103 protein-coding genes, 3 tRNA genes, 1 pseudogene, 1 riboswitch and 1 other annotated feature (2 of these 109 running past the window's edge) are annotated in these 115,343 nt (G+C 56.0%); of the genes and pseudogenes, 41 read left to right on the forward strand and 66 right to left on the reverse strand.

Annotation, left to right across the window (positions count from 1 at the left end):
* From ftsW to leuO, 13 genes are all read right to left on the reverse strand, one after another.
* Positions 1-1,159 carry the 5' portion of a cell division protein FtsW gene (gene ftsW / locus LRM19_RS11090; protein ID WP_115876438.1) on the reverse strand. It extends 86 nt beyond the left edge of the window, so only the first 1,159 of its 1,245 coding nucleotides appear in the window; it begins with the start codon at positions 1,157-1,159; its stop codon lies beyond the left edge, outside the window.
* Positions 1,159-2,475, reverse strand: coding sequence for a UDP-N-acetylmuramoyl-L-alanine--D-glutamate ligase (gene murD, locus LRM19_RS11095; RefSeq protein ID WP_271368834.1), 1,317 nt, complete (start codon positions 2,473-2,475; stop codon positions 1,159-1,161). Before murD ends, ftsW begins: the two co-directional genes overlap by 1 nt.
* A gap of 2 nt (positions 2,476-2,477) precedes the next feature.
* A complete protein-coding gene (gene mraY, locus LRM19_RS11100; RefSeq protein WP_008501985.1) occupies positions 2,478-3,560 on the reverse strand; it encodes a phospho-N-acetylmuramoyl-pentapeptide-transferase in 1,083 nt (360 codons plus the stop codon).
* On the reverse strand, positions 3,554-4,912 hold the full coding sequence (gene murF, locus LRM19_RS11105; protein ID WP_271368835.1) for a UDP-N-acetylmuramoyl-tripeptide--D-alanyl-D-alanine ligase: 1,359 nt from the start codon (positions 4,910-4,912) through the stop codon (positions 3,554-3,556). The genes mraY and murF overlap by 7 nt, the downstream gene beginning before the upstream one ends.
* Positions 4,909-6,396, reverse strand: a complete 1,488-nt coding sequence (gene murE / locus LRM19_RS11110) for a UDP-N-acetylmuramoyl-L-alanyl-D-glutamate--2,6-diaminopimelate ligase (RefSeq protein ID WP_048979011.1) — start codon at positions 6,394-6,396, stop codon at positions 4,909-4,911. Before murE ends, murF begins: the two co-directional genes overlap by 4 nt.
* Complete coding sequence (locus LRM19_RS11115) at positions 6,383-8,149, reverse strand: peptidoglycan glycosyltransferase FtsI (RefSeq protein WP_271368836.1); 1,767 nt, start codon at positions 8,147-8,149, stop codon at positions 6,383-6,385. Before LRM19_RS11115 ends, murE begins: the two co-directional genes overlap by 14 nt.
* A gap of 15 nt (positions 8,150-8,164) precedes the next feature.
* Entirely contained in the window at positions 8,165-8,530 is a 366-nt protein-coding gene (gene ftsL, locus LRM19_RS11120; RefSeq protein WP_271368837.1) for a cell division protein FtsL, read from the reverse strand.
* Positions 8,527-9,468, reverse strand: a complete 942-nt coding sequence (rsmH, locus tag LRM19_RS11125; protein ID WP_021240527.1) for a 16S rRNA (cytosine(1402)-N(4))-methyltransferase RsmH — start codon at positions 9,466-9,468, stop codon at positions 8,527-8,529. Before rsmH ends, ftsL begins: the two co-directional genes overlap by 4 nt.
* A gap of 2 nt (positions 9,469-9,470) precedes the next feature.
* A complete protein-coding gene (gene mraZ / locus LRM19_RS11130; RefSeq protein ID WP_021240528.1) occupies positions 9,471-9,929 on the reverse strand; it encodes a division/cell wall cluster transcriptional repressor MraZ in 459 nt (152 codons plus the stop codon).
* Positions 9,930-10,528: 599 nt separating this feature from the next.
* Positions 10,529-11,536 (reverse strand): catabolite repressor/activator, encoded by a 1,008-nt coding sequence (cra, locus tag LRM19_RS11135; RefSeq protein ID WP_271368838.1) that lies wholly within the window; start codon positions 11,534-11,536, stop codon positions 10,529-10,531.
* 179 nt (positions 11,537-11,715) lie between these two features.
* Positions 11,716-12,207 carry an acetolactate synthase small subunit gene (gene ilvN, locus LRM19_RS11140; RefSeq protein WP_045907792.1) on the reverse strand — a complete coding sequence of 164 codons (492 nt, stop codon included), beginning with the start codon at positions 12,205-12,207 and terminating at the stop codon, positions 11,716-11,718.
* Between the two features lies 1 nt (position 12,208).
* Complete coding sequence (gene ilvI / locus LRM19_RS11145) at positions 12,209-13,933, reverse strand: acetolactate synthase 3 large subunit (protein ID WP_271368840.1); 1,725 nt, start codon at positions 13,931-13,933, stop codon at positions 12,209-12,211.
* A gap of 380 nt (positions 13,934-14,313) precedes the next feature.
* Entirely contained in the window at positions 14,314-15,276 is a 963-nt protein-coding gene (leuO, locus tag LRM19_RS11150; protein WP_271368842.1) for a transcriptional regulator LeuO, read from the reverse strand.
* Between the two features lie 588 nt (positions 15,277-15,864).
* Between leuO and leuL the strand changes: the two genes are divergently transcribed.
* The 7 genes from leuL (at position 15,865) to LRM19_RS11180 (ending at position 22,465) form a co-directional block, all read left to right on the forward strand.
* The gene (gene leuL / locus LRM19_RS21215) at positions 15,865-15,951 is read left to right on the forward strand and encodes a leu operon leader peptide (RefSeq protein WP_071786497.1); all 87 of its coding nucleotides are present in this window, start codon (positions 15,865-15,867) and stop codon (positions 15,949-15,951) included.
* A gap of 91 nt (positions 15,952-16,042) precedes the next feature.
* The gene (gene leuA / locus LRM19_RS11155; protein WP_023334495.1) at positions 16,043-17,614 is read left to right on the forward strand and encodes a 2-isopropylmalate synthase; all 1,572 of its coding nucleotides are present in this window, start codon (positions 16,043-16,045) and stop codon (positions 17,612-17,614) included.
* Complete coding sequence (gene leuB, locus LRM19_RS11160; protein WP_115876446.1) at positions 17,614-18,705, forward strand: 3-isopropylmalate dehydrogenase; 1,092 nt, start codon at positions 17,614-17,616, stop codon at positions 18,703-18,705. Before leuA ends, leuB begins: the two co-directional genes overlap by 1 nt.
* A gap of 2 nt (positions 18,706-18,707) precedes the next feature.
* Entirely contained in the window at positions 18,708-20,108 is a 1,401-nt protein-coding gene (gene leuC, locus LRM19_RS11165; protein WP_115876447.1) for a 3-isopropylmalate dehydratase large subunit, read from the forward strand.
* A gap of 10 nt (positions 20,109-20,118) precedes the next feature.
* Positions 20,119-20,724: a 3-isopropylmalate dehydratase small subunit gene (leuD, locus tag LRM19_RS11170; RefSeq protein WP_029741219.1), complete on the forward strand. Its 606-nt coding sequence runs from the start codon at positions 20,119-20,121 to the stop codon at positions 20,722-20,724.
* A gap of 162 nt (positions 20,725-20,886) precedes the next feature.
* Entirely contained in the window at positions 20,887-21,777 is an 891-nt protein-coding gene (locus tag LRM19_RS11175) for a cation diffusion facilitator family transporter (RefSeq protein WP_143344645.1), read from the forward strand.
* Between the two features lie 106 nt (positions 21,778-21,883).
* Positions 21,884-22,465, forward strand: coding sequence for a cytochrome b/b6 domain-containing protein (locus tag LRM19_RS11180; RefSeq protein WP_111964050.1), 582 nt, complete (start codon positions 21,884-21,886; stop codon positions 22,463-22,465).
* 48 nt (positions 22,466-22,513) lie between these two features.
* Here the strand turns inward: LRM19_RS11180 and LRM19_RS11185 are convergent, their stop codons facing one another.
* Together LRM19_RS11185 and sgrT are read right to left on the reverse strand one after the other, a co-directional pair.
* Positions 22,514-23,692, reverse strand: coding sequence for a sugar efflux transporter (locus LRM19_RS11185; protein WP_133293771.1), 1,179 nt, complete (start codon positions 23,690-23,692; stop codon positions 22,514-22,516).
* Positions 23,693-23,811: 119 nt separating this feature from the next.
* Positions 23,812-23,964 carry a glucose uptake inhibitor SgrT gene (gene sgrT / locus LRM19_RS11190; protein WP_023334488.1) on the reverse strand — a complete coding sequence of 51 codons (153 nt, stop codon included), beginning with the start codon at positions 23,962-23,964 and terminating at the stop codon, positions 23,812-23,814.
* An 88-nt stretch (positions 23,965-24,052) separates the two neighbouring features.
* Here sgrT and sgrR point away from each other — a divergent pair, with 88 nt between their 5' ends.
* From sgrR to thiQ, 4 genes are all read left to right on the forward strand, one after another.
* The gene (sgrR, locus tag LRM19_RS11195) at positions 24,053-25,708 is read left to right on the forward strand and encodes an HTH-type transcriptional regulator SgrR (protein ID WP_271368849.1); all 1,656 of its coding nucleotides are present in this window, start codon (positions 24,053-24,055) and stop codon (positions 25,706-25,708) included.
* A gap of 36 nt (positions 25,709-25,744) precedes the next feature.
* A riboswitch (TPP riboswitch) is annotated at positions 25,745-25,845 on the forward strand.
* A gap of 31 nt (positions 25,846-25,876) precedes the next feature.
* Positions 25,877-26,860 (forward strand): thiamine ABC transporter substrate binding subunit, encoded by a 984-nt coding sequence (thiB, locus tag LRM19_RS11200; RefSeq protein WP_271368850.1) that lies wholly within the window; start codon positions 25,877-25,879, stop codon positions 26,858-26,860.
* Positions 26,836-28,446, forward strand: a complete 1,611-nt coding sequence (thiP, locus tag LRM19_RS11205; protein ID WP_271368852.1) for a thiamine/thiamine pyrophosphate ABC transporter permease ThiP — start codon at positions 26,836-26,838, stop codon at positions 28,444-28,446. The genes thiB and thiP overlap by 25 nt, the downstream gene beginning before the upstream one ends.
* Complete coding sequence (gene thiQ / locus LRM19_RS11210) at positions 28,430-29,131, forward strand: thiamine ABC transporter ATP-binding protein ThiQ (protein ID WP_111964055.1); 702 nt, start codon at positions 28,430-28,432, stop codon at positions 29,129-29,131. The genes thiP and thiQ overlap by 17 nt, the downstream gene beginning before the upstream one ends.
* 43 nt (positions 29,132-29,174) lie before the next feature.
* On the opposite strand, the gene LRM19_RS11215 is transcribed toward thiQ, so the two are convergent.
* Positions 29,175-29,942, reverse strand: a complete 768-nt coding sequence (locus tag LRM19_RS11215) for a DedA family protein (protein ID WP_111964056.1) — start codon at positions 29,940-29,942, stop codon at positions 29,175-29,177.
* 128 nt (positions 29,943-30,070) lie between these two features.
* The gene (araC, locus tag LRM19_RS11220) at positions 30,071-30,916 is read right to left on the reverse strand and encodes an arabinose operon transcriptional regulator AraC (protein WP_023310373.1); all 846 of its coding nucleotides are present in this window, start codon (positions 30,914-30,916) and stop codon (positions 30,071-30,073) included.
* Between the two features lie 337 nt (positions 30,917-31,253).
* On the opposite strand from araC, the gene araB reads away from it, so the two are divergent.
* The 6 genes from araB (at position 31,254) to rluA (ending at position 41,400) form a co-directional block, all read left to right on the forward strand.
* Positions 31,254-32,963: a ribulokinase gene (araB, locus tag LRM19_RS11225; RefSeq protein WP_271368854.1), complete on the forward strand. Its 1,710-nt coding sequence runs from the start codon at positions 31,254-31,256 to the stop codon at positions 32,961-32,963.
* Between the two features lie 10 nt (positions 32,964-32,973).
* On the forward strand, positions 32,974-34,476 hold the full coding sequence (gene araA, locus LRM19_RS11230; RefSeq protein WP_032649842.1) for an L-arabinose isomerase: 1,503 nt from the start codon (positions 32,974-32,976) through the stop codon (positions 34,474-34,476).
* An 89-nt stretch (positions 34,477-34,565) separates the two neighbouring features.
* The gene (araD, locus tag LRM19_RS11235; RefSeq protein ID WP_133293763.1) at positions 34,566-35,261 is read left to right on the forward strand and encodes an L-ribulose-5-phosphate 4-epimerase; all 696 of its coding nucleotides are present in this window, start codon (positions 34,566-34,568) and stop codon (positions 35,259-35,261) included.
* A 74-nt stretch (positions 35,262-35,335) separates the two neighbouring features.
* Positions 35,336-37,693, forward strand: a complete 2,358-nt coding sequence (gene polB, locus LRM19_RS11240; protein ID WP_271368857.1) for a DNA polymerase II — start codon at positions 35,336-35,338, stop codon at positions 37,691-37,693.
* Positions 37,694-37,821: 128 nt separating this feature from the next.
* Positions 37,822-40,728 carry an RNA polymerase-associated protein RapA gene (rapA, locus tag LRM19_RS11245; RefSeq protein ID WP_115876456.1) on the forward strand — a complete coding sequence of 969 codons (2,907 nt, stop codon included), beginning with the start codon at positions 37,822-37,824 and terminating at the stop codon, positions 40,726-40,728.
* A 12-nt stretch (positions 40,729-40,740) separates the two neighbouring features.
* Positions 40,741-41,400, forward strand: coding sequence for a bifunctional tRNA pseudouridine(32) synthase/23S rRNA pseudouridine(746) synthase RluA (rluA, locus tag LRM19_RS11250; protein ID WP_271368858.1), 660 nt, complete (start codon positions 40,741-40,743; stop codon positions 41,398-41,400).
* 28 nt (positions 41,401-41,428) lie between these two features.
* On the opposite strand, the gene djlA is transcribed toward rluA, so the two are convergent.
* Positions 41,429-42,244: a co-chaperone DjlA gene (gene djlA / locus LRM19_RS11255; protein WP_008502016.1), complete on the reverse strand. Its 816-nt coding sequence runs from the start codon at positions 42,242-42,244 to the stop codon at positions 41,429-41,431.
* 239 nt (positions 42,245-42,483) lie between these two features.
* On the opposite strand from djlA, the gene lptD reads away from it, so the two are divergent.
* The 6 genes from lptD to apaH are packed head-to-tail and all read left to right on the forward strand — an operon-like array spanning position 42,484 to position 49,207.
* A complete protein-coding gene (gene lptD / locus LRM19_RS11260) occupies positions 42,484-44,829 on the forward strand; it encodes an LPS assembly protein LptD (protein WP_271368860.1) in 2,346 nt (781 codons plus the stop codon).
* Positions 44,830-44,882: 53 nt separating this feature from the next.
* Positions 44,883-46,169, forward strand: coding sequence for a peptidylprolyl isomerase SurA (gene surA / locus LRM19_RS11265; RefSeq protein WP_115876459.1), 1,287 nt, complete (start codon positions 44,883-44,885; stop codon positions 46,167-46,169).
* Positions 46,169-47,155: a 4-hydroxythreonine-4-phosphate dehydrogenase PdxA gene (pdxA, locus tag LRM19_RS11270; RefSeq protein ID WP_032660737.1), complete on the forward strand. Its 987-nt coding sequence runs from the start codon at positions 46,169-46,171 to the stop codon at positions 47,153-47,155. Before surA ends, pdxA begins: the two co-directional genes overlap by 1 nt.
* Positions 47,152-47,973 (forward strand): 16S rRNA (adenine(1518)-N(6)/adenine(1519)-N(6))-dimethyltransferase RsmA, encoded by an 822-nt coding sequence (gene rsmA / locus LRM19_RS11275; RefSeq protein ID WP_023310362.1) that lies wholly within the window; start codon positions 47,152-47,154, stop codon positions 47,971-47,973. Before pdxA ends, rsmA begins: the two co-directional genes overlap by 4 nt.
* A gap of 3 nt (positions 47,974-47,976) precedes the next feature.
* Entirely contained in the window at positions 47,977-48,354 is a 378-nt protein-coding gene (gene apaG, locus LRM19_RS11280) for a Co2+/Mg2+ efflux protein ApaG (RefSeq protein ID WP_008502021.1), read from the forward strand.
* 4 nt (positions 48,355-48,358) lie between these two features.
* A complete protein-coding gene (apaH, locus tag LRM19_RS11285) occupies positions 48,359-49,207 on the forward strand; it encodes a bis(5'-nucleosyl)-tetraphosphatase (symmetrical) ApaH (protein ID WP_115876460.1) in 849 nt (282 codons plus the stop codon).
* A gap of 39 nt (positions 49,208-49,246) precedes the next feature.
* Here the strand turns inward: apaH and folA are convergent, their stop codons facing one another.
* From folA to LRM19_RS11350, 13 genes and pseudogenes are all read right to left on the reverse strand, one after another.
* Positions 49,247-49,726, reverse strand: a complete 480-nt coding sequence (gene folA / locus LRM19_RS11290) for a type 3 dihydrofolate reductase (RefSeq protein WP_008502023.1) — start codon at positions 49,724-49,726, stop codon at positions 49,247-49,249.
* A gap of 114 nt (positions 49,727-49,840) precedes the next feature.
* Positions 49,841-51,706: a glutathione-regulated potassium-efflux system protein KefC gene (gene kefC, locus LRM19_RS11295; RefSeq protein WP_115876461.1), complete on the reverse strand. Its 1,866-nt coding sequence runs from the start codon at positions 51,704-51,706 to the stop codon at positions 49,841-49,843.
* The gene (kefF, locus tag LRM19_RS11300) at positions 51,699-52,229 is read right to left on the reverse strand and encodes a glutathione-regulated potassium-efflux system oxidoreductase KefF (RefSeq protein WP_047173708.1); all 531 of its coding nucleotides are present in this window, start codon (positions 52,227-52,229) and stop codon (positions 51,699-51,701) included. Before kefF ends, kefC begins: the two co-directional genes overlap by 8 nt.
* A gap of 103 nt (positions 52,230-52,332) precedes the next feature.
* Complete coding sequence (locus LRM19_RS11305; protein ID WP_003856439.1) at positions 52,333-52,566, reverse strand: YgdI/YgdR family lipoprotein; 234 nt, start codon at positions 52,564-52,566, stop codon at positions 52,333-52,335.
* Positions 52,567-52,705: 139 nt separating this feature from the next.
* On the reverse strand, positions 52,706-55,930 hold the full coding sequence (gene carB / locus LRM19_RS11310) for a carbamoyl-phosphate synthase large subunit (RefSeq protein ID WP_111964067.1): 3,225 nt from the start codon (positions 55,928-55,930) through the stop codon (positions 52,706-52,708).
* Positions 55,931-55,948: 18 nt separating this feature from the next.
* Entirely contained in the window at positions 55,949-57,097 is a 1,149-nt protein-coding gene (carA, locus tag LRM19_RS11315; RefSeq protein WP_010427050.1) for a glutamine-hydrolyzing carbamoyl-phosphate synthase small subunit, read from the reverse strand.
* Between the two features lie 454 nt (positions 57,098-57,551).
* Positions 57,552-58,373, reverse strand: coding sequence for a 4-hydroxy-tetrahydrodipicolinate reductase (gene dapB / locus LRM19_RS11320; RefSeq protein WP_115876463.1), 822 nt, complete (start codon positions 58,371-58,373; stop codon positions 57,552-57,554).
* Between the two features lie 205 nt (positions 58,374-58,578).
* Complete coding sequence (gene ispH, locus LRM19_RS11325; protein ID WP_111964069.1) at positions 58,579-59,529, reverse strand: 4-hydroxy-3-methylbut-2-enyl diphosphate reductase; 951 nt, start codon at positions 59,527-59,529, stop codon at positions 58,579-58,581.
* Position 59,530: 1 nt separating this feature from the next.
* Positions 59,531-59,980, reverse strand: coding sequence for an FKBP-type peptidyl-prolyl cis-trans isomerase (gene fkpB, locus LRM19_RS11330; protein ID WP_003856450.1), 450 nt, complete (start codon positions 59,978-59,980; stop codon positions 59,531-59,533).
* Between the two features lie 52 nt (positions 59,981-60,032).
* The gene (lspA, locus tag LRM19_RS11335) at positions 60,033-60,533 is read right to left on the reverse strand and encodes a signal peptidase II (RefSeq protein ID WP_033144602.1); all 501 of its coding nucleotides are present in this window, start codon (positions 60,531-60,533) and stop codon (positions 60,033-60,035) included.
* Positions 60,533-63,349: an isoleucine--tRNA ligase gene (gene ileS / locus LRM19_RS11340; RefSeq protein ID WP_271368873.1), complete on the reverse strand. Its 2,817-nt coding sequence runs from the start codon at positions 63,347-63,349 to the stop codon at positions 60,533-60,535. The genes lspA and ileS overlap by 1 nt, the downstream gene beginning before the upstream one ends.
* 45 nt (positions 63,350-63,394) lie before the next feature.
* Complete coding sequence (gene ribF, locus LRM19_RS11345; RefSeq protein WP_032644021.1) at positions 63,395-64,321, reverse strand: bifunctional riboflavin kinase/FAD synthetase; 927 nt, start codon at positions 64,319-64,321, stop codon at positions 63,395-63,397.
* A 7-nt stretch (positions 64,322-64,328) separates the two neighbouring features.
* Positions 64,329-64,547: pseudogene (locus LRM19_RS11350) on the reverse strand (DUF2575 domain-containing protein).
* A 101-nt stretch (positions 64,548-64,648) separates the two neighbouring features.
* Here LRM19_RS11350 and rpsT point away from each other — a divergent pair.
* On the forward strand, positions 64,649-64,912 hold the full coding sequence (rpsT, locus tag LRM19_RS11355) for a 30S ribosomal protein S20 (protein WP_003856458.1): 264 nt from the start codon (positions 64,649-64,651) through the stop codon (positions 64,910-64,912).
* Positions 64,913-64,969: 57 nt separating this feature from the next.
* Here rpsT and nhaR read toward each other — a convergent pair whose 3' ends face one another.
* From nhaR to dnaK, 4 genes are all read right to left on the reverse strand, one after another.
* Positions 64,970-65,869, reverse strand: coding sequence for a transcriptional activator NhaR (gene nhaR / locus LRM19_RS11360; protein WP_032660752.1), 900 nt, complete (start codon positions 65,867-65,869; stop codon positions 64,970-64,972).
* A 58-nt stretch (positions 65,870-65,927) separates the two neighbouring features.
* Entirely contained in the window at positions 65,928-67,103 is a 1,176-nt protein-coding gene (nhaA, locus tag LRM19_RS11365) for a Na+/H+ antiporter NhaA (RefSeq protein ID WP_115876467.1), read from the reverse strand.
* A 171-nt stretch (positions 67,104-67,274) separates the two neighbouring features.
* Positions 67,275-68,420, reverse strand: coding sequence for a molecular chaperone DnaJ (gene dnaJ, locus LRM19_RS11370; protein WP_014830600.1), 1,146 nt, complete (start codon positions 68,418-68,420; stop codon positions 67,275-67,277).
* A gap of 87 nt (positions 68,421-68,507) precedes the next feature.
* On the reverse strand, positions 68,508-70,421 hold the full coding sequence (gene dnaK, locus LRM19_RS11375; RefSeq protein ID WP_008502041.1) for a molecular chaperone DnaK: 1,914 nt from the start codon (positions 70,419-70,421) through the stop codon (positions 68,508-68,510).
* Positions 70,422-70,717: 296 nt separating this feature from the next.
* On the opposite strand from dnaK, the gene satP reads away from it, so the two are divergent.
* Positions 70,718-71,284 (forward strand): acetate uptake transporter, encoded by a 567-nt coding sequence (gene satP, locus LRM19_RS11380; RefSeq protein WP_008502042.1) that lies wholly within the window; start codon positions 70,718-70,720, stop codon positions 71,282-71,284.
* Here satP and LRM19_RS11385 read toward each other — a convergent pair.
* The 3 genes from LRM19_RS11385 to tal all read right to left on the reverse strand — a co-directional run bounded on the left by LRM19_RS11385 (position 71,261) and on the right by tal (position 74,357).
* Entirely contained in the window at positions 71,261-72,583 is a 1,323-nt protein-coding gene (locus tag LRM19_RS11385; protein ID WP_115876471.1) for an MFS transporter, read from the reverse strand. The genes satP and LRM19_RS11385 overlap by 24 nt on opposite strands.
* A 122-nt stretch (positions 72,584-72,705) precedes the next feature.
* Entirely contained in the window at positions 72,706-73,293 is a 588-nt protein-coding gene (gene mog / locus LRM19_RS11390; protein ID WP_111964074.1) for a molybdopterin adenylyltransferase, read from the reverse strand.
* A gap of 110 nt (positions 73,294-73,403) precedes the next feature.
* Positions 73,404-74,357 carry a transaldolase gene (gene tal / locus LRM19_RS11395; protein WP_023310342.1) on the reverse strand — a complete coding sequence of 318 codons (954 nt, stop codon included), beginning with the start codon at positions 74,355-74,357 and terminating at the stop codon, positions 73,404-73,406.
* A gap of 262 nt (positions 74,358-74,619) precedes the next feature.
* On the opposite strand from tal, the gene LRM19_RS11400 reads away from it, so the two are divergent.
* Both LRM19_RS11400 and yaaA read left to right on the forward strand, forming a co-directional pair.
* Positions 74,620-76,050 (forward strand): alanine/glycine:cation symporter family protein, encoded by a 1,431-nt coding sequence (locus LRM19_RS11400; RefSeq protein WP_271368880.1) that lies wholly within the window; start codon positions 74,620-74,622, stop codon positions 76,048-76,050.
* 66 nt (positions 76,051-76,116) lie between these two features.
* Complete coding sequence (gene yaaA / locus LRM19_RS11405; RefSeq protein WP_271368881.1) at positions 76,117-76,890, forward strand: peroxide stress protein YaaA; 774 nt, start codon at positions 76,117-76,119, stop codon at positions 76,888-76,890.
* A gap of 32 nt (positions 76,891-76,922) precedes the next feature.
* Here the strand turns inward: yaaA and LRM19_RS11410 are convergent, their stop codons facing one another.
* The 7 genes from LRM19_RS11410 to yjjY form a co-directional block, all read right to left on the reverse strand.
* Positions 76,923-77,219 (reverse strand): DUF2502 domain-containing protein, encoded by a 297-nt coding sequence (locus tag LRM19_RS11410; protein WP_115876475.1) that lies wholly within the window; start codon positions 77,217-77,219, stop codon positions 76,923-76,925.
* A 246-nt stretch (positions 77,220-77,465) separates the two neighbouring features.
* Positions 77,466-78,752, reverse strand: coding sequence for a threonine synthase (gene thrC, locus LRM19_RS11415; protein ID WP_271368882.1), 1,287 nt, complete (start codon positions 78,750-78,752; stop codon positions 77,466-77,468).
* A gap of 3 nt (positions 78,753-78,755) precedes the next feature.
* Entirely contained in the window at positions 78,756-79,685 is a 930-nt protein-coding gene (gene thrB, locus LRM19_RS11420; protein ID WP_048225593.1) for a homoserine kinase, read from the reverse strand.
* Position 79,686: 1 nt separating this feature from the next.
* Entirely contained in the window at positions 79,687-82,149 is a 2,463-nt protein-coding gene (gene thrA / locus LRM19_RS11425; protein ID WP_271368883.1) for a bifunctional aspartate kinase/homoserine dehydrogenase I, read from the reverse strand.
* A gap of 24 nt (positions 82,150-82,173) precedes the next feature.
* Positions 82,174-82,291: a sequence feature (Thr leader region), on the reverse strand.
* Positions 82,230-82,298, reverse strand: coding sequence for a thr operon leader peptide (gene thrL / locus LRM19_RS11430; protein WP_015572623.1), 69 nt, complete (start codon positions 82,296-82,298; stop codon positions 82,230-82,232). It overlaps the preceding feature by 62 nt.
* A gap of 211 nt (positions 82,299-82,509) precedes the next feature.
* The gene (locus LRM19_RS11435) at positions 82,510-83,196 is read right to left on the reverse strand and encodes a tRNA/rRNA methyltransferase (RefSeq protein ID WP_271368884.1); all 687 of its coding nucleotides are present in this window, start codon (positions 83,194-83,196) and stop codon (positions 82,510-82,512) included.
* Positions 83,197-83,595: 399 nt separating this feature from the next.
* Positions 83,596-83,736 carry a protein YjjY gene (yjjY, locus tag LRM19_RS11440; protein ID WP_085928893.1) on the reverse strand — a complete coding sequence of 47 codons (141 nt, stop codon included), beginning with the start codon at positions 83,734-83,736 and terminating at the stop codon, positions 83,596-83,598.
* A gap of 95 nt (positions 83,737-83,831) precedes the next feature.
* On the opposite strand from yjjY, the gene arcA reads away from it, so the two are divergent.
* Positions 83,832-84,548, forward strand: a complete 717-nt coding sequence (arcA, locus tag LRM19_RS11445) for a two-component system response regulator ArcA (RefSeq protein ID WP_003856501.1) — start codon at positions 83,832-83,834, stop codon at positions 84,546-84,548.
* Positions 84,549-84,594: 46 nt separating this feature from the next.
* Here the strand turns inward: arcA and creA are convergent, their stop codons facing one another.
* Positions 84,595-85,068, reverse strand: coding sequence for a protein CreA (gene creA / locus LRM19_RS11450; RefSeq protein WP_045907753.1), 474 nt, complete (start codon positions 85,066-85,068; stop codon positions 84,595-84,597).
* A gap of 211 nt (positions 85,069-85,279) precedes the next feature.
* On the opposite strand from creA, the gene robA reads away from it, so the two are divergent.
* Positions 85,280-86,149: an MDR efflux pump AcrAB transcriptional activator RobA gene (robA, locus tag LRM19_RS11455; protein WP_111964082.1), complete on the forward strand. Its 870-nt coding sequence runs from the start codon at positions 85,280-85,282 to the stop codon at positions 86,147-86,149.
* On the opposite strand, the gene gpmB is transcribed toward robA, so the two are convergent.
* Positions 86,146-86,793: a 2,3-diphosphoglycerate-dependent phosphoglycerate mutase GpmB gene (gpmB, locus tag LRM19_RS11460; protein ID WP_008502057.1), complete on the reverse strand. Its 648-nt coding sequence runs from the start codon at positions 86,791-86,793 to the stop codon at positions 86,146-86,148. The genes robA and gpmB overlap by 4 nt on opposite strands.
* Before the next feature lie 50 nt (positions 86,794-86,843).
* Between gpmB and yjjX the strand changes: the two genes are divergently transcribed.
* Positions 86,844-87,359, forward strand: coding sequence for an inosine/xanthosine triphosphatase (yjjX, locus tag LRM19_RS11465; protein WP_048961786.1), 516 nt, complete (start codon positions 86,844-86,846; stop codon positions 87,357-87,359).
* Here yjjX and trpR read toward each other — a convergent pair.
* Together trpR and sltY are read right to left on the reverse strand one after the other, a co-directional pair.
* Positions 87,356-87,682: a trp operon repressor gene (trpR, locus tag LRM19_RS11470; protein WP_047747961.1), complete on the reverse strand. Its 327-nt coding sequence runs from the start codon at positions 87,680-87,682 to the stop codon at positions 87,356-87,358. The two genes, yjjX and trpR, sit on opposite strands and share 4 nt — an antisense overlap.
* Before the next feature lie 55 nt (positions 87,683-87,737).
* Positions 87,738-89,675: a murein transglycosylase gene (gene sltY, locus LRM19_RS11475; RefSeq protein ID WP_271368889.1), complete on the reverse strand. Its 1,938-nt coding sequence runs from the start codon at positions 89,673-89,675 to the stop codon at positions 87,738-87,740.
* A 227-nt stretch (positions 89,676-89,902) separates the two neighbouring features.
* On the opposite strand from sltY, the gene ettA reads away from it, so the two are divergent.
* The gene (gene ettA / locus LRM19_RS11480) at positions 89,903-91,570 is read left to right on the forward strand and encodes an energy-dependent translational throttle protein EttA (protein WP_003856515.1); all 1,668 of its coding nucleotides are present in this window, start codon (positions 89,903-89,905) and stop codon (positions 91,568-91,570) included.
* Between the two features lie 128 nt (positions 91,571-91,698).
* On the opposite strand, the gene LRM19_RS11485 is transcribed toward ettA, so the two are convergent.
* Positions 91,699-92,598 carry a LysR family transcriptional regulator gene (locus LRM19_RS11485; RefSeq protein ID WP_111964085.1) on the reverse strand — a complete coding sequence of 300 codons (900 nt, stop codon included), beginning with the start codon at positions 92,596-92,598 and terminating at the stop codon, positions 91,699-91,701.
* A gap of 108 nt (positions 92,599-92,706) precedes the next feature.
* On the opposite strand from LRM19_RS11485, the gene LRM19_RS11490 reads away from it, so the two are divergent.
* On the forward strand, positions 92,707-93,708 hold the full coding sequence (locus LRM19_RS11490) for a zinc-binding alcohol dehydrogenase family protein (RefSeq protein WP_271368890.1): 1,002 nt from the start codon (positions 92,707-92,709) through the stop codon (positions 93,706-93,708).
* A 64-nt stretch (positions 93,709-93,772) separates the two neighbouring features.
* Here LRM19_RS11490 and nadR read toward each other — a convergent pair whose 3' ends face one another.
* From nadR to serB, 3 genes are read right to left on the reverse strand one after another with little or no spacing between them, the layout of a single operon-like run.
* A complete protein-coding gene (gene nadR / locus LRM19_RS11495; RefSeq protein WP_006810194.1) occupies positions 93,773-95,005 on the reverse strand; it encodes a multifunctional transcriptional regulator/nicotinamide-nucleotide adenylyltransferase/ribosylnicotinamide kinase NadR in 1,233 nt (410 codons plus the stop codon).
* Between the two features lie 35 nt (positions 95,006-95,040).
* On the reverse strand, positions 95,041-96,426 hold the full coding sequence (gene radA / locus LRM19_RS11500; RefSeq protein WP_271368891.1) for a DNA repair protein RadA: 1,386 nt from the start codon (positions 96,424-96,426) through the stop codon (positions 95,041-95,043).
* Positions 96,427-96,437: 11 nt separating this feature from the next.
* A complete protein-coding gene (gene serB / locus LRM19_RS11505) occupies positions 96,438-97,406 on the reverse strand; it encodes a phosphoserine phosphatase (RefSeq protein ID WP_008502066.1) in 969 nt (322 codons plus the stop codon).
* A gap of 117 nt (positions 97,407-97,523) precedes the next feature.
* On the opposite strand from serB, the gene LRM19_RS11510 reads away from it, so the two are divergent.
* Positions 97,524-98,168, forward strand: a complete 645-nt coding sequence (locus LRM19_RS11510) for a YtjB family periplasmic protein (protein WP_115876488.1) — start codon at positions 97,524-97,526, stop codon at positions 98,166-98,168.
* Positions 98,169-98,207: 39 nt separating this feature from the next.
* The gene (lplA, locus tag LRM19_RS11515) at positions 98,208-99,224 is read left to right on the forward strand and encodes a lipoate--protein ligase LplA (RefSeq protein WP_127729562.1); all 1,017 of its coding nucleotides are present in this window, start codon (positions 98,208-98,210) and stop codon (positions 99,222-99,224) included.
* A gap of 61 nt (positions 99,225-99,285) precedes the next feature.
* Here the strand turns inward: lplA and deoD are convergent, their stop codons facing one another.
* The 4 genes from deoD to deoC all read right to left on the reverse strand — a co-directional run bounded on the left by deoD (position 99,286) and on the right by deoC (position 103,586).
* Positions 99,286-100,008, reverse strand: coding sequence for a purine-nucleoside phosphorylase (gene deoD / locus LRM19_RS11520; protein ID WP_032643987.1), 723 nt, complete (start codon positions 100,006-100,008; stop codon positions 99,286-99,288).
* An 89-nt stretch (positions 100,009-100,097) separates the two neighbouring features.
* A complete protein-coding gene (deoB, locus tag LRM19_RS11525; protein WP_271368895.1) occupies positions 100,098-101,321 on the reverse strand; it encodes a phosphopentomutase in 1,224 nt (407 codons plus the stop codon).
* A gap of 53 nt (positions 101,322-101,374) precedes the next feature.
* A complete protein-coding gene (deoA, locus tag LRM19_RS11530) occupies positions 101,375-102,697 on the reverse strand; it encodes a thymidine phosphorylase (protein WP_127729558.1) in 1,323 nt (440 codons plus the stop codon).
* Between the two features lie 109 nt (positions 102,698-102,806).
* Positions 102,807-103,586, reverse strand: coding sequence for a deoxyribose-phosphate aldolase (gene deoC, locus LRM19_RS11535; RefSeq protein ID WP_023303054.1), 780 nt, complete (start codon positions 103,584-103,586; stop codon positions 102,807-102,809).
* Positions 103,587-103,848: 262 nt separating this feature from the next.
* Between deoC and LRM19_RS11540 the strand changes: the two genes are divergently transcribed.
* Positions 103,849-105,396, forward strand: coding sequence for a YjjI family glycine radical enzyme (locus LRM19_RS11540; RefSeq protein ID WP_271368897.1), 1,548 nt, complete (start codon positions 103,849-103,851; stop codon positions 105,394-105,396).
* Positions 105,371-106,231 (forward strand): YjjW family glycine radical enzyme activase, encoded by an 861-nt coding sequence (locus LRM19_RS11545; protein WP_271368898.1) that lies wholly within the window; start codon positions 105,371-105,373, stop codon positions 106,229-106,231. The genes LRM19_RS11540 and LRM19_RS11545 overlap by 26 nt, the downstream gene beginning before the upstream one ends.
* Here the strand turns inward: LRM19_RS11545 and LRM19_RS11550 are convergent.
* The 8 genes from LRM19_RS11550 to LRM19_RS11585 all read right to left on the reverse strand — a co-directional run bounded on the left by LRM19_RS11550 (position 106,226) and on the right by LRM19_RS11585 (position 112,587).
* A complete protein-coding gene (locus LRM19_RS11550; RefSeq protein WP_115876499.1) occupies positions 106,226-107,008 on the reverse strand; it encodes a TatD family hydrolase in 783 nt (260 codons plus the stop codon). The two genes, LRM19_RS11545 and LRM19_RS11550, sit on opposite strands and share 6 nt — an antisense overlap.
* The gene (locus LRM19_RS11555) at positions 107,005-108,057 is read right to left on the reverse strand and encodes a patatin-like phospholipase family protein (protein WP_024908268.1); all 1,053 of its coding nucleotides are present in this window, start codon (positions 108,055-108,057) and stop codon (positions 107,005-107,007) included. The genes LRM19_RS11550 and LRM19_RS11555 overlap by 4 nt, the downstream gene beginning before the upstream one ends.
* A gap of 120 nt (positions 108,058-108,177) precedes the next feature.
* A complete protein-coding gene (locus LRM19_RS11560; protein WP_003856556.1) occupies positions 108,178-108,339 on the reverse strand; it encodes a DUF1328 domain-containing protein in 162 nt (53 codons plus the stop codon).
* A gap of 127 nt (positions 108,340-108,466) precedes the next feature.
* Entirely contained in the window at positions 108,467-109,084 is a 618-nt protein-coding gene (osmY, locus tag LRM19_RS11565; protein WP_039260909.1) for a molecular chaperone OsmY, read from the reverse strand.
* Positions 109,085-109,383: 299 nt separating this feature from the next.
* A complete protein-coding gene (gene prfC / locus LRM19_RS11570) occupies positions 109,384-110,973 on the reverse strand; it encodes a peptide chain release factor 3 (protein ID WP_127729550.1) in 1,590 nt (529 codons plus the stop codon).
* Between the two features lie 91 nt (positions 110,974-111,064).
* Positions 111,065-111,742, reverse strand: a complete 678-nt coding sequence (yjjG, locus tag LRM19_RS11575) for a pyrimidine 5'-nucleotidase (RefSeq protein WP_271368903.1) — start codon at positions 111,740-111,742, stop codon at positions 111,065-111,067.
* Positions 111,743-111,761: 19 nt separating this feature from the next.
* On the reverse strand, positions 111,762-112,205 hold the full coding sequence (rimI, locus tag LRM19_RS11580; protein ID WP_111964094.1) for a ribosomal protein S18-alanine N-acetyltransferase: 444 nt from the start codon (positions 112,203-112,205) through the stop codon (positions 111,762-111,764).
* Complete coding sequence (locus LRM19_RS11585) at positions 112,174-112,587, reverse strand: DNA polymerase III subunit psi (protein WP_008502079.1); 414 nt, start codon at positions 112,585-112,587, stop codon at positions 112,174-112,176. Before LRM19_RS11585 ends, rimI begins: the two co-directional genes overlap by 32 nt.
* Before the next feature lie 102 nt (positions 112,588-112,689).
* Here LRM19_RS11585 and rsmC point away from each other — a divergent pair, with 102 nt between their 5' ends.
* The 4 genes from rsmC to LRM19_RS11605 all read left to right on the forward strand — a co-directional run bounded on the left by rsmC (position 112,690) and on the right by LRM19_RS11605 (position 114,211).
* The gene (rsmC, locus tag LRM19_RS11590) at positions 112,690-113,718 is read left to right on the forward strand and encodes a 16S rRNA (guanine(1207)-N(2))-methyltransferase RsmC (RefSeq protein ID WP_271368906.1); all 1,029 of its coding nucleotides are present in this window, start codon (positions 112,690-112,692) and stop codon (positions 113,716-113,718) included.
* Between the two features lie 172 nt (positions 113,719-113,890).
* A tRNA-Leu gene (locus LRM19_RS11595) sits at positions 113,891-113,977 on the forward strand.
* A 28-nt stretch (positions 113,978-114,005) separates the two neighbouring features.
* Positions 114,006-114,092: transfer RNA gene (locus tag LRM19_RS11600), tRNA-Leu, on the forward strand.
* Between the two features lie 33 nt (positions 114,093-114,125).
* Positions 114,126-114,211, forward strand: a tRNA-Leu gene (locus tag LRM19_RS11605).
* Between the two features lie 41 nt (positions 114,212-114,252).
* Here the strand turns inward: LRM19_RS11605 and LRM19_RS11610 are convergent.
* Positions 114,253-114,522: a DUF1435 domain-containing protein gene (locus LRM19_RS11610; protein ID WP_206529377.1), complete on the reverse strand. Its 270-nt coding sequence runs from the start codon at positions 114,520-114,522 to the stop codon at positions 114,253-114,255.
* A 215-nt stretch (positions 114,523-114,737) separates the two neighbouring features.
* On the opposite strand from LRM19_RS11610, the gene LRM19_RS11615 reads away from it, so the two are divergent.
* Positions 114,738-115,343, forward strand: partial view of a GGDEF domain-containing protein gene (locus tag LRM19_RS11615; RefSeq protein ID WP_029740020.1) — the 5' portion only. 459 nt of this gene lie beyond the right edge of the window; only the first 606 of its 1,065 coding nucleotides appear in the window; the start codon lies at positions 114,738-114,740; its stop codon lies off the right edge, out of view.

Raw genomic sequence — 115,343 nt, forward strand, 5'->3', positions numbered from 1 at the left:
TAATCAACAGACTGGAACCACCATAACTGATCAACGGCAACGTCAGACCTTTGGTCGGCAGCATACCCGCTGCGGCCCCGACGTTAACCAATGCCTGGAAGCTAAACCAGATACCAATTGAGCAGGCCAGGAAGCCTGAGAAGCGGTGATCGATCTCCAGCGCTTTCCGGCCGATGGACATGGCGCGGAAAGCGACGAAGAATACCATTAATAGCGCTAATACCACACCGATATAACCCAGTTCTTCCGCAATAATGGAGAAGATGAAGTCAGTATGCGCTTCCGGTAAATACTCGAGTTTCTGTACCGAGTTCCCCAGCCCCTGTCCCCAAACTTCACCGCGACCAAAGGCCATCAGCGACTGCGTCAGCTGATAACCGCTGCCGAACGGATCTTCCCAGGGGTTCCAGAACGAGGTCACACGGCGAATACGGTAAGGCTCGGCGAGGATCAGCAGCACAACCGCCGAAATCCCCATCCCGATAATAGCGATGAACTGCCACAGCTTCGCGCCCGCCAGGAACAGCATGGCCAGGGTGGTAACGAACAGCACGACAACGGTACCGAGGTCAGGCTGCGCCAGCAGTAATACCGCCAGCACCAGAATCACGCCCATCGGTTTTAAGAAGCCGCGCAGGTTGTTACGCACCTCATCTACCTTACGCACCAGGTAGTTAGCCAGGTAGCAGAACAGGGAGAGCTTGGTAAATTCCGCAGGCTGAATACGCAGCGGACCGAAGGCGATCCAGCGGGATGCCCCGTTAACGGAGCTGCCCACCACCAGTACGATCAGCAGCATAATAATCGACGCGATCAGCATCGCCGTGCTGTGCCGCTGCCAGAACTCCATCGGCAGACGCAAGGTCACCAGCGCCAGACAGAACGCCAGGATGATGTAAAGACCATCACGTTTGGCAAACAGGAAAGGATCGTTCGCCAGACGCTGCCCGACGGGCATTGATGCCGACGTCACCATAATAAAGCCTACCGCCGCCAGCCCCATCGTGAGCCAGAATAGCGTGCGGTCGTACATGATCAGGCTGTCGTTATCTTTTTGACGAGAGCCCATCACCCAGCCTTTGAGCGCCGCAAACAGCCATGCCAGGATCCCAAATCCTGGCAGGCGCGGCATTTTCAGGCGAGGGAGAGATAAACGCATCAGCCTAACTCCTTCGCCAGGCGGGTAAAGACATCACCACGCTGTTCGAAATTCTTGAATTGATCGAGGCTGGCACAGGCCGGAGAGAGCAGCACCATATCGCCTGGCTTCACGCGAGGGGCAATCAGCCGCATCGCCTGTTCCATAGTTTCGGTTTGCTCGGCAACCTCAGGACGCAGTTCAGCCAGCTCGCTGCCGTCACGGCCGAAGCAGTACAGGCGGATGTTATCGCCGAAGAGATACGGCTTCAGGGACGAGAAATCAGCAGACTTACCGTCGCCGCCCAGCAGCAGATGCAGGGTGCCGTCAACGTGCAGGCCGTTCAGCGCGGCCTCCGTGCTGCCCACGTTGGTGGCTTTGGAGTCGTTGATCCAGCGCACGCCGTTGTGCTCCAGCGCCAGCTGGAAACGGTGCGCCAGACCTGAAAACGTGGTTAACGCCTGCAGACTGGAGGAGCGCGGCAGCCCTACCGCATCCGCCAGCGCCAGCGCCGCCAGGGCATTGGTGTAGTTGTGCTGACCTGTGAGCTTCATCTCTTTCACGTTCAGCACTTTCTCACCCTTCACGCGCAGCCAGGTTTCACCCAGTTGGCGGTTCAGATGATAATCCCCCATCGTGATACCGAAGCTGATACAGCGATCGTCTGCGCCACGCACCGGCATGGTCAGCGCGTCATCGGCATTAACAACGCAGACTTTGGCATTTTCATAAACGCGGAGCTTAGCGGCACGGTACTGCTGCAGGCCAAATGGATACCTGTCCATATGATCTTCAGTCACGTTGAGGATCGTCGCAGCCGCAGCATGCAGGCTGGAAGTCGTTTCCAGCTGGAAGCTGGAGAGTTCCAGCACGAACAGCTCACAGCCTTTGTCCAGCAGCATCAGAGCAGGTAAACCAATGTTACCGCCAACGCCGACGTTCATGCCTGCCGCTTTCGCCATTTCACCCACCAGAGTGGTGACGGTGCTTTTACCGTTAGAACCGGTAATCGCGATAACGGGCGCCTGCACTTCACGGCAGAACAGCTCGATATCGCCGACAATTTCCACACCCGCATCCGCGGCAGCGCTCAGCGAAGGATGCGCCAGCGCCATACCTGGGCTTGCGACAATCAGATCGGCTGCCAGCAGCCAGTCATCATTCAGACCACCAAGGTGGCGTTCAACCTGTTCCGGCAGTTTGTCCAGACCCGGCGGAGAGACACGCGTATCCATCACGCGTGGCGTCACGCCGCGTGCGAGGAAAAAGTCCACGCAGGAGAGCCCCGTAAGGCCCAACCCGATGATAACGACTTTTTTGCCCTGGTAATCTGCCATGATTAACGTACCTTCAGCGTTGCCAGGCCAATCAGCACCAGCATCAGCGAAATAATCCAGAAGCGCACAATAACGCGCGGCTCCGGCCAGCCTTTCAGTTCATAGTGGTGGTGAATCGGCGCCATGCGGAAGATGCGCTGACCGCGCAGCTTGAAGGAACCGACCTGCAAAATCACCGACAGGGTTTCAACCACAAACACGCCGCCCATGATCACCAGCAGGAACTCCTGACGCAGCAGTACGGCGATAATGCCGAGCGCACCGCCCAAAGCCAGAGAACCGACGTCACCCATAAAGACCTGAGCCGGATAGGTGTTGAACCACAGGAAGCCCAGCCCCGCGCCGACAATCGCGGTACAAACGATCACCAGCTCACCCGCATGGCGCAGATAAGGGATGTGCAGATAGTTCGCGAAATTCATGTTACCGGTCGCCCACGCCACAAGCGCAAAACCGGCGGCCACAAAGACGGTTGGCATAATGGCCAGGCCATCCAGACCGTCGGTCAGGTTAACGGCGTTGCCGGTGCCGACAATCACAAAGTAGGCCAGCAGAATGTAGAACAGCCCCAACTGCGGCATAACGTCTTTGAAGAACGGCACAACCAGCTCGGTGGCAGGTGTGTCTTTGCCTGCCAGATACAGCGCGAAGGCTACGCCAAGCGCGATCACCGACATCCAGAAATATTTCCAGCGCGCGATCAGGCCCTTAGTATCTTTACGAACGACTTTGCGGTAATCATCAACAAAACCGATGATCCCATAACCCACCAGTACCGTCAGAACGCACCAGACGTACGGGTTGGAGGGATACGCCCACAGCAGCACGGAAACGACGATGGCGGTCAGGATCATGATCCCGCCCATGGTCGGGGTACCGCGTTTGCTGAAGTGCGATTCCGGACCGTCGTTACGCACAACCTGGCCGAAAGAGAGTTTTTGCAGACGGGCAATCATGCGCGGGCCCATCCACAACGAGATGAACAGCGCAGTCAGCAGGCTGACGATGGCGCGAAACGTCAGATACGAAAAGACGTTAAAGCCTGAATAATATTTGACCAAATGTTCGGCCAGCCAAACTAACATGTCCCGTTCTCCTGTAATGCGTGCACAACCTGTTCCATGGCGGCACTACGTGAACCTTTAACTAATACAGTCACAATTTGTTTTTCTGTAATCAATGCCTTAAGGCGCTCGATCAATGCCGTTTTATCGGCAAAATGCTCGCCAACGCCGCTGGCCTGGCTAATCGCCTGGCTCAGTTTTCCTGCGCTCAGTACACAGTCCAGCCCCGCAGCTTTCGCCGCTTCGCCAACCTGGGTATGACAGGCTTCGCTTTCGACGCCCAGCTCTGCCATGTCGCCAACCACCATGATGCGGTAGCCCGGCATTTCAGATAACACCTGCACCGCCGCCGTCATTGAACCAACGTTCGCGTTGTAGGAGTCATCCAGCAGCAGTTTGTTTTCCGAAAGCTGAATCGGGAACAGACGACCCGGCACGGCTTTCAGGTTCGCCAGCCCGGCTTTGATCGCCTCATGTGTAGCGCCCACCGCCGTTGACAGCGCCGCCGCCGCAAGGGCATTGGCGATGTTATGGCGACCCGGCAGCGGCAGCAGAACCTCCACGCCCCCCGTTGGGGTCGTGAGGGTGAACTCGGTGCCGTGGGACGTCACATGGATATTGGTCGCCGTAAAATCACTGTTGGCCGCATTTGGCGAGAAGCGCCAGGTTTTACGCGAGCCAATAATGCTCTGCCAGTTCAGCCAGTCGTTGTTATCGGCGTTCAGAATAGCGATACCGTTATCCGGCAGGCCGGTATAAATCTCACCTTTCGCTTTCGCCACGCCTTCCAGCGAGCCAAAACCTTCCAGGTGCGCAGCCGCGAGGTTATTCACCAGCGCAGCTTCCGGGCGAGTCAGGCTCACGGTCCAGGCGATTTCGCCCTGGTGGTTTGCTCCTAACTCGATCACCGCATAGTCATGTTCTTTGGTCAGGCGAAGCAATGTCATCGGCACGCCGATATCATTATTGAGGTTGCCCGCGGTATAAAGCGTATTACCGCACTGGCCGAGGATCGCCGCCGTCATCTCTTTCACTGACGTTTTACCGGATGACCCGGTCAGCGCGACGACGCGAGCAGGCACCTGCTGACGCACCCAGGCGGCCAGCTCACCGAACGCGAGGCGCGTATCTTTCACCACAATTTGCGGCAGATCGATATCGAGCTTGCGGCTGACCAGCAGCGCACCGGCGCCGTTCTCTTTGGCCTGTTCAGCAAAATCATGCGCGTCAAAACGTTCGCCTTTCAGCGCCACAAACAGACACCCCGCGGTGATTTTGCGGGTGTCCGTCGTCACGGCATCAATGGTCAGGTCTTGCCCGTGCAGGTCGCCCTTCAGGATTGCAGCGGCCTGACGTAACGTGATGCTAATCATGCCACGACTCCCAGCAGACGAGCTGCCGTTACGCGGTCCGAGTAGTCCAGACGGCGATTGCCAACGATCTGATAATCTTCATGCCCTTTGCCCGCTAACAGGACAACATCATTCTCCTGCGCCTGCATAATGGTATTGGTCACGGCTTCCGCACGGCCTTCCACCACGCGAGCACGGCCCGCGTCCAGCATGCCCGCCAGAATGTCATTGATGATGGCGCGCGGCTCTTCCGTACGCGGGTTGTCATCGGTTACTACCGGAATATCTGCGAACTGCTCGGCAATAGCCCCCATCAGCGGGCGTTTGCCTTTATCACGATCGCCACCGCAGCCAAACACGCACCAGAGCTTCCCGGCGCAGTGCAGGCGCGCCGCTTCGAGCGCTTTTTCCAGCGCATCCGGCGTGTGGGCATAATCAACCACAACGGTCGGTTTGCCCGGCGCGCTGAACACTTCCATACGGCCGCAAACCGGCTGCAGACGCGCTGAGGTTTTCAGCAGTTCAGCCATCGGATAACCCAGTGCCAGCAGCGTCGCCAGCGCCAGCAGCAGATTGCTGACGTTGAACGCGCCCATCAGGCGGCTTTCAATTTCGCCTTCACCCCAGGAAGAGGCAAAGCGGATTGTCGCCCCGCTGTCGTGGTAATTCACCTCAACCGCCTTCAGCCAGCGGCCGTGGCAGTTCGGATTGATATGGTCTTCCATCGACACCGCAACCGCATCCGGCAGCTTCGCCAGCCAGCGGCGGCCCACTTCGTCGTCGGCGTTGATGATGGCTTGTCCGTAATGGTGAGTGGAGAACAGCAGCCATTTCGCGGCTTCGTAATGCTCCATATCACCATGATAATCAAGATGATCGCGACTCAGGTTAGTAAACACTGAAGCGGCAAATTTCAGCGCCGCAACCCGATGCTGTACCAGACCGTGCGAAGAGACCTCCATCGCAGCAAAGGTTGCCCCCTGCCCAGCCAGACCTGCAAGCACATGCTGTACGTCTACCGCCGAGCCGGTGGTGTTTTCCGTCGGGCTCACTTTGCCCAGCAGGCCGTTACCTACGGTACCCATCACTGCACCGGTTTCACCCAACAGCTGGGCCCACTGCGCCATCAGCTGCGTGGTGGTGGTTTTACCGTTCGTGCCCGTCACGCCGACCAGACGCAGCTGGTCGGAAGGTTCGTGATAAAAACGTCCCGCCAGCGCGGAGAGACGCTCGTTTAACTGGCTGAGATAGATAACCGGCACCCCGTGCATTTCACGGATCTCACCGTCGGTTGCCTCATCTTTGGCCTCAGCAATAATGGCAGCCACACCTTGCGCAATCGCCTGCGGGATATAACGACGCCCGTCCGCCTGATGACCGACCACCGCCACAAAAAGATCGCCAGAAGCAGCCACGCGGCTGTCCAGTACCATCTCTCGCAGTGCTCGCTCCGGTGCATTTGGCACCCACGGAGCGAGAAGGTCGCGCAAATTACGATCTGCCACCTGTACCCTCGCCTTGATTAATTACAAATTCACTTTTTTCGCCCGTCGCCAGCGCATCCGGTTCAATGTTCATGGTGCGTAACACGCCGCCCATGATAGCCCCGAATACAGGCGCGGAGACGGCGCCGCCGTAGTATTTACCCGCCTGTGGATCGTTTATTACGACCACCAGCGCAAAACGCGGATTGCTTGCAGGCGCAACGCCTGCGGTATAGGCAATATATTTGTTGATGTAGCGGCCGTCTGGCCCCACCTTTTTCGCAGTACCGGTCTTGATGGCAATGCGATAACCTTTGATCGCCGCCTTCACGCCGCCGCCGCCAGGCAGCGCCACGCTTTCCATCATGTGCACCACGGTACGAACGACAGATTCCGAGAAGATACGCTCGCCCGGAACCGGTGGATCAACTTTAGTAATCGACAGCGGACGATAGACGCCATAGCTGCCAATCGTTGCATAGACTCGCGCTAGCTGTAACGGAGTTACCATTAGCCCGTAGCCGAAAGAGAAGGTGGCCCTCTCTATGTCAGACCACCGTTGTTTTTGAGGATATAAGCCACTGCGTTCTCCGACCAACCCCAAATTGGTCGCCTTTCCAAGTCCAAAACGTGAGTAAGTCTCTACTAACGCTGAGGACGGCATCGCTAACGCCAGCTTTGAAACGCCGACGTTACTCGACTTCTGTAATACCCCGGTCAGGGTCAATTCGCTGTAGCGCGCCACGTCTTTGATTTCGTGACCGTTAATTCGGTATGGAATGGTATTCAGTACGGTATTTTCGTTGACGATACCGCGCTGAAGTGCAGTCATGACCACCATCGGCTTAACCGTCGAACCCGGTTCGAACACGTCGGTGATGGTACGGTTACGCATAACATCCTTCTGCGTGCCGGTAAGATTATTAGGGTTGTAGGACGGGCTATTGGCCATCGCCAGCACTTCACCCGTGCTGACATCAACTAACACAGCACTGCCCGATTCCGCTTTGTTGAAGGCCACGGCATTGTTCAGCTCGCGGTAAACCAGCGCCTGTAATCGCTCATCGATACTCAGCGCAAGGTTGTGTGCGGCCTGGCTGTCCGTTGAGGAAATATCCTCGATCACGCGACCATAGCGGTCTTTACGCACAATGCGCTCGCCGGGCTGGCCGGTAAGCCATTTATCAAAGCTTTTTTCAACGCCTTCAATCCCCTGGCTATCAACGTTAGTAAAGCCAATGAGGTGAGCAGTCACTTCGCCGGATGGATAGTAACGACGGGATTCTTCACGCAGATGGATCCCCGGCAGCTTCAATTTTTTGATGTAGTCCGCCATGTCAGGGTTCACCTGACGTGCCAGATAGATAAAGCGCCCTCTCGGGTTCGTATTCACGCGTGAAGCTAACTGGTCCAACGGCATCTTCAGCGCATCCGCAAGGGCCTTCCAGCGGTTATCAAGTGTGATACCGCCAGCATCATGCAGTTCTTTAGGATCGGCCCAAATCGCCTTCACCGGCACGCTCACCGCTAGCGGACGCCCAGAGCGATCGGTAATCATCCCACGGGATGTCGACACTTCCTGAACGCGCAGGGAACGCATGTCACCCTGGCGTACAAGCATGTCAGGAGCGATGATTTGTAGCCAGGCCACGCGTCCAAGCAGAAAACCCAGAGCGAGTAAAATGCAGCCGCATAGCAACGCAAAACGCCAACTGATAAAGTTGGCCTGTTCTTCCTGACGTTTTGGTTTTAGCGTTTTTGCCGCTGCTTTCATGCGTCGCGTTTTCCCTTATTTTTGTACTACGATATTTTCCTGCGAAGGATCAACATGCTGCAGTTGCAGCTTTTCCGTTGCGATCCGTTCAACCCGGCTGTGATCGCCGAGCGCGTTTTCTTCAAGGATCAGATTTCGCCATTCAATATCCAGCGCATCGCGTTCCAGTACCATCTGCTCGCGTTGCGCAGTCAATAAACGTGTATGGTGGGCGGTGGTCACCACCGTAACAGCCGTGATAATGATGCAAATGAACAGACAGAGTGGCAGTTTCCCAAACCGCAAAAGATCGTCGCCGATCACGCCAGGCAAGGCATGGCGCTCGTTGCTTCCTAACGAATCCTTAACTTTGCTTAGGGTCTCTGTCACTCTGCCGATCATGCGTTCGTCCTCTCTGCAACACGCAGCACTGAACTACGGGCGCGTGGATTCTCTGCCACTTCTTCTTCGCCCGGCATCAACTTGCCTAATGCTCGCAACTGACGGCCACCCAGCTTCCTGAGTTGTTCTTCCGTCATCGGCAGCCCCGCTGGTACCTGTGGACCGCGGCTTTGTTCACGCATAAAGCGTTTCACAATACGGTCTTCCAGCGAATGGAAGCTGATGATGGATAACCGCCCCCCCGGGGCCAGCACGTCGAGCGAGCTTTTTAGCGCCAGCTCTATTTCCTCCAGTTCACTGTTTACCCAGATGCGAACCGCCTGGAAGGTACGGGTCGCGGGATGTTTGTGCTTATCCTTCACCGGTGTCGCCGCCGCGATCACTTCGGCCAACTCTTTGGTGCGGGTCATTGGTTCAATGCGATTACGCTCAACGATGGCGCGCGCGATTCGTTTGCCAAAGCGCTCTTCGCCAAACGTTTTGATGACCCATGCAATATCGGCTTCGTCAGCGGTCTGTAACCACTCAGCGGCAGACTGACCGCGCGTCGGATCCATCCGCATATCCAGCGGACCATCACGCATAAAGGAGAAACCACGTTCGGCATCATCAAGTTGGGGTGAAGAGACGCCAAGATCGAGGAGAATCCCGTCGATCTTGCCCGTCAGGCCGCGCTCAGCAACATAATCTGCGAGCGCAGAGAAAGGTCCATGCACGATGGAAAAGCGTGGGTCATTGATGGTCTGTGCAACCGCAATTGCCTGCGGATCGCGATCGATTGCCAGCAGACGTCCTTCCTCTCCAAGCTGGGAGAGAATCAAACGCGAGTGACCACCGCGACCAAACGTGCCATCAATGTAGATGCCATCCGGACGAATATTCAGACCGTTTACGGCCTCGTCCAGTAACACCGTTTTATGTTTATAATTTTCCATCATATTTATAGAGACAAGTCCTGCAGCCGTTCCGATAATGTCGCGGAATCAGACTGCTCAGCGTCGATATCTTCCTTGACCTGTTGATACCAGGTCGTTTCATCCCACAGTTCAAATTTGTTGAACTGCCCGACCAGCATCACTTCTTTGGTCAGACCGGCATGTTGCCGTAACACAGGGGCAATCAGTAACCGCCCTGCGTTATCCATCTGACATTCACTGGCATGTCCCAATAACAGCCGCTGCACGCGGCGTTCCTGCGGGTTCATGCTCGACAGTCGCGACAGCTTTTGCTCAATAATTTCCCATTCAGGCAAGGGGTAAAGCAGCAGGCAGGGGGAGTTAATGTCAATGGTGCAAACCATTTGACCCGCAGCGTTCTCAATCAGCTGGTCGCGGTATCGGGTTGGTACCGATAAACGCCCTTTGCTGTCGAGATTGACTAACGTTGCTCCACGGAACATGCCAGTCTCACCCCTCCTCACCACTTTAACCCACAAATTCCCACCTAAAGGAGTTTACGGAGCGAGGGAAAAGCTTGTCAAGCCAGGACTCTCCCTGTAAGGACTCGAAAGCCCTCTATTTACAGAGTTAAACAGTCCTGGTTAATAACTGCACAACTGGCGAGGCAAAATTAACGTTATGAATATTTGTAAGAAAAAAACCGAATATGCACACTAGCGTTAAAGCTCACTCAATATCATCGCAGGTAAATATAAAGTGTCAGTTTGCGACGCGGGCAGCATTTTATGACAGATTCTCAGGGGATAACAGCGCCAGATTCACTCTGGCACCGGGTAAGCGCGGCAGTTGCCACGTAAGCAGCTACAGGAGGAGGAAAAACGTCTGAATATTCATCGGCCGAATGGGGTTTGTAACAAAATAATACAAAGATAGCTGTTTAAAATCGTTGAGATGTTCTTTAAAGGACAATTTAAGAGCCAAAATGAATTAAGAAAAATAGGCGATTATCATCTCACAAGAATTATCCTAATTTCTCTCCGGGAATTATCCGCACGATTTATCGCAGCAAAATGGGGCAGACTTCCCCGCCCCGGTCATTTCATTTTTGGCGGCTTAAAATTCCGCGATGATAGAGATTACGTTTGATACGCGTCAGGCCCGGCTTCGGTTTGCGCGGCTCATCCAGGCTTGCCAGCACAATCTCCAGCACGCGTTCAGCCACATCACGGTGACGCTGTGCTACCGCCAGCACCGGACACTGGAGGAAGTCGAGCAGCTCGTTATCCCCAAACGTGGCAATCGCCAGGTCAGAGGGAAGTTTACCTTCACGGCGTAAGGTTACATCCATGACACCCTGCAACAGCGCAAACGACGTGGTGAATAGCGCCTGCGGCATCGGGTGTGTATCCAGCCATTTTTCGAACAGCTGCGCTGCGGCTTCACGCTCGTAACTGTTGGCATAGAGGTAGTGAACCTCGCGCGGATCGTCTTTCCAGGCGGTTCTGAACCCCTGCTCACGCAGGAAGCTAACGGAAAGCTCGGGCAGCGCGCCAAGATACAGCACAGTTTCAGCGGGGAAAGTTCGCAGCTCTGCGGCCAGCATTTCTGCATCGTCCTGATCCGCACCCACGACGCTGGTGAAATGCTCGCGATCGAGCGCACGATCCAGCGCAACGATTGGGAACGGGTCGTTCGCCCAGCGCTGGTAGAACGGATGTTCTGGCGGTAGGGAGGTCGAAACAATAATGGCATCCACCTGGCGCTGGAGAAGATGTTCAATGCAGCGCATCTCGTTGTCGGGCTGATCTTCAGAGCAGGCAATCAGCAGTTGATAACCGCGCTGGCGCGCCTGACGTTCGAGATAGTTGGCGATACGGGTATAGCTGGTGTTTTCCAGGTCAGGGATCACCAGACCAATAGAGCGGGTGCGCCCGGCGCGCAGACCGGCTGCGACAGCATTCGGATGGTAGTTATGCTCACGAACCACCGCCATAACTTTTTCAACGGTCTTGTCGCTGACACGGTACTGCTTTGCTTTACCGTTAATCACATAGCTGGCCGTTGTTCGTGACACGCCGGCTAGCCGGGCGATTTCATCCAGTTTCACAATTGCCCCTTAAAAAAAGAAAAGAGTCCATGGCCCTGTCAAGGTTATGGTTAAATCTTTTAACATCTAAACGCAGAAAAGCCTTCGCGGCAACCGCTTTTATCTGCGTTGTCGGCTGATTACGCAAAAAAAAGCCCGGCTTTGGTGACCGGGCAGAAAGAGGCGAACCTTTTTGACAACTAACGCATGATTTTCTCGCCGCGTGACAGACCCACTACACCCGATCTCGCGACCTCGACAATTTTTGCCACATCCCGCACGGACGTCAGGAAAGCATCCAGCTTGTCACTTGTCCCGACCAGCTGAACCGTATAAAGAGAAGGCGTAACGTCGATAATTTGTCCGCGGAAAATATCCGCATTACGTTTAACTTCTTCGCGCCCGTAGCCGCTGGCCTGGATTTTCACCAGCATGACCTCACGTTCAACATAGGCCCCCTGCCCCAGCTCGCTCACGCGCAGCACATCAACCAGCTTATGCAGCTGTTTTTCAATCTGTTCTAGCACTTTGGCATCGCCGACAGTTTGGATCGTCATGCGTGACAGCGTTGGGTCTTCCGTCGGGGCAACGGTCAGGCTTTCAATGTTATAGCCGCGCTGCGCAAAAAGGCCAATGACGCGCGACAGTGCGCCAGACTCATTTTCCAGTAAAACCGATAATATCCGGCGCATATCAGGTTCTCTCCGTTTTGCTTAACCACATTTCATCCATACCGCCTCCACGAATATGCATCGGATAAACGTGCTCGGTCCCATCAACAATCACATCCATAAAGACGAGTCGGTTGTTTTTAACGTGCTCAAGCGCTTGCGCGAGCTTTGTTTCCAGCTCTGCCGGATCGGTCACCCGCATGCCAACATGGCCGTAAGCTTCAGCAAGGCGAACAAAATCTGGCAGCGATTTCATGTAGGATTGAGAGTGACGGCCAGAGTAGATCATATCCTGCCACTGCTTCACCATACCGAGATACCCGTTATTCAGGTTCAGCACCAGTACCGGCAGTTCATATTGCAGCGCAGTAGAGAGCTCCTGAATGTTCATCTGAATACTGCCGTCCCCCGTTACGCAGACGACGGTTTCATTCGGCAGCGCCAGCTTCACGCCCAACGCGGCAGGCAGACCAAAGCCCATTGTTCCTAAACCACCGGAGTTGATCCAGTGTCGCGGTTTATCAAACGGGTAATACAGGGCGGCAAACATCTGATGCTGCCCCACATCTGAGGTTACGTACGCCTCACCTTTCGTCAGTCGCCACACCGCTTCAATGACCGCCTGCGGCTTAATATTTTCACTTTGTGTGTCATATTTCAGGCACTGACGCGCGCGCCACTGTTCAATCTGCTGCCACCAGTCGCGGATCTCATCCAGCGGCTGGGTTGCACTCTCCTGGGCCAGCAGATCCAGCATTTGCTCCAGAACCTGCCGGGCATCACCGACGATAGGCACATCAGCCGATACCGTTTTTGAAATTGACGTTGGATCGATATCAATGTGCAGCACGGTGGCGTTAGGGCAATACTTCGCCAGGTTGTTGGTGGTGCGATCGTCAAAACGCACGCCGACGGCAAAAATCACATCGGAATGATGCATCGTCATGTTGGCTTCATAGGTACCGTGCATACCCAGCATACCCAGCGCCTGACGATGGGTTGCGGGGAACGCCCCCAGTCCCATCAGCGACGACGCCACAGGAAGGTTGAGATTTTCAACCAACTCGCGAAGCTGGGCTTCACAGGCAGCGTTGATCGCCCCGCCTCCGACATAGACCACCGGTTTTTTGGCTGCCAGAAGCGTTTGCAACGCTCGCTTGATCTGCCCTTTGTGCCCCTGCGTTGTTGGGTTATAAGAGCGCATGCTGACCGCTTCCGGCCAGACATACGGCAGCTTGTTTGCCGGGTTGAGGATATCTTTAGGCAGATCGACCACCACCGGTCCAGGGCGTCCGCTCGCCGCCAGCCAGAAAGCTTTCTTCAGTACGCCGGGAATGTCTTCCGTTTGCTTGACCAGGAAGCTGTGCTTCACTACGGGACGCGAAATCCCGACCATGTCGCACTCCTGAAACGCATCGTAACCGATCAGTGAGGTTGCCACCTGCCCGGAGAGGATCACCAGCGGGATAGAGTCCATATACGCTGTCGCAATGCCGGTAATGGCGTTTGTCGCGCCGGGACCGGACGTGACTAATACCACACCCACTTCACCCGTCGCCCGCGCCAGGCCGTCAGCCATGTGTACCGCCGCCTGCTCGTGACGTACCAGAACATGGTCAATGCCCCCTACCGTGTGCAGCGCATCATAAATATCGAGAACCGCGCCGCCAGGGTAGCCGAACACTTGCTTTACGCCCTGATCGATCAGCGACCGAACGACCATTTCCGCGCCAGACAACATCTCCATGGTTTGCCTCCAGGCATTTTGTTATAGACGGAATGCCGATTTCATTTCCGCACCGTCTTACGATTGGGAGAAACCAATCTTATATTTTGCAGAGTGTTCTTTACCTTAACCGCTCGTTATGAGGCAGGCAATTAGCAAACCTGGAGAGATAAACGGTGCGTAAAGCAGAAAAAGCAGCCGTTAACTGAAGATATGGTTAATTCCTCTGGGAATAGAGGATGGGGTGATAAATCATCACTGAAAAGCGCGACAACGCAGGAAATCATCTATTTTTGCGAGCCAGAGAGCAGCCCAAAAAAAAGAACAACAGAACAAAATATCAATTATCTAAAAAAAACCAGGATAAATCACATAATCCGATGCAATTTATCCTGATGCGTTTACCGACGGCAAATGCCCACCAGCAGCTCTTCCATCCACTGATGTCCTTTATCCCGCCCCGCTGCTTCATGCCAGGAAAGATAACAGGTACGGCTATTTAGTTTGAGTGGCAGAGGTAAAATTTGCAGATTTAGAGAGTCAGAAAACTCTTCTGCCAGCCAGCGCGGCGCAATCGCCACCAGCTGTGTCTGTGAGACCACGTTTAATACGCTGACCATAGCCATGCCCTGATAAGCCACGCTTGCCTGTTTATCCGCAGTGTCATACCACGGCAGGCTAAAGGAAGCATATCTGTCGAGTGCAACAACGGCATGCTGCTCGTTATAAACATCGTTTTCGCGCAGCGGAGAATTCAGGCGTGGGTGTTTTTTACTGGCGACCAGAACCATTTCATCTTTAAACAGCGGCACGCAGGAGAATTCCGGACGACGGAACTCTTCATACCCGAGAACGAACTCGATCTCCTGATAGCGTAACTGATGTTCCGTGTTTTGATTCAGGGATGATTTAAAAACAAGATTGATATTTGGTGCGATCTCTTCAACTTTATTATAAATAATTGACGTTAAATAATTATCTAATGGGCTACAGGCACAAAGATGGAATACGCGCTCGCTGCTTAAGGGTTCAAAGCCCGATCCCGGCAGCTCATTTTGAACCAGTTGCAACGCCTGGCGAATAGATCCGAACAGCTGGAACGCGCGAGCCGTAGGCTGGATACCCCTCCCGTAGCGAACGAATAATTCGTCGTTAAACATGAGCTTAAGCCTGGCAACGGCATTACTCACGGCGGGTTGTGACATCCCCAACGTTTGGGCCGCTCGGGTGATATTCTGTTCCTGCATGACAGCATCAAACACCGTCAGAAGATTCAGATCCACCGTGCGTAACTGCGGTTTAATCCCATCAGTAGCTTGAGGTTGTTTAATATTATTTTCTGGCACTTCTGACTCCACTGTCACGCTACACTCCCTTTGCCATCGTACGGTAATAATCTCGAAAAATATGATTTATCATGCAAATACGATCAGCGAAAGAGAATTATTTAAAATTCGGAATATATAAAGACTCTATATAAATGAAAACTAATGAGCGCAAATGATATGTTTGACTTTAGGATCTGAATGAAACCATAAACTAAACAAATATACAATTACCATCAGGTTAACGATGACTTAAGTATTATTAAACTGTTAATACTATCGATCTACAGTTACTTAACAACCTGTTATCTCTTTTCGTTTTTCAACGTTCTGGAATAGATTCACTGTATTTATAACTTAATGATATCCAAACTCTTTAAGCACAAAGCATTCTCTTCAACACATTTCACTCATTTTAAACAATTATATTTATTTGTTTCTGCAACTCTTTTATTAAGTCCAAAATTAGACAATTAGTCGGGCTACGAAAGCTAAAACCAGCACAATTAGCTAAAGTTAATAACCTGTTGATTCCGTCTCTCGGACCCGTTTTCATCTTCAGGGGTTGACATGAACAGCCGTATCCAGTACCACTAAAAGCATATTGAATTTAACGGAGCACGATTCATGACACGCACCATTCGTTTCACCGGTCTACTACTACTAAACGCATCCACTGTGCGCGGTAGACTGGCGGGCGAAATTCAGCGTTGAATCGTCACCAGTAAGACTAAAAACCCGCGCCACTGCGCGGGTTTTTTTATGCTCGTAGCAAGGCGCCCTAAGACTGACAAGGACCTAACCCATGAGCCAGCAAGTCATTATTTTCGATACTACTTTACGTGACGGTGAACAGGCATTACAGGCAAGCCTGAGTGTTAAAGAGAAACTGCAGATCGCGCTGGCTCTCGAACGTATGGGTGTCGACGTGATGGAGGTCGGTTTCCCTGTCTCGTCTCCGGGTGATTTCGAATCCGTCCAGACTATCGCCCGCACCATTAAAAACAGCCGCGTGTGTGCCCTGGCGCGCTGCGTAGAGAAAGATATCGACGTTGCCGCCGAGTCATTGAAGGTGGCCGAAGCGTTCCGTATCCACACCTTTATTGCGACCTCGCCCATGCACATCGCAACCAAGCTGCGCAGCACGCTGGATGAGGTGATTGAGCGCGCGGTTTACATGGTTAAGCGCGCACGCAACTATACCGATGACGTTGAATTCTCCTGTGAAGATGCGGGCCGTACGCCAATCGAAGACCTGGCGCGCGTCGTCGAAGCCGCCATCAATGCTGGTGCCAAAACCATCAACATTCCGGACACCGTCGGCTACACCATGCCGTTTGAGTTCTCCAACATCATCACCGGCCTGTATGACCGCGTACCAAATATTGATAAGGCAATTATCTCCGTCCACACCCACGATGATTTGGGTCTGGCCGTGGGTAATGCCATCGCCGCCGTCCACGCCGGGGCGCGTCAGGTTGAAGGCGCGATGAACGGCATCGGCGAACGTGCGGGCAACTGTTCTCTGGAAGAAGTGATCATGGCGATCAAAGTGCGCAAAGACATCATGGACGTGCACACCCGCATCAATCACAACGAAATCTGGCGCACCAGCCAGACCGTCAGCCAGATTTGCAACATGCCCATTCCGGCTAACAAAGCGATTGTCGGCACTGGCGCCTTCGCACACTCTTCCGGTATTCACCAGGATGGCGTGCTGAAGAACCGTGAAAACTACGAAATCATGACCCCGGAATCCATTGGCCTGAATCAGGTGCAGTTGAACCTGACCTCCCGTTCAGGCCGTGCGGCGGTTAAGCACCGTATGGAAGAGATGGGTTATAAGGACAGCGATTACAACATGGATCAGCTGTATGACGCGTTCCTGAAGCTGGCCGACAAAAAAGGCCAGGTCTTCGACTACGACCTGGAAGCACTGGCCTTTATCAACAAACAGCAGGAAGAGCCGGAGCACTTCCGTCTGGATTACTTCAACGTGCAGTCCGGGTCCAGCGACATCGCTACCGCCTCGGTCAAGCTGGCCTGCGGAGATGAAATTAAAGCAGAGGCAGCTAACGGTAACGGCCCTGTCGATGCGATTTACCAGGCGATTAATCGCGTCACCGAGTACGACGTTGAGCTGGTCAAATATGACCTGACGGCCAAGGGCCACGGCAAAGATGCGCTGGGTCAGGTGGATATCGTGGTCAATTACAACGGCCGTCGCTTCCATGGCGTGGGCCTGGCGACCGATATCGTTGAATCCTCCGCGAAGGCGATGGTGCATGTTCTGAACAACATCTGGCGCGCCGCCGAAGTCGAAAAAGAGTTGCAACGCAAAGCTCAGAATAAAGAGAACAACAAGGAAACCGTGTAATGTCGAAGAATTACCATATTGCTGTGTTGCCGGGTGACGGTATTGGCCCGGAAGTGATGGCACAGGCGCTGAAAGTACTGGAAGCCGTTCGCGCGCGTTTTGCGATGAAAATCACCACCAGCCACTACGACGTGGGCGGTATTGCGATTGATAACCACGGTACACCGCTGCCAAAAGCGACCGTGGAAGGCTGTGAAAATGCCGATGCCGTGCTGTTTGGTTCCGTCGGTGGCCCGAAATGGGAACACCTGCCGCCAGCAGAGCAGCCAGAGCGCGGCGCGCTGCTGCCGCTGCGTAAACACTTCAAGCTGTTCAGCAACCTGCGTCCGGCGAAGCTGTATCAGGGTCTGGAAGAGTTCTGCCCGCTGCGCGCGGATATCGCCGCCAACGGTTTCGACATTCTGTGCGTGCGTGAACTGACCGGCGGGATCTATTTCGGTCAGCCAAAAGGACGCGAAGGCAGCGGTCAGCACGAAAAAGCGTTCGACACCGAGGTGTATCACCGTTTCGAAATTGAACGTATCGCCCATATCGCCTTTGAGTCTGCGCGTAAACGTCGCCATAAAGTGACCTCCATTGACAAAGCGAACGTGCTGCAGTCTTCGATTCTGTGGCGCGAGATCGTCAGCGAAGTCGCTAAGCAGTACCCGGACGTCACGCTGTCGCACATGTACATCGATAACGCGACCATGCAGCTGATTAAGGATCCGTCCCAGTTTGACGTGCTGCTGTGCTCCAACCTGTTCGGCGATATTCTCTCTGACGAGTGCGCAATGATCACCGGCTCCATGGGAATGCTGCCATCCGCAAGCCTGAATGAAGAAGGCTTTGGCCTGTACGAGCCTGCGGGCGGCTCCGCGCCGGATATCGCCGGCAAGAACATTGCCAACCCGATTGCGCAGATCCTCTCCCTGGCCCTGCTGCTGCGCTACAGCCTGGATGCAGACGATGCAGCAACCGCAATTGAACACGCCATTAACCGGGCGTTAGAAGAAGGCGTCCGTACCGGCGATTTAGCACGCGGCACGGCGGCAGTCAGTACCGATGAAATGGGCGACATCATTGCCCGCTATGTCGCTGAAGGGGTGTAATCATGGCTAAAACGTTATACGAAAAGTTGTTTGATGCGCACGTTGTTTACGAGGCACCAAACGAAACCCCGCTGCTGTACATTGACCGTCATCTGGTACACGAAGTGACCTCTCCTCAGGCATTTGACGGCCTGCGCGCGCACAAGCGTCCGGTACGTCAGCCGGGTAAAACCTTCGCGACGATGGATCACAACGTTTCCACCCAGACCAAAGACATTAATGCCTCGGGTGAGATGGCGCGTATCCAGATGCAGGAGCTGATTAAGAACTGTAAAGAATTTGGCGTTGAGCTGTACGACCTGAACCATCCTTATCAGGGCATCGTCCACGTGATGGGGCCTGAGCAAGGGATCACCCTGCCGGGCATGACCATCGTCTGCGGTGACTCCCATACCGCGACACACGGCGCGTTTGGCGCTCTGGCGTTCGGGATTGGCACTTCTGAGGTTGAACACGTTCTGGCGACGCAGACCCTGAAGCAGGGCCGTGCCAAAACGATGAAGATTGAAGTGAAGGGCAAAGCGGCACCTGGCATTACCGCGAAAGATATCGTGCTGGCGATTATCGGTAAAACCGGCAGCGCAGGCGGTACAGGCCACGTCGTTGAGTTCTGCGGAGACGCTATCCAGGCGCTGAGCATGGAGGGCCGCATGACCCTGTGCAACATGGCCATTGAGATGGGCGCCAAAGCCGGTCTGGTCGCGCCAGATGAAACGACCTTCAACTATGTGAAGGGCCGTCTGCACGCGCCGAAAGGTCACGATTTTGACGACGCGGTAGCGTACTGGAAAACCCTGAAAACCGACGATGGGGCGACGTTTGATACCGTTGTCACGCTGCAGGCAGAAGAGATTGCGCCGCAGGTGACCTGGGGGACCAACCCGGGTCAGGTGATTTCCGTCAACGACGCCATTCCAGATCCTGCTTCCTTCGCCGATCCGGTCGAGCGCGCCAGTGCGGAAAAAGCGCTGGCCTATATGGGGCTGAAGCCCGGCGTGCCGTTGACCGACGTGACCATTGATAAAGTCTTTATCGGTTCTTGCACTAACTCCCGTATCGAAGATTTGCGCGCGGCGGCAGAGATTGCCAAAGGCCGTAAAGTGGCACCGGGCGTGCAGGCGCTGGTGGTACCTGGCTCCGGTCCGGTGAAGGCCCAGGCGGAAGCCGAAGGTCTGGATAAGATCTTTATCGAAGCGGGCTTCGAGTGGCGCCTGCCTGGCTGCTCCATGTGTCTGGCCATGAATAACGATCGCCTGAATCCGGGTGAGCGCTGCGCCTCCACCAGCAACCGTAACTTTGAAGGCCGTCAGGGCCGCGGTGGGCGTACCCATCTGGTCAGCCCGGCAATGGCCGCCGCTGCGGCAGTCACCGGCCATTTCGCCGATATTCGCAGCCTGAAATAAGGAGACAATCATGGCAGAGAAATTTACCCAACATACGGGCCGGGTTGTCCCGCTGGACGCCGCTAACGTCGATACTGACGCTATTATTCCGAAACAATTTCTGCAGAAGGTGACGCGTACCGGCTTTGGCGCGCACCTGTTCAACGACTGGCGTTTCCTGGACGACAAAGGCGAAGTGCCTAATCCGGAATTCGTTCTGAACTTCCCTGAGTACAAAGGCGCCTCCATTTTACTGGCCCGAGAAAACTTTGGCTGCGGCTCATCCCGCGAACACGCCCCGTGGGCGCTCACCGATTACGGCTTCAAAGTGGTCATCGCCCCAAGCTTCGCGGATATTTTTTACGGTAACAGCTTCAACAACCAGCTGCTGCCGGTGACGCTGAGCGATGAACAGGTCGATGAGTTGTTCGCGCTGGTTAAGGCGAATCCGGGTATTTCGTTTGAAGTGGATCTGGAAGCGGAAGTGGTGAAAGCCGGGGATAAAACCTACAGCTTCAGCATTGATGCGTTCCGCCGTCACTGCATGCTGAACGGTCTGGACAGCATAGGTTTAACTCTCCAGCACGAAGCGGCGATTGCCACTTACGAAAACAAACAACCTGCATTTATGAAGTAATCCTCCGGCCTGCAGTGCACTCTGCAGGCCGCGTTTTATCCCAATACCCGCCCTCCTTCTGTAAATATTCCCAAACCCAGCCAATAATGACATTATATTTAACGTCAATTTAATGTTTCCTGCGCAGAATAATCGCTCAATCAGTTGGTAGCGGAAATCATCATGGAAAAGAAAAATGGCAATGAGTCTCATATCCGTTCTCGGGAAATACACAAATGCACATTAGTAAGCGTGATAATAAATATTTTACTCACTTGCTTTCAGATAGTTGCAGGAATATTCTCCGGTTCACAGGGATTAATTGCTGATGGGATTCATTCTCTTTCCGATTTATCTTCTGACTTTGTCGTTCTGATTGCGAATAAAAAGAGTCAGAAAGCCTCTGATATCGATCATCATTACGGTCATCTGCGTTTCGAAAACGGTGCAAAGCTTATTATTGGCGCTATTCTGCTGCTCGTGGGGGTCGGGATGCTCTGGTCCGCTGGCAATAAACTGCTTAATCCCGAGACGCATCAGATAGTAAAAGGGGCCGCTTTGTGGGTGGCGATACTGGCGCTGGTGGTGAAGGAGAGTCTGTTCAGATACATGTTTGCCACGGGAAAACGTATTCAGTCCTCGCTGCTGATAGCCAATGCCTGGCATGCCCGTTCTGACGCAGCGTCGTCAGTGGTTGTCGCCATCGGTATTGCCGGGAATTTAGTGGGTTTTCACGCGATGGACCTGATTGCGGCCCTGATTGTCGGAGTGTTCATCGCCCATATGGGTTACAAATTCTCTGCCGATGCCCTGCACGATCTGATGGACCGTTCGCTTGAACCCGAGCTGGAGCACGATATCAAAACGTGTCTTCTCTCAACCGAAGGCGTCACCGGACTCCATGATTTAAAAACCCGCAAGATGGGCGATTTAGCCCTTGTCGATGTCCATCTGGAAGTGAACGGCGAATTAAGCGTAAAAGAAGGGCATCAGATTGCCGTCAATGCCAGAAACAACGTGATGCAAAAATTCAATGTGCTGAACGTGATGACGCATATTGATCCTGCTCGCTAATCGGAACGCATAAATACAGTGTGACGCTACTCATCGTTAAGGTTTCGTTAATTAATCTGCGTCACACTGCATCGCATCAGCTCTCTCATTATTGAGGTAAAAAGCGATGAACCCAACGCTACGTAATACGCTTCCCCATAAAGAAACACCTTTTCTTCGCGTACTGCACATTCTTGTAGCCATACTGGTGCTGGCCCAAATTATCAATTCTAATTTCACCGAAAGCGAGGCCCTCCACGAATCCGGACTGAACGGAATTGTCACCTGGATCCATGTTATCTCAGGGTTTGGTTTAATTTTTTGTGGTATTGCCATGATGGCATGGATGTTAACCCAACGCGGATTTAAGTATTACTACGCCTGGCTGGCGCTGGATTTTCGTGGAATCGTTGAAGATATTCGCACCCTCGCGCAGCGTCAGTTACCTGACGCGCATGCTGGCGGTATGGCGGCAACGGTGCAAGGTCTGGGTGTGCTGGCGCTGCTGGGCGTTGCACTCTGCGGCGCGGCCTGGTTCGTGCTGAACGCCACGCTTGGGCCGGTTTCGTCCGTCACGGAATCCGTCTTAGACTTGCATAAATTCCTGACAGTTTTTATTGAGACATATTTCTGGGCACACGGTTTCATGGGCCTCGTTCATATGTACCTGACGCTACGCGCGCAGCGTAAATATCAGTATTCCGAATAAAACGGTTCGCAGAGCCCGGTGCTCCCGGGCTTCGTTTCATTCATCCGATCACACGTCTTTTACGCGGCAGGTCAGCAGGAGCGTCACGACGGATAGCGCCGCAATCATCCAGTAGACTGACGCATGACCATAGCTTTGCGCCAGCGCCCCCTGAATCACGCCCGCCAGGATCACGCCGGTTGAAATACTGTTGGTAAAAAGCGTCGTTGCCGAGCCTGCACGGCCGGGCATCAGATCCTGGAACCAGAGCATGCCGATCCCGGCAACAATTCCAATAAACACGGCGTTAAAGAGCTGCAGCGCCAGCAACGCTTCACGCGAATGGAAAAGGATCAACCCCGCGTAGAACAGTACCCCGGCCGCCACGGCGACGATCATCATCCGACGCTTTCCAAAGCGCTTAACGTAATAGCCCGCCAGAATCATCGCCGGAATTTCCAGCCCGGCGGCGGTCCCCATTAAGATCCCCGCGAGCTTGTCCGGTAAGCCCAGATCGCTGCTGATCCACAGCGGCATATCAATAATGTACATGGTGTTGCAGGTCCACATCAGCGTCGAGGCAATAAACAACATGCGGACGTTCTTGTCCTGCCAGCCGCTCACCTGGGTAACAGGTTTATCCGTCGCCTGTTCGACGCGGGCCACGGACGGCAGTGCGAAGGCTATCAGCGCCAGGCTGATGACAAAAATCCCTGCCGCAATGGAGAACATGGTGGTAAAGCCATAGTTCAACGCCAGCATAAAGGCCAGCGGCGGACCAATGACCCACGCCAGCGAGAGCTGGGCACGCATCACCGAGCTGAACATCACCACTTCCCGCGCGGAGTTATCCGCATATTCACGGGCCAGGGCGAACAGCTGCGGCATAGCGGTGTTCGCCAGCGACGCCAGCAGCACGCCGCAGGTGATGAGCGTCAGATAATGACGATTGAAGGCAAAGAGCAGCGCGTTGCCCACGGCCATGGCGCAGCAAAAGAGGATCAGCCTGCGGCGATCGCCCTGGCTGTCCGATCGTTTCGCCAGCGCGAGGCTGACCAGGATCCCGGCAATGGCGTTGACGGTATAAAACAGGCCGACCCAAAACGGCTGCGCCCCTACCTCGCGGCTGAGAAACAGGCTCAGCGTCGGCGCCTGAAGCGCCCCCGCCACGCCCATCATAAAGGCCACCAGCATAAAAGCGGCATACACGCCGTTCAGGCGTCGCCCCATCGTCATCAACCACAGCATGCGCAAGTCCTTGTGAAAGCGAATCGAAATTGGGTGAATAGTAAACGAAAAAAGCCAGCAAAAACATTTTGCTGGCGGGTGATAAGCACCAATACTCAGTCACACATGATCGAGGCGAGTTAGCGGGAAGAGGTCGGTGTCGTAACGTCCCACTGCATCAATTCTTCTAACGTTTTCAGCCGTTGCTCTGCACACCGGCGGGCCAGCCAGGACGATCCTTTTGTCGCTGAAAAGTACTGCTGATAAAACTGACGTGCGGTAGACCTCTTCATAATTTACCTCCTCGCTTCATCGAGGAGAATTATTGGCCTAATATAGGGATAAATAAATTGCTGGTTTTTTGTCAGGAGTTCCCCTTTTATGCCTTCCGGTCGTCTGCAACAACAGTTTATCCGCCTCTGGCAGTGCTGCGAGGGGCAATCGCAGGAGACCACGCTCAACGAGCTGGCGGACCTGCTTAGCTGTTCCCGCCGTCATATGCGCACGCTTCTCAACACCATGCAGCAGCAGGGGTGGTTAAGCTGGGAAGCGGAAGCGGGACGCGGCAAACGCTCGCGACTGACCTTCCTGTATACCGGACTGGCGTTGCAGCAGCAGCGCGCAGAAGATCTGCTCGAACAGGACCGCATCGATCAGCTGGTCCAGCTGGTGGGCGACAAGGCCGCCGTGCGCCAGATGCTGGTCTCCCATCTCGGACGCAGCTTTCGTCAGGGCCGGCACATTCTGCGGGTGCTCTACTACCGTCCGATGAAAAATCTGTTGCCCGGCACGGCGTTACGCCGCTCGGAAACCCACATGGCCCGACAAATCTTCAGCGGCCTGACGCGCATAAATGAGGAAAACGGGGAACTGGAGGCGGATATCGCGCACCACTGGCAGCAGCTTTCCCCGCGCCACTGGCGCTTCTTCTTACGCCCCGGCATCCACTTTCACCACGGCCGCGAGCTGGAAATGCACGACGTCATCGCCTCTCTGGAACGCGCCCGCAGGCTGCCGCTCTACTCGCATATTTCGCGCATCCACTCCCCCACGGCCTGGACGCTGGATATTGAGCTGGCGCAGCATGACAAGTGGCTTCCCTGGCTGCTGGGCTATGTGCCCTCAATGATTTTGCCCGCCGAGTGGGAATCACTGAACAATTTTGCCAGCCTGCCGATTGGCACCGGGCCCTACTCCGTCTCCCGCAATAACAGCAACCAGCTGAAAATCCGCGCGTTCGATGACTACTTTGGCTATCGGGCGCTGATCGACGAAGTGAACGTGTGGGTATTGCCGGATCTCAATGAAGACCTGAGCTGCGGGCTGACGCTTGAAGGCCCCACCACCGGAGAAAAGGCCGTGGAGAGCCGCCTGGAGGAGGGCTGCTACTATCTCCTGTTTGACCGCCGCACCCACCGCGGGGCAAACCAGGGCGTCCGCAAGTGGATCAGCCACGTGCTGTCCCCTTCCAATCTGATCTACCATGCGGAAGAGCAGTACCAGACATACTGGTTTCCGGCCTACGGCCTGCTTCCGCGCTGGCACCACGCCCGGCCGTCGCACTGCGACAAACCCGCAGGGCTGGAGTCCATCACCCTGACCTACTACCGCGAGCACGTGGAGCATCGTTTTATCGCGAGGATCATGACCCGCCTGCTGGCAGCCGAGGGGGTCAAGTTAGAGGTAAGAGAAGTGGACTATGACGAATGGCATCAGGGAGAGATCGCCAGCGATATCTGGCTCAACAGCGCTAATTTTACCCTGCCGCTCGATTTTTCATTATTTTCACATCTGTATGAAGTCCCGCTGATCCAGCACTGCATCGACCGTGACTGGCAGCAGGACGCCGCCCTGTGGCGAGCGGGCGAGATGAATCTTGCCGTATGGTGCCAGCAGCTGCTGGCCGAGCAGGCGATCGTCCCGCTGATCCACCACTGGCTGATGATTCAGGGCCAGCGCAGCATGCGCGGCCTGCGGATGAACACCCTGGGCTGGTTTGATTTTAAATCCGCCTGGTTTGCGCCCCCGGAGCCATAACGCTTTCGTAATATTCACCAAATCATTACAATAGCGCCGTTCTCAACGGGGTGCTGCATCACAGATGTGCGCTGAGATAATACCCGTCGAACCTGATCCGGATAACGCCGGCGAAGGGATTTGAGGCTGTCGCTCAAAATCCTTTGCCACTCAACCCTGAGGTGCAAAGTGTTAAAAAAAGTTCTCCCCCTGCTGGCGCTGTTTACGCTGCCTGCTTTTGCCAAGCCCGTCCTGACGGTCTACACCTACGACTCCTTCTCTGCCGACTGGGGCCCTGGCCCGGTTGTTAAAAAAGCCTTTGAGGCCGACTGCAACTGCGAGCTGAAGTTCGTGGCGCTTGAAGATGGCGTGTCGCTGCTCAACCGTCTGCGCATGGAAGGAAAAAACAGTAAAGCCGACGTGGTGCTCGGGCTGGATAACAACCTGCTGGAAGCCGCCTCGCAAACCAAACTGTTTGCCAAAAGCGGCGTCGCGGCAGATGCCGTTAACGTGCCGGGCGGCTGGAAGAACGACACCTTTTTGCCGTTCGACTATGGCTACTTTGCTTTTGTTTACGACAAAAATAAGCTGAAAAACCCGCCGAAGAGCCTGAAAGAGCTGGTCGAAAGCGATCAGAAGTGGCGCGTAATTTACGAAGATCCGCGTACCAGCACGCCGGGCCTGGGCCTGCTGCTATGGATGCAAAAGGTGTACGGGGATAAAGCACCGGAAGCATGGCAGAAGCTGGCCGCCAAAACCGTCACCGTGACCAAAGGCTGGAGCGAAGCCTACGGCCTGTTCCTCAAAGGCGAAAGCGACCTGGTGCTGAGCTACACCACCTCCCCAGCCTACCACATTATCGCCGAGAAGAAAGACAACTATGCAGCCGCAGATTTTGCGGAAGGGCACTATCTGCAGGTGGAAGTGGCCGCGCGTACCGCTGCCAGCAAACAGCCGGAGCTGGCCGAGAAGTTCCTGAAGTTTATGGTTTCACCGGCGTTCCAGAACGCCATTCCAGCGGGCAACTGGATGTATCCGGTTACTAACGTTGCGCTGCCCGCAGGTTTCGAGCAGTTGACCAAACCGAAAACCTCGCTGGAGTTTACGCCGCAGCAGGTCGCCGCGCAGCGTGCAGCATGGGTAAGCGAATGGCAACGCGCCGTCAGCCGTTGATTCCCGGCTGGTTACTTCCCGGGCTGCTCGCCGCCGCCGTGATGGTAGCGGTCAGCCTGGGGGCTTTTCTTGCATTGTGGTTTAACGCGCCAGAGAGCGACCTGCTCGCCCTCTGGCACGACAGCTACCTCTGGCACGTTATCCGGTTCTCCTTCTGGCAGGCGTCTCTTTCTGCCCTGCTGTCGGTGATCCCGGCTATTTTTCTGGCACGCGCTTTGTATCGACGGCGATTTCCCGGCAGGCAGGCCCTGCTGCGCCTGTGCGCCATGACGCTGATCCTGCCCGTGCTGGTGGCGGTATTTGGTATTCTGAGCGTTTATGGTCGTCAGGGCTGGCTGGCTTCACTGTTCGGTCAGCTTGGTCTGGAATGGTCATTCTCGCCTTACGGACTGCAGGGCATTCTGCTGGCGCACGTATTTTTCAATATGCCGATGGCAACGCGCCTCTTTTTGCAGGCGCTGGAAAATATTCCCGGCGAACAGCGTCAGATTGCCGCCCAGCTCGGCATGCGCGGCGTGTCGTTCTTCCGCTTTGTCGAATGGCCGTGGCTGCGCCGCCAGCTCCCGCCCGTGGCGGCGTTAATCTTCATGCTCTGCTTTGCCAGCTTTGCCACCGTGCTGTCACTCGGCGGCGGGCCGCAGGCCACCACCATTGAGCTGGCGATTTACCAGGCGCTGAGTTACGACTACGATCCCGGTCGCGCCGCACTGCTGGCGATGGTGCAGATGGCGTGCTGTCTTGCGCTGGTGCTGTTGAGCCAGCGGCTGAGTAAAGCCATTCCCGCAGGTAGTCATCAAATAACCGGCTGGCGCGATCCGCAGGACAGCCTGCACAGCCGCGTCAGCGATTTTATCCTGATCGCGCTGGCGCTCCTGCTGCTGCTGCCGCCGCTGATGGCCGTTATTGTTGACGGACTGAACCTCAATCTTATGTCCGTCCTACAACAGCCCGTTCTCTGGCAGGCCACCTGGACCTCGCTGCGTATCGCCCTCGCTGCCGGATTACTGTGCGTCCTCCTGACCATGATGCTGCTGTGGAGCAGCCGTGAGCTCTACGCCCGCCAGGCGCAAAAAGCCGGACAAATGCTGGAGCTGACGGGCATGCTGATCCTGGCGATGCCGGGCATCGTGCTGGCGACGGGCTTCTTTTTACTGTTTAACAGCACCTTCGGCCTGCCGGAAAGGGCCGATGGCATTGTTATTTTCACCAACGCCTTAATGGCCATCCCCTACGCGCTCAAGGTGCTGGAAAACCCGATGCGCGACGTCAACAGCCGCTACGGTTTGCTGTGTCAGTCGCTGGGCATGCAGGGCTGGCAGCGGCTGAAGGTAGTCGAACTGCGCGCGCTAAAACGCCCGCTGGCGCAGGCGCTGGCGTTTGCCTGCGTGCTCTCTATTGGAGACTTTGGCGTCGTGGCGCTGTTCGGCAATGACGATTTCCGCACGCTGCCTTACTGGCTTTATCAGCAAATTGGCTCTTACCGCAGTCAGGATGGCGCGGTTACCGCGCTGTTACTGCTGCTGCTGTGCTTTGCCTTATTTACCGTTATCGAAAAACTCCCGGGGCGTGATGTTAAAACTGACTGATGTAACCTGGCTCTATCAGCATCTGCCGATGCGCTTCACGCTCTCCGTTCAGCAGGGCGAGCGGATTGCGGTGCTTGGCCCAAGCGGTGCCGGGAAAAGCACCTTGCTCAATTTGATCGCCGGCTTTCTGCAACCTGCCAGCGGGTCGATAGCCATCGATAATCGTGATTTCACCAACGCCCCTCCGGCTAAACGTCCTGTGTCGATGTTGTTTCAGGAAAACAACCTCTTCACCCATCTGACGGTGCGGCAAAACATCGCGCTGGGAATGCATCCGGGGCTCAGGCTGAACGATGCCCAACGCGAAAAACTTGAAGTGATTGCCGGACAGATGGGGATCACCGAATTCATCGACAGGCTGCCGGGCGAGCTCTCCGGCGGCCAGCGTCAGCGCGTGGCGCTGGCGCGTTGTCTGGTGCGCGAGCAGCCGCTGCTGCTGCTGGATGAGCCCTTCTCGGCGCTCGATCCCGCGCTGCGTCAGGAGATGCTCGCCCTGGTGCAGGAGGTCTGCCAGCGCCAGCAGCTGACGATGCTGATGGTTTCGCACAGTATTGAGGATGCAGCACGGATTGCGCCGAGATCGGTGGTCGTTGCCGAAGGGCGGATTGCATGGGATGGGAAGACGGAAGAGCTGCTCAGTGGTCAAGCGGGGGCGTCTTCACTGTTGGGCATTCGTGCGGTCTGATGCCATCACCCAGGCCCTCTCCCACAGGGAGAGGGAAAACACCTTAACGGCTCACCACCTTCAACAGGATCTCACCGTACACCGGCATCAGCGGGTGACGAATCAGCGCGACCAGGGCTACCGCAGCCACACCCAGCGTCAGCGGAGCCAGCCAGAGCAGGCGAGTACGCGGGAGGTAGCGCGTCAGGCGATCGACACTGGCTTTCGCGCTGCGCCACAGTCGCCAGCAGAGCCAGACCGCCAGCCACAGCAGCAGCGCCGTGCCCAGCAGCAACCACTTAAACTCACCGCTTTGCATCCCGTCAGGAATATCTATCGCCGCCCCTGCGAGGATCCCCGGCAGGAAGTAGAACGGCGGCCAGAAGACGCAGCCGATAATGTTCGGCACCACGAATTTCGCGACGGGCAGATCCAGCATCCCGGCCACCATCGGCACCAGCGGACGCGTTGGCCCGACAAAGCGCCCGACGAGGATAGTAAACATGCTGTGCTGATGCAGCGCATGCTCGGTTTTATCCAGCAAGGCTTTGTTCTTTTTCATGAACGACCAGCGGTGCAGCGGCTTTTTAAAGCGCCAGCCCAGCCAGAAGGAGATCCAGTCGCCAAGCAGGCAGCCGATAATCCCGGCCAGCCACGCCTGCCAGAAATTAACCTCGCCGCTGCCAATCAGCGCACCAAGCCCTGCCATCATTACGGTGCCGGGCAGGATTAACCCGACGAGCGCCAGTGATTCCAGAAACGCCACCAGCGCCACGGCGATGAGCGAGTACATAACGGACTGGGTAATAAAGTGTTCCAGCAATGCCTGCATAACTATTCCGGTCAGAAAACGAATCAGCGATTCTGCTTAGCGCCCCGCACCGCGTCAAGGCAACAATTGTCTGAATAGTTTACAGGTTGCTTCCCGCATTCACCTGCTTGTTTATCTTTTTTTACCGTTTATTCACATCCCGCGCGGAATTCACTCGGGCTGGCACCGGTGCATTTTTTAAATACCCGGGAGAAATAGAGCTGGTCCTCAAAGCCCACGTTGCGCCCCACGGTGGCGATGGGCATCCGGGTGGTGCTGAGCAGCAGCTTCGCCTGGCTGATGCGCTGATCCTCGCGCCAGCTCAGTACGCTGACGCCCAGCTGCTGGCGGAACAGATGCGACAGCCGCGACGGCGACAGGCAGACGTGCTGAGCAACGCTGGCGATATCAAACTGGCTATCGGCCAGGTGGTCGCTGATGTACTGGCAGGCGTCGCGCACGCGGTTATCCAGCGGCGGGTTAAGCGACTCGTTAATCGCCTCCATCCGTCGCAGCAGCAGCTGTTCAAGGAGGTTTATCGCCAGCAGTTCGGCATAGCGACCACCGGCCTGCCCCGCTTCGATAATCTGGGCAAAAAGCTCGCGAAACTGCGCAAGATGAACCTCGTCCGGGCGATAAAACCCGGTGTGTGCAAAAATAGCCGGCCAGGAAAGCCACTCCTGCCAGTAGGCGCGCGGACGGAAGTAAACCCACTGGTGATACCACTCTTTGGCATCAGGATGACGGCCATAGTGGTGGATCTCACCCGGCGGGAACAGCAGGATATCACCCGGGCGGCAGACAAACTGCTGGTCACCGTTCTTGATGATTCCTTCCCCTCGCACGGTGAGGTTGAGGATATACCCTTTCATCCCAAGCGGTCGGTCGACGTAAAAGTCGAGATATCCCTCAGCCTCGATAGGGGTCAGTCCCGCCACAAGGTGCGCGTTAAACGAGTATCCCGGCAGCAGGGGATCGTTTTGCGTTTCGGCCATAGATTCAGTTCTCCCAAGGGTCCTGAAGGAAACCAATTGTCCATATCACTAAAAGCAGCTTAAAAATGGCCCGCGTAAAGATCTAAAAAGCATCACGCCGCTTTTACGTCCGCCATGTTTCAGCCTTTCCCCCTGATTTCTTCGCCAGAGCAAGCAGATAACCAGTAACAAAAGTGTCTATAAGTGCGGCAGAAATGTCCACATTGAATATTTGCACGGCGTCACACTTTCCGTTGTAACAGCAATTTAGTCCATAAGATTAGCGGATCCTGCCTGACGACTTTTTCCCCCAGTCTCTAATGTTCTTCCATACCTGTTTTTTCGATGGAGCAACACCATGGCAATTGCGATTGGCCTCGATTTTGGCAGCGATTCGGTTCGCGCGCTGGCAGTGGACTGTACGTCCGGCCAGGAGATAGCAACCAGCGTTGAGTGGTACCCGCGCTGGCAAGAGGGGCGCTACTGTGATGCGCCGAACAATCAGTTCCGCCACCACCCGCGTGACTATATCGAGTCGATGGAAGCGGCGATCAAAACCGTCCTGGCCGAACTGACCGACGCCCAGCGATCTGAGATTGTCGGGATTGGCGTCGACAGCACCGGCTCCACGCCAGCCCCTGTGGATGCCGAAGGACGCGTGCTGGCGCTGCGCCCGGAGTTTGCCGACAACCCGAACGCCATGTTCGTGCTGTGGAAAGACCATACCGCCGTGGAAGAGGCCGAAGCCATCACCCGCCTGTGCCATCAGCCGGGCAAAACGGACTACTCGCGCTACATCGGCGGGATTTACTCCAGCGAATGGTTCTGGGCCAAGATCCTCCACGTCACCCGTGCCGACGACTCCGTTGCGCAAGCTGCCGCGTCATGGGTTGAGCTGTGCGACTGGGTGCCTGCCCTGCTCTCCGGCACCACCCGCCCGCAGGATATCCGCCGCGGTCGCTGCAGCGCCGGGCATAAATCCCTGTGGCATGAAAGCTGGGGCGGCCTGCCTCCGGCCGCGTTCTTTGATGAACTCGACCCGATTATCAACAAGAGCCTGACGTACCCGCTGTTTACCGACACCTTCACCGCCGATGTTCCCGTCGGCACCCTCTGCGAAGAGTGGGCGACGCGCCTCGGCCTGCCGCGAAACGTGGCGATCTCCGGCGGCGCCTTTGACTGCCATATGGGCGCCGTAGGCGCGGGCGCACAGCCAAACACGCTGGTGAAAGTCATCGGGACTTCCACCTGCGACATCCTGACGGCGGATAAAGCCACCGTCGGCGACCGCGCGGTGAAAGGCATCTGCGGACAGGTTGACGGCAGCGTGGTGCCGGACTTCATCGGCCTGGAAGCAGGTCAGTCCGCGTTTGGCGATATCTACGCCTGGTTTGGCCGCGTGCTGGGCTGGCCGCTGGACCAGCTGGCGGCGGCGCATCCTGAACTGAAAACACAGATAGCCGGGAGCAAAAAGCAGCTCCTGCCGCAGCTCACCGAAGCCTGGGCAAAAAATCCTTCTCTCGATCACCTCCCGGTAGTGCTGGACTGGTTTAACGGCCGTCGTACGCCGTTCGCCAACCAGCGTCTGAAAGGGGTGATCGCGGATCTCAACCTGGCAACCGACGCGCCTGCGCTGTTCGGCGGCCTGATTGCCGCAACGGCCTTCGGCGCCCGCGCGATTATGGAGTGCTTCACCGGGCAGGGCATCGACGTGAATAACGTGATGGCGCTGGGCGGTATTGCCCGTAAAAACCCGGTGATCATGCAGGCCTGCTGCGACGTGCTGAACCGTCCGCTGCAGATTGTGGCCTCCGATCAGTGCTGCGCGCTGGGCGCGGCGATTTTCGCCGCCGTGGCCGCAGGGGTCCATGCGGATATCCCGACCGCGCAGCAGCATATGGCGAGCGCCGTCGAAAATACGCTCCAGCCGCGTGCCCAGCAGGCAAAACGCTTTGAACAGCTTTATCAGCGCTACCAGCAATGGGCAAAAAGCGCCGAACTTCACTATCTCCCTGTCGCCGCCCCGGCCAAAAGCGCCGCGGACACTACGGCAACCCTGACCCATTAAGGACACGATGATGACCATTTTTAATAACTATGAAGTGTGGTTTGTGATTGGCAGCCAGCATCTGTACGGACCGGAAGCGCTGCAGCAGGTGACAAAACACGCGGAGCACGTCGTTAACGCGCTGAATGCGGAAGCCAAGCTGCCGTGCAAACTGGTGCTGAAACCGCTGGGCACAACGCCGGACGAAATCACTCACATCTGCCGCGACGCCAACTACGACGATAAATGCGCCGGTCTGGTGGTGTGGCTGCACACCTTCTCCCCCGCAAAAATGTGGATCAACGGCCTGTCTATCCTCAACAAACCGCTGCTGCAGTTCCACACCCAGTTCAACGCCTCCCTGCCGTGGGACAGCATCGACATGGACTTTATGAACCTGAACCAGACCGCGCACGGCGGCCGCGAGTTCGGCTTCATCGGCGCGCGTATGCGTCAGCAGCATGCGGTCGTGACTGGCCACTGGCAGGATGGCAAAGCGCAACAACGTATCGGCTCCTGGATGCGCCAGGCAGTCTCTAAGCAGGATACCCGCCACCTGAAAGTGGTGCGTTTCGGCGACAACATGCGTGAAGTAGCGGTCACCGACGGCGACAAAGTGGCCGCGCAGATCAAGTTCGGCTTCTCCGTGAATACCTGGGCCGTGGGCGACCTGGTGCAGGTGGTGAATGAAATCAGCGATGGCGACGTGAGCGCGCTGGTGGACGAATACGAAAGCAGCTACCGCCTGACGCCTGCGGCACAAATCAACGGCGACAAGCGTCAGAACGTGCTGGACGCGGCGCGCATCGAGCTGGGCATGAAGCGCTTCCTGGAACAGGGCGGTTTCCACGCCTTTACCACCACCTTTGAAGATCTCCACGGTCTGAAACAACTGCCGGGTCTGGCAGTACAACGCCTGATGCAGCAGGGCTACGGCTTTGCGGGCGAAGGCGACTGGAAAACTGCCGCTCTGCTTCGCATCATGAAGGTGATGTCGACCGGTCTGCAGGGCGGCACCTCCTTTATGGAGGACTACACCTACCACTTCGAAAACGGCAACGATCTGGTGCTCGGCTCACACATGCTGGAAGTCTGCCCTTCCATCGCGGTAGAGGAAAAACCGATCCTGGACGTGCAGTACCTCGGTATTGGCGGTAAAGCCGATCCGGCGCGTCTGATCTTCAACACCCGCACGGGCCCGGCCATCAACGCCAGCCTGATCGATCTCGGCGATCGTTTCCGCCTGCTGGTGAACTGCGTCGATGCGGTTGAAACCCCACATTCTCTACCGAAACTGCCGGTCGCCAACGCCCTGTGGAAAGCACAGCCGGATCTGCCGACCGCTTCAGAAGCCTGGATCCTCGCAGGTGGCGCGCATCACACCGTCTTCAGCCACGCGCTGGATCTGAACGACATGCGTCAGTTTGCCGAGCTGCACGATATCGAGCTGACCGTGATTGATAACGATACCCGCCTGCCCGCCTTTAAGGACGCGCTGCGCTGGAATGAAGTCTATTACGGTTCAAAACGCTAAAGCACGGAATGCCCGGTGGCGCCGCGTTTACCGGGCCTACGATCCTGTAGGCCGGATAAGCGAAGCGCCATCCGGCACTGGAGACAACAATGTTAGAAGAGCTCAAACGCCAGGTGCTCGAAGCCAACCTGGCGCTGCCGAAACATAATCTGGTGACCCTGACCTGGGGCAACGTCAGCGCCGTTGACCGCGAAAAAGGCGTGTTCGTGATCAAGCCTTCCGGCGTCGATTACTCGGTAATGACCGCAGACGATATGGTCGTGGTCAGCATCGAAACAGGTGAAGTGGTGGAAGGAAACAAAAAACCGTCCTCCGATACGCCGACCCACCGCCTGCTGTACCGCTCATTCCCGACCATCGGCGGTATCGTGCATACCCATTCGCGCCACGCCACCATCTGGGCGCAGGCGGGCCAGTCCATCCCGGCGACCGGCACCACCCACGCGGATTACTTTTACGGCACTATTCCCTGCACGCGTCTGATGACCGATGCAGAAATCAACGGCGAGTATGAGTGGGAAACCGGCAACGTGATCGTTGAAACCTTCGAAAAACGGGGAATCGACGCGGCGCAAATGCCCGGCGTGCTGGTGCACTCCCACGGCCCGTTTGCCTGGGGGAAAAACGCAGAAGACGCGGTGCATAACGCCATCGTGCTCGAAGAGATCGCCTATATGGGGATCTTCTGTCGCCAGCTGGCGCCGCAGCTGCCGGATATGCAGCAAACCCTGCTGGATAAGCATTACCTGCGCAAGCACGGCGCGAAGGCCTACTACGGGCAGTAAACTGTATATAAACCCAGCATTAAAATCTTAACCAGGCTATAATCAGGCCTGGTTTTGTTTTCTGGGATAACGGCGTGGCGCAGGCGCAAGAAGGCTTTTTACTGACCCGACACTGGCGGGATACCCCTCAGGGCACCGAGGTCGCGTTCTGGCTGGCGACGGACAACGGTCCGCTGCACGTTACGCTCCCCCCGCAGGAATCCGTGGCTTTTATTCCGGAAGCGCACGTCGAAAAAGTGAAAGAGCTGCTGCGCGGCGAAAACGGCTGGCGCATCACTCCGCTTGAGCTAAAAGATTTCCACCGTCAGCCGGTTTACGGCCTCTACTGTCGCGCCCATCGTCAGCTGATGCGCTATGAAAAACTGCTGCGCGAAGCAGACGTGACGCTCTACGAAGCGGATATCCGCCCACCGGAACGCTTTCTGATGGAGCGGTTTATTACCGCGCCCGTCTGGGTGGACGGCACCGCGCATAACGGCAGCCTCGTTAATGCGCGGCTGAAGCCGAACCCGCACTACCGCCCGCCGCTGAAGTGGGTATCACTGGATATCGAAACCACCCGCCACGGCGAACTGTACTGCATCGGTCTGGAAGGCTGCGGCGATCGGGTTGTCTATATGCTCGGGCCGCCGAATGGTAATGCCTCCGCGCTGGATTTCCGGCTTGAGTACGTCAACAGCCGCCCGCAGCTGCTGGAAAAGCTTAACCAGTGGTTTGCCGACTACGATCCCGACGTCCTGATCGGCTGGAACGTGGTGCAGTTCGACCTGCGCGTGCTGCAAAAGCACGCCGAGCGTTACCGCATTCCGCTGATGCTCGGGCGCGGCAACAGCGAGCTGGAATGGCGCGAGCACGGTTTTAAGAACGGCGTCTTCTTCGCACAGGCGAACGGGCGCCTGATTATCGACGGCATTGAGGCGCTGAAATCCGCCTTCTGGAACTTCTCTTCATTTTCCCTCGAAGCGGTGGCGCAGGAGCTGCTTGGTGAAGGTAAATCCATCGACAACCCCTGGGACAGAATGGACGAGATTGACCGGCGCTTTAACGAAGACAAACCGGCGCTCGCCACCTATAACCTGAAAGACTGCGAGCTGGTCACGCAGATATTCCATAAAACCGAGATTATGCCGTTCCTGCTGGAGCGCGCGACGGTGAACGGCCTGGCAGCTGACAGACACGGCGGTTCCGTGGCGGCTTTCAGCCACCTCTATTTTCCGCGGATGCACCGGGCAGGATACGTCGCCCCCAACCTTGGGGACGTGCCGCCGCAGGCCAGCCCCGGCGGATATGTCATGGACTCCCGGCCAGGATTGTATGACTCCGTTCTGGTGCTGGACTATAAAAGCCTCTACCCGTCGATAATTCGCACCTTCCTGATCGATCCCGTCGGGCTGGTTGAGGGCCTGGCCCAGCCGGATGATGAACACAGCACCGAAGGCTTCCTCGGCGCACGCTTCTCGCGGGAAAAACACTGTCTGCCTGAGATAGTGGGAAACATCTGGCACGGCCGAGATGAGGCCAAGCGCCACGGCAACAAGCCGCTATCGCAGGCGCTGAAAATCATCATGAACGCCTTTTACGGCGTGCTGGGCACCAGCGCCTGCCGCTTCTTTGACCCGCGGCTGGCGTCGTCGATCACCATGCGCGGACACGAGATCATGCGCCAGACTAAAGCGCTGATTGAGTCCCGGGGCTATGACGTCATCTACGGCGACACGGACTCCACCTTTGTATGGCTTAAGGGCACTCATTCAGAAGAAGACGCCGCGCAAATCGGTAAAGGGCTGGTCGCCTTCGTGAACGACTGGTGGCAGGAACATCTGCAGAAAGCGCGCTTAACCAGCGCGCTGGAGCTGGAATTTGAAACCCATTTTGCCCGCTTCTTAATGCCCACCATCCGCGGTACCGATCAGGGCAGCAAGAAGCGCTATGCCGGGCTGATTCAGGAAGGCGACGCGCAGCGGATGGTCTTTAAAGGGCTCGAGACAGTGCGTACCGACTGGACGCCGCTGGCCCAGCAGTTCCAGCAGACGCTTTATCTGCGGGTGTTCCGCAATGAGCCGTATCAGGACTACGTGCGCGAGACGATAGCCAGCCTGATGGCGGGCGAACTTGACGCGCAGCTGGTGTATCGCAAGCGTCTGCGCCGTCCGCTGGCGGAGTACCAGCGTAACGTTCCTCCGCACGTCCGCGCCGCGCGCCTGGCGGATGAAGAAAACGTCCGCCGCGGCCGCGCGCCGCAGTATCAGAATCGGGGGACCATCAAATACGTCTGGACGATTAACGGCCCGGAACCTGTGGATTATCAGCACTCGCCTCTGGATTATGAACACTATCTGACGCGTCAGCTTCAGCCGGTTGCCGACGGAATTTTGCCCTTCATCGACGATGATTTTGCTACACTGGTTACAGGGCAACTTGGCCTATTTTGACGCGTGACGAAATGGCTGCCATCCAGTACCATAGCGCCCTTTCCATTCCCGGACCCATTTTTCGATGACCGTTTTTTCTGACGGTAGTCGAACTATTGCCTGCAATTAAAGATTAGAGCCGAACAACTATGCCTTTTACACTTGGTCAACGCTGGATCAGCGATACAGAAAGCGAACTTGGATTAGGAACCGTCGTAGCAATCGATACGCGTATGGTTACCCTCCTCTTCCCTGCCACCGGTGAAAACCGTCTGTACGCTCGCAATGACTCCCCTGTAACCCGCGTGATGTTTAATCCGGGTGACACCGTGACCAGCCATGACGGCTGGCAGCTCAAGATTGAAGACGTAAAAGAAGAGAATGGACTGCTCGCCTACATCGGGACTCGCCTGGACACCGACGAGTCAAATGTCATCCTGCGTGAAGTGTTGCTCGACAGCAAGCTGGTGTTCAGCAAGCCGCAGGACCGCCTGTTTGCCGGGCAAATCGACCGTATGGATCGCTTCTCCCTGCGCTATCGCGCGCGTAAGTTCCAGAGTGAACAGTACCGCATGCCGTGGAGCGGCCTGCGCGGCCAGCGCACCAGCCTGATCCCCCACCAGCTGAACATCGCCCATGACGTGGGCCGTCGTCACGCGCCGCGCGTGCTGCTGGCAGATGAGGTGGGCCTGGGTAAAACCATTGAAGCGGGCATGATCCTGCATCAACAGCTGCTTTCCGGCGCTGCCGAACGCGTGCTGATTGTGGTGCCAGAAACCCTGCAGCACCAGTGGCTGGTTGAAATGCTGCGCCGCTTTAACCTGCGTTTCTCCCTGTTCGACGACGAACGCTATGCCGAAGCGCAGCATGATGCGGACAACCCTTTTGAAACCGAACAGCTGGTGATCTGTTCCCTGGACTTCGTGCGCCGCAGCAAGCAGCGTCTAGAGCACCTGTGCGATGCCGAGTGGGATTTGATGGTGGTCGACGAAGCGCACCACCTGGTCTGGAGTGAAGACGCGCCGAGCCGCGAATATATGGCTATCGAGCAGCTTGCCGAGCGCGTGCCTGGCGTCCTGCTGCTGACCGCAACGCCGGAACAGCTGGGTCTGGAAAGCCACTTCGCCCGTCTGCGCCTGCTCGATCCAAACCGTTTCCACGACTTCGGGCAGTTTGTGGAAGAACAGAATAACTACCGTCCGGTTGCGGATGCCGTCGCGCTGCTGCTGGCGGGCAAGCGTCTTTCTGATGATGAACTCAACACCCTGAGCGATCTGATTGGCGAGCAGGATATCGAGCCGCTGCTGCAGGCCGCTAACAGCGACAGCGAGAACGCGGAATCCGCGCGTAAAGAACTTATCGACATGCTGATGGATCGCCACGGCACCAGCCGCGTCCTGTTCCGTAACACCCGTAACGGTGTGAAAGGGTTCCCGAAACGCGAGCTGCACACCATCAAGCTGCCGCTGCCGACGCAATATCAGACGGCCATTAAAGTTTCCGGCATTATGGGCGCGCGCAAAACGCAGGAAGAGCGCGCTCGCGACATGCTCTACCCGGAACAAATCTACCAGGAATTTGAAGGCGATACCGGCACCTGGTGGAACTTCGATCCGCGCGTAGAGTGGCTGATGGGCTACCTGACCGCGCACCGTTCCCAGAAGGTGCTGGTGATCTGCGCCAAGGCGGCCACCGCGCTGCAGCTGGAGCAGGTCCTGCGCGAGCGCGAAGGCATTCGCGCCGCCGTGTTCCACGAAGGCATGTCCATCGTTGAACGCGACCGCGCCGCAGCGTGGTTTGCCGAAGAGGACAGCGGCGCTCAGGTTATGCTGTGCTCTGAAATCGGTTCTGAAGGCCGTAACTTCCAGTTCGCCAGCAACCTGGTGATGTTCGATCTGCCGTTCAACCCCGATCTGCTGGAGCAGCGTATCGGCCGTCTGGATCGTATCGGTCAGGCCCATGATATTCAGATCCACGTGCCGTATCTGGAAAAAACGGCCCAGTCCGTGCTGGTGCGCTGGTTCCACGAAGGTCTGGACGCGTTTGAACATACCTGCCCGACCGGCCGCACCATTTACGATCAGGTGCATGGCGATCTGATCGGCTACCTGGCCGCGCCGGAAAACACCGACGGCTTTGACGATCTGATTAAGTCCTGTCGTGAGAAGCACGACGCGCTAAAAGCGCAGCTGGAACAGGGCCGCGACCGCCTGCTTGAGATCCACTCCAACGGCGGTGAAAAAGCGCAGGCGCTTGCCGAAAGTATTGAAGAACAAGATGATGACACCAGTCTGATCAGCTTCTCCATGAACCTGTTCGACATCGTCGGCATCAACCAGGACGACCGCGGCGAGAACCTGATTGTCCTGACCCCGTCGGATCACATGCTGGTTCCGGATTTCCCGGGCTTGCCGGAAGATGGCTGTACCATCACCTTCGAGCGTGATGTGGCGCTGTCCCGCGAAGATGCCCAGTTTATCACCTGGGAACACCCGCTGATCCGTAACGGGCTGGACCTGATCCTCTCCGGCGATACCGGCAGCAGCACCATCTCCCTGTTGAAGAACAAGGCGCTGCCGGTGGGTACCCTGCTGCTAGAGCTGATCTACGTTGTGGAAGCGCAGGCGCCGAAACAGCTTCAGCTCAACCGCTTCCTGCCGCCAACACCTGTCCGCCTGCTGCTGGACAAAAACGGTACGAACCTGGCGGGACAGGTTGAATTCGAGAGCTTCAACCGACAGCTGAGCGCGGTGAACCGCCATACCGGCAGCAAGCTGGTTAACGCGGTCCAGCAGGACGTGCATGCCATTCTCCAGCAGGGTGAAACCCAGATTGAAAAAGCGGCCAGAGCGCTGATTGACGCCGCGCGCAGTGAAGCCGACGAGAAACTGTCTGCAGAGCTGTCGCGTCTGGAGGCGTTGAAGGCCGTGAACCCGAACATCCGTGACGACGAGCTGGCGGCGATTGAAAGCAACCGTCAGCAGGTGCTGGAAAGCCTGGATCAGGCAAGCTGGCGCCTGGATGCCCTGCGTCTTATCGTTGTGACGCATCAGTAAACGGAGCGCAAGATGGTGATGGAGCCGTACAATCCGCCGCAGGATCCCTGGCTGGTCATTCTGTATCAGGATGAACACATTATGGTGGTCAACAAGCCCAGCGGGCTGTTGTCCGTGCCGGGTCGTCTGGACGAGCACAAAGACAGCGTGATGACGCGCATTCAGCGCGATTATCCTCAGGCGGAGTCTGTCCATCGCCTGGACATGGCGACCAGCGGCGTGATTGTGGTGGCGCTGAACAAAGCGGCGGAACGCGAGCTGAAGCGCCAGTTCCGCGAGCGCGAGCCGAAGAAGCAGTATGTCGCCCGCGTCTGGGGTCACCCGGCGCAGGCCGAAGGGCTGGTGGATTTACCGCTGATCTGCGACTGGCCGAACCGGCCAAAGCAGAAGGTGTGTTATGAAAGCGGCAAGGCCGCGCAGACCGAGTATGAAGTGCTTGAGTACGCGCCGGATAATACCGCGCGCGTCCTGCTAAAGCCGATTACCGGACGCTCGCACCAGCTGCGCGTGCATATGCTTGCGCTGGGTCATCCGATTCTGGGCGACAGGTTTTACGCGCCGCCTGAAGCGCTGGCCTTAGCGCCACGTCTGCAGCTGCACGCGCAGACGCTCACCATCACCCATCCGGCCTTCGGTAACGCGATGACGTTTAAAGCCCCGGTGGACTTCTAAGAAAAAGCCCGACATCGTCGGGCTTTTTCTATTTGAAACCTTTCTTCTCTTTAATCAGTTCGTACGCTTTCTGAATTTCCTGCGCTTTTTGCTTTGCCATCTCCATCATTTCTGGCGGTAAGCCTTTCGCGACCAGCTTGTCCGGATGGTGCTCGCTCATAAGCTTACGATAGGCACGTTTGATCGTGGTCTGATCGTCAGAGGGCTTAACGCCAAGCACATTGCAGGCATCTTCCAGCGTTGGACCACGCTGCGCCTGCTGCCAGGCACCGCCGGACGACTGCTGGTGATAGCCACCGCCAAACTGTGCCCCGCCCTGCATCATGCGCAGGAACTGGTCGAACTGCATGCGGGAGATGCCCAGCTCTTCCGCAATGACGTACAGCACGTCACGTTCATTAGGGTGTAGTGAACCGTCCGCGAAGGCCGCCTGGATTTGAATTTCCAGAAACATCCGAATTAAATCAAAACGTCCAAAACAGATGCTGCGGAACTGACGCATTTTTTCGCGAAGCGGATAGTTATCGGATTTCCCGATGCGAAACGCATTTTGCGCTTCCAGACGGGAGTCGCCGTGCAGGTTCATGCGATCCATAAAAACGCTGGCAATCTGAATATCGGCTTCTGTGACACGCCCTTTGGATTTGGTTAAGTGCCCCATGACCTCAAAGGTGGTGGAGAAAAAGAGTGACTGACGCTCGCGCTGATTGGCAAACCAGGCCATTTTGCGGCTGCGCGCCTTATCAAACATATGGCCAATAATAAGCCCCAGCACAATTCCCCAGAACCCGGCACCCATGATGATGGCGAACGCAACGCCGATTATTTTACCCCAATACTGCATATACTCCCCGGATAGTCATATTCCTTGCCGACGCAACGTCATCATCACTGTGTTCAAGTCACGGTCAATTGAAGGACATCGCCTATAATTTGCTTTATCATACTCGTCATTCGATAGCGAGCCTAACACTCTGGCACGCAAACGGGCAGGATTAACGCTGGTACTGCGCAGATGAGTAAGATAGTCTCTGAGCGTTTATAAGCCGTAGCCACTGATGACGGAACAATAAAATACAACGTATGAAAAAACGTATCCCCACCCTCCTGGCCACAATGATTGGCTCCGCCCTGTACAGTCAACAGGGTCTGGCGGCCGATCTCGCCTCGCAGTGTATGCTTGGCGTCCCAAGTTATAATCGCCCACTGGTGAGTGGCGATACAAATAGCTTGCCGGTAACTATTACTGCCGACAGTTCAAAAGGGACTTACCCTGACAATGCCACGTTTACGGGCAATGTCGATATTAACCAGGGCAATAGCCGCCTGCAGGCAGATGAAGTGCAACTGCACCAGAAACAACCGGAAGGTGCGGCCGAGCCGGTACGAACGGTGGATGCGCTGGGTAATGTGCACTATGACGACAATCAGGTCATCCTGAAAGGTCCGAAAGCCTGGTCAAACCTGAATACGAAAGATACCAACGTCTGGAAAGGTGATTACCAGATGGTGGGTCGCCAGGGGCGCGGTGACGCAGACCTGATGAAACAGCGCGGTGAAAACCGCTATACGATCCTGGAAAACGGTACGTTCACGTCATGTCTGCCGGGTTCAAATACCTGGAGCGTGGTCGGGAGCGAGGTTATCCATGACCGCGAAGAACAGGTCGCAGAGATCTGGAACGCCCGCTTCAAGCTGGGTCCGGTGCCCATATTCTATAGCCCTTATCTGCAGCTTCCCGTGGGTGACAAACGTCGCTCCGGTTTCCTGATCCCGAATGCCAAATACAGCACCACGAACTACTTTGAGTTCTACCTGCCGTATTACTGGAACATCGCGCCAAACATGGATGCGACGATCACGCCGCACTATATCCACAAGCGCGGCAACATCATGTGGGAGAATGAGTTCCGCTATCTGACCCAGGCTGGTGCGGGTCTGATGGAGCTGGATTATCTGCCGTCGGATAAAGTTTTCCAGGACGAGCATCCAACCGAAGGCGATAAGCACCGCTGGATGTATTTCTGGCAGCATTCCGGGGTGATGGACAAGGTCTGGCGTTTCAACGTCAACTACACCAAAGTCAGTGACCCGAACTACTTCAATGATTTCTCATCCAAATACGGTTCGAGTACCGATGGCTATGCCACACAGATTTTCAGCGTTGGCTACGCGGTTCAGAACTTCGATGCGACGGTAACCAACAAACAGTTCCAGGTATTCTCCAGCCAGACGGCAAGTACCTATGGCGCCGAGCCTCAGCTGGACGTTAACTGGTACCAGAATGACGTGGGTCCGTTCGACACTCGTATTTATGGCCAGGCCGTGCATTTTGTGAACACCAATTCCAATATGCCGGAAGCCACCCGTGTTCACCTGGAGCCCGTTATCAACTTGCCATGGTCGAATGACTGGGCAAGCCTGAATACGGAAGCCAAGCTGATGGCGACCCATTATCAGCAAAAAAATATTGATGATTACAATACCAGCAACAACGCCCATCTTGAGGAATCCGTAAACCGTACGCTTCCGCAGTTCAAAATGGACGGTAAGCTGATCTTCGAACGCAATATGGCACTTCTGGCGGATGGCTATACCCAGACGCTGGAGCCACGTATGCAGTACCTGTACGTGCCTTATCGCGACCAGAGCAACATCAATAACTACGACTCCTCTTTACTGCAATCTGACTATAGCGGCCTGTTCCGCGATCGTACCTACGGCGGCCTTGACCGCATCGCCTCAGCGAACCAGTTAACGACCGGGGTCACATCGCGCGTTTATGATGACGCTGCCGTTGAACGTTTTAACGTTTCTGTTGGTCAAATCTACTATTTCACCGAGTCTCGCACGGGCGATGACAATATTAAGTGGGAGAAAGATAACAAGACAGGTTCGCTGATTTGGGCTGGTGACACCTACTGGCGTATGACCGATCGTTGGGGTCTGCGCGGCGGCGTCCAATATGACACCCGTCTCGACAATATCGCCAACAGTACGGCGGCGATTGAGTATCGCCGGGATGAAGATCGTATGGTGCAGTTGACCTATCGTTATGCCAGCCCGGAATATATTCAGGCGACGCTACCGAACTATGGTACTGCCGAGCAGTATAAAGACGGTATTTCGCAGGTGGGTGGCGCAGCGAGTTGGCCAATCGCCGACCGCTGGTCAATCGTAGGCGCGTACTACTTCGACACTAACGCCAATAAAGCTGCTGACCAGATGGTGGGCCTGCAGTATAACTCCTGCTGTTACGCGCTGCGTCTCGGCTACGAACGTAAGCTTAACGGCTGGGAAAACAATCAGAGCAAATACGATAACGTGATTGGCTTTAACTTCGAGTTACGCGGCCTGAGTTCCAACTACGGCCTGGGTACTCAGAAAATGCTGCGCTCGAATATTCTGCCGTACAGTAGCGCCTTGTAATGTGCTTGATTTGCAACGTAATCCGCTTTGCGGTTAATTGAAATGGAAAAAGTATGAAGAACTGGAAAACGCTGCTGCTCGGTGTCGCTATGGTTGCGAATACCAGCTTCGCCGCCCCCCAGGTTGTTGATAAAGTCGCTGCTGTGGTTAACAACGGCGTCGTGCTTGAAAGTGACGTTGACGGTCTGATGAAATCGGTGAAGCTCAATTCGGGTGAAGCCGGTCAACAGCTTCCTGATGACGCCACGCTGCGCCACCAGATCCTGGAGCGTCTGATCATGGATCAGATCGTTCTGCAGATGGGGCAGAAAATGGGTGTGAAGATCACTGACGAGCAGCTCGATCAGGCGATCGCTAACATCGCGAAGCAGAACAATATGTCTTTAGACCAGATGCGCAGCCGTCTGGCCTATGACGGCATCAGCTACGCCACCTACCGTAATCAGATCCGTAAAGAGATGCTGATTTCGGAAGTGCGTAACAACGAAGTGCGTCGCCGCGTGACTATCCTGCCTCAGGAAGTGGACGCGCTGGCAAAACAGGTGGGTAACCAGAACGATGCGAGCACAGAGCTGAACCTGAGCCACATCCTGATCCCACTGCCAGAGAACCCAACATCCGATCAGGCTGCGGAAGCTGAAAGCCAGGCGCGTTCTATTGTCGAACAGGCGCGTAACGGCGGAGACTTTGGCAAGCTGGCTATCACCTACTCCGCTGACCAACAGGCGCTGAAAGGCGGCCAGATGGGCTGGGGACGTATTCAGGAGCTGCCATCCATCTTTGCTCAGGCGCTGAGCACGGCGAAGAAAGGGGATATCGTGGGTCCAATCCGTTCAGGCGTGGGCTTCCACATTCTGAAGGTGAACGATCTGCGTGGCCAGAGCCAAAATATCTCCGTCACCGAAGTTCACGCTCGCCACATTCTTCTGAAACCGTCACCGATCATGACTGACGATCAGGCGCGTGCGAAACTGGAACAGATTGCAGCAGACATTAAGAGCGGTAAAACCTCTTTTGAGAAGGCAGCAAAAGAGTTCTCTCAGGATCCAGGCTCTGCTAACCAGGGCGGCGATCTGGGCTGGGCGGCTGCGGATATTTACGATCCTGCCTTCCGCGATGCGTTGATGAAGCTGAACAAAGGCCAGATCAGTGCGCCTGTCCACTCTTCGTTTGGCTGGCATCTGATCGAGCTGATGGACACCCGTAACGTTGATAAAACGGATGCGGCACAGAAAGACAGAGCCTACCGTATGCTGTTTAACCGCAAGTTCTCTGAAGAAGCAGCCACCTGGATGCAGGAACAACGCGCCAGCGCATACGTGAAAATTCTGAGCAACTAATGAAACAGCATCGTGTTGTGATCACGCCCGGCGAACCCGCCGGGATTGGGCCTGACCTCGTTGTCCAGCTCGCCCAGCGCAGCTGGCCTGTAGAACTTGTTGTCTGCGCCGATGCAACACTGTTACAAGACCGGGCAACGCTGCTCGGTCTGCCTTTAACGCTTATCCCTTACGTTGAAGGCCAACAGCCTGCACCGCAGCAAGCCGGTACACTCACCCTTCTTTCTGTTCCGCTTCGTACACCGGTTATTCCGGGACAACTCAGCACGGAAAACGGCCACTATGTCGTGGAAACCCTGGCGCGCGCCTGCGACGGTTGCCTGAAGGGCGAATTTGCCGCCCTGATTACCGGTCCCGTCCATAAAGGCGTCATCAACGAAGCGGGTATACCGTTTACCGGGCATACGGAGTTCTTCGAAGAGCGCTCACGTAGCCCGAAAGTGGTGATGATGCTGGCGACGGAGGAAATGCGCGTTGCGCTGGTGACCACCCATCTGCCGATCAAAGCCATTCCTGATGCGATCACCCCTGAACTCCTGCGCGAGATCATCGGGATTTTGCACCACGATCTGCAGACAAAGTTTGGGATACCGCAGCCGCATGTGCTGGTCTGTGGCCTGAATCCGCACGCCGGCGAAGGCGGGCACATGGGCACCGAAGAGATCGACACCATTATTCCGGTGCTCAACGAAATGCGGGCGAAGGGGATGAACCTCAGCGGGCCGCTCCCTGCAGATACTCTTTTCCAGCCGAAATACCTGGATAATGCCGACGCCGTGCTCGCGATGTACCACGATCAGGGCCTGCCCGTGCTAAAATACCAGGGCTTTGGCCGCGGGGTGAATATCACCCTCGGTTTACCCTTTATTCGAACGTCCGTTGACCACGGTACTGCGCTGGATCTGGCAGGCCAGGGGAAAGCGGATGTCGGCAGTTTTATTACGGCGCTTAATCTCGCCATCAAAATGATTGTTAATACTCAATGACTAATCGAGTCCATCAGGGCCACTTAGCCCGTAAACGTTTCGGGCAAAACTTCCTTAACGATCAGTTCGTGATCGAAAGCATTGTCTCGGCTATTAATCCGCAAAAAGGTCAGGCGATGGTCGAAATCGGCCCGGGTCTTGCCGCGCTGACCGAGCCGGTAGGCGAACGCCTTGACGAGCTGACCGTCATCGAACTGGACCGCGATCTGGCCGCTCGCCTGCAAACGCACCCGTTCCTCGGGCCGAAGCTGACCATCTATCAGCAGGACGCCATGACCATGAACTTTGGCGAACTGTCGGAAAAAATGGGCCAGCCGCTGCGCGTCTTCGGCAACCTGCCGTACAACATCTCCACGCCGCTCATGTTCCACCTCTTTAGCTATACTGATGCCATTGCCGACATGCACTTCATGTTGCAAAAAGAGGTTGTTAACCGTCTGGTTGCAGGCCCGAACAGTAAAGCGTATGGTCGTTTAAGCGTGATGGCACAATATTACTGCAACGTGATCCCGGTACTCGAAGTACCGCCGTCAGCGTTCACACCACCACCGAAAGTGGATTCAGCGGTTGTGCGCCTTGTACCGCACAAAACGAAACCGTATCCGGTTAAAGATCTGCGTGTACTGAGCCGCATTACCACTGAAGCCTTTAACCAGCGTCGTAAAACGATCCGTAACAGCCTCAGCAATTCCTTTACCGTTGAGGTGTTAGCCGAACTGGGAATCGACCCGGCAATGCGTGCGGAGAACATTTCCGTAGAGCAATACTGCAAGCTGGCTAATTACATCAGCGATAATGCGCCGCCGAAGGAGAGTTAAGCCATGATTGATTCGCCCCGCGTATGTGTCCATGTACAAAGCGTCTATGTTGAATCACAGTCATCACCGGACGAAGAACGTTTTGTCTTTGCTTACACCGTGACCATTCGCAATCTGGGGCGGACGCCCGTGCAGCTGCGCGGACGCTACTGGCTTATCACCAACGGCAATGGCCGCGAAATCGAAGTTCAGGGTGAAGGTGTGGTCGGTGAACAGCCCCACATCGCCCCTGGCGAAGAGTACCAGTACACCAGCGGCGCGGTGATTGAAACGCCGATGGGTACGATGCAGGGCCATTATGAAATGGTCGATGTCGATGGCAATGATTTCCGCGTTGCCATTCCCGTGTTCCGTCTCGCCGTAACCACACTTATTCATTAATCTAATGTCTACATATCTGATTGGCGACGTTCACGGTTGCTACGATGAACTGATCGCATTATTAAAACAGGTCGACTTTACGCCAGGACAGGACACGCTCTGGCTGACGGGCGATTTAGTCGCGCGTGGCCCCGGCTCCCTTGAAGTATTACGTTTCGTCAAATCGCTGGGCGACAGCGTCCGCATGGTGCTGGGCAATCACGATCTGCATCTGCTGGCGGTGTTCGCCGGGATCAGCCGCAACAAACCTAAAGATCGCCTCACTCCGCTGCTGGATGCGCCGGACGCGGACGATCTGATTAACTGGCTTCGCCGTCAGCCGCTGCTGCAGGTCGACGAGGAGAAAAAGCTGGTCATGGCGCATGCCGGGATCACCCCGCAATGGGATCTTGAGACGGCGAAAACCTGCGCGCGCGACGTTGAGGCGGTGCTGGCAAGCGACTCGTATCCTTTCTTCCTCGATGCCATGTACGGCGATATGCCGAACCACTGGAGCGAGGATCTCAGCGGTCTGGCCCGTCTGCGCTTTATCACCAACGCCTTTACCCGCATGCGCTTCTGCTTCCCGAACGGACAGCTGGACATGTATTCCAAAGAGACGCCGGAAAGTGCGCCCGCTCCGCTGAAACCGTGGTTTGCCATTCCGGGGCCGGTGACAAGCGAGTACAGCGTGGTATTTGGTCACTGGGCGGCACTGGAAGGAAAAGGAACGCCGGAAGGGATTTACGGTCTGGATACCGGATGCTGCTGGGGCGGAGAGTTAACCTGTTTACGCTGGGAAGATAAAGCTTACTTTGTGCAGCCGTCCAACCGACAGCTGGACTTAGGAGAAGGCGAGGCAGTCGCCTCCTGATACGCTATTCCCTCTCCCGGCCGGGAGAGGGAAAATCACTTAACGACGTTCCAGAATCTCGAAGCAGTAGCTGTGGGAGTTCTGTGCATCCGCGTCGTGGAATTCACTGAATACCGATTCCCACTCGTCCGGATCGTAGTCCGGGAAATGAGTATCCCCTTCCACTTCTGCATCAATGTGGGTCAGATACAGCTTCTGCGCTTTTGGCAGGAACTGCTCGTACACGCGCCCACCGCCGATCACCATGATCTCTTCGGCATTGCCGCATGCAGCAATCGCCTCGTCGACTGATTTTACCCATTCGACGCGATCGTCAGTGCCGGGCTGGCTGCTGATAACGATATTCTTACGGCCCGGCAATGGACGACCAATCGACTCCCAGGTCAGGCGGCCCATCACTACCGGCTTGTTTAACGTAGTACGTTTAAACCATGCGAGATCGGCAGGCAGGTTCCACGGCATGGCATTTTCCATACCGATAACGCGGTCCACCGCCAGCGCTGCAATCAGACTGATCATTGAAAATTTCCCGGATGCAAAAAATTGCCGCCACTATACGGAAAGCTTAATCTTTCGTCGACTGGCGGCAGAGTAAAGATAAAGAAATTTTTTAATATTGCTGGCAACTCCACTTCACGCGGAAGGTTTACTCTCCGGTTCGTCAGACGGATCGCCGGTATGCTTGCCCTCTTCCGTGCCCTGCCAGCCGTGACGCTGGATCAGCGACAGGTGATTACGGTCCTCGTTAATGATTTCCGTCAGCATGGCGCTGGTGCGTTTAAACACCGCCGCGCGCTCGGTGGCCGTACTCCCGGCCATCGCCGCCATCTCTTCGACCATCTCGGTGTTAAAGCGGCGGAACAGGTCCGCCCGCTCGCGCGCTTCATACGCGCCGAGCCCCAGATTTTCCAGCGCCATACGGCCAGATTTCAGCGCGCCTTCGAAGGTTTCACGCTCAGGGGCTTCTACGCCCGCTTGCCTGAGACGGATATAATGATCCACATCGCGGGCACGGGAAATAATGGTCAGATCCGGGAAATGTTCTTTCGCCATTTCCACCATCTGCATGCTGGTCTCCGGATCGTCAATCGCGTTAATCAATACCTCCGCTTTGGCCGCACCGGCGGATTCCAATAGATCGACGCGGGTCGCATCGCCGTAAAATACCTTCATATCAAATTTACGCAGAGTATCGACATGGTCGGGGTCGTGATCGAGGATAACCATCTTCACCCCGCTGGACAGCAGCAGACGGCCAACGATCTGCCCGTAGCGGCCAAATCCGGCAATGATGACGCGCGGCTGTTCTTCGTCAATTTCATCGGCTTCGCGCTCCTGCTCGCTACCCGATTTTTCCAGACGCGTCAGCACCACCAGCAGAACGGGCGTTGCGGCCATCGAGAGCGCGACCGCCAGCGTCAGCGCTTTCGCCCACTCGGGATCGAGCACGTTTGCCATCTGCGCAGCGCCAAAAACCACAAACGCAAATTCGCTCCCCTGCCCCAGTAGAACCGCAAACCAGCTGCGCTGCTTATTTGGAACCTTCAGCGGACGCGCAATCAGCCACAGCATTACCATTTTAATGATCAGGAAGCCGACGAGCAGGATGACGATCCGCAGCGGGTGCGTCACCAGCGTGCCGAAGTCGACGGACATCCCCACGCCGATGAAAAACAGCCCCAGCAGCAACCCTTTGAACGGCTCGATATCGCTTTCCAGCGCGTGACGGTATTCCGAGCTCGCCAGCAGGACGCCTGCGAGGAACGCCCCCATCGCCATCGACAGCCCGGCTTCTTCCAGCAGCAGACCAAAGCCAAACACCAGGAACAGCGCCACGGCGCTGAACACTTCGCGCAGGCCTGAACGGGCAACAAACCGCAGCAGCGGGCGGGTCACGTAACGGCCAAGCAGTACCACCAGCGCCAGCGCGCCCGCCACCTTCAGCGCCGACAGCGCGAAAGCGCCCAGCGTGGTAGAGGAACCGCTGGCTGCCAGCAGCGGGATCATCGCCACCAGCGGAATAGCGGCAATATCCTGGAACAGCAGCACCGAGAACGCGCTACGTCCCATCTGGGATACCGTCAGATTTCGCTCGTTCATCGCCTGCATGGCAATAGCCGTTGAGGAGAGCGCCAGCGTCATGCCGATGAGCTCTGCCACTTTCCAGTCCATACCCAGCAGGATGCAGAACCCACCCAGCAGCAGGCCGCAGGCCACCATCTGCAGTGCCCCTCCGCCAAATACCGAGGCGCGAAGCTTCCACAACCTCTGGGGATCGAGCTCCAGGCCAATCACAAACAGCATCAGCACAACGCCGATTTCAGCAAAATGGAGAATCGCCTCGGCATCCGTGACCAGTCGAAAGCCCCACGGCCCAATGACGCAGCCCGCAATCAGATAGCCGAGAACAGAGCCCAGCCCCAGGCGTACCGCCACGGGCACAATCAGCGCCGCCGCGCCGAGGTAAATCAGCGCCTGTATCAGCGTATGGCTATCCATGGTGCGTCTCCTGCCACTCAAGTAAGCGTTGTTTATAATGGCGAGCCTGCGCCTGCAGCGTTTCATCGTCGCAAACAAACGTGCAGTGCATCGCAAAAGGCGGGAGCCAGTTCAGACCGCAATAGAGCGCTGTCGCCTGCAGCGGCTGCGCCAGGACGTCAAAACCCGGGAAGGAACCGATATCAAAATGGCTTTCCCCACCGCCGGTGGTGACCGCCCACATCAGGCTTTTCCCTTTTAGCGCATGGCCGTTGTGTCCATACGCCCAGCCGTGGGAGAAGACTTTATCAATCCACAGTTTCAGCAGCGGGGGCGTGCTGTACCACTGCATGGGGTGCTGCCAGATAATCAGATCGGCACGGGAGAGCGCCTCCTGTTCGGCGGCGATATCGATATTAAAATCGGGATAAAGTTGATAGAGGGAACGTATCTCTACGTTATCAAGCGTCCTTACCTGCTCAAGCATCCGCTTATTCGCATGCGAGTGCTGCGGATAAGGATGGGCATAAATTATCAGAATCATTGATTAGCCTGTTGTTACTGCTTTCTTTTAACAAAAGAGTGTAGTCAGTAATTCAACAGGCTAATAGTGAATATTATTGACGGGCTTACGTCAGAATTCTGAATTAGTTATCCAGCTCGCCCATGGATTTCACCTGGTCACGGTTAATCTGCTCGGTTTGGCCGGTTTCGGCGTTTTTGTACGACACCAGACCGGTATCGTCATCCACCTGCGGTTTGCCGTCGGTGACGATGGTTTTGCCATCGGTGGTTTTTACGGCCTGATTAGACGAACAGCCCGCAACGGTAAACATTGCCGTAGCAGCCAGAACGGAAGCGATCAGTAATTTATTTTGCATGGTGTTTTCCCCTGCTCTCAGTTGAATTTCGTTATCGACCTAACCATTTTAGGCTAACTGACTGAAACCGGATGAAAAACCAGAAGGTTCTGAAGATGGGGAGAATGCCCGGCAGCCGAACGGCACCGGGCATTTTTACTTACTTGCTAATCTGCGCGTGCATTTCCTGCACTGAAATCACCTTCTCGGTGGCATCCGCGTTCAGCGCCATGGCCGTCGCGAAACCGCCGTTCAGGGTGGTGTCGTAGTGCACCTTGTACTGCAGCGCGCTGCGGCGAATCAGCTTGGAGTCTTCAATCGCCTGGCGGCCTGCGGTAGTGTTGATGATGTAGGTGTATTCGCCATTCTTGATACGGTCCTGAATGTGCGGACGACCTTCATGCACCTTGTTCACCAGACGCGGGTTAATACCGGCTTCACCCAGCACAATCGCCGTACCGTGGGTTGCGTCCAGCTCGAAGCCCTGTTTCAGCAGCTTGGCGGCCAGGTCAACCACGCGCTCTTTGTCGCCTTCGCGAACGGAGAGCAGCGCACGGCCTGATTTTCTCATGGTGGAGCTACTACCCAGCTGCGCCTTCGCGAACGCTTCGGCGAAGGTGCGGCCCACGCCCATCACTTCCCCGGTAGAGCGCATTTCTGGCCCTAACAGCGGGTCAACGCCCGGGAATTTGTTGAACGGCAGCACCACTTCTTTCACCGAGTAGTACGGTGGAATGATCTCTTTGGTCACACCCTGCTGCGCCAGCGTCTGGCCCGCCATCACGCGCGCCGCCACTTTCGCCAGCGGTACGCCGGTGGCTTTGGAGACGAACGGTACGGTACGTGCCGCACGCGGGTTGACTTCAATCAGGTAGACTTCGTTGTCTTTCACCGCGAACTGGACGTTCATCAGGCCGCGAACCTGCAGCTCGAAGGCCAGCTTCTGCACCTGCTGGCGCATCACGTCCTGAATCTCCTGGCTCAGGGTGTACGCTGGCAGAGAACAGGCGGAGTCGCCGGAGTGCACGCCTGCCTGCTCGATATGCTCCATGATGCCGCCAATCAGCACCATTTCGCCATCGCAGATGGCGTCAACGTCTACTTCCACCGCGTCGTCGAGGAAGCGGTCAAGCAGCACTGGCGCATCGTTGGAAACGCTCACTGCGGTCTGGAAGTAGCGACGCAGGTCGGCTTCGTCATAAACGATTTCCATCGCGCGGCCGCCCAGCACGTAGGAAGGACGCACCACCAGCGGGTAGCCAATCTCTTTCGCCTTCTCAACGGCCTGTTCGATAGCGGTCACGGTGGCGTTCGCCGGCTGTTTCAGCTTCAGACGGTCAACCGCCTGCTGGAAACGCTCGCGGTCTTCCGCACGGTCAATCGCATCCGGGCTGGTACCGATAACCGGTACGCCTGCCGCTTCCAGCGCGCGCGCCAGCTTCAGCGGGGTCTGGCCACCGTACTGCACGATAACGCCTTTTGGCTTCTCGATGCGCACGATTTCCAGCACGTCTTCCAGGGTAACCGGCTCGAAGTAGAGGCGGTCAGAGGTGTCGTAGTCGGTAGAAACCGTTTCAGGGTTACAGTTGACCATGATGGTCTCGTAACCGTCTTCGCGCAGCGCCAGCGAGGCGTGTACGCAGCAGTAGTCGAACTCGATGCCCTGGCCGATACGGTTTGGACCGCCGCCCAGCACCATAATCTTGTCGCGGTCGACTGACGGGTTCGCTTCGCACTCGTCTTCATAGGTGGAGTACATGTACGCGGTGTCGGTCGAGAATTCAGCCGCACAGGTGTCCACGCGCTTGTAGACCGGGTGCAGGTTGTACTGGTCGCGCAGCTTGCGGATTTCTGCTTCACGCACGCCCGCCAGCTTAGCCAGACGCGCGTCGGCGAAGCCTTTACGCTTCAGCACGCGCAGGAAGTCAGCGTCCAGACCGGTGATGCCCAGCTCGGCAACCTGTTCTTCCAGACGGACCAGCTCTTCAATCTGCACCAGGAACCAGCGGTCGATGTTGGTCAGGTTGAACACGCCGTCCACGGACAGGCCCGCACGGAAGGCATCGGCGATGTACCAGATACGCTCTGCGCCCGCGTCTTTCAGCTCGCGGCGTATTTTAGTCAGCGCTTCCGGGTCATCCAGGCTTACTTTCGGGTCAAAGCCGGTCGCGCCCACTTCCAGGCCGCGCAGCGCTTTTTGCAGGGATTCCTGCTGGGTGCGGCCAATCGCCATCACTTCACCGACAGATTTCATCTGGGTGGTCAGACGGTCGTTCGCGCCCGCGAATTTCTCGAAGTTGAAGCGAGGAATTTTGGTCACAACGTAGTCGATGGACGGCTCGAAGGACGCAGGCGTGCGGCCACCGGTGATGTCGTTCATCAGCTCGTCGAGGGTGTAACCCACCGCCAGTTTCGCCGCCACTTTCGCAATCGGGAAGCCGGTCGCTTTAGAGGCCAGCGCGGAGGAACGGGACACGCGCGGGTTCATTTCGATAACAATCAGGCGGCCTGTTTTCGGGTTCACCGAGAACTGCACGTTAGAACCGCCGGTTTCCACGCCGATTTCACGCAGTACCGCCATCGAGGCGTTACGCATGATTTGATACTCTTTGTCGGTCAGGGTCTGGGCTGGCGCAACGGTGATGGAGTCACCGGTGTGGATACCCATCGCATCGAAGTTTTCGATGGAGCAGACGATGATGCAGTTGTCGTTTTTATCACGCACCACTTCCATCTCGTACTCTTTCCAGCCAATCAGCGACTCGTCAATCAGCAGCTCTTTGGTTGGGGAGAGATCAAGACCGCGCTCACAAATCTCTTCGAACTCTTCACGGTTGTAGGCGATACCGCCGCCGGTGCCGCCCATGGTGAACGATGGACGGATGATGCACGGATAACCCACTTCAGCGGCAACGGCCAGCGCTTCTTCCATATTGTGTGCGATACCGGAGCGCGCGGTGTCGAGGCCGATTTTCTTCATTGCCACGTCGAAGCGGCGACGGTCTTCTGCTTTATCAATGGCGTCGGCGGTCGCACCGATCATGGTCACGCCGAACTCTTCCAGCACGCCCTGACGCTCCAGCTCCAGCGCACAGTTCAGCGCCGTCTGGCCGCCCATGGTTGGCAGCACCGCGTCCGGACGCTCTTTCTCGATGATTTTACGCACCACTTCCCAGTGAATCGGCTCGATGTAGGTTGCATCTGCCATTTCCGGGTCGGTCATGATGGTTGCCGGGTTGGAGTTCACCAGGATAACGCGGTAACCCTCTTCGCGCAGGGCTTTACACGCCTGCGCGCCGGAGTAGTCGAATTCGCAGGCCTGGCCGATCACGATCGGGCCAGCGCCAAGGATCAGGATGCTTTTTATGTCTGTACGTTTTGGCATTGTCTTCTCGGCTCCTGATTATTTAGCTGTCTTACGGTATTGCTCGATAAGTTCGATGAAGTGATCGAACAGCGGCGCGGCGTCGTGTGGGCCCGGGCTGGCTTCAGGGTGGCCCTGGAAGCTGAATGCTGGCTTATCGGTACGGTGGATACCCTGCAGGGTGCCATCGAACAGCGACTTATGGGTCACGCGCAGGTTAGCCGGCATTGAGGCTTCGTCGACGGCAAAGCCGTGGTTCTGCGCGGTGATCATCACCGTGTTGTTATCGATGTCTTTCACCGGGTGGTTACCACCGTGGTGGCCGAACTTCATCTTAACGGTGTTCGCACCGCTCGCCAGCGCCAGCAGCTGATGGCCGAGGCAGATGCCGAATACCGGGATGTCGGTTTCCAGGAAGGACTTGATGGCGGCGATGGCGTAATCACACGGCGCCGGGTCGCCAGGACCGTTGGACAGGAAAATACCGTCCGGATTCATCTTCAGCACGTCTTCGGCAGACGTTTGTGCCGGAACCACCGTCAGGCGGCAGCCGCGGTCAACCAGCATGCGCAGGATGTTGCGCTTGGCGCCGAAATCGTAGGCCACCACGTGGAACGGCAGCTCGCTCTCTTTTTTCGCTTCCGGCAGGTCGCCTTCCAGCGTCCAGCTACCCTGAGTCCAGCTGTAGGCTTCAGCAGTAGTCACTTCTTTCGCCAGGTCCATGCCGTTCAGGCCAGGGAAGGCTTTCGCTTTTTCCAGCGCCAGCGTCGCATCGAGGTTATCACCCGCGATGATGCAGCCGTTCTGTGCACCCTTCTCACGCAGCAGACGCGTTAGCTTACGGGTATCGATATCGGCAATCGCCACGATGTTATGGCGCTTCAGGTAAGAAGAAAGATCTTCGGTATTGCGGAAGTTGCTGGCAATCAGCGGCAGGTCGCGGATGACCAGGCCTTGCGCATGTACCTGAGAGGATTCTTCGTCAGCCGCATTGGTGCCGACATTGCCGATATGAGGATAAGTAAGAGTAACGATTTGGCGAGAATAGGAAGGATCAGTGAGGATTTCTTGATAACCGGTCATTGAAGTATTGAAAACGACTTCCCCAACCGCCGAACCTGTTGCCCCTATGGCCCGACCGATAAACTGGGTTCCGTCTTCCAGAACCAATAGCGCTGACTTAATCAAAACACCCTCCAGAGAATATTCACTCACTTTATTTGCATATTAATTCATAACCGTGTCATGAATCAATGCAAATGTGTTGCCAGCGGATTTTTGGCAAACGGCGGCATTCTGGAGATTTGGTGGGTAAAAGTCAACTTAAAACGGATATTTTGTTTAGTGTTTTGCAGCCCTGGCGAGAGTAATGCGGCTTAAGCGACAAAAAGATCAGGTAAATCACCGCGGAAAACGCTTGCGCGCCTGGTTTAATAAAAAATGTCGTGTTGGAGCATGAAAAAGTGGACCGGATGGTCAAAATTTACATTTCAGTAACGTTAAAACGCTACAAGATATAGAAATTTAGAGGCTTAATTAAAAATAACACATGAAACAGACAAAATAAAAGGGCAATAAAATATTGCCCTATGCAATCAAATAATTACGACTGCAATAACCACATCACGATGGGTAATAATGCTTACAAATTGTTGAGATCGAGCACATCTCGCATATCAAAAAGACCGTTTTTCTTGCTTTTAAGCCACAAAGCGGAACGTACGGCGCCGTTGGCGAACGTCATTCGGCTTGAGGCTTTATGCGTAATTTCGACACGTTCGCCAATATCGGCGAACATCGCCGTATGTTCGCCGACGATGTCACCCGCTCGCACGGTTGCGAAACCAATGGTGCCAGGCACGCGTTCGCCGGTGTAGCCTTCGCGGGTATAGACCGCGCAGTCTTTTAAATCTTTATCAAGTGCATGAGCAATCGCTTCGCCCATCGCCAGCGCCGTGCCAGATGGCGCATCAACCTTGTAACGGTGGTGAGCTTCTACAATCTCGATATCGGTATAATTGCCCATCACCTTCGCGGCCTTCTCCAGCAGCTTCAGCATGACGTTAACGCCCACGCTGAAGTTTGCCGCGAAGACAATCGCAATCTCTTTTGATGCATCCTGGATAGCCTGTTTGCCCGCATCGTCAAAACCGGTGGTGCCGATCACCATCCCCTTGCCGTGTTGACGACAAAACGCCAGATGCGTGAGCGTCCCTTCCGGGCGGGTAAAATCGATGAATACATCGAAGTCCTCTTTTACCGCTTCCAGACTGCTTTGCACGGTAACGCCCGTGTGACCAGCGCCCGCCAGCTCACCGGCATCGGTCCCCAGAAGCGAAGAACCTTCACGCTCCAGTGCCGCGCCAAGCGCTACGCCATCCATCTGAAGTGCCGCCTGAATAAGCTGACGGCCCATACGTCCACCCGCGCCCGCAATGGCGACACGGATCTGTGCATCATGCATAGTTATTCTCTTACGTTAAAATGATGTAAACCGTTTTCAGATTAACCAGCCTTGAGAAGCACTGCCAACTGAAAACACCGATAATTAGAATTTAACGTGAAACCGACTTAAATATCAGTAAAAGACATGATTTTGTCGTCACGATAAAGTAACGGGTAAAAAAAAGGCCAGCACAGGAGGTGCTGGCCTTTCATCAGAAAAAGGACTATTCAACTTCGCGGGCGTCGATGCGCAGTTCTTTCGGGACTTCGAAAACGATGTTCTCTTCACGTCCTTCCAGCGGCACCGCTTCGCCGCCGCCCAGCTCCTGCAGACGGGAAATGACGTTCTGAACCAGAATATCTGGCGCAGACGCCCCTGCCGTCACGCCGACACAGGCCGCGTCTTTAACCCACGCTTCCTGAATGTCCGACGCGTCATCAATCAGGAAAGCCATTTTCCCCATGCGCTGCGCCAGTTCGGCCAGACGGTTGGAGTTAGATGAGTTTTTGGAGCCGACCACGAGCACCACATCCGCCTTTTCAGCCAGCGCGCGCACCGCTTCCTGACGGTTAGTGGTTGCGTAGCAGATATCATCCTTACGCGGGCCGACGATTTTCGGGAAGCGCTGACGCAGGGCGTCAATCACGTCTGAGGTATCGTCTACGGAGAGCGTCGTCTGGGTCATAAACGACAGACGCGCTTCGTTTTTCACGTTCAGCGTAAGGACATCTTCAGGCGACTCAACCAGATACATCCCCCCTTCCGGGTTGCTGTACTGGCCCATGGTGCCTTCGACTTCCGGATGACCGGCATGGCCAATCAAAATCGACTCTTCACCACGACGGCTGGCGCGCGCCACTTCCATATGCACTTTTGTCACCAGCGGACAGGTAGCATCGAATACGGTCAGATCGCGGCTTTTTGCTTCGTTACGGACCGCCTGCGAGACACCGTGCGCGGAGAAGATCAGAATCGCACCGTCCGGTACTTCGCTGATCTGCTCAATAAAAATTGCGCCGCGCTCGCGCAGGCTGTCGACCACATAGCGGTTATGCACCACTTCGTGACGCACATAAATCGGCGCGCCGTAAATCTCCAGCGCGTTTTCAACAATGCTGATAGCGCGGTCTACACCGGCGCAGAAGCCGCGCGGGTTAGCCAACAGAATCTGCATTTCAGGCCTCCAGCGCAGGATCGATTTCCAGCACTTCAACATCAAAATGAACGGTACGCCCGGCAAGCGGATGGTTGAAGTCAACGGTAATAGAGTCGCCGTTGATTTCGCGGATCACGCCAGGCATTTCGCTGCCGTCCATAGCGGTAAAGAGCATAATCGCGCCGATTTCCGGTTCACCTGCATCCATAAACTCGCGGCGCGAGAAATACTGGATCAGGTCCGGACTCGGCACGCCAAACGCGGCATCCGGCTCCAGCGAAAAGGCCTTTTTCTCACCCTCTTTCAGACCGAGAAGCTGCTGCTCAAGACCTTCAGACAGGGAGGTATCGCCAAGACGAAACAGGGCCGGTTTGCCGTTGTTGCGGGTGGATTCGGCCGTAGAGCCGTCATCCAGCTTCAGCGTGAAGTGAACGAGAACCGCGCTGTTGCTCTGTACGGATTTAGACATGCAAATTGCTCGCTTGTTTTGCCCGGTGGCATTACACCACCGGGCGAGTGTGTTACGCCTGCTCTTTCGCAGCCGGTTTAGGCAAGAAGCCTTCCAGCACGATTAACGCCGCACCGATACAAATTGCCGTATCGGCCAGGTTAAAGGTCGCGAAATGCCAGTCGCCGACGTAGAAGTCAATCATATCGACCACAAAGCCGTGCCACAGGCGGTCAAACAGGTTGCCCAGCGCGCCGCCAATGATCAGCGCGTAGGCGATGTTATTCAGCTTTTGCGTGGCCTTCGAGCGGTACATCAGCACCGCCAGGATCACGCAGATACCGAGAGCGATACCTGCAAAGAACCAGCGCTGCCAGCCACCGCTGTCGGCAAGGAAACTAAAGGCTGCGCCGTAGTTACGCGCGTAGTGCAGGTTAAGCGACGGGAACAGCGGGACCGTCTCGCCCAGAGCAAAATTCTGGAGGATCAGGAATTTGCTGCCCAGATCGATAATCAGCACCACCACAACCAGCCACAGCCAGCGCAGTCCTGTTGAACAGAGAGTTTTACTCATCAGGCAAACTTACGTTTTTCGCCGTCACCGGCGACGTTGCTTACACAGCGTCCGCAGATGTCTGCGTGTTCCGCCACCTGACCGACATCGGTAGTGTAATGCCAGCAACGCGGGCATTTCTCACCGTCGGCTTTGCTCAGCGCGACTTTCAGTCCTTTGAGCAGTTCGCTCTGCTGAGCATCAGCAGAAGCCTCGGCATAATCCGCAACTTTCGCACCGGAGGTCAACAGGACAAATCGTAATTCATCGCCCAGCGCGATCAGCTTCGCCGCCAGCTCCGGTTCAGCGTACAGCGTGACTGCCGCTTCCAGAGAGCCGCCGACTTTCTTGTCTGCACGCGCCTGCTCGATAACCTTGTTCACTTCGCCACGCACCTTCAGCAGCTCGTCCCAGAAGGCATCGTTCATCGCTTCGGTGCTGGAGAGATCGAACAGACCTTCGTACCACTCACCCGTGAAGACATACTTCTCACGGTCGCCAGGCAGATAGCCCCAGATTTCATCCGCGGTGAAGGACATGATCGGCGCCATCCAGCGTACCAGCGCTTCTGCGATGTGGAACAGCGCGGTCTGGCAGCTACGACGCGCCACGCTGTCCGCTTTCGCGGTGTACTGGCGGTCTTTGATGATGTCGAGGTAGAACGAGCCCATCTCGATGGAGCAGAAGCGCATCAGGCGCTGCACCACTTCGTGGAAGTCGTAAGACTCATAGGCTTTCAGGATATCGTCCTGCGCCGCTTTCGCGCAGCCTACCGCCCAGCGGTCCAGCACCACCATCTCTTCCGGTTTAACCATGTCTTTTGCCGGATCGAACCCGTTCAGGTTCGCCAGCAGGAAGCGCGCGGTGTTACGGATACGACGATAGCTGTCGGCAGCACGCTTCAGGATCTCGTCAGACACCGCCATTTCGCCGGTGTAGTCGGTCGACGCCACCCACAGACGCAGGATGTCTGCGCCCAGTTTGTTCATCACATCCTGCGGAGAAACGGTGTTACCGATAGATTTGGACATCTTACGGCCCTGACCATCCACGGTGAAGCCGTGAGTCAGTACCTGACGGTAAGGCGCTTTACCCTTCATGGCGGTGGAGATCATCAGAGATGACATGAACCAGCCGCGGTGTTGGTCCGACCCTTCCAGATACATATCGGCAGCGTGACCGGCGAATTCCGGACGCACGTCAACCACGGAGGAGTGGGTCGACCCGGAGTCGAACCACACGTCCAGGGTATCCGGCACTTTCTCGTAGTTATCTGCATCAGCGCCCAGGATGTCGCGGGCGTCGAGATCCCACCACGCCTGAATGCCGTCAACTTCGACGCGCTTCGCCACTTCTTCCATCAGTTCCAGGGTATTCGGGTGCAGTTCCTGCGTCTCTTTGTGCACGAACAGAGACATCGGTACACCCCAGGTACGCTGACGGGAGATACACCAGTCAGGACGGTTAGCTACCATGGATTCGATACGCGCCTGGCCCCAGTCAGGGATCCACTGCACGCCTTTGATCTCTTTCAGAGACTGCTCGCGCAGGCCTTTCTGATCCATGCTGACGAACCACTGCGGGGTCGCACGGAAGATGATTGGGGTCTTGTGACGCCAGCAGCACGGATAGCTGTGCTGCATTTTTTCTACGTGCAGCAGCGCGCCGCTGGTACGCAGCATGTCGACGATAATGTCGTTCGCTTTGAAGACGTTGATACCATCCAGCGCCGGGTAGGTGCCAGGCAGGTAAGAACCGTCCGGGCCGACCGGGTTAGCGATTTCCACACCGTACTTCAGGCTGATGTTGTAGTCGTCAGGACCGTGGCCACCGGCGGTATGCACCGCACCGGTACCCGCTTCCAGCGTCACGTGATCGCCCAGGATCGCCGGAACGTCGAAGTCCAGGAACGGGTGCTTGAAGCGCATCAGCTCCAGGGCGTCACCTTTCACGGTGCCCAGCACGGTGTAGTCACTGATATGCGCGCGCTTCAGCACGCTCTCAACCAGATCTTTCGCCAGGATAACCGCCTGACCGTCAATCTGCACCAGTGCGTATTCGAACTCACCGGACAGGGAGATCGCACGGTTGGCAGGCAGAGTCCACGGGGTGGTGGTCCAGATCACCAGAGAGATCGGGCCGTTTACCGAGGAGACGCCAAATTTAGCCTTCACCGCATCCTGATCGACGGCATGGAACGCCACGTCGATAGATGGGGAAGTTTTGTCGTAATACTCCACTTCCGCTTCTGCCAGCGCAGAGCGGCAGTCCACGCACCAGTGCACCGGCTTAGCGCCTTTGTGCAGGTGACCGTTACCGATGATTTTGCCCAGCGCACGGATGATGTTGGCTTCAGTTTTGAAATCCATGGTCAGGTACGGGTGCGACCAGTCGCCCAGCACGCCCAGACGGATGAAGTCAGCGCGCTGACCGTCGACCTGCGTGGCTGCATATTCGCGACACTTCGCACGGAACTCGGCGGCGGTGAACTTCTCACCCGGCTTGCCGAACTCTTGCTCCACTTTCAGCTCGATTGGCAGACCGTGGCAGTCCCAGCCTGGAACGTAAGGCGAGTCATAGCCCGTGAGCCCTTTGGACTTCACGATAATGTCTTTCAGAATCTTGTTAACCGAGTGACCAATATGAATGCTGCCATTCGCATATGGAGGGCCATCATGCAGAATGAAGGTTTTTTTGCCTTTTTTGGCTGCACGAATGATGCCGTACAGGTCATCATCGGTCCAACGCGCCAGCATTCCCGGTTCGCGCTTGGCGAGATCGCCGCGCATCGGGAACCCTGTTTCCGGCAAATTCAGGGTTGATTTATAGTCACTCATCAGATTCTCGGTTCCGTATTTATCACGTAGGCAGTTAAGCCGGGTTCAAAGCCCAAAAAACTCGCGGGCCGTCAATTCATCTCGCGCAATTTGCGCTTTTAGTTCATCCAGCGAACCAAATCGCTGCTCGTTGCGTATTTTTTTACGCAGTATCACATCTATATGGCGACCATACAGGTCCATTACAACGTCCAGCAGGTGCACTTCTAGCTGTTGACGCACACCCGCGACGGTAGGACGCGTGCCAATGTTGGCGACGCCGTAGAACGGCTTATCGCCCAGTCCTGCCACTTCCACCGCATAAACCCCTTTAACCGGGGAAACCTGACGACGCAGCGGTATATTCGCCGTCGGGAAGCCTATCGTGCGGCCCAGCGCATCGCCATGGACCACGCGACCAGAGATAGTAAACGGATGCCCCAGCAGGGTTTCAGCCGTATCCAGTTCATCATCGGCCAGTGCCCGGCGAACCGCCGTGCTGCTGACGCGCACGCCGCCTTCGCAGAAGGTCATCGCGCTGGTGACGTCAAAACCGTACTCCAGACCAGCCTTCTGTAATAGCAAGAAATCGCCCTGACGACCAGCGCCAAAGCGGAAATCATCGCCCACGGCGAGAAACTGCACGCCAAGGCGCTTAACCAGCAGGTCGCTGACGAAATTTTGTGCTGTCAGCGCGGCAAAGCGGCGATCGAAACGTACACACAATACATAGTCCACGCCGGACTCCGCCAGATAGCGCAACTTCTCGCGCAGGCGAGTGAGGCGGGCGGGAGATTTATCGCCCGCAAACAGCTCCAGCGGCTGCGGCTCGAAAATCATCACTACAACAGGCAGGCCGCGGGCCTCCCCTTCTTTACGCAATCCCTGCAACAGCGCCTGATGACCACGATGCACGCCGTCGAAATTACCAATAGTCAGCACGCACCCGTGCGGTGCGCTGCTGAGATTATGTATGCCGCGTATCAGCTTCATGTCTGGCTCAAAACAGTGAAAATCGCCAAAGTATACCTTGTACAGCGGTTAAGGTTAACCGGCGATTGTTCGCGCAAAACAGAAAGCCGTAATGATTTCATCAGGCTGACCTTTCGCAGCGAAAAAATCTGCTCGTGAACTGCGATTTTTATGCCGAAAGGCTGTATTCAGGGAAGACAAGCTGGTAGAATCCTGCGCCATCACTACGTAACGTAGCGTCGCTAATTAACGGCGCTTATTTGCACAAATCCATTGACAAAAGAAGGCAAAGAGGGCATATTCCTCGGCCTTTGAATTGTCCACATAGAACATATTTGGGAGTTGGACTTGGCTAATATCAAATCAGCTAAGAAACGTGCCGTTCAGTCTGAAAAGGCTCGTAAGCACAACGCAAGCCGTCGCTCTATGATGCGTACTTTCATCAAGAAAGTATACGCAGCAATCGAAGCAGGCGACAAAGCTGCAGCGCAGAACGCATTTAACGAAATGCAACCAATCGTGGATCGTCAGGCTGCTAAAGGTCTGATCCACAAAAACAAAGCAGCGCGTCATAAAGCAAACCTGACCGCGCAGATCAACAAACTGGCTTAATCGCTACTTGTTGTTGCTTGTTTAAAGAACCCGCTTAACGCGGGTTTTTTTATGCCTTCAGATTGCCGGTGGCGTAAACAGCGCCGAGTAGTCACGGTTACAGATTCGCTGCACCGCCGGGTGCTGAATCATCCTTTCGGCAAATATGGCGTGATACTCCTCCATCACGTTATCCACTCTGCCTATCTCCGTAATCTTATCGTCCGAATAGAGATCGTGCGCGTACAGCGTCGGCGCAACGAAGATGGCGTTATGCGCTTCGCCAAAGGCTTTCATCAGCGCCGCATCGTCAAACTCTCCGAGAATTTCGACCTTTAGCCCCTGCGAGTTAAACCAGTTCAGCAGCTTGCGTCCCAGCATTGAGCGCCTTCCCGGCACCAGCAGGCGGCGCTCTTCAAGGCACGCGGGGAACGGTTTTTCCGGCGGCGGATTAATGCACCAGAAGCTCACGCCGCATTCGCCAATTTTTACCGAGAACAGCCCTTCCTGCTGGGTGGAATCAATCGGACAATCCGAGATAATCATATCCAGCTTGTGCTGGCTTAGCTGTTCCAGCAGCATCTCGTGGGTGGATTCAAAGCAGCGCAGATGAATTTGTTCATCTTCAACCACCGCCGCGTCCAGCACGCCGCTCACCAGCCGTTTGGACAGCGCATCCGCCACGCCCACGTCAAAGAGCAGGTTCGACTCTTTGCGGTAGTTGACAATATCCAGCATCTCCTGGCTCAGGGTGAACATCTTGTCCGCGTAGCGAAACACCAGCTCGCCCAGTTCGCTGGGTTCAATCCCACGCCCCTTACGCTTGAACAGCTTGCCCTGCAAACGCTCTTCCAGCGCCTTGATTTGCCCAGTGATGGTTTGCGGCGTCAGGTAGAGCGCCTCTGCCGCTCCCACCACCGAGCCCTGCTTATAGACGTGCCAGAAGTAGTACAGATGGTTGTAATTTAAATGAGACATCTCGTCTTCTCTCCCTGAGTGTGTATCGGGAGAAGGATCGCCTCCTCCCGGTGTTCCGTTATGCCCGGACGGCCTGTCCGGACAATTTTACCTTCAGCAAGGTATAACCGATTACCGCGGCCAGTAATGACCCAATAAGAATGCCGAGTTTCGCCCAGACGATCAGCTCAGGCGCATGCGCGCCAAACGCAAGGGTCGAGATAAAGATCGACATCGTAAACCCGATTCCACACAGCACGCCGACGGCCATAATTTGACCAAAGGTTGTGCCGTGCGGCAATGACGCCAGCTTCAGCTTCGTCGCCAGCCAGCAGAAGAGGCTAATGCCCAGCGGCTTACCGATAAACAGCCCGGCAATAATGCCTAGCGGCAGCACGGACGTCAGCCCGTCCAGCGTCACGCCGCCGAGGGAAACGCCCGCGTTGGCAAACGCAAACAGCGGCAGGATCATAAAGGCAACCCACGGGTGCAGCACGTGCTCCAGCTGTTTGGCAGGCGACTTGCCGTCCTGCGGCTTAAGCGGCACGAAGAAGCCGACGATCACACCTGCCAGCGTAGCGTGCACGCCCGATTTCAGCACCGCCGTCCACAGCACCATCCCCACCAGGATATAGATACCGATGCGGCGAACATTGAAGATGTTCAGCAGCGCCAGCACCGCAATCGCCCCGGCAGCGACGCTCAGGGACAGGATCGACAGATCGCTGGTGTAGAACAGCGCGATAATCACAATGGCGCCCAGGTCATCGATGATCGCCAGCGCCATCAGGAAGATTTTCAGGGCTACCGGCACGCGGCTACCGAGTAAGGCTAAGACACCGAGCGCAAAGGCGATATCCGTCGCAGCCGGGATCGCCCAGCCGTGACGTGCAATCGGATCCTGCCAGGTGAATGCCAGGAAGAGCAGCGCCGGCACCACCATCCCACCGAGCGCGGCAATGACCGGGAACGCCGCGCGCTGGCGGCTGGCTAGCGAGCCCAGTACCAGCTCACGCTTAACCTCAAGCCCCACCAGCAGGAAGAACACCGCCATTAGCGCATCGTTGATCCACAGCAGCATGTTCTTGTTAATTTCCAGCGCCCCGACCTTCAGCTCAACGGGCGTTTCCAGAAATGCATGGTAGAGATCCTGCGTGATGCCAAGGTTAGCCAGCACCATCGCGGCCGCTGCGGCAATAATCAGGATCACGCCACCGGACGCCTCACTGCTAAAGAAACGGTGTAGTAATTTCATTTAAGTTCTCTCTTTTACAACAATACCTCGATAAAACCATAATACCAAGCCTAATAGCTCGGCAAAAACAGATTAATATTGAGTATAAACTCAGTTTAACCGAGCTATACGCGCAAATAAAAAAGCCCGGAATCGCTTCCGGGCTTTTGCGGATGAAAACCAGCTGATCGATTAGCGGGTTAAATCATCGAAGAATTTTTTGACGCCATCGAAGAAGCTTTTGGAGCGCGGGCTGTTTTTCTCACCCGTCGGGCCGCCGAAGCTCTCCTGCAGCTCTTTCAGCAGCTGTTTCTGCTTGTCGTTCAGGCCAACCGGCGTTTCCACGACGACGCGGCAAAGCAGGTCGCCCTGCGCACCACCACGAACGGATTTAACGCCTTTGCCGCGCATGCGGAACAGCTTACCGGTCTGGGTCTCGCCCGGGATCTTCAGATTGACGCGACCATCCAGCGTCGGTACTTCGATTTCACCGCCCAGTGCCGCCATCGCAAAGTTGATCGGCACTTCGCAGTACAGGTTGTTCCCTTCACGCTCAAAGATAGCGTGCTGTTTCACCTGCACCTGGACGTACAGATCGCCTGCCGGTGCGCCGTGCTCGCCTGCTTCGCCCTCACCTGCCAGACGGATGCGGTCGCCCGTATCCACGCCGGCCGGGATCTTAACGGACAGGGTCTTGGTTTTCTCAACGCGACCGTGGCCGTGGCATTTGGTGCACGGATCTTTGATCAGCGTACCGCGACCGTGACAGTGCGGACAGGCCTGCTGCACCGCAAAGAAGCCCTGACGCATCTGTACCTGACCCGAACCGTGACAGGTTGGACAGGTTTGTGGCTGCGTACCCGCTTTCGCACCGCTGCCGTGGCAAACGTCACACTCTTCCAGCGTTGGAATACGGATCTCTTTGGTGACGCCGCGAACGGCCTCTTCCAGCGTCAGCTCCATGTTGTAGCGCAGGTCCGCGCCGCGCGCCGCGCGCTGACGACCACGGCCGCCGCCGAAGATATCGCCGAACACATCGCCAAAGATATCGCTGAAGTCAGCGCCGCCGCCAAAGCCGCCACCGCCGAATCCACCGCCGCCCATGCCGCCCTGTTCAAAGGCTGCGTGACCGTACTGGTCATAGGCCGCACGTTTTTGTGCATCGGTCAGGACTTCGTAGGCTTCTTTGATCTCTTTAAATTTGGCTTCAGCCTCTTTGTCACCCTGGTTACGGTCCGGGTGGAATTTCATGGCCAGGCGCTTATACGCCTTTTTGATTTCACGCTCTTCCGCAGTTTTCGGAACGCCTAAAATCTCGTAATAGTCTTGCTTTGCCATTGGTTTTTTTAAGCCCCTTAACATGCGAGCACGGGCGTGGAGAGTTCTCCTACGCCCGTGCCGATTAATTACCCTGCATCAGGGCGATTATTTTTTATCTTTAACTTCTTCGAACTCAGCGTCGACAACGTCGTCGTCTTTCGCGTTGTTCGCCGAAGCGTCAGCGCCCGCCTGCTGTTGAGCGTGCTGCTGCTGAGCGATTTCCATCAGCTTCTGAGAAGCCTGTGCCAGTTCCTGCATCTTCGCTTCGATGTCCGCTTTATCTTCACCTTTCAGTGAGGATTCCAGCGCACTCAGTGCAGCTTCGATAGCAGTCTTGTCTTCCGCTGGCAGTTTATCGCCTGCTTCTTCAACCTGCTTACGGGTGCTGTGCAGCAGATGGTCACCCTGGTTACGGGTCTGAACCAGCTCTTCGAACTTACGGTCGGATTCCGCGTTAGCTTCGGCATCGCGAACCATTTTTTCGATTTCAGCTTCGTTCAGGCCAGAAGATGCCTTGATGGTGATCTTCTGCTCTTTACCGCTGTTTTTGTCTTTCGCAGACACGTGCAGGATACCGTCAGCATCGATATCGAAGGTGACTTCGATCTGCGGCATGCCGCGCGGTGCCGGGTTAATACCGTCCAGGTTGAACTGACCCAGAGATTTGTTATCCGCCGCACGCTTACGCTCACCCTGCAGCACATGGATGGTTACCGCAGACTGGTTGTCTTCAGCGGTAGAGAACACCTGGCTGTGCTTGGTTGGGATGGTGGTGTTTTTGTTGATGAGCGCAGTCATCACACCGCCCATGGTTTCGATACCCAGAGACAGCGGGGTAACGTCCAGCAGCAGTACGTCTTTAACTTCACCGGTCAGTACGCCACCCTGAACCGCAGCACCGATAGCCACTGCTTCGTCCGGGTTAACGTCTTTACGTGGCTCTTTACCAAAGAACTCAGCCACTTTCTTCTGCACCATTGGCATACGGGTCTGGCCACCAACGAGGATAACGTCGTTGATATCAGACACGGACAGGCCAGCGTCCTGCAGAGCAACTTTCAGCGGCTCGATAGAACGGTTCACCAGGTCTTCTACCAGGCTTTCCAGTTTCGCACGGGTCACTTTGATGTTCATGTGTTTAGGACCGGTCGCGTCTGCAGTGATGTACGGCAGGTTAACGTCGGTCTGCTGAGCAGAAGACAGCTCGATCTTCGCTTTCTCAGCGGCTTCTTTCAGGCGCTGCATAGCCAGCGGGTCGTTACGCAGGTCAATGCCCTGATCTTTCTTGAACTCGTCAACGAGGTAGTTGATCAGACGGGTATCGAAGTCTTCACCACCCAGGTGGGTATCACCGTTGGTTGCCAGAACTTCGAAGGTTTTTTCGCCGTCAACTTCGTCGATTTCGATAATAGAGATATCGAAGGTACCACCACCCAGGTCGTAAACCGCGATAGTACGGTTGCCGACTTCTTTATCCAGACCGTAAGCCAGTGCAGCCGCGGTTGGTTCGTTGATGATACGTTTTACTTCCAGACCTGCGATACGGCCAGCATCTTTGGTTGCCTGACGCTGAGCATCGTTGAAGTAGGCAGGTACGGTGATAACAGCTTCAGTTACCGGCTCACCCAGGTAATCTTCAGCGGTTTTCTTCATTTTTTTCAGCACTTCAGCAGAAATCTGCGGTGGTGCAGTTTTGGTGCCTTTCACATCAAGCCATGCATCGCCGTTATCTGCCGCGATGATTTTGTAAGGCATGATGGAAACGTCACGCTGAACTTCTTCGTCCTGGAAGCGGCGACCGATCAGGCGTTTAATCGCAAACAGGGTGTTTTGCGGGTTTGTCACTGCCTGACGTTTAGCCGGCTGACCAACCAGAGTTTCACCATCCTGGGTATAAGCAATGATAGAAGGCGTGGTGCGATCGCCCTCGGCGTTCTCCAGCACGCGTGCAGTAGTGCCATCCATAATCGCTACACAAGAGTTGGTAGTACCCAGGTCGATACCAATAATTTTACCCATCTAAACGTCTCCACTAAAAATTCAGTCAACATGTGGTTGTGTACCTGTAATAAGGGCAGAACGTGCTTTTTCAACTGCCCAGATTTGATTTTTTTCAGGTCCACACACTGCGGTTGACTACAAGATGGGGTCGCGACGGCATCCATCAAGGGGCAAGCATAAAAAAAATTTTAATTTCACCCTGATGAGATCATAGACGCCATTGATTGCGCCCATTATGATGCCGCGCCCAGTCAGGGAGAACTGACGCGGGTTTAACCATTTCACCATATTAATGATGATTTTTTTGAGGACTTATGGGCAACACTAAGTTGGCTAATCCGGCTCCGCTGGGCCTGATGGGTTTTGGCATGACCACTATTCTGCTGAACCTGCACAATATCGGGATGTTCCCGATGGATGGCATCATCCTGGCGATGGGCATTTTTTACGGCGGTATCGCACAAATCTTCGCGGGCCTGCTGGAATATAAGAAAGGCAATACCTTCGGCTTAACCGCATTCACCTCTTACGGTTCTTTCTGGCTGACCCTGGTTGCCATTCTGCTGCTGCCTAAAATGGGCATGGCAGACGCGGCAAACGCCCACTTCCTGGGCGTTTACCTGGGTCTGTGGGGCGTTTTCACCCTGTTTATGTTCTTCGGTACCCTGAAGGGCAACCGCATGCTGCAGTTCGTTTTCCTGAGCCTGACCGTCCTGTTCGCCCTGCTGGCGATCGGTCACCTGGTGGATAACGAAGGCATCGTTCATGTTGCAGGCTGGATTGGTCTGGTTTGCGGCGCAAGCGCTATCTACCTTGCAATGGGTGAAGTGCTGAACGAGCAGTTTGACCGCACCGTTTTACCGATTGGTGAAAAACACTGATCCTTCTGTCGTGTCCGCCTCGCGGGCACGACATCCCCGCTTCTGCCCCAGCCAAATCCCTAATCCCAGCCCCATCATCGACAGCGCCAGCACGTACCAGGCCGGAGCCATGGGAGACACGCCCATCAACACCGTCACCGCAATCGGCGTCAGCCCACCGAAAATGGCATACGACACGTTGTAGGAAAAAGAAATCCCGGTGAAGCGTACCTCTGGCGGGAACGCGCGCACCATCACGTACGGTACAGCCCCGACAACGCCCACGCACAGGCCTACCACGCCGTACAGCAGGAACAGCTGTTCAGGATGGCTGCCAGCCAGATGGTAAAACGCCCAGCTTGATGCGGCCAGTAACAGGCTTCCGACAACAAAGGTAACGCTGGCACCGAAACGATCCGCCGCCAGCCCGGCGGCAAGACAGCCAAAGCAGAGCATGATTGTCGCGATACTGTTCGCCTGTAACGTCACGGCAGGAGCGAAACCATACTGCTTTTGCAGCCACACCGGGGACATCAATATCACCACCACGATGCCCGCCGAGAGCAGCCAGGTAAGCAGCATCGACACCACTACCGCTTTTTTATGGCGTACCACGACCGCCTTCACCGGCAGCTCCTGCGCCAGCGCCTTGCGCTGCTGCATTTCGAGGAAAATCGGGGTCTCCTGCAGCCAGCGACGCAGGTACATCGCGACCAGGCCAAACGCTCCGCCCAGCAGGAATGGAATACGCCAGCCCCAGTCGTGCACGGCCTGCTGCGTCATGCTGGTATTAACGATTGTTGCGACGACGGACCCGAGCAAAATCCCTACCGTTAAGCCCGCGGTTAAGGTTCCGCAGGCGATACCAATGCGGCGCGCCGGAACATGTTCCGCGACAAACACCCACGCGCCCGGCACTTCACCGCCAATCGCCGCGCCCTGAAGAACGCGCATCAGCAACAGCAGCAACGGCGCAAGGATACCCATCGAGGCATAGGTGGGCAGCAGACCAATGGCCAGCGTCGGCACGGCCATCAGCAGGATGCTAAGGGTAAACATCTTCTTACGCCCGACCAGATCGCCAAAGTGGGCCATGATGATGCCGCCCAGCGGACGCGCCAGATACCCGGCGGCAAAAATGCCGAAGGTTTGCACCTGACGCAGCCATTCCGGAATATCCGCCGGGAAGAAGAGCTCTCCCACCACGGCGGCGAAGAAGACGAAGATAATGAAGTCGTAAAATTCCAGCGCGCCGCCTAAGGCCGCAAGCGTGAGGGTTTTGTAATCCTGTTGATTCAGAGGTCGGGCGTTATGTGACATAGCGAACCATTATGCGTGTGTTGTGGATTTATTTTTACAGCAATCGTAAAGAAAAAGTTACTATACCGTAAAACCTTGCCCACGCTATCGCCGCTTCAGCTTATGTCACACATTGATTAATTTCAGGAGATTGTTTCGCGACGCGCGTTTTTAGGACGAAAAGCTGCTACCACTTTCTCATCGGTTTCGACATACGGGCCGTCAAGAAGCTGTATACAATACGGTACACTTGCAAAGATACCGTGAACGATGACGCTGCCGTCTTCCGCTTTAAGCCCTTCCAGGGTCTCTTTGATCGACTTCGGCTGACCCGGCAGGTTCAGAATCAACGCCTGCTTGCGGATCACCCCCACCTGGCGGGAAAGAATGGCCGTCGGAACAAAGTGTAGACCGATCTGGCGCATCTGTTCACCGAAGCCCGGCATTTCGCGATCGGCGATAGCCAGCGTCGCGTCCGGCGTCACGTCACGGCGCGCGGGGCCGGTTCCGCCCGTCGTCAGAACAAGATGGCAGCTCATCTCATCCACCAGCTCGCAGAGCGTCTGCTCGATGATCGGCTGTTCGTCAGGAATCAGGCGGGTCTGAATCTCAAAGGGGGTGGTCAGCGCGCTGCTCAACCATTCTTCCAGAGCGGGGATGCCTTTATCCTGGTAAACACCGCTGGAGGCGCGGTCAGAAATCGACACTAAGCCGATGCGTAAGGTATTCATATCCATTCCATTCAAAGAGTACTGATTAAAGGGAATGATACACGCAGAGAGGAGATTCAGACAGGGGACGAAAGAAGTCGCGTGACCGGGAGCCCGGTCACGCAGAATGATTACAGCAGGTCGCCGATCATTTTTTCCAGTTTGCCCTGGTCAACAGCAAACTTACGGATACCGTCCGCCAGCTTGTCTACCGCCATTGGATCCTGGTTGTGCTGCCACAGGAACTCGGATTCAGTGATGCGCTCTGGACGTGCTTTCACTTCACCGGTGTAAGACAGTTTACGCTCAATGGTACCTTCGCTTTCTGCCAGCTCTTTCAGCAGCGCAGGAGCGATGGTCAGGCGGTCACAGCCAGCCAGCTCGATAATTTCACCGACGTTACGGAAGCTTGCGCCCATAACCACAGTCTCATAACCGTGCTGCTTGTAGTATTCGTAGATTTCAGTAACAGAAACTACGCCTGGATCTTCAGCCGGTGCGTACTCTTTCTTATCAGTGTTGGCTTTGTACCAGTCCAGAATACGGCCCACGAACGGAGAAATCAGGTATACGCCCGCTTCTGCACAAGCACGCGCCTGCGCGAAGGAGAACAGCAGGGTCAGGTTACAGTTGATACCGTCTTTTTCCAGCTGCTCTGCCGCGCGAATACCCTGCCAGGTGGAAGCCAGTTTGATCAGGATACGGTCGTTGCTGATGCCCGCGTCGTTGTACATTTTGATCAGACGTTTCGCTTTGGCGATAGACGCTTCGGTGTCGTAGGAGAGACGCGCATCCACTTCGGTAGAGATACGGCCAGGAACCAGTTTCAGGATTTCCAGACCGATGTTCACTGCCAGTTTGTCGGTGGCATCCACAACCTGCTGCGCGCGGTCGTTGCTCTGTGCTTTCGCCCAGGTCACTGCGTCGTCAATCAGTTTGCGATACTCAGGGATCTGTGCGGCGTTAAGGATCAGAGAAGGGTTAGTTGTGGCATCCTGCGGCTGGTACAGCTTCATTGCCGCGATATCTCCGGTGTCAGCTACGACAGTGGTGAACTGACGAAGGGAGGTCAATTTATCCGTCATGATAGTGTTTCTCTTTTAACGTGCCCTGGATAATTCACGCTACCGACAGCATGCCTGCAGCGGAAAAATGACAGGTTTACTTGTTAGGGGGATGTAACCGGTCTGCCCTGATGATAACACGACGGAGGGGTAGCGCAACCGCAGACAGTGCGCTTAGGTAGAGTATGGTAAACTCGGAATATTAACAGGCTGCTAAGCAACAGCATGCCCAATCAGTGGTAGCGCTTACATATTCACTTTGGCATCAACAAGAGGGACGTTAATGCCTGATTTCTTTTTCTTTATTAACGAAGTCCTGTGGGGTTCGATAATGATTTACCTGCTTCTGGGAGCAGGTATTTGGTTTACGCTACGCAGTGGGTTCATCCAGTTTCGTTATATTCGCAAGTTTGGCAGAAGTCTGAAAAACAGCGTCACGCCTCAGCCGGGCGGATTAACGTCGTTTCAGGCACTTTGTACCAGCCTGGCGGCACGCCTCGGCAGCGGGAATCTGGCGGGCGTTGCGCTGGCCATCAGCGCCGGTGGGCCAGGCGCAGTCTTCTGGATGTGGGTGACGGCGCTTCTCGGGATGGCCACCTCCTTTGCCGAAAGTTCGCTCGCCCAGCTTTATAAAGAGAAAGATAAAAACGGCCAGTTTCGCGGTGGTCCAGCCTGGTACATGGCGCGTGGCTTAGGGATGCGTTGGATGGGTGTCCTGTTCTCGCTTTTTTTACTGCTCGCGTACGGCCTTATTTTTAATACCGTCCAGGCTAACTCGGTCGCCAACGCCCTGCGCTATGCCTTCTCCTGCCCCGAGTGGCTCTCGGGTCTCGCTTTAGCCATCGTCGTTCTGCTTACCATCTCGGTCGGTCTCAAGGGTATCGCCCGTCTGATGCAGTGGCTGGTGCCCATTATGGCGCTGCTCTGGGTTGCCGCGAGCCTGTTCGTTGCCGCCCTGCATCTCGACCAGGTGCCGGGCGTGATTGCGACCATCGTCAAAAGCGCCTTTGGCTGGCGCGAAGTGGCCTCCGGGGCGCTGGGCTATACCTTCAGCCAGGCGCTGATGGCGGGTTTTCAGCGGGGCATGTTCTCTAATGAGGCCGGTATGGGGTCAACCCCCAACGCGGCAGCCGCCGCCTCTTCCTGGCCGCCGCACCCGGCCGCGCAAGGCATTGTGCAGATGATTGGCGTCTTTACCGATACCATTATTATCTGTTCCGCCAGCGCCATGATTTTGCTGCTGGCAGGCCCCGTACCGCACGCGTCGGGCACCGTCGGAATACAGCTTCTCCAGCAGGCGCTGGTGAACCTGACCGGTGGCTGGGGTGCAGGGTTTGTCTCGCTAATCCTGGTTTTGTTTGCCTTCAGCTCGATAGTGGTGAATTACCTTTACGCCGAAAATAACCTTATTTTCCTGAAGCTCGACTCCCGCGCCACAATCGGAACCCTGCGTCTGGGGGTCATCCTGATGGTGATCGCAGGCTCCCTGCTCAGTATGCCGCTGGTCTGGCAACTGGCCGATATCATTATGGCGCTGATGGCGATCACTAACCTCACGGCGATCCTGCTGCTCTCCCCCGTTGTGACACTGATTGCCAGAGACTATCTGCGCCAGCGCAAACTCGGCGTTCCGCCGGTATTTGATCCCGCCCGTTATCCCGATATTAAGGCGCAGCTTGCCCCCGGCACGTGGGATGATTTGCCGCGGCAATAACAGCTATCGATCAATTCAGGGCGATTTTTTGCTAAAGTCGCTCTAAATTTCCTGCAAGGACTGGATATGCTGATTCTGATTTCACCTGCAAAGACGCTCGACTACCAGAGCCCGCTCGCTACAGAGCGCTATACTCAGCCTGAACTGCTGGACTACTCGCAACAGCTGATCCGCGAAGCGCGTAAGCTCTCTGCGCCGCAAATCGCCTCGCTGATGAGCATCAGCGACAAGCTGGCAGACCTTAACGTGACCCGCTTTCATGAATGGCACCCGGATTTCACCCCGGCTAACGCTCGCCAGGCGATTCTGGCATTTAAAGGCGATGTCTATACCGGCCTGCAGGCGGAAGATTTTAGCGAAGCCGACTTCGATTTTGCCCAGCAGCATCTGCGCATGCTGTCGGGTCTGTACGGCGTACTGAGACCGCTGGACCTCATGCAGCCGTATCGTCTGGAGATGGGGATTCGTCTGGAGAATGCCAAAGGCAAAGACCTGTACCATTTCTGGGGTGATATCATCACCGATAAGCTGAATGCGGCGCTGCACGCCCAGGGCGATAACGTGGTGATTAACCTGGCATCCGATGAATACTACAAGTCGGTGAAGCCGAAAAAGCTGGATGCGGAGATTATCAAACCGGTGTTCCTCGACGAGAAGAACGGTAAGTTCAAAGTGATCAGCTTCTACGCCAAGAAAGCGCGCGGTCTGATGAGCCGCTACATTATCCAGAACCGCCTGACGAAGCCGGAGCAATTGACCGCCTTTAACAGCGAAGGCTATTTCTTTGACGAAGAAGCGTCAGGGAAAGGCGAGATGGTGTTTAAGCGCCACGAGCAGTAAAAACAAACCCCGCCTGCTGGCGGGGTTTTGCATTAGTGGTGTTTCCAGTCCGGGCCCGGACGATGATCGTCATGGCGACGGTCGTCATGATGGTGGTCACGCTCGCGATGCTCATCATGTGGACGCCAGTGGTTATCGCGCCAGTCATAATGCGCCTTCCACCAGTCGTGGTCGCGCCAGCGGCCACCGTCCCAGTAGTGCCCGTTATTATCCCGGTCGCCAATCTGCAGTTTTACCGCAGGTACGAGGGTGATTTCGGATGCCTGTACCGCCATGGGAGCGACCAGCATCAGTGAAAGCGCAATCAGCACAGGTTTCAGTGTAGACATCGGTGACTCCTTATTATCTTTGCCCTACGTGGGCCGATGTAAGGAGATTACGCGAGGGAAACGGGGGATGTTATTCTCTGCAATCCTAATCGCTAAGTGACCGCATTTATTGGGAATTTCTGCTTTTTTCCTGCTATTTTCCTCCTTAATTTCTCCATAAAAAAAGCCGGGTAGCGGCTACGCCTTACCCGGCCTACGTTCTGAGCCGTTGTAGGTCGGGTAAGGCGAAGCCGCACCCGACAAAAATTATGCTCGGGACATCATCAGCTTACGCAGCGCGGCAAAGTCTGCCGGCAGTTCATGGGACAACAGCGGCAGGTCGGCACGCTCGGCCAGCTCTTTCGGCAGCGGCAGCGTTTCGCCCAGGATTGCCTCCACGCTCTCTTTGAACTTCGCCGGATGTGCGGTGCCCAGGAACAGGCCATATTCACCCGGGTTAAGCTGGTCGCGCAGCGCGCGGTAGGCAATCGCCGCGTGCGGTTCAGAGGTATACCCGACCGCCTTCAGCTCGCGCATGGTGGATTTGGTAGTTTCATCCGTCACCGCGGCATAGCCCAGGTCGCCCAGACGCCAGATCTTACGGCGGAACAGCTCTTCCACGCGCGGCCAGTTGTTCGGCTGAGACACATCCATCGCATTGGAGAGGGTCGCCTGCGTGGCGTTCGGCGCCCACTTCCCGTCTTTCAGGAAGCGCGGCACGGTGTCGTTGGCGTTGGTCGCGGCGATAAAGCGTTTCACCGGCAGACCCAGGGATTTTGCCAGCAGGCCCGCCGTCAGGTCACCGAAGTTACCGCTCGGCACGGAGATCACCAGCTGGTTGCGCGCGTCCTGCGGCAGCTGCGCCACCGCTTCGAAGTAGTAGCAGATCTGCGCCAGCAGACGGCTGATGTTGATGGAGTTCGCAGAGTTAAGACCCAGAGCGACCTTCAGCTCTTCGTCGTCGAAGGCCTGCTTGACCAGCGCCTGGCAGGCATCGAAATCACCGTCAATTGCCACGGTTTCAATGTTGCCGCCGAGGGTGCAGAACAGTTTCTCCTGCAGCGGGCTGATTTTGCCTTTTGGATAGAGGATCACCACGCGGACATTTTTCAGGCCGTAGAACGCGTGTGCCACCGCCGCGCCGGTATCGCCGGAGGTTGCGGTCAGGATGGTCACCGGCTTGTCGCCGCTGATGTGGGTCAGCATCTGCGCCATAAAGCGGCCGCCGAAGTCTTTAAACGCCAGGGTTGGGCCGTGGAACAGCTCCAGACAGCCCACGTCAGGCTCAACCTGCTGAACCGGCGCCGGGAACGCGAATGCCGCACGCACGCGCTCTTCCAGCAGCTCCTGCGGAATTTCATCGCCGATAAACGCGGACAGAATTTTGGTGCTGCGGGTGACAAAATCCTGCTTCAGCAGGTCATCAATCTCGGTCAGCTGGAATTCCGGCAGGTCATGCGGGAAAAACAGCCCCTGATTTTTGCCCAGTCCCTGAGTCACCGCCTGCGCGAAGCTGACCTGCTCGTTATGATCTTTAAGGTTGTAGAGTTTCATTAATTATCCCAGTACTCGTGCGCCAGCCGTGTCCAGACGGCAAATATGAACAAAGCCTTCCTGATTTTGCAGGTAGTGTTTAGAGAGCCAGTCCGCCACGCGCTGCGCAGTGTCTGCCTTGTCGCACAGGGCGAACAGCGTCGGGCCGGAGCCGGAGATGCCGCACGCCTGCGCGCCGATATCCATTGATGCCTGTCGCGCCTCGTTAAAGCCGGGTAGCAGCTTCGTGCGATACGGCTCGGCAATGACGTCCTTCATCAGTTTTGCCGCCAGCTGCGGCTGACGGGTGTAGCAGGCGTGGATAAAGCCCGCCAGATGACGCCCGTGGGCGATACAGTCCTGACGACGATATTGCGCGGGCAGGATCGCACGCGCTTCCGCGGTAGAGACCTTAATGCCCGGATAGGCCAGCACCCACAGCCACTCATCAAACCCTGGCACCTGCTGGCTGATGATGCCATTTTCTTCGATCATCAGCTGCATGCCGCCGAGGAAGCACGGCGCCACGTTGTCATAGTGAATGCTGCCGGAGATACGCCCTTCCAGCTCGCCCATTAAGCCCAGCAGGCGGTTGTTGTTCAGCGGCTTGCCGCAGTGCTCATTCATTGCCACCAGAGCGGCGACCACCGAACAGGCGCTGGAACCCAGCCCCGAGCCAATCGGCATACTTTTTTCCAGCGTCATAGCGACCGGCACGTTTTTACCGATCTCCTGACAGAAGCGTTCCCAGCACTGATAGACGATGTTCTCGCGCGGGTCGGACGGTAGCTTGCTGGCGAAGCGGCCCACGTTATTCAGGCTGAAGCTGTCTGCCGCTTCCACCGTAACCGTATCGCCCAGCAGCGAACCATCCACCGGCGTCACCGCCGCACCCAGCACGTCAAATCCGACGCTCATATTCGCGCTGGAAGCCGGGGCATAAACTTTGACCATGTTAAACTCCTAACTTCCATGACAGGGTACGCAGCAGATCGGCAAACACACCCGCCGCCGTAACATCGTTCCCTGCGCCATAGCCGCGAAGCACCAGCGGCAGTGGCTGATAATAGTGGCTGTAAAACGCGAGGGCGTTTTCGCCGTTTTTGACTTTGTACAGCGGGTCGTTGCCATCCACTTCGGCAATCTTCACCCGGCACACGCCATCTTCTTCAATGTTGCCAACATAGCGCAATACCTTACCTTCATCACGGGCTTTCGCAACGCGCGCGGCAAACGCGTCGTCAAGCTGCGGCAGTCTGGCCATAAAGGTGCTGACGTCACCGCTGCTGTCAAATTCTGCCGGCAGGACCGGTTCAATCACGATATCGGAAAGCTCAAGCTCACGGCCCGTTTCGCGCGCGAGGATCAGCAGCTTACGCGCCACGTCCATACCGGAGAGATCGTCACGCGGATCCGGCTCGGTGTAGCCCAGCTCGCGCGCGGCGCGGGTGGCTTCGGAGAGGCTCATCCCTTCATCCAGCTTGCCGAAGATAAACGACAGCGAGCCGGAGAGAATGCCGGAGAAACGCTGCAGTTCATCACCCGCGTTAAGCAGGTTCTGCAGGTTTTCGATAACCGGCAGACCAGCCCCAACGTTGGTGTCGTACAGAAACTTGCGGCGCGACTTGCTCGCCGCCAGACGCAGCTGGTGATAGTAATCCATCGACGATGTGTTGGCCTTTTTGTTCGGCGTCACCACGTGGAAACCTTCGCGCAGGAAATCGGCGTACTGGTCCGCCACCGCCTGGTTCGAAGTGCAGTCGACGATCACCGGGTTAAGCAGATGATACTCTTTCACCAGGCGGATCAGGCGGCCCAGGTTGAACGGCTCTTTCGCCTCGTTCATCTCTGCCTGCCAGTTTTCCAGGTTAAGGCCGTGGACGTTGGTCAGCAGCGCTTTGGAATTCGCAATCCCGCAGACGCGCAGGTCGATGTGTTTCTTCTTAAGCCACGCCTGCTGACGCTTCACCTGCTCCAGCAGCGCGCCGCCCACGCCACCCACGCCAATCAGGAACAGCTCGATGACCTGATCGGTGTTGAACAGCATCTGGTGAACCACGCGAACGCCGGTGGTCGCATCATCGTTGTCCACGACAACAGAAATTGAACGCTCCGACGAGCCCTGAGCAATCGCCACGATGTTGATATTGGCGCGCGCCAGCGCGGCAAAGAACTTGGCGGAGATACCGCGCAGCGTGCGCATGCCGTCGCCAACCACGGAGATAATCGCCAGACGCTCCTGAATGGAGAGCGGCTCGAGCAATTCTTCTTTGAGCTCCAGATAGAACTCTTCTTCCAGCGCGCGACGGGCGCGCAGGCAGTCGCCCTGCGGCACGCAGAAGCTAATGCTGTATTCGGAAGAGGACTGGGTAATCAGCACCACCGAGATACCGTTGCGGGACATGGCCGCAAATACGCGCGCTGCCATGCCGACCATCCCTTTCATCCCAGGGCCGGAGACGCTGAACATCGCCATATTGTTGAGGTTGGAGATGCCTTTCACCGGCAGACCGTCCTCATCGCTGCTTGCGCCAATCAGCGTACCCGGCGCCTGCGGGTTACCGGTGTTTTTAATCAGGCAAGGGATCTGGAACTGGGCAATCGGGGAGATGGTACGCGGGTGAAGCACTTTGGCGCCGAAGTAGGAAAGCTCCATCGCTTCCTGGTACGACATCGACTTCAGCAGCCTGGCGTCCGGAACCTGGCGCGGGTCGCAGGTATAGACGCCGTCGACGTCAGTCCAGATCTCACAACAGTCCGCGCGTAAGCAGGCGGCCAGCACGGCGGCGGAGTAGTCGGAACCGTTACGGCCCAGCACCACCAGCTCGCCCTTCTCGTTACCGGCGGTAAAGCCTGCCATCAGGATCATGTGGTCAGCGGGAATTTTGCTGGCGGCGATACGGCGGGTTGATTCGGCAATATCAACGGTGGATTCGAGGTAGTGGCCCACCGCAAGCAGTTTTTCAACGGGATCGATCACGGTCACGCTATGGCCGCGCGCTTCCAGCACGCCGGCCATAATGGCGATAGAGAGTTTTTCACCGCGACAAATCAGCGCCGCGTTGATGCTGTCCGGGCACTGGCCGAGGAGGCTGATACCGTGCAGAACGTGTTTGATTTGCGCAAATTCCTGCTCAACGAAGGACTTCAGCTGAGCGTGCGGGAAGCCAGGCAGCGCCTCTGCCAGCCCTTGCAATAAGTCAGCGAATATACGCTCTGCGTCGCTGATGTTCGGGAGTGCGTCCTGGCCACCGATGGTTTTTTCGATCATCGCCACCAGATGGTTCGTGATTTTTGCCGGGGCAGAGAGCACGGTCGCAACCTGCCCCTGCCTGGCGTTGCTTTCCAGGATATCGGCAACTCGCAGAAAACGTTCTGCATTTGCCACTGATGTACCGCCGAACTTCAACACTCGCATGGTTCTACCTCGTTTCCTTTAGCCGAAAAAAAAGCCCGCACTGTCTAGGTGCGGGCTTTTTTTTGTTTTTCCTGTACGCGTCAGCCCGCATCGTTACCAGTGGTAATGATGATGGTTGTGGTAATGGTGGTGATGCTGATGCGTTTCATGGATGTTGTGTACTCTGTCATTATTATCTGTCTGTGCTGTATTCTTTTAGGGTTAAAGGATCGGGCTCGTTAAGTCAACGAATTTTTAATTTGATCACAATTCGGAAGACTCTCACGTCCCGCTGCGTGCAGATTTATTTTCATCCGATTCCCCCAGATGCAACCCATACAGACAGACTTATTCGCCATAGTAAAAACTTATGGCAGTATTTTACTCGGCCAATTTTTTTTCAATATCATGCAGCAAACGGTGCAGCATTGCGGTGTCCCGTTGCTCAAGACGTCCCAAACGCTGCTGCAGCCAGTCAGCCATTTTTTGATCGTCCGCTACTTCCAACTGCGTTAACAGCTGCTCAACGCGTGCGCGCAGCGCAGCCAGCTGATTTTCATCAGCCCTTTTAGCCTGAGGCTGGGGGATTTGTATTAGGGAGGCTAATTGATAGCAGTACACCATGACCGCCTGGCCCAAATTCAGGGAAGGATAATCGGCCACCATCGGCGCACCGGTGAGCACGTCCGCCAGTTCCAGCTCCTCGTTGGTTAATCCGGAATCTTCACGACCAAATACCAGCGCCGCTTTCTCCAGCCACTGGCTTTTCTCTTCCAGCATCGGCACCAGCTCCGCTGGCGTCGCATAGTAGTGGAACTTAGCGCGACTACGCGCCGTGGTTGCAACGGTAAACGAAATGTCGTGCAGCGCGTCGGCAAGTGTAGCGTAAGTGGTTATATTATCGAGAATATCTCCCGATCCGTGCGCCACCCAACGCGCGGCTGGCTCCAGATGGGCCGTGCTGTCCACAATGCGCAAATCGGTAAAACCCATGGTCTTCATGGCACGCGCCGCTGCGCCTATATTTTCTGCTCTGGCTGGGGCAACCAGTACAATCGACAGATGCATTTATGCTCTCTTTTTAATCAGTTAGCCGGTAAAAATGTGATGCACTTCAACATATTACGCAGCGCGAATTTACAAAATTGCAACACAAATCACCGAAATAGCGTTTCATAACAAATTAAAAACGCTAAACTATTCTGTGTCTGAACAATCAGTTAGAATGTTAATAGAACACCATTATCCCTATGTTTTATAATGATAATGGCAGCATGAATACCCTATTCTGATTGGATTCGCTTCGTTTATAAATCAATGTCCGCAACTAGTTGGTTTATTGAAAAATTGTGACAAAGGCTAGCATTCAGCTACGATGATTTCATCAAACTGTTAACGTGCTACAATTGAACTTGATATATGTCAACGAAGCGTAGTTTTATTGGGTGTCTGGTGTCACTTAGCCTGTTATGTTGCTGTTAAAATGGTTAGGATGACAGCCGTTTTTGACACTGTCGGGTCCAAAGGGAAAGTACCCAAGACCAAGCTAATGATGTTGTTGACGTTGATGGAAAGTGCATCAAGAACGCAATTACGTACTTTAGTCACGTTAAGCCGATCATGTTAATTTGCGACATGCATCAGGCAGGTCAGGGACTTTTGTACTTCCTGTTTCGATTTAGTTGGCAATTTAGGTAGCAAACATGCAGACCCCGCACATTCTTATCGTTGAAGACGAGTTGGTAACACGCAACACGTTAAAGAGCATTTTCGAAGCAGAAGGCTACGATGTCTTTGAAGCGACCGATGGCGCAGAGATGCATCAGATCCTTTCTGAAAATGATATCAACCTGGTGATCATGGATATTAACCTGCCGGGCAAAAACGGTCTTCTTCTGGCGCGCGAACTGCGCGAGCAGGCGAACGTCGCGTTAATGTTCCTGACGGGCCGTGATAACGAAGTTGATAAAATTCTTGGCCTGGAAATCGGTGCGGATGACTACATCACCAAGCCATTCAACCCTCGCGAGTTAACCATTCGTGCACGCAACCTGCTGTCCCGCACCATGAACCTGGGTACTGTCAGCGAAGAGCGTCGTAGCGTAGATAGCTACAAATTCAACGGCTGGGAACTTGATATTAATAGCCGCTCGCTGATTAGCCCGAACGGTGAGCAGTATAAACTGCCGCGCAGTGAATTCCGCGCGATGCTGCACTTCTGCGAAAACCCGGGAAAAATTCAGTCCCGTGCAGAACTGCTAAAGAAAATGACCGGCCGTGAGCTGAAGCCGCACGACCGTACCGTAGACGTCACCATCCGTCGTATTCGTAAACATTTCGAATCTACGCCAGATACGCCGGAAATCATCGCCACCATTCACGGCGAAGGGTACCGTTTCTGCGGCGATTTGCAGGAATAATCCCGCAGTTAATGCATTAAAAAACGGCGCTTATGCGCCGTTTTTTTTATTCCCGCCAGGGCATAATCGGCACCGCGCTGATCGCGTTTTTCGGTGACCCTTCCACCACTTTGTCAGAATAGGCCAGGTAGGCCAGCGTATTGCGTTTGGCATCGTAGAAACGCACAACCTGCAGCTTTTTGAACACCAGCGAGGTCCGTTTCTGGAATACCACGTCGCCCTGCGCTTTGCCGTTTTTAATTTTGTCGCTCAATTCAACCGGGCCCACCTGCTGACATGAGATCGCCGCATCGGAGGTATCTTCCGCCAGCCCCAGTCCGCCTTTGATGCCGCCCGTTTTCGCGCGGCTGACATAGCAGGTGACGTTTTTCACGTCCGGATCGTCAAACGCCTCCACCACGATTTTGTGGTCCGGGCCAAACATTTTGAACACGGTATCGACGGAACCAATCTGTTCCGCCTGTGCAGCGCGCCCGACCATCAACATCAGCGCGGTGAAGAGCAAAGTCTTGTATTTCATATTGTTACCATTCTTTAAAATTACACTGAGCAATTATTCAACACTTTAGACAAAAATGTAGCAAGATCACAGGATTAGAATATATCTGCCTGTAATGTGCTAGAAAAAGCATGAATGCGCAAAAAAAACACTGAATGCTAAAACATCAAAAAATGCTATTATCCGCTAACCTGTTATCAGGCACCTGCTGTTTTAAGGATGAGGATAGTATATGGATCAGGCTGGAATTATTCGCGACCTGCTCACCTGGCTGGAAGGTCATCTCGACCAGCCTTTGTCACTGGATCATGTGGCGGCTAAAGCAGGCTATTCCAAGTGGCATCTGCAAAGGATGTTCAAGGATGTCACCGGTCATGCTATCGGGGCCTATATTCGCGCACGTCGTTTATCAAAATCTGCTGTAGCATTGCGCCTCACCGCGCGGCCGATTCTGGATATTGCCCTGCAATATCGTTTCGATTCACAGCAGACATTCACCCGCGCCTTTAAAAAACAGTTCTTGTTGACGCCAGCGCTTTATCGTCGCTCGCCTGACTGGAGCTCGTTTGGCATGCGTCCGCCGCTGCGTCTGGGCGAGTTCGCAATGCCGAAGTACGACATTATTACACTGCCGGAAACCCATCTGATCGGCACAACGCAGAGCTACTCCTGTTCACTGGAGCAGATTTCCGAGTTCCGACATCAGATGCGCGTCCAGTTCTGGCGCGACTTCCTGAGCCACGCGCCGGCGATCCCGCCTATCCTGTATGGCCTCAACGAAACGCATCCAAGCCAGGAAAAAGACGACGAGCAGGAGGTGTTCTACACCACCGCGCTGACGCCAGAGATGGCCAACGGGTATATTCAGGGTTCGAAGCCTGTCGTGCTGGAAGGGGGCGAATACGTGATGTTCGCCTATGAAGGGCTGGGAACGGGGGTACAGGAGTTTATCCTGACCGTTTACGGTACCTGCATGCCAATGCTGAATCTGAATCGCCGTAAAGGTCAGGACATTGAGCGCTACTACCCGGCGCAGGATGCCAAACCGGAAGAAGGCCCAATCAATCTGCGTATGGAATTTTTGATTCCAATACGTCGTTAACGCTGCAGTTCGTCAAGCGCAGGGGCATCGAGATGCGAAATGTCCCCTGCCATCTCCACGACCCATCCTGACGCCAGCCACGCGCTTTCCTGATAATCAATTCGGGAAATGGAGCAGTTACGCAGACGCAAACGGCGCTCAGCGTAAGCCGGTAATCCCAGAATGGTGCTCACCAGGCATCCCAACGCAATCCCATGACTCACCAGCAGCGGACGGCTTCCCGCCGGAAGCTTCAGGCATTCCGCCAGTGCGGCATGCATACGGACGCTGAGCTCCTGCATGGATTCGCCCTCAGGAATACGGCCATCTTCGGTACCGTTCACCAGCGTGCGGCGCCAGCCCTCTTCCGTTTCCGTCAGCGTATCGATATGGCGTTTTTCCAGCACGCCCATATCCAGCTCGCGCAGGCGCGGCTCAAGCATGACGTCACAGCCGCAGGCGTCTGCAATGATGCGCGCCGTCTGCTGTGTGCGACCTAAATCGCTGGTAATGACGTGGGTAATGCCCAGCGTTCGGGCGCGTTCTGCCACCTGCCACGCTTGCTGCACGCCCTTCTCTGTAAGAGGACTGTCTGACTGGCCTTGAATACGTCGCTCGGCGTTCCACTGCGTTTCACCGTGGCGAACAAGGTATACCTGTAACATGCTTTTTTTCCGTTATACTGCGATGAGTTTTTTTTGAATCGAGCTTAATTATGCACCATGTTGTCTCTGCTACCACTAATCCTGCCAAAATTCAGGCAATTCTAAGGGCATTTGAAGAGATCTTCGGCGCAGGATCCTGCCATATTGAAGCCATCGGCGTCGAGAGTGGCGTTCCTGAACAGCCGTTTGGCAGTGAGGAAACGCGCGCTGGCGCACGAAACCGCGTGGCAAATGCCAGGGCTGCGGCACCGGATGCGGACTTTTGGGTGGCAATTGAAGCCGGTATCGACGAAGGCGCAACCTTTAGCTGGGTGGTGATCGAAAGCCGTGAACAGCGCGGTGAAGCGCGTTCAGCCACCCTGCCGCTGCCGGAGATTATTCTGGAAAAAGTCCGCGCGGGTGAAGCGCTTGGGCCGGTGATGTCGCAGTACACCGGCATTGATGAGATTGGCCGTAAAGAAGGGGCGATTGGCGTCTTTACCGCAGGCGCGCTGACGCGTTCAGGCGTTTATCATCAGGCGGTGATCCTGGCGTTAAGCCCGTTCCATAACGCGATTTATCGTTAGGTATTTTTCAGCAATACCGCTTCCAGCCACTGGCGCAGCTCAACGGGTGCCGACTTCAGGCTGTTCGATCCGCGGGTAATCGTTGCGATGCCCGCGCCGAGCTCATTTTTCAGCTCGCGCTGGCTCATCTCGCCGCGCAGCAACTCTTCAATGATGCGCACGCGCGTGCCCAGCGCCTCACGCTCGTCCGGCGTGAGCATCAGCTGCATAAGGGGTAAGTGCAAATCCTGCTCGTAAGACTGGCGAAGCAGCTCCACAAAACGAAGCCACTCCTGATGACGTTGTTCGGCCATTGCCGAGGAATACGGGGAATGCTGGGTCATGTTATGCTGCCTCTTGTACTCATTAGCGAGTACAGCATAACACAACCCGCGCCGATCAGTAACGTCTCTGCCACTCGGCATCACTCATCAGGGTATCTTTCTGCCCCATGAAGTAGCGATAGTAGGCGTCATAGGCCAGCACGTTCTTCACATAGCCGCGCGTTTCCGAGAACGGGATGCTCTCGACAAACGCCACGGCGTCAATGCGTCCGGCGCTGTTGCCGAGCCAGGTACGCACGCGACCCGGCCCCGCGTTATACGCCGCCGACGCGAAGATGCGGTTATTGCCGAACTGCTGATACACGTACTGCAGGTAGCTGGTACCGATGTTGATGTTGGTATCCGGATCCAGAAGCTGTGACGGGCTGCTGTAGCCAGGAATATTAAACATCTTCACCGTGTGCGTCGCCGTGCCCGGCATAATCTGCATCAGGCCGCTGGCGCCCACCGGGGAACGGACTTTCGGGTTCCATGCGCTCTCCTGACGGGCAATTGCCATCGCGTAGCTTTGCGGGATATCTTTGCCGCTGGTGTAGCGATCGAACAGATCCTTGTAAGCCAACGGGAAACGCTCTTCGAGATGATCCCAAAGCTTACCGGCGATCGTCGCCTGCACGCTCAGATCCCACCAGTGGTTATCAAAAGCATAGCGGGCAAGCTGGGCTTTCTCGTCGGTGCTGCGGCTGGTCACCAGATTCGCCCACTCGCTGCGCGCGGTATTATCCATATTCCAGTACATCAGCTCGCGCACGCGCGCCATTTCTGGCCCCTGCGTCAGCGCCGGGTTCGCGTTGGCTGGCGCTTTATCAATGCGGAAGGTGTACTCCTCGCCCAGGCGCTGCGCGGCTGCCATCGGGTAGAACCCGCGCTGCTGCATCAGCGTATGGAGAATTTCTTTGGCCTCGTCATCACGACCGCGCTCCATCAGCAGATCGGCCTGCCAGTAGCGCCATTCGTCCTTCTCTTTGGCCTCCATAGGCAACCGCGCAAGCCAGGTATTCAGCCCACGGCGATCTCCCGTACCCAGCGCCATGCGCACGCGACGTTCCACCAGAGACGTGGAGTTCGAACGCATAATGGCATCGTCACGCCAGCGCGCCTGTTCATCGGTCACATCCGTGCCCATCAGTCGCCACGCCACGATGTCGCGCAGCTCCTGGGTTTGTTCCTCATTAAGCTGCTGCGCCTGCACCAGCTGCGGGATCATCAGCCGCGCGTTTTCCACATCGTCACGCGCCACGCTGGCAAAGGCCACCGCCGCCATCTGGCGGGTAAAATCGGTCGCGCCCGTACTGCGGGCAAAGGTCAGCACGCTGTTGGGATCGTTAGCCAGCGAGATAACCGCGGTGGAGATCGTCTGGTAATCGGACGGCATCTGCCCCGCCAGCGTGGTCACCAGACGCGTGTTGCCGGCTTTCATCGCCAGACGGATGCGCTCAAGGTAGGACAGCGGATCCTGCTTGCCGGATGCGCGCCACGCGCCGAACAGGGAGTCACAGGCGTTCGGCTGGTTTTTCCCGGTCAGCCAGAGCTCTTTCGCCCCGGCCCAGGCCTCTTCCTGCTGGCCGGTCGCCCATTTTGCGTAGTAGTAGTTACACTGGGCTTCGGTGGTATTCGGCTTTTCAGGGCTAAACGCCAGCAGTCCGCGCCAGTCTTCGCGACGCGCCAGCTCATTCACAAAACGAGACTGGAGATTTCGGGCTGGCGGCAGGGTCGGGTTCGCCTGAATGAAGTTATTCACGGTGACAGTGGGCTGGTTCATGAGATCGTCCGTGATCTGGCGATACTCGAGATACGGATACAGCGGATAATCCTTTAGCGTCGGCATCAGCGCCTGAACAGTATCCATCTGCTTGTTGTCCCACGCCTGTTTAATCTGAGCGTAGCGACTACGTTGTTCATCCAGTGAATCGGCATGCACTGCCTGGCTTACCGCCATTACGCATACGCTGGCAGCCAGCAGACGCCAGACCACCCGTTTGGCTTTTTCCACAAGCTCTTCCTCATTGTTTTTTCGTCAATTGCAGCGTCTTGCCACGTCAAAGTCTAATTAACTTATGCTAACCAGGCATCCTTCAACGCGCCACGTCATGGACACTTTTTTACCTTTCTTGCGCGTTTTAACACTCCCGACGTTCCTGGCTGGGATTAGGGCGGGAAAAAGGCTACACTTCGAGGCTGAAATTCCTTCTCATTACGATAAAAGAGGCGAAGTCCAACGTGGCTCAATTCGTTTATACCATGCATCGTGTCGGCAAAGTTGTCCCGCCGAAACGTCATATTCTTAAAAATATCTCGCTGAGCTTCTTCCCGGGCGCAAAAATCGGTGTTCTGGGTCTCAACGGTGCCGGTAAGTCCACCCTGCTGCGCATCATGGCCGGCATTGATACAGACATCGAAGGTGAAGCCCGTCCGCAGCCTGGCATCAAGATTGGCTACCTGCCGCAGGAACCTCAGCTGAACCCGGAACACACCGTTCGCGAATCCGTTGAAGAAGCGGTATCCGAAGTGGTTAACGCCCTGAAAGGTCTCGATGAAGTGTATGCCAAATACGCCGAGCCGGATGCGGACTTCGACAAGCTGGCTGCACAACAGGGCAAGTATGAAGAAATTATCCAGGCGCACGACGGTCACAACCTGAACGTGCAGCTGGAGCGCGCGGCGGATGCCCTGCGTCTGCCGGACTGGGATGCGAAAATCGCGAACCTCTCCGGTGGTGAACGTCGCCGCGTGGCGCTGTGCCGCCTGCTGCTGGAAAAACCAGATATGCTGTTGCTCGACGAACCAACCAACCACCTGGATGCGGAATCCGTGGCGTGGCTGGAGCGCTTCCTGCACGACTTCGAAGGCACCGTTGTGGCGATTACCCACGACCGTTACTTCCTCGACAACGTCGCTGGCTGGATCCTGGAGCTGGACCGCGGTGAAGGTATTCCGTGGGAAGGCAACTACTCCTCCTGGCTGGAGCAAAAAGATCAGCGTCTGGCTCAGGAAGCGTCTCAGGAAGCGGCCCGTCGTAAGTCTATCGAGAAAGAGCTGGAGTGGGTGCGTCAGGGCGCGAAAGGCCGTCAGTCTAAAGGCAAAGCCCGTCTGGCACGCTTCGAAGAGCTGAACAACACCGAATACCAGAAACGTAACGAAACCAACGAACTGTTTATTCCACCTGGAGCACGTCTGGGGGATAAAGTGGTTGAAGTGACCAACCTGCGTAAGTCTTACGGCGACCGTGTGCTGATCGACGACCTGACCTTCTCCGTACCGAAAGGCGCTATCGTCGGCATCATCGGTCCGAACGGCGCGGGTAAATCGACCCTGTTCCGCATGATGTCCGGTCAGGAACAGCCTGACAGCGGCTCTATCACCCTGGGTGAGACCGTGAAGCTGGCCTCCGTTGACCAGTTCCGTGACGCGATGGACAACAGCAAAACCGTGTGGGAAGAAGTGTCCGGCGGCCTGGATATCATGCGCATCGGCAACACCGAGATGCCAAGCCGCGCCTACGTTGGTCGCTTTAACTTCAAAGGCACCGATCAGGGCAAACGTGTAGGCGAGCTGTCCGGCGGTGAGCGCGGTCGTCTGCACCTGGCGAAGCTGCTGCAGGTGGGCGGTAACGTTCTGCTGCTCGATGAACCAACAAACGACCTGGATATCGAAACCCTGCGCGCGCTGGAAAACGCCCTGCTGGAGTTCCCGGGCTGCGCGATGGTTATCTCGCACGACCGCTGGTTCCTTGACCGTATCGCGACCCACATTCTGGACTACCAGGACGAAGGTAAGGTGGAGTTCTTCGAAGGTAACTTCACCGAATACGAAGAGTACAAGAAACGCACGCTGGGCGCCGACGCGCTGGAGCCGAAGCGTATTAAGTACAAGCGTATCGCGAAATAAAAGCAAAACGGCAACTTCGGTTGCCGTTTTTTATGGTTGTTCCCTCTCCCTGTGGGAGAGGGCCAGGGTGAGGGCATCAGGCCGCACAGTGTGTAGGCCGGTTAAGGCGAAGCCGCCACCCGGCTTTTTTATTTGCCCACGTAATACCGCTTCACCTCGTCAAACTGCATCGCAAACTCGATATAGCTCATCAGCGCGGGCGAATTCAGCTTGCGGCTCGGGTAGGCCAGCCAGAGGTCGTTGCCTTCAACGTTCCACTCCGGCAGCACCTGCACCAGCGCGCCCTTTTCAACCTTATCTTCCAGCAAAAATGCAGGAAGCAGCGTGATCCCCGCCCCGGCCATCGCGCACTCGCGGGCGTACACCAGATTATCGGTCATGTGCGCGTTATCCGGCAGGTAGCGGTAATCCTCATTCTCGCTTCGCAGAAGCCACTCCGACCAGGCTCTGTGCGTAATGCTGCGGTGCTCCACCAGCTGACGGGGATGCGTTAGCGGCGCCCGGCGCGCCAGATAGTCCGGCGAGGCCAGCATGTAGCGCGGACAATGCCCGATCATTCGGCCAATCAGGGAGGAGTCCTGCGGCTTGCCGGTACGCAGCGCCACGTCAAAGCCGGATTCGACCAAATCCACGACGTCATCTGAGATCGATACGTCCAGCGAAACCTCAGGATAGCGAAGCTGGAACTCGGCATTCATATGCGCCAGCAGCGTCGCGCCAATCCCAGCCGGACAGGTGATGCGCAGCCGCCCGCTCGGGTTTTCGCGCAGGCGCTGAATGGCATACTCCGCCCTCTCGCTGGCCGCCAGCATTTCGCGGCAGTGCACCAGATAGTGCTCGCCCGCAAACGTCAGGTTCAGCCTGCGCGTGGTGCGGTTAAGCAGGCGGATACCCACCTGCTGCTCCAGCTGGCTAATTCGCTGGCTGACGCTGGATTTCGGCAGTTCGGCTTTCTGGGCTGCCGCGGTAAAGCTGCCCATCTCCGCCACCAGCGCGAAAAGCGCCATATCCTGCAGCTGTTTAAACATGATTGTTCATCCTGTACGAACGCTGAGTTCTTGATTGTCCATCTTATCATGCAGCTGGCCACTTAATAGACTAGCCTCAACAAAACGCATGCCATTGAGGAGCACACCATGTCAGTGAAAGCCATTGCCGTGAACCCGGAAAATCCGTCCACCTTCATTGAAATCACCCCACCGATGCCACAGCCCGGCGAGCACGATCTGCTGGTGGAGGTGAAAGCCGTCTCCGTTAACCCGGTCGACACCAAAGTCCACGCGGGCATTGCCAAAAACGGACTGAACGAGCCGCGCATTCTCGGGTGGGACGCCAGCGGGATCGTCAAAGCCGTTGGGACGGACGTCACCGGATTCAAACCGGGAGATGAAGTGTGGTACGCGGGCGACATCACCCGTCCGGGCAGCAACACCACGCATCAGCTGATTGATGCGCGCATTGTCGGGCGCAAGCCTGCAAGCCTCGGCTGGGCCGCTGCCGCTGCACTGCCGTTGACCGCACTCACCGCGTGGGAAGGCCTGTTTGAACGGCTGAACATTCAGGATGCCGGCGCGGACAAAACCCTGCTGATCATTGGCGGCGCGGGCGGCGTGGGATCGCTGGCGATCCCGTTTGCGAAGCACAACAGCAAGGTGAAGATCGTCGCAACCGCGTCTCGCGAAGATTCCGCCCGGTGGTGCCGCGATCGCGGTGCAGATGTGGTGGTGAACTACCGCGATCTGAAAGGCGAACTGGCGAAACACGGGCTCAAATTTGTGGATTACATTTTCATCCTCAACGACACCGACGGACACTGGGATGCGGTCAGCGAACTGATTGCCCCACAGGGGCATATCTGTTCCATCGTGGAGAATGAACACCCGCTGAACCAGGACAAGCTGAAGTCGAAATCCGCCGCCCTGCACTGGGAATTTATGTACACCCGCAGCATGTACCAGACCGCGGATATGGCGCGTCAGGGTGAGATCCTCAATGAGGTGGCGAAGCTGGTAGATAATGGCGTGGTGGAAAGCTCACTGAGTGAAACGCTGCACGGGCTGAGCGTGGAGAGCATTACCGAGGCGCACCGTAAGGTACTGGACGGGCATATGCGCGGAAAAGTGGTGGTTGAGTTCTGAGTGGCTTGATGCCCTCAACCCGGCCCTCTCCCGCAGGGAGAGGGTTAGGGTGAGGGGTAAGTTTTTACCCCTGCTCCCCCATCATCTCCTTCACCAGCTCTACGCAGCGCAGGAAACGGGAGTCGTAGTCCGACTCTTCCACGTGCACAAACTCAACGTTGTTTTCGTTGAGCATCTCCACCAGCATGGACTGGAATTCACGCCTGTCAACGGAGCTGCCGAGGCTGCGCATGCCGTCGGCCACCCACGGGGTGTTGTTTTCCAGCAGGATCACCAGGTCAAAGCGATATTCGTCAATCAGCGCCTGCACGAACGGGTGCTCGCGCCCTTCGTATTTTTTACAGAACGCCTGAGTGGTGACGAAATCGGTATCGATAAACGCCACCTTGTTGGCATATTTCACTGCGAAATCAATGTACTGAGCGTGGCCGAGCGCGATTTTGTCATAGTCGGAATACTGCAGCGCCATCTCGTCGCCGCCCAGGTGCGAGAAGACATAATCGCGGCCGTACTCCCATGCGCTGGTGGTATTGAAGATATTCGCCAGCTTGTTGACCAGCGTTGATTTACCGCTCGACTCGCCGCCCAGGATCGCGACGGTGCGCACAAAGAACGGCTTCACCTCGGTCGGGATGTAATCCCAGTAGCGGAACGGGTTTTCGCGGATCTGCGCTCCGCTGATGTTCATGAAGGTGCGTTTCGGATCGATCAGCACCGTCTCGATGCCCAGATGCTCGCGGAACTGCGGCGCATCGGACTCTTCAGAGGTGTAGATCCAGTTAGGCGCAATGCCCTTCTCTTCCATAAACGCTTTGATGCCGTTGCTCCACACGTCCCAGCCGTGCGGATACGGCTCCATGCCCTCTTCGTTAAAGGCATGAATGCGAATGTTTTTCTGGTACTTGAAGGTCTGAAGCAGCCAGCGCAGGCGGTCCGGCACGGTCGGCTGCTGCGACATGGCGCTGTCCTCAAACAGCTGGCGATCGCGGGTTTCATCGTAGCCCATGATGATGTGCAGCTCGTCAACCTGGCTACAGGCTCGCTGGATCAGATAGATATGCCCGGTATGCAGCGGGTAAAACTTGCCGAACACCACGCCGATGTTCTTTTGCATACGCGGGAATTCCAGCCCCAGAAAGCGGTGCAGCGCTTCCAGCTTCTGCGCGCTGGGGCTTTTGATTTTGGCGTTCAGCAGCTGGCTCAGGTAGCCCTTAGTCATGCCGCTGGCGTCCGCCACCTGCTGCAGCGTGCAGCCCTTCTGGCGGATAGCGGTCTTGATGTAGTCAAATGATGACATAAATTACGGTGCCTCCTGCAAAATCGAATACGTAATTATAAGTCGTCAAAGACATTTAACGCATCTGCGAGTTTCTTCACGCCGAAAACCTGCATCCCTTCCGGGATTTTTTTCGGCACGTTAGCAGAGGGAACGATAGCCCGGCGGAAACCGTGTTTTGCCGCCTCGGAGATACGCTCCTGGCCGCTGGGCACCGGACGGATTTCCCCGGCGAGGCCCACCTCACCGAAGACGACCAGATCCTGCGGCAGCGGTCTGTCGCGCAGGCTTGAGACCATCGCCAGCAGCAGCGCCAGGTCTGCGCTGGTCTCAGTGACTTTCACGCCACCCACCACGTTAACGAAAACGTCCTGATCCGCCATCTGCAGCCCACCGTGACGGTGCAGCACCGCCAGCAGGATCGCCAGACGGTTCTGTTCCAGACCGACCGCCACGCGCCGCGGGTTGCCCATCATCGACACGTCCACCAGCGCCTGAATTTCGACGAGCAGCGGGCGCGTGCCTTCCCACAGCACCATCACCGAACTGCCGGAGGTGATCTCATCTCCCCGACTCAGGAAGATCGCCGACGGGTTGCTGACTTCGCGCAGCCCCTGCTCGGTCATGGCAAACACGCCTAACTCGTTCACCGCCCCAAAGCGGTTTTTATGGCTGCGCAGAGTACGGAAGCGGGAGTCCGCGTCGCCGTCGAGCATCACGGAGCAGTCGATACAGTGTTCGAGCACTTTAGGTCCGGCCAGCGAGCCGTCTTTGGTCACGTGGCCGACCATCACAATCGCCACGCCGCGCGTTTTGGCAAAGCGCGTCAGGTAGGCCGCCGTTTCACGCACCTGCGCCACGCTGCCCGGCGAGGACTGAATGTCCGCCATGTGCATCACCTGGATGGAGTCGATCACCATCAGCTTCGGCTGCTCTTCTTCGGCGATCATGCAGATCTGCTCGATGCTGGTTTCGGAGAGCATGTTCAGATTGCCGGTCGGCAGGCCCAGACGGTGTGCGCGCATCGCCACCTGCTGCAGTGATTCTTCGCCCGTGACGTACAGGGTTTTCATCTGTTCGGCGAGCTTGCAGAGCGTTTGCAGCAGCAGGGTCGATTTACCCGCGCCCGGGTTACCGCCGATCAAAATGGCGCTCCCCGGCACCACGCCGCCGCCGAGCACGCGGTCAAACTCTTTGAACCCGGTGGAGAAGCGCGGCAGCTCTTCGAGGCTGATGTCCGAAAGTTTTTGCACCTTCGCCACGCCCGCATTGCCCGCGTAGCCGCTCAGGCGTTCATTGCGCGCCACGCTCGGCGAAGCCGCCACACCACGCACTTCGGTGATGGTGTTCCAGGCATGACAGGCGCTGCATTGCCCCTGCCAGCGCGGATAATCCGCACCACATTCATTACAGACAAATGCGCGTTTTGGAGCTTTCGCCACGGTTTACCTCGTTATTTCTGATTAAGGCTGCCGGAGAGAATGCAGAACACCCCCATCAGGTCAGCGTGACGGATAGTGACTTCCGTCTTTTCATTCACTTTTGGCTTGGCATGGTAGGCAATGCCCAGGCCGGCCGCTTTGATCATCGGCAGGTCGTTCGCGCCGTCCCCAATAGCGACGGTCTGGACAACCGGAATTTCATATTTTTCCGCGAGGCGCGTCAGCGTATTGGCTTTGTACTGGGCATCCACGATATCGCCGATCACCTGGCCGGTCAGCTTGCCGTCCATGATCTCCAGCTCGTTGGCCACCACGGTGGTCAGATGCAGTTTTTCCCGCAGGTAATCCGCGAAGAAGGTGAAGCCACCTGAGGCGATCGCCACCTTCCAGCCGAGGGACTGCAGCTTCAGCACCAGCTGCGTCAGCCCTGGCATCAGCGGCAGCACGTCGCGCACCTGGCGCAGAATGTTGGCATCGGCCCCTTTCAGGGTCGCCACGCGCTGTCGCAGGCTGGCGGTGAAATCCAGCTCGCCGCGCATCGCACGCTCGGTGACTTCCGCCACCAGCTCGCCGCTGCCCGCCAGCTTCGCAATTTCGTCGATACACTCGATCTGAATGGCGGTAGAGTCCATGTCCATGACCAGCAGGCCTGGCGTTTTCAGGTGCGGAATTTTACCCAGCGGCGCGACGTCCAGCCCGGCGTCATGCGCCAGACGCGTGGCGCGCTGCGTCAAAGAGCCTGCCAGGCGAATGACCTGATAGTCTTCCACACACCAGGCGGCGACGATGACCATCGCCGCACCCAGTTTGGTTTGATACTGGGTCAGGCGTTGCTTATCCAGACCGCGTCCGTAGAGGAGCCAGCCGCTACGACCGGCATGGTAATCCAGAGGCATCACCTCATCGCCACTTAAAGAGAGCGGCAATCCTGGCCATAAAGAGACATCCGTTGGCAGGTCACACCAGGTAATGTTCGGCATTAAAGCTCCTGTAATTTCGTTCGCGCCGGAAGGTTGCAGAGGGAAAATAACGCATGAGGCTACCCTGTAACCATCACTTCTGGCAACATTAAGCCGTAAATTTTCAGCAGGTGGAATATGGCTCGCGCAAAACTGAAATTCCGGCTTCATCGCGCCGTGATTGTCCTTTCCTGTCTCGCACTCTTAGTGGTGCTGATGCAGGGGGCATCGTGGTTTAGCCAGAATCATCAACGGCAACGCAACCCGCAGTTTGAGGAGTTGGCCCGCACGCTGGCGCGCCAGGTGACGCTCAACGTCGCACCGTCCATGCGTACCGAAACGCCGGACGATAAGCGGATAGGCCAGGTTTTACGCCTGCTCACGGAGAACAGCCGCATTCTTGATGCTGGCGTCTATGATGAGCAAGGCAACCTGATTGCCCGCGCGGGCGAGCACGTCGACGTGCGCGACAGGCTGGCGCTGGACGGGAAAAAAGCCGGGGGCTACTTTAACCAGCAGCTTGTTGAACCTATTCAGGGGAAGAATGGCCCGCTGGGCTATCTGCGCCTGACCCTCGATACCCACACCCTGCCTACTGAAGCCAAACAGGTCGATAATACCACCAATATTCTGCGCCTGATGCTGCTGCTTTCACTCGCCATCGGCGTTGTGCTGGCGCGCACCCTGCTTCGCGGCAAGCGCTCGCGATGGCAGCAATCACCGTTCCTGCTGACCGCCAGCAGATCCGTTCCCGAAGACGAAGAGAGCGAGAAGAAAGAATAGTGATAAAGTAGGCGAACGATTCGGAAAAGGAACTTTGCCATGACGACGTTACGCCTGCTTATCTCTGACTCTTACGATCCCTGGTTTAATCTCGCGGTAGAAGAGTGCATTTTCCGCCAGATGCCTGCTACCCAGCGCGTCCTGTTTCTCTGGCGTAACGCCGATACGGTGGTCATTGGCCGTGCGCAAAACCCGTGGAAAGAGTGCAATACGCGGCGTATGGAAGAGGATAACGTCCGCCTCGCGCGCCGGAGCAGCGGCGGTGGCGCGGTCTTTCACGATCTGGGCAATACCTGCTTTACCTTTATGGCGGGAAAACCGGAATACGACAAAACCATCTCGACGTCCATCGTCCTAAACGCCCTTAACGCGCTCGGCGTGACGGCTGAAGCCTCCGGACGTAACGATCTGGTGGTCAAAACGCCCGACGGGGATCGCAAGGTGTCCGGCTCCGCCTACCGCGAAACGATGGATCGCGGGTTCCACCACGGCACCCTGCTGCTGAATGCCGATCTCAGCCGTCTGGCGAACTACCTTAATCCTGATAAGAAAAAGTTACAGGCCAAGGGCATTACGTCCGTACGCGGGCGCGTGGCAAATCTGGTGGAGCTGCTGCCGGGGATTACGCACGAGCAGATTTGCGACGCGATCCGTGAAGCGTTCTTTGAACATTACGGCGAGCGCGTGGAAGCAGAAGTGATCTCCCCAGACAAAACCCCGGATCTGCCCAACTTCGCCGACACCTTCGCCCGCCAGAGCAGCTGGGAGTGGAACTTCGGTCAGGCTCCTGCGTTTTCCCATCTACTGGATGAGCGTTTTACCTGGGGCGGCGTGGAATTGCACTTTGACGTGGAGAAGGGCCACATTACCCGTACGCAGGTCTTTACGGATAGTCTCAATCCGGCACCGTTAGAGGCGCTGGCCGCTCGTCTGCAGGGCTGTTTGTATCGGGCGGATATGCTGCAGCAGGAGAGTGACGCGTTGATTGGGGATTTCCCTGAGCAGGAGAAAGAGTTAAGGGATTTGTCAGCATGGATTGCGCAGGCCGTGCGCTAGGTGCGGTCTGGTGCCCTCACCCCAGCCCTCTCCCACAGGGAGAGGGAGGGAAGAGACAGAATTACGCTTTATCGCCCAGCAGAACGGATTCCAGCGCGATTTTGATCATGTCGTTGAAGGTAGTCTGACGCTCGGCAGCGGTGGTCTGCTCGTGGGTACGGATGTGGTCAGACACGGTACAGATGGTCAGCGCTTTCGCACCAAACTCAGCCGCGACGCCGTAGATACCCGCCGCTTCCATTTCCACGCCCAGGATGCCGTATTTTTCCATCACGTCGAACATCTCGCCGCCGTCCGGGGCATAGAACAGGTCAGCAGAGAAGATGTTACCCACGCGCGCTTCAACGCCCAGCGCTTTTGCTGCGTCAACCGCGTCGCGCACCATGCCGAAGTCAGCAATCGCTGCGAAGTCATGGTCTTTGAAACGCATACGGTTAACTTTGGAATCGGTGCAGGCACCCATACCGATAACGATGTCGCGCAGCTTAACGTCCATGCGCACCGCGCCGCAGGAGCCAACGCGGATGATTTTCTTCACGCCGAAATCGGTGATCAGCTCTTTAGTGTAGATAGAGCAGGATGGGATACCCATACCGTGGCCCATAACGGAAATTTTGCGGCCTTTATAGGTACCGGTGAAGCCCAGCATGCCGCGAACGTTGTTCACTTCACGCACGTCTTCCAGGAAGGTTTCTGCAATGTGCTTCGCGCGCAGCGGGTCGCCCGGCATCAATACGACGTCAGCGAAATCACCCATTTCTGCGTTAATGTGAGGAGTTGCCATCTTCAGTTCCTTTAACATTGTTTATTCTTTTCACCCTCTCCCTGCGGGAGAGGGTCGGGGTGAGGGCATCAGACCTCACCCAACATGATTCAGAACATGGCCTTGCCATATTCCATGTCAGACGTACCAAAGTATTTGGCGATAGTCTGGCCGATGTCCGCGAAGGTTTCACGGTGCCCCAGCGAGCCCGGCTTCACTTTCGGGCCGTACACCAGCACCGGAATGTGCTCACGGGTGTGGTCGGTACCGGTCCAGGTTGGGTCACAGCCGTGGTCCGCGGTCAGGATCAGAATGTCATCTTCACCCACCAGTTCCATCAGCTCCGGCAGACGGCGGTCGAACAGTTCCAGACCGGCCGCATAGCCTGCGACGTCGCGACGGTGGCCCCAGGAGGAGTCGAAGTCCACGAAGTTGGTGAAGACAATGGTCTTGTCGCCCGCTTCTTTCATCTCTTTGATGGTGGCATCGAACAGCGCATCCAGACCGGTCGCTTTGACCTTTTTGGTGATGCCGCAGTTAGCGTAGATATCCGCGATTTTACCCACGGACACCACGTGACCGTCCTTCTCTTCAACCAGCTTCTGCAGCACGGTTGGCGCCGGCGGCTCAACGGCCAGATCGTGACGGTTACCGGTACGCTGGAAGTTACCCGCTTTGTCGCCGATAAACGGACGCGCGATCACGCGCCCAATGTTGTAGCCGCCTTCGGTCAGCTCTTCACGGGCGATTTCGCACAGCTCGTAGAGTTTATCCAGGCCATACGTTTCTTCATGGCACGCAATCTGGAACACGGAGTCAGCAGAAGTGTAGAAAATCGGCTTGCCGGTTTTCATGTGCTCTTCGCCGAGCTGATCCAGAATCACGGTACCGGAAGAGTGGCAGTTACCCAGGTAACCCGGCAGGTTGGCACGCTTCACCAGCTTATCGAGCAGCTCCTGCGGGAAGCTGTTCTCGTGATTGGAGAAATAGCCCCAGTCGAACAGCACCGGCACACCGGCGATTTCCCAGTGGCCAGACGGGGTGTCTTTACCGGAGGAGAGCTCGTGAGCCCAGGCGTAGGCGCCCACGACTTCCGCGTTGCCGTCCATACCGGCTGCGATTTTACCGGTAGAGCCTTCATGCGCTTTCACCAGCCCGAGGCGGGTCAGGTTAGGTAGAGTCAGAGGGCCTTTACGACCGTTGTCCGCTTCGCCTTTCGCACAGGCTTCCGCGATGTGACCCATGGTATCGGAACCCACGTCACCAAAACGTTCTGCATCTTCGGTTGCGCCGATGCCGAATGAGTCCAGCACCATAATAAATGCACGTTTCATAATTGTTCTCCGTACGTAGTGCTTCAAAAATTATCGATCAGATCAGTATACCGCTATTCGGTGATACGGCGATAGACAGTCGGTGTGGTTTCCGGTGCTTTATCGTCAAGCGTAATAGCCGCTTTCACCGCTTTAGCCGCTTCCTGCCAGCTGGCTTCATCTTTGGCGTGGATCACCGCCAGCGGACGTTGACCGTCAACGCTGTCGCCCAGACGGGCCATATCGGTAAAGCCGACGCTGTAATCAATGGTGTCCGATGCCTGACGGCGACCGCCGCCCATCGAGACCACCGCCATACCCAGCGCACGGGTGTCCATCGCAGAGACAAACCCTTCGCTATCGGCATACACCGCTTTGCTGAGCGTCGCGGTCGGCAGGTACTTCGCATAGTTTTCGACGAAATCGGTCGGGCCTTTCTGGGCTGCTACCATGCGGCCGAAAATGTCCGCCGCTTTGCCGTTATCCAGCACCGCCTGCAGTTTCGCGCGCGCTTCCGCATCGTCTTTGGCCAGCTTGCCGGAGATTAACATCTCAACGCACAGCGCCATGGTCACGTCAAACAGGCGCGGGTTACGGTATTCCCCGGTGAGGAACTGGACGGCTTCACGCACTTCGACGGCGTTACCGGCGCTGGAGGCCAGCACCTGGTTCATGTCGGTGAGCAGTGCGGTGGTGCGCACGCCCGCGCCGTTGGAGACGCCAACGATCGCTTCGGCAAGCTGCGCAGAGAGTTCATAGGTTGGCATAAAGGCGCCGCTGCCCACCTTCACGTCCATCACCAGCGCATCCAGCCCTTCCGCCAGCTTCTTCGCCAGGATAGAGGCGGTGATCAGCGGGATGGAGTCAACGGTCGCGGTGATGTCGCGGGTCGCGTAGAAACGCTTGTCTGCCGGAGCAAGAGAGCTGGTCTGGCCGATAATCGCCACACCAACGTCTTTAATTATGTCGCGGAAGCGGTTGTCATCCGGGAAGATATCGAAGCCCGGAATGGCTTCCAGTTTGTCGAGCGTACCGCCGGTGTGGCCCAGGCCGCGTCCGGAGATCATCGGGATGTAACCACCACAGGCTGCCACCATTGGGCCAAGCATCAGGGAGGTCACGTCGCCCACGCCGCCGGTGGAGTGTTTATCCACAATCGGGCCGTTAAGATTGAGGCTTTTCCAGTCCAGAACGGTTCCTGAATCTCGCATCGCCATGGTCAGCGACACGCGCTCAGGCATCGACATATCGTGGAAGAAAATGGTCATCGCCAGAGCAGCAATCTGCCCTTCTGAGACGGTGTTATCACGAATGCCGTTGATGAAGAAGCGGATCTCTTCGTCGCTTAATGCATGACCATCACGTTTTTTACGAATAATTTCTTGTGCGAGAAACACGGTAACCTCCATGCGGAATCGGGGGAGTTGTGGCGGGTGGCGTTACGCTTACCCGCCCTACGATCCTGTAGGTCGGATAAGCGAAGCGTCATCCGGCGTTGTATGGCAATCAGTAGCTGCTTGCGCTCTTACCGTCGCCGTGACCCAGCGCTTTCAGCAGGCTGGCCAGCAGGCTGGAGGCGCCGAAGCGGTAGTGACGGGAATCGGCCCAGTCGGCGCCAAACAGCTCGTCGGCAATCGCCAGGAACTGCTGCGCGTCTTCGGCGGTACGCACGCCGCCCGCAGGTTTGAAACCAACGGTTTTGGACACGCCCATGTCGCGGATCACTTCCATCATGATGCGCGCGCTTTCCGGGGTCGCATTCACCGGCACTTTACCGGTAGAGGTTTTAATGAAATCCGCACCGGCTTTGATGGAGATTTCAGACGCCTTACGAATCAGCGCCTCTTCTTTAAGCTCGCCGGTTTCGATGATCACTTTCAGCAGCACGTTTGCCGCCGCACACGCGTCTTTACAGGCTTTCACCAGATCAAAACCGACCTGCTCGTTGCCAGCGATCAGCGCGCGGTACGGGAACACCACGTCAACTTCGTCTGCGCCGTAGGCAATCGCCGCGCGGGTTTCTGCCAGCGCAATGTCGATATCGTCGTTGCCGTGCGGGAAGTTAGTCACGGTTGCAATGCGCACGTCCGGGGTGCCCTGCTCTTTCAGCGTCTTCCGGGCAATCGGGATAAAGCGCGGGTAGATACAAACGGCTGCGGTATTACCCACCGGCGTTTTCGCCTGATGGCACAGGGCGATGACTTTCTCATTGGTGTCGTCATCGTTCAGGGTGGTCAGGTCCATCAGTTTCAACGCGCGCAGGCTGCTTGCAGTTAAATCGGTCATAACAATCTCCAACGGCAGTGCCGTATAAATTTTACCTTGCGGGTCTGTGAGTATTCTAACATTCACCCGCATCCACACTTCGACATTCATCACAGTTAATGAAAACTTCGTACAAATTTGCATTGCTGTAATGAGATCTTCTTCAAACTTTAGTGCGCAAATTGCCGACTAAAGCAGCAATACCCCCTGTGGGATCAAAAGCGCCAACAGGCAGGCTTTCTACAATCCGTTCATCATCCGCAGAACATTCAAGGAAGCGAATATGCCCCACTCCAGCCCCGACGCCCTGCAGCAACGTTGCCAGCAGATTGTGACAAGCCCGGTGTTAACCCCGGAACAAAAACGTCATTTTCTGGCGCTGGAAGCGGAAAACAACCTGGCGTATCCGGCACTTCCTGAAGCTGCGCGCGCCGCGCTGGACGAGGGGTTTATCTGCGACATGTTCGAAGGCCATGCGCCTTACAAACCCCGTTACGTTCTGCCGGATTACGCAAAATTTCTGGCTAATGGTTCAGAATGGCTGGAGCTGGAAGGGGCAAAAGATCTCGACGATGCCCTCTCGCTGTTAACCATCCTCTACCATCATGTTCCGTCCGTCACATCGATGCCGGTCTATCTCGGTCAGCTTGATGCGTTGCTGCAACCTTATGTTAGAATTCTAACACAAGAAGAGATCGATAGCCGAATAAAACGTTTCTGGCGCTATCTCGACCGTACGCTGCCGGATGCGTTTATGCACGCAAACATCGGGCCTGCTGACGGCCCCATCACCCGTGCCATTTTGCGGGCCGATGCAGAGCTGAAGCAGGTCGCGCCAAACCTGACCTTTATCTACGATCCCGATATCACCGCGGACGACTTGCTGCTTGAGGTAGCAAAAAACATATGTGAATGCAGCAAACCGCATATTTCTTATGGCCCGGTGAATGATAAAATTTTCACAAAAGGCCGTTACGGCGTGGTGAGCTGTTACAACTCCCTGCCGCTTGCAGGCGGTGGCAGCACCCTGGTGCGCCTTAACCTCAAAGCCATTGCTGAACGCAGCACATCCATTGAAGACTTCTTCACCCGCACGCTCCCGCACTACTGCCAGCAGCAAATGGCCATCATCGATGCACGCTGCGGTTTCCTGTACGAGCAATCTGGCTTCTTTGAGAATAGCTTCCTGGTGAAAGAGGGGCTGATTGATGCCGATCGGTTTGTGCCGATGTTTGGCATGTACGGCCTGGCGGAAGCGGTAAACTCGCTTTGTGAGAAAGCAGGAATAGCGGGACGCTACGGAAAAGATGAGCAGGCCAACGCGCTGGGCTATCGCATCAGCGAACAGCTTGCGGCGTTTGTCGAAAACACGCCGGTGAAGCACGCCTGGAAGCAGCGCGCGATGCTTCATGCCCAGTCGGGGATCAGCTCCGATTCGGGTACCACGCCAGGCGCGCGCCTGCCCTACGGCGACGAGCCGGATCCCATCAGCCACCTGCTGGCGGTGGCTCCCCATCACAAGCACTACTCTTCCGGGATAAGCGATATTCTGACGCTGGATGAAACGGTAAAACGCAACCCGCAGGCGGTGGTTCAGCTGTGCCTGGGCGCGTTCAGGGCGGGTATGCGTGAATTTACCGCCAACGTAGCGGGTAACGATCTGGTGCGCGTAACCGGGTATATGGTGCGGCTATCGGATCTGGATAAATACCGCGAAGCAGGGTCGAGAACGAACACCACGTGGCTGGGTGAAGAAGCCGCACGCAATACCCGCATTCTGGAACGTCAGCCGCGCGTGATAAGCCATGAACAGCAGATGCGCTTTAGTTAGTCAGGTCATCCCTTTTTCCTGCGTGGACGGGCCGGGCAGCCGCCTGGCCCTGTTCCTGCAGGGCTGCAACCTGCGCTGTAAAACCTGCCACAACCCGTGGACGATCGGCCGCTGCAATGACTGCGGGGACTGCGTGCCCCACTGCCCGCACGACGCGCTAATTATGCAGGCGGGACGCGTCTGGTGGCAGGAGAGCGACTGCCAGCAGTGCGACACCTGCCTGCACCTGTGCCAGCAGCAGGCCACGCCCATGGCGCACCGCCTGAGCGTGGAGGAGATCCTCGCGCAGATCCGCAAATCCGCACCGTTTATCGAAGGGATCACCGTAAGCGGCGGGGAAGCCACAACGCAATTGCCATTTTTAGTGACGCTATTCTCTGCGATCAAAGCCGATCCCGCCCTGCATCATCTGACCTGCCTGGTCGACAGCAACGGCTTGTTAAGCGAAACAGGCTGGCAAAAGCTGCTGCCGGTACTGGATGGCGCGATGCTGGACCTGAAAGCATGGGGGAACGAACACCACCGCTTCCTGACCGGGCGCGAAAACCCGCAGATCAAGCAGAGCATCCGCTGGCTGGCAGATCGTCACCGTTTGACGGAGCTCCGCCTGCTGGTCATTCCGGGGCAGTGTGATTACCTGGAACATCTGAAGCCGCTGACGGCGTTTATCCACGGGCTGGGAAACGTGGCGGTACGCCTTAACGCGTTTCATGCGCACGGCGTATACGGTGAGGCAGCGTTATGGCGCAGCGCCACGCCGGAAGACGTTGAACCGCTGGCGCGGGCGCTGGAAAAACAGAAAATAACGGTGATCCGCCCGGCGCTTTATCTATAGCGTGATGCCAAATACCGAACGCGTATTTTCCAGCAGCGCATCGGCAATCACCTCTTCCGGCTCCTGTCGCAGTTCACACAGGGTGGTGAACACACGCGCCGCCTGTTCCGGGCGATTCGGCTGTCCCTGAAAACCGTTCAGCGGCATATCCGGCGCGTCAGTTTCCAGCAGAAGCGCCGACAGCGGCAGCTGTGCCATCACGTCACGGGTTTTACTGGCGCGCGGATAGGTGATGGTGCCACCCACACCAATTTTATAGCCCAGTTCAATGAAACGCTGCGCCTGCTGCAGGCTGCCGGAGAAACCGTGCACGACGCCCCTGCGCGGCAGATCGATGCGTTTCAGGTGCATCGCCAGCTTATCGTGCGTGCGTCTTGAGTGGAGGATCACCGGCAGATCGTGGCGCTTCGCCAGCCTGAGCTGCGCGTCGAGGATCGTCTGCTGGCGCTCAAACTGCGGATCCTCGCGATAAAGATCGAGGCCGATCTCACCGATGGCGACAAGCTTGTCGACTGCGGTCTGCACGATCTCATCAAGCCTCTCAATGTGCTCATCCCGATGCCGCTCAATCACAATCGGATGCAGGCCGAGCGCGGCATAGAGCGCGGAGTGCCGCATGGAAAGATCCAGCACGCGGGAAAAATAGGCCGCTTCCACTGAAGGAACAATGATGGCCTGAACGCCTGCCTCGGCCGCTTTCGCAATACTGTGTTCTTCATCTCCCGTAAACGGCGGGAAATCGAAGTGGCAGTGGGTATCAATAAAGCGGTGCGTCACGCCAGATCCTCGTTATCCAGTAAAGCGTCATTCGCCTGCGGAATATCCACAAGCGGCATCGTCAGGGCATCGTTAGCGACAATCGCAGGCGGCGTAATAATGCGTTTATGGCGATGAAGAGGTGGTTGCTCTGCCAGCATTTTACCCACCGTCGCCAGGAAGTAGCGTCCGCACAGCCGCCCCGTTTTGTAATCCATGCGCAGCGCAGGGACGCGGCTGCCCAGCGCCATGCTCAGCAGCGGCTTAGGCGGATAAATTTCAAAAATACGCAGCTTACCCGGTGGCTTTTCAATGAATCGCTGCATCGCGCCGTAGGTTGTTTCATGCTGCTTCGCGATGTTCACCAGCGGCTGAAGGCTGCTGTCGCCCAGCCAGCGCTCCATCCGCTTAAACCACTGCGGGGTGTAATACATTTGCGACGGCACGGTGCGGATCACCACGATGGTTTTCGCCCCGCGCCGTGCGGCTTCCTGCACCGGCACCGCATCACTGATCCCGCCGTCAAGATAGCTAATACCGTCCAGCAGGGCGCCGGTACGATAAAAGCCGGGGATCGCGCTGGAGGCGCGGATGATGTCCAGCCAGTTCTCTTTCTGAGGCGAAAAATAGCCCGGCGAATAGTCATCGCCCCGGCTGGCGCACATCCAGAACTCTTTGCCGCTATCAAACAGACGCGCGGCGGTGTCCATGGCCAGCGGCATCTGGCTGGAGGTCGACTCCAGCAGCCAGTCGAGATCGATCAGGTTGCCGCCGCGCACAAAGCGCACCGGATTAAAAAATTCTTTCGCCGTGGTATAGCGCATGATGACCTTTCGCGCGTAGCCGGGCTGGTTGCAGACATAGGCAGAGAGGTTCTGCGCCCCGGCAGACGTGCCGAAATAGAGGTCAAACGGGTTGAACTGCGCGCGCATAAATTCGTCGAGCACGCCAGCGGTGAAAATGCCGCGCTGTCCGCCACCCTCGCAGACCAGCGCGAGTTGACCTGCGCGGAACGGTTTTAACGTCAGCGGCGCAATATTGCCGAGCGTAACGGGAATTCGTTGCCCCACCTCTGCTTTCCTGTTTTGATTATTTTATAACACCACAGTAACGCACCCGACCTGTTCCGCAAATAAGAAAAAGCCAGTCACAGTGACTGGCTTTATTTTGTTGAAGGAATATTGCGTTTGCTACGGACGTCGACGTCCCGTAAACAGGCTGACCAGGAACAGAATAATACCCACAACGAAGACAATTTTAGCTGCCCATGCCGCTGTACCTGCCAGTCCACCAAAGCCCAATGCGGCGGCAATTAACGCGATAACCAGAAATATAATGCCCCAACGAAACATAAGCTTCTCCTTTACCATAGTTAATGTCGGCCGCTAAACGTGAGCGCTCAGGTCACTCACCGGCGTTTTTCCAGAGTCGTTCTTATTTCGCCCGCTGGTGTTAGCCAGACGGGCGAATGGTCAAGATTTACTTCGTTTTCAGATCGTTTTTAACGCTTTTCACACCGTCAATCGCTTTCGCGATGGACTCGGCACGTTCACTTTGCGCCTGCGAATCTACCGTACCGGAAAGCTGAACCACGCCATCGGTGGTTTCTACTTTCACCTTACGGGACGGCACGATGTCATCCGCTAAAAGTTTAGCTTTGATTTCGCTGGTGGTGGCTGCATCACCGGCATAACCTTTCACCGACGCGTTTTTGCCGTCACGTACGTGCAGCTTATCGCTGACGGATGCGACACCTTCGACGCCTTTCGCCACTTTCACCGCCTGTTCAGCCTGAGCCTGGCTTTCGACAAAGCCGCTCAGCGTGACCACTTTCTTGTCGGTCTTAACGGAAATGTCGGTGCTCTTAATGGCTTCATCATCCACCAGTGCGGCTTTCACTTTTGCTGTGATTGAGCTGTCATCCATGAAGTTGCCGACTTTATTCATAGAGCTATCGATTTTTTGCCCTGCGTTATCGGCCGTGGATTGTGCTTTATCCATGGTGCTGCTTTCCGCCAGGGCGGAGCCGCTCACCAGAACGCTACCCAGAGTTACAGCCAGCAGAGTTTTAGAAATCTTCAGTCTTGTCATATTCATCGATCTATTCCTGTGTTGACCCGTTATTCGGGCTGCATACTTCCTTAGTAGTTTTATATATTGCGAATAAACACGCGGGCAAAATGGATAACCTAAAGTCATGCATTGAACAGTTAATTTATCCACGCCCGGTGTTAAACACTGAGTTAAATATAGATCACTCTCACAGAGCCGCTTTCAGAATTGGGCAAAAAACGCGCGAATAGCGTGAAATTGCGTTGAATTAAGAACATTCCGCAAGGGATTAATAAGACAGGAATTAAAGAAGAGCACGGCGGGAGCCGTGCTCAGAGAGGGGATTAGTGCTCGCGGGTTTTACGGAACTGAACGTCAGGGTAACGTTCCTGCGTCAGGTTCAGGTTCACCATCGTTGGCGCGATATAGGTCAGGTTATCGCCACCATCCAGCGCCAGCTGAACTTCATTCTTACGCTTAAATTCTTCGAATTTCTTCACGTCAGAACACTCAACCCAGCGCGCAGTCGCGACGTTCACCGATTCGTAAATCGCCTCCACGTTGTACTCGCTCTTCAGACGCGCAACGACCACGTCAAACTGCAGCACGCCGACCGCGCCAACGATCAGATCGTTGTTCGCGATTGGGCGGAAGACCTGCACGGCGCCCTCTTCGGAAAGCTGGACCAGGCCTTTCAACAGCTGTTTCTGCTTCAGCGGATCGCGCAGACGAATGCGACGGAACAGCTCCGGCGCGAAGTTCGGAATACCGGTGAACTTCATCATTTCGCCCTGGGTGAAGGTATCACCGATCTGGATGGTGCCGTGGTTGTGCAGCCCGATGATGTCGCCCGGATAGGCCTCTTCAACGTGCGAACGGTCACCCGCCATAAAGGTCAGCGCGTCGGAGATGACAACGTCTTTCCCGATACGCACCTGGCGCAGCTTCATGCCCTTTTCATACTTACCGGACACCACGCGCATAAAGGCCACGCGGTCACGGTGTTTCGGGTCCATGTTGGCCTGAATCTTAAATACGAAGCCGGTGAATTTCTCTTCTTTTGCTTCCACTTCACGGGTGTCGGTTTTGCGCGGCATCGGCTGCGGCGCCCACTCCACCAGGCCGTCGAGCATGTGGTCAACGCCGAAGTTACCCAGTGCGGTACCGAAGAAGACCGGGGTAATTTCGCCGCTCAGGAACAGCTCTTTGTCGAATTCGTGAGACGCGCCCTTGACCAGCTCCAGCTCCTCGCGCAGCTGCGCGGCCAGCTCTTCGCCAACCGCCGCGTCCAGATCCGGGTTGTCCAGACCTTTAACAATGCGCACTTCCTGAATGGTGTGGCCTTTACCGGTCTGATACAGGTAAGTTTCGTCTTTATAGAGGTGATACACCCCTTTGAACAGCTTACCGCAGCCAATTGGCCAGGTGATTGGCGCACAGGCGATCTTCAGCTCGTTTTCTACTTCATCCATCAGCTCCATCGGATCGCGGATGTCACGGTCGAGCTTGTTCATAAAGGTGAGGATCGGCGTATCGCGCAGACGGGTGACTTCCATCAGCTTACGGGTCCTGTCTTCTACACCTTTCGCGGCGTCGATCACCATCAGACAGCAGTCCACTGCCGTCAGGGTACGGTAGGTATCTTCGGAGAAGTCTTCGTGGCCCGGGGTGTCCAGCAGGTTCACCAGGCAGTCGTGATACGGGAACTGCATCACGGAGGTGGTAATCGAAATACCACGCTGCTTTTCCATCTCCATCCAGTCGGATTTTGCATGCTGGCTGGAGCCACGGCCTTTCACGGTACCCGCAGTCTGGATCGCCTGTCCGAACAGCAACACCTTCTCGGTGATGGTCGTTTTACCGGCATCCGGGTGAGAGATAATGGCAAAAGTGCGGCGCTTGGCCACCTCTTGCAGATAAGGAGACAACGTCATAATTAAATCTTCTTTTATAAGCGCGGCAGCACGCCACGCATCATGGAATACAAAATTGCGGCTATTTTACCCATCAACGGGGGGCAGGCAATCATTGTTTACACAGGAGTTGCTCCAGTTCGTTCAACGACGTCACGGTCCAGGTCGGCTCGATGCCTTCAGGCTTCACGCGGCCATGCGCGTTGAGCCACACGGTCGACAGACCTGACTTGATGCCGCCCAGGATATCTGACTCTGCCGTATCACCCACCATAAGGACGCGATCGCGGTCGGGATTTCCGGCCTGCGCCAGCGCATAATCGAAAATACGCGGATCCGGCTTCGGCACGCCAACCTCTTCCGAGATCACCAGCGCGTCGAAATGATCGCGCAGGCCGGTGCGCTCAAGGCGGATCTGCTGCAGGGCGGTAAAACCGTTGGTGATGATCCCCAGTTTCACCTTGCCTTTCAACGCATTCAGCAGGGAAACCGCGCCCGGCAGCGGCGCACAGATATCGGCCATCGCGTTCAGGAACGCATCGTTCAGCGTCCCCGGACTGACCTTTAAGCGTTCCGCCCAGACGTCAAAGCGCTGGTGCTGAAGCTGTAACGCGGTGATGGCACCGTTCTGGTAATCCACCCACAGCGGCTTATTTACCGCCTGATAGTCCTGAAAATCTTCAGCGGTGAAGGTCACGCTATAGTCGAGAAACATCCGCTGCAGGCCGCCGAACGAATCAAACGTAAACAGCGTTTCGTCGGCATCAAAGAAAATCCAGTCCCATTTCATCGTTACAACCTTATATTCGTTATCCAATCGGCAGAGCCATGATAATGGCGTCTTCACGTCCCTCTGCGGTGGGGTAGTAGTTACGGCGGATTGTCGCCTCGTTAAAGCCTAAGCTTTGATAGAGCGCGATGGCGGCGACATTCGACGCGCGCACCTCCAGCCACAGGGTGAAAACGTCACGGGTTTCGAGCTCACGGATGAGGTGCTCAAGCAGTTCTCTTCCCAGCCCACGGCGCTGAAACGCGGGATCAACCGCGATATTAAACAGCGTCGCTTCATCAAGAACAACCTGCGTGATCGCGAAAGCGGCCATGGTGCCGTCAACGTCCAGGCGGTAGTTCAGATACCGTTCGCCCTGATTGCTGGCGAAAGTTTTTTCGCTCCACGGAAACGCGTGGGCGCGTGTTTCAATCGCGAACGCGGTGGACAGGTCAGGCGTCGTGAGGGAAGAAATCGTGTTCATATTCGCAGATTTGTTGCCATAGCGCGCTGCGCGCTTTTGGGTTGGCTTTCAGTTCGTCCAGCGCTGGCGAGCAGATCTGGCTCCCCTGAAGAGAGATCTCATTTGCCTCTCCGATACGCCAGCTGTTACAGCGGCTATCAGGAGGCAGCATCGCGACACGCTCTGGCGTCAGCGGTAAAACCTGGTCGGCCGTCAGCTTCAGGCTGCGAAGGACATCACCGATCAGGGGGTCATTCAGGGCAGGCAGTTCTTCTGCCACCATCACCAGACGAACGTGCGCCGGGATGGAGATGGCGATTTCGCCCTGCAACGCCGTCGGGCGACGCAAAGCCCACTGGGTAATGCCCAGCTGCTGCAACTGCCAGTCTCGTCGGGATGTCATAGGGAAAACTCCTGTCTCTCAGGCGCGCAAATATAGCAAATGTGTCGAAAGTGCGCCATCTACCTACTATAATCCCCGCCTGAGTTTATTGAGGAACAATTCATGTCTGCATTTACCCCGGCAAGTGAAGTCTTGCTGCGTCACAGTGATGATTTCGAAGAAAGCCGTATTCTGTTTGCCGGAGATATGCAGGATGACCTGCCTGCGCGTTTCGACTGTGCTGAAAGCCGTGCCCATACCCAATACTACCACCACTGGCAGGTGCTGAGCCGCCAGATGGGCGAGCGCGCGCGCTTTAGCCTGGTGGCAGAGCAGAGCGATATTGCCGAATGCGATACGCTGATCTACTACTGGCCGAAGAATAAACCTGAGGCCCAGTTCCAGCTGATGAACCTGCTCTCCCTGCTGCCGGTCGGCTGCGATATTTTCGTGGTCGGTGAAAACCGCAGCGGCGTGCGTAGCGCTGAACAGATGCTGGAAGGCTACGCGCCGTTGAATAAAGTCGACAGCGCTCGCCGCTGTGGTCTCTACCATGGCCGTCTGGAAAAACAGACAACGTTTGATGCGCAGGCTTACTGGGACGAGTACCAGCTTGACGGCCTGACCATCAAAACCCTGCCGGGCGTGTTCAGCCGCGACGCGCTGGATACGGGTAGCAAGCTGTTGCTCTCCACCCTGACGCCGCACACCAAAGGCAAAGTGCTGGACGTAGGATGCGGTGCGGGCGTGCTCTCTACCGTGCTCGCCAGCCATTCACCAAAAGTGCGCTTAACCCTGTGTGACGTGAGCGCTCCGGCGGTAGAAGCCAGCCGCGCAACGCTTGCCGCAAACGGTATTGAAGGCGAGGTGATTGCCAGCAACGTCTTCTCCGACGTCACCGGTCGCTTCGACATGATCATCTCTAACCCGCCGTTCCACGACGGTATGGAGACCAGCCTGGAAGCCGCGCAAACGCTGATCCGTGGCGCGGTCCGTCACCTCAACAGCGGCGGTGAGCTGCGTATTGTCGCGAACGCCTTCCTGGCGTACCCGAAAGTGCTTGACGAAACCTTCGGTTTCCACGAAGTGATCGCCCAGACCGGCCGCTTTAAGGTCTACCGTACCGTGATGACGCGTCAGGCCAAAAAGTAATCTCCACTCATGCAGGCCGGATAAGTGCAAGCACCATCCGGCTCCGCATGGCGCCTGCATCGGCCATTTTTGCAGCAATCAAGGCGTCGCGCGCACTTTTCTGTTGACGTAAAGCTGAAAACATCTAGAATGCGCCTCCGTGGTTACGATACTTTTACAGTATCGATGGTATGCGAAGGTGGCGGAATTGGTAGACGCGCTAGCTTCAGGTGTTAGTGTCCTTACGGATGTGGGGGTTCGAGTCCCCCCCCTCGCACCATAAATCACAATGATATTGCTCGCACTGGGCGAAGGTGGCGGAATTGGTAGACGCGCTAGCTTCAGGTGTTAGTGTCCTTACGGATGTGGGGGTTCGAGTCCCCCCCCTCGCACCAACGAGGCGATATCAACAATAGTAAGATGACTGTGCGAAGGTGGCGGAATTGGTAGACGCGCTAGCTTCAGGTGTTAGTGTCCTTAGGATGTGGGGGTTCGAGTCCCCCCCCTCGCACCAATTATCTTACATCCCTTCTGTAGTTCCTCTTCTTTTCCCTGTTATTTCAAGCTCATCAGTATCACCAGAATTCCACTGACCAGTGCTACACATGATGGTAGTAAAACAAAGTGGCGCAGTTGCTTATGCCAGATCATGCCTGACGTGACTAACAGTCCTGACACAATGATCGCTTTCCATGTATCAAGGGAGAGATCGGCAAACGTCAACCCGCCGAGAATGGCTCCCGGTAGCAATACCCCCCAACCACTGCCAAGCGCCCTGTTCAACATGCTCTGCCCTCTCAAAGCGATAATGATAACCAATATCATATGACACGGATTATCATTTGTCAGCTGAATGAATCAAAATCCATCGTCCTTTACCTTTCCCGTAATGACAGGAATTGCCTAAGGTGATAAATTGCACACCTGTTAACAACATCTAAAGATTTTCTGATAATTACTCTTTGAGTTTTTTTCATATTTTATTGCGATACAGCACCTACTTATTTGTTTTAATTAAATTTTAATAAAAACGCACGACTATGACATCACAATCCTGGCGGTCTTTGGTTCACAGAAAATATCAATTGTCGTTACGTTTATTTTTATTTCTGAACGCAACCTCGGCAGTGTTCTCGGTAACAAATCCGCTCAATTCTGTACGCCTGTTATCTGCCCCACTTATTGCTATTTTCTCCATCAGCACCGGCCTGTTCGTCTGGCACTGGAGAAAGCGCGCGCGGAAGATAAATATTCCTGTTGTTTCAGGGATATTCGGTATTTTGTGGGCCTGGCAAATTGTGTCTAAATTCGCCTTAATTACCCACGATCACGCGACGTATTTGTTAATCGCCCTATTAACGGTGCTTTTTATCGGAACGCTGGCATTCGCCAGTAATATCAAAGCCTTTACGCTGCATTCACTGCCTACGTTTATTGTCTGCCTGTGGTTAAGCGATCACGATATATGGCTGAGAATGACCTATTCTTTCGCACTTCCTGTGGTGGCAATTGCTATTCATAACATTTTGCAAACACGTAACGACCGTTTTGCTCAGGAGCTGCTCTCACGTCTTCTGGAAGAGCGAGAAACCCTTACCGATCTCAGCATGATGGACCCGCTTACCGGGCTTTATAATCGTCGCGGT

It is taken from the genome of Enterobacter sp. PI-10 (assembly GCF_027947695.1).
Lineage (GTDB): Bacteria > Pseudomonadota > Gammaproteobacteria > Enterobacterales > Enterobacteriaceae > Enterobacter > Enterobacter vonholyi.

Bases quoted from the DNA above. Each gene is read 5' to 3' on its own strand.
- murD (WP_271368834.1), bottom strand. From the start codon at position 2,475: ATGGCAGATTACCAGGGCAAAAAAGTCGTTATCATCGGGTTGGGCCTT.
- mraY (WP_008501985.1), bottom strand. From the start codon at position 3,560: ATGTTAGTTTGGCTGGCCGAACATTTGGTCAAATATTATTCAGGCTTT.
- murF (WP_271368835.1), bottom strand. From the start codon at position 4,912: ATGATTAGCATCACGTTACGTCAGGCCGCTGCAATCCTGAAGGGCGAC.
- LRM19_RS11115 (WP_271368836.1), bottom strand. From the start codon at position 8,149: ATGAAAGCAGCGGCAAAAACGCTAAAACCAAAACGTCAGGAAGAACAG.
- ftsL (WP_271368837.1), bottom strand. From the start codon at position 8,530: ATGATCGGCAGAGTGACAGAGACCCTAAGCAAAGTTAAGGATTCGTTA.
- rsmH (WP_021240527.1), bottom strand. From the start codon at position 9,468: ATGATGGAAAATTATAAACATAAAACGGTGTTACTGGACGAGGCCGTA.
- mraZ (WP_021240528.1), bottom strand. From the start codon at position 9,929: ATGTTCCGTGGAGCAACGTTAGTCAATCTCGACAGCAAAGGGCGTTTA.
- ilvN (WP_045907792.1), bottom strand. From the start codon at position 12,207: ATGCGCCGGATATTATCGGTTTTACTGGAAAATGAGTCTGGCGCACTG.
- ilvI (WP_271368840.1), bottom strand. From the start codon at position 13,933: ATGGAGATGTTGTCTGGCGCGGAAATGGTCGTTCGGTCGCTGATCGAT.
- leuL (WP_071786497.1), top strand. From the start codon at position 15,865: ATGACACGCACCATTCGTTTCACCGGTCTACTACTACTAAACGCATCC.
- leuA (WP_023334495.1), top strand. From the start codon at position 16,043: ATGAGCCAGCAAGTCATTATTTTCGATACTACTTTACGTGACGGTGAA.
- leuB (WP_115876446.1), top strand. From the start codon at position 17,614: ATGTCGAAGAATTACCATATTGCTGTGTTGCCGGGTGACGGTATTGGC.
- leuC (WP_115876447.1), top strand. From the start codon at position 18,708: ATGGCTAAAACGTTATACGAAAAGTTGTTTGATGCGCACGTTGTTTAC.
- leuD (WP_029741219.1), top strand. From the start codon at position 20,119: ATGGCAGAGAAATTTACCCAACATACGGGCCGGGTTGTCCCGCTGGAC.
- LRM19_RS11175 (WP_143344645.1), top strand. From the start codon at position 20,887: ATGGAAAAGAAAAATGGCAATGAGTCTCATATCCGTTCTCGGGAAATA.
- LRM19_RS11180 (WP_111964050.1), top strand. From the start codon at position 21,884: ATGAACCCAACGCTACGTAATACGCTTCCCCATAAAGAAACACCTTTT.
- LRM19_RS11185 (WP_133293771.1), bottom strand. From the start codon at position 23,692: ATGCTGTGGTTGATGACGATGGGGCGACGCCTGAACGGCGTGTATGCC.
- sgrT (WP_023334488.1), bottom strand. From the start codon at position 23,964: ATGAAGAGGTCTACCGCACGTCAGTTTTATCAGCAGTACTTTTCAGCG.
- sgrR (WP_271368849.1), top strand. From the start codon at position 24,053: ATGCCTTCCGGTCGTCTGCAACAACAGTTTATCCGCCTCTGGCAGTGC.
- thiP (WP_271368852.1), top strand. From the start codon at position 26,836: ATGGCAACGCGCCGTCAGCCGTTGATTCCCGGCTGGTTACTTCCCGGG.
- thiQ (WP_111964055.1), top strand. From the start codon at position 28,430: ATGTTAAAACTGACTGATGTAACCTGGCTCTATCAGCATCTGCCGATG.
- LRM19_RS11215 (WP_111964056.1), bottom strand. From the start codon at position 29,942: ATGCAGGCATTGCTGGAACACTTTATTACCCAGTCCGTTATGTACTCG.
- araC (WP_023310373.1), bottom strand. From the start codon at position 30,916: ATGGCCGAAACGCAAAACGATCCCCTGCTGCCGGGATACTCGTTTAAC.
- araB (WP_271368854.1), top strand. From the start codon at position 31,254: ATGGCAATTGCGATTGGCCTCGATTTTGGCAGCGATTCGGTTCGCGCG.
- araA (WP_032649842.1), top strand. From the start codon at position 32,974: ATGACCATTTTTAATAACTATGAAGTGTGGTTTGTGATTGGCAGCCAG.
- araD (WP_133293763.1), top strand. From the start codon at position 34,566: ATGTTAGAAGAGCTCAAACGCCAGGTGCTCGAAGCCAACCTGGCGCTG.
- rapA (WP_115876456.1), top strand. From the start codon at position 37,822: ATGCCTTTTACACTTGGTCAACGCTGGATCAGCGATACAGAAAGCGAA.
- rluA (WP_271368858.1), top strand. From the start codon at position 40,741: ATGGTGATGGAGCCGTACAATCCGCCGCAGGATCCCTGGCTGGTCATT.
- djlA (WP_008502016.1), bottom strand. From the start codon at position 42,244: ATGCAGTATTGGGGTAAAATAATCGGCGTTGCGTTCGCCATCATCATG.
- lptD (WP_271368860.1), top strand. From the start codon at position 42,484: ATGAAAAAACGTATCCCCACCCTCCTGGCCACAATGATTGGCTCCGCC.
- surA (WP_115876459.1), top strand. From the start codon at position 44,883: ATGAAGAACTGGAAAACGCTGCTGCTCGGTGTCGCTATGGTTGCGAAT.
- pdxA (WP_032660737.1), top strand. From the start codon at position 46,169: ATGAAACAGCATCGTGTTGTGATCACGCCCGGCGAACCCGCCGGGATT.
- rsmA (WP_023310362.1), top strand. From the start codon at position 47,152: ATGACTAATCGAGTCCATCAGGGCCACTTAGCCCGTAAACGTTTCGGG.
- apaG (WP_008502021.1), top strand. From the start codon at position 47,977: ATGATTGATTCGCCCCGCGTATGTGTCCATGTACAAAGCGTCTATGTT.
- apaH (WP_115876460.1), top strand. From the start codon at position 48,359: ATGTCTACATATCTGATTGGCGACGTTCACGGTTGCTACGATGAACTG.
- folA (WP_008502023.1), bottom strand. From the start codon at position 49,726: ATGATCAGTCTGATTGCAGCGCTGGCGGTGGACCGCGTTATCGGTATG.
- kefC (WP_115876461.1), bottom strand. From the start codon at position 51,706: ATGGATAGCCATACGCTGATACAGGCGCTGATTTACCTCGGCGCGGCG.
- kefF (WP_047173708.1), bottom strand. From the start codon at position 52,229: ATGATTCTGATAATTTATGCCCATCCTTATCCGCAGCACTCGCATGCG.
- LRM19_RS11305 (WP_003856439.1), bottom strand. From the start codon at position 52,566: ATGCAAAATAAATTACTGATCGCTTCCGTTCTGGCTGCTACGGCAATG.
- carB (WP_111964067.1), bottom strand. From the start codon at position 55,930: ATGCCAAAACGTACAGACATAAAAAGCATCCTGATCCTTGGCGCTGGC.
- dapB (WP_115876463.1), bottom strand. From the start codon at position 58,373: ATGCATGATGCACAGATCCGTGTCGCCATTGCGGGCGCGGGTGGACGT.
- ispH (WP_111964069.1), bottom strand. From the start codon at position 59,529: ATGCAGATTCTGTTGGCTAACCCGCGCGGCTTCTGCGCCGGTGTAGAC.
- fkpB (WP_003856450.1), bottom strand. From the start codon at position 59,980: ATGTCTAAATCCGTACAGAGCAACAGCGCGGTTCTCGTTCACTTCACG.
- lspA (WP_033144602.1), bottom strand. From the start codon at position 60,533: ATGAGTAAAACTCTCTGTTCAACAGGACTGCGCTGGCTGTGGCTGGTT.
- ileS (WP_271368873.1), bottom strand. From the start codon at position 63,349: ATGAGTGACTATAAATCAACCCTGAATTTGCCGGAAACAGGGTTCCCG.
- ribF (WP_032644021.1), bottom strand. From the start codon at position 64,321: ATGAAGCTGATACGCGGCATACATAATCTCAGCAGCGCACCGCACGGG.
- nhaR (WP_032660752.1), bottom strand. From the start codon at position 65,869: ATGTCTCATTTAAATTACAACCATCTGTACTACTTCTGGCACGTCTAT.
- nhaA (WP_115876467.1), bottom strand. From the start codon at position 67,103: ATGAAATTACTACACCGTTTCTTTAGCAGTGAGGCGTCCGGTGGCGTG.
- dnaJ (WP_014830600.1), bottom strand. From the start codon at position 68,420: ATGGCAAAGCAAGACTATTACGAGATTTTAGGCGTTCCGAAAACTGCG.
- dnaK (WP_008502041.1), bottom strand. From the start codon at position 70,421: ATGGGTAAAATTATTGGTATCGACCTGGGTACTACCAACTCTTGTGTA.
- satP (WP_008502042.1), top strand. From the start codon at position 70,718: ATGGGCAACACTAAGTTGGCTAATCCGGCTCCGCTGGGCCTGATGGGT.
- LRM19_RS11385 (WP_115876471.1), bottom strand. From the start codon at position 72,583: ATGTCACATAACGCCCGACCTCTGAATCAACAGGATTACAAAACCCTC.
- mog (WP_111964074.1), bottom strand. From the start codon at position 73,293: ATGAATACCTTACGCATCGGCTTAGTGTCGATTTCTGACCGCGCCTCC.
- tal (WP_023310342.1), bottom strand. From the start codon at position 74,357: ATGACGGATAAATTGACCTCCCTTCGTCAGTTCACCACTGTCGTAGCT.
- LRM19_RS11400 (WP_271368880.1), top strand. From the start codon at position 74,620: ATGCCTGATTTCTTTTTCTTTATTAACGAAGTCCTGTGGGGTTCGATA.
- yaaA (WP_271368881.1), top strand. From the start codon at position 76,117: ATGCTGATTCTGATTTCACCTGCAAAGACGCTCGACTACCAGAGCCCG.
- LRM19_RS11410 (WP_115876475.1), bottom strand. From the start codon at position 77,219: ATGTCTACACTGAAACCTGTGCTGATTGCGCTTTCACTGATGCTGGTC.
- thrC (WP_271368882.1), bottom strand. From the start codon at position 78,752: ATGAAACTCTACAACCTTAAAGATCATAACGAGCAGGTCAGCTTCGCG.
- thrB (WP_048225593.1), bottom strand. From the start codon at position 79,685: ATGGTCAAAGTTTATGCCCCGGCTTCCAGCGCGAATATGAGCGTCGGA.
- thrA (WP_271368883.1), bottom strand. From the start codon at position 82,149: ATGCGAGTGTTGAAGTTCGGCGGTACATCAGTGGCAAATGCAGAACGT.
- LRM19_RS11435 (WP_271368884.1), bottom strand. From the start codon at position 83,196: ATGCATCTGTCGATTGTACTGGTTGCCCCAGCCAGAGCAGAAAATATA.
- arcA (WP_003856501.1), top strand. From the start codon at position 83,832: ATGCAGACCCCGCACATTCTTATCGTTGAAGACGAGTTGGTAACACGC.
- creA (WP_045907753.1), bottom strand. From the start codon at position 85,068: ATGAAATACAAGACTTTGCTCTTCACCGCGCTGATGTTGATGGTCGGG.
- robA (WP_111964082.1), top strand. From the start codon at position 85,280: ATGGATCAGGCTGGAATTATTCGCGACCTGCTCACCTGGCTGGAAGGT.
- gpmB (WP_008502057.1), bottom strand. From the start codon at position 86,793: ATGTTACAGGTATACCTTGTTCGCCACGGTGAAACGCAGTGGAACGCC.
- yjjX (WP_048961786.1), top strand. From the start codon at position 86,844: ATGCACCATGTTGTCTCTGCTACCACTAATCCTGCCAAAATTCAGGCA.
- trpR (WP_047747961.1), bottom strand. From the start codon at position 87,682: ATGACCCAGCATTCCCCGTATTCCTCGGCAATGGCCGAACAACGTCAT.
- LRM19_RS11485 (WP_111964085.1), bottom strand. From the start codon at position 92,598: ATGTTTAAACAGCTGCAGGATATGGCGCTTTTCGCGCTGGTGGCGGAG.
- LRM19_RS11490 (WP_271368890.1), top strand. From the start codon at position 92,707: ATGTCAGTGAAAGCCATTGCCGTGAACCCGGAAAATCCGTCCACCTTC.
- nadR (WP_006810194.1), bottom strand. From the start codon at position 95,005: ATGTCATCATTTGACTACATCAAGACCGCTATCCGCCAGAAGGGCTGC.
- serB (WP_008502066.1), bottom strand. From the start codon at position 97,406: ATGCCGAACATTACCTGGTGTGACCTGCCAACGGATGTCTCTTTATGG.
- LRM19_RS11510 (WP_115876488.1), top strand. From the start codon at position 97,524: ATGGCTCGCGCAAAACTGAAATTCCGGCTTCATCGCGCCGTGATTGTC.
- lplA (WP_127729562.1), top strand. From the start codon at position 98,208: ATGACGACGTTACGCCTGCTTATCTCTGACTCTTACGATCCCTGGTTT.
- deoD (WP_032643987.1), bottom strand. From the start codon at position 100,008: ATGGCAACTCCTCACATTAACGCAGAAATGGGTGATTTCGCTGACGTC.
- deoB (WP_271368895.1), bottom strand. From the start codon at position 101,321: ATGAAACGTGCATTTATTATGGTGCTGGACTCATTCGGCATCGGCGCA.
- deoC (WP_023303054.1), bottom strand. From the start codon at position 103,586: ATGACCGATTTAACTGCAAGCAGCCTGCGCGCGTTGAAACTGATGGAC.
- LRM19_RS11540 (WP_271368897.1), top strand. From the start codon at position 103,849: ATGCCCCACTCCAGCCCCGACGCCCTGCAGCAACGTTGCCAGCAGATT.
- LRM19_RS11545 (WP_271368898.1), top strand. From the start codon at position 105,371: ATGAACAGCAGATGCGCTTTAGTTAGTCAGGTCATCCCTTTTTCCTGC.
- LRM19_RS11560 (WP_003856556.1), bottom strand. From the start codon at position 108,339: ATGTTTCGTTGGGGCATTATATTTCTGGTTATCGCGTTAATTGCCGCC.
- osmY (WP_039260909.1), bottom strand. From the start codon at position 109,084: ATGAATATGACAAGACTGAAGATTTCTAAAACTCTGCTGGCTGTAACT.
- prfC (WP_127729550.1), bottom strand. From the start codon at position 110,973: ATGACGTTGTCTCCTTATCTGCAAGAGGTGGCCAAGCGCCGCACTTTT.
- yjjG (WP_271368903.1), bottom strand. From the start codon at position 111,742: ATGAAATGGGACTGGATTTTCTTTGATGCCGACGAAACGCTGTTTACG.
- rimI (WP_111964094.1), bottom strand. From the start codon at position 112,205: ATGAACACGATTTCTTCCCTCACGACGCCTGACCTGTCCACCGCGTTC.
- LRM19_RS11585 (WP_008502079.1), bottom strand. From the start codon at position 112,587: ATGACATCCCGACGAGACTGGCAGTTGCAGCAGCTGGGCATTACCCAG.
- rsmC (WP_271368906.1), top strand. From the start codon at position 112,690: ATGTCTGCATTTACCCCGGCAAGTGAAGTCTTGCTGCGTCACAGTGAT.
- LRM19_RS11610 (WP_206529377.1), bottom strand. From the start codon at position 114,522: ATGATATTGGTTATCATTATCGCTTTGAGAGGGCAGAGCATGTTGAAC.